We start from the raw sequence: 114,262 nt of genomic DNA on the forward strand, positions 1-114,262 counted from the left end.
GCGGGACGGCGTTGGGTCCTTGGACAGCGGTGTTGCGCACCGCGAAACGCACTCCGGGCCAGCGCGCGGCGGCCACCGTGGTCACGTCGTGTTCGGCGGCGCTGGCCCGGCCGGTAATGAGCCCGATCATGTTGGGCAAGAACGGGATCGGTCGTTTCAAGCGCGGGTCGAACAGGCCTTCGGCATCCAACAGTCGACGTAGCCGCTCGATGCGTGCCAGCAGCTCGCCAATGCCGACGGCGCGAATCTCACTGAGCCGCAACGACAATGTGCCACGTCCGGTGTAGAACGTGGGCTTGCCGCACACGACCACCTGGGTGCCTTCGGCTAACTCGACTGGCGCACCCAGCACCAGGTCCCGCGGACAGGTCACGCTCAGCGACATGTCGGCGGCCGGGTCACGCAGCACCATGAACACCGTCTTGGAGTCGGGCCGGATGTTGATCTGGGTCAACTGCCCTTCCACCCAGACCGTGCCCAGCTTGTCGATCCAGCCCGCGATCCGCACGGCCACCGCGCGCACCGGAAACGGGTTCTCAGGGGAATTCGCCGGTTGAGCCGGCACCGCTCGGGTCACTTGGCGGTCGCGCGGGTGATCCTGTTGGCGAGCAGCGTCTGAAACGGCGCACGCGCCTTCGTGGCTTCCTCGTAGGCCAGCAAAGCCTCGAGTTCGCCCACGTCCAGCGACTGCAACCTGGCTCGCAGCTGGGCCAGCGTCAGTGACTCGTAGTCAAGCTCGGCGGCCACGGGCGGCACCGGCACACCGGGGTTGGTTGCCGGTTTCTTCTTGGCTGGTATCGGCGTGGTCGGCGACTCGGGGACGGTACCGCTCTTAAGGTTGTCCTCGGCTGTGTCGGATACCGAGTACAACGCGAAGCGTCCTTCGGCGCGGCGCTCACTGTCAGCCGCGCCGGACGTCGGCGCCTCCTCGGTCGTCCCGGCGAGGTCTTCGTCGAATGTCGCCCACTCCGGCTGCTCTTCTTTCGGCGGAAACAGCTTCTCGAGCGTGGCGTCCCCCTTGATGGCTAGCTCAGCCAGGTTCTGCTGAAACCGCATCACGATGTGCGCTGCCTGGCTGGCCAGCGTCATCGGGTACATCAGGATGGTCCGCGGCAGCCTCCTGGTTTCCTCGACGGCGACGGTGGCAGCACCCACCAGCAGCCGAATCCCATACGGTGCAGTAGCCATGAGTCCAAGACTGCCCTAAGCGGCGGGTCAACTCCAAGCCGTCGGCGCGACGTGGCGGTGCTGGACCGGCAGAAAGTACGCTGGCTGGCATGCCGCCCACCGTCAATATGGGAATCCCTGGCGCTGCGGCTTCGACGGTCGACAGCCCGGCCGGCAAGCGCGTGCTGTTGGCCGAGCCGCGCGGGTACTGCGCCGGGGTGGACCGTGCCGTCGAGACGGTCGAGCGCGCGCTGGAAAAGCACGGCCCGCCGGTCTACGTCCGCCACGAGATCGTGCACAACCGGCATGTGGTGGAGACACTGGCCAAGGCCGGCGCGGTGTTTGTCGACGAAACCGACGAGGTGCCCGAGGGCGCCATCGTGGTGTTTTCCGCGCACGGTGTCGCGCCGACTGTCCACGCGTCCGCGGCCGCGCGCAACCTGCAGGTCATCGATGCCACCTGCCCGCTGGTCACCAAGGTGCACAACGAGGCCAAGCGCTTCGCCCGCGACGACTACGACATCCTGCTCATCGGCCATGAGGGCCATGAGGAAGTCATCGGAACCGCCGGCGAAGCCCCCGACCACGTGCAGCTGGTCGACGGGCCCGCCGCGGTGGACCGGGTGAGGGTGCGCGACGAGAACAAGGTGATCTGGCTGTCACAGACGACTTTGTCGGTCGACGAGACCATGGACATCGTCGAGCGGCTGCGGCGGCGGTTCCCGAAACTCCAGGACCCGCCCAGCGACGACATCTGCTACGCCACCCAGAACCGCCAGGTCGCGGTCAAGGCGATGGCGCCGCAGTGTCAGCTGGTGATCGTGGTGGGCTCGGCCAACTCGTCGAACTCGATGCGGCTGGTGGAGGTGGCGCTGGGGGCCGGCTCGCGAGCCGCGCACCTGGTGGACTGCGCCGACGATATCGACCCGAGGTGGCTGGACGATGTCACCACGGTCGGGGTCACCTCGGGCGCCTCGGTGCCCGAGGTGCTGGTGCGCGGTGTGCTGGAGCGGCTGGCCAAATACGGCTACGACGTGGTGCAACCGGTGACCACCGCCAACGAGACGCTGGTGTTCGCCCTGCCGCGAGAGATCCGCCCGGCCCGCTCTTGACGCTCAGGGCGGCGTCAGATGTCGTACTCCCAGGATTCAGCCGCCGATTGGTACGGCCCGCGCGAGCGGGTTCGCCGATCGGCGTCGGCCTGGTCGCTGCGGGCCGCTCCTCGATAGCGGACCCGGGAAATGGGGTGATGCGTCGCGGCGGCGCCGTTGGCGGCATTCGATGCCGCGCGGCGCCGCTGCGGTTCATAGGGCTCCATGGGCTCGTACGGGTCGAAGCGGCCGCTGCGGGACGCGGGCCGCCGGTGCGTGTATGCGGATCGCGGCGGATCTCCCGCGGCGGCTGACTGCGCAGGTCGGGATCGCGGGGCGGATAGGGCCGACGGCGCCGGGTGCGTTCGACGGCCGACTCGGGCTGCTCGTCCAGGGGTGGGCGGGCATGGCGGGAGCGGGTCGGGGCCGGGCGTTTGGCGGGCCGAGCGCCGCTGGCCGGTTTGGCGGATTTCGTCCGCGCCACTGGGTGGACCCGCCGGGAGGTCCCGGTCTTTTCGGCGCCGTCAGCCGTGTTGCGACTCCCCAGCGCAGCGAATTTCGCGGCCAGCCAACCGCGTCTCGCGCCGCTGGCGTCGTCGGGTTGGGTCTTGGCACGCGCCGCCGTTCCCGCATACCAGCGGACCATGCCAAGCAGCAATACCGCCGCTGAGGTGAACAACATCAGCGGGAAGCGTTCGATCAGCGGATAGCCGCAGTTGATCAGGATGTCCTTGGCGCCGGCGATCTTGGCGCCGTGGAACAGCCAGTAGGCGCCGGGCACGGCGCAGAACAAGATCAGGGGTGGCTGGGTGACCGCAGTAAATACCCCTGACTGGCGCACCGCCAGCACCGCGGCCACGCAGCCGACGACATACAGCGCGGCGAACACGATCGTCAACTCTTTGTTGCCGGATCCGGCGTCGTACGCGAAGCCGACGGCCGTCGCCGTCACCGCGATAACAACTGCCGCCCACCACGGCACGCCGGGGATGTTGGGGTGGATCGAGCGACGATCCGCCGCTACCCCCGACCTTGCCCGCTGTGCTGACACAGGTCTGACCGTACCGGCTATCGGCCCGAAGGGCTGTAAAGAGCTAGTGAACCGCGCGGGCGTGCCATGGCTCGGCTTGCCGCGGTCGCTGGGCCATAGACTGGGGTTCCTGTGGGCCTGAGTCTAGGGATCGTGGGTTTGCCCAACGTCGGCAAATCGACGCTGTTCAACGCGTTGACCAAAAACAATGTGGTGGCTGCCAACTATCCCTTCGCCACGATCGAACCGAACGAGGGCGTCGTCCCGCTGCCCGATCCACGGTTGGCTAAGTTGGCCGAGATTTTCCACTCGGAGCGGATTGTGCCCGCGACGGTGACGTTCATCGACATCGCCGGATTGGTCAAAGGCGCATCCGAAGGCGCGGGTCTGGGTAACAAGTTTCTGGCCAACATCCGCGAATGCGACGCGATCTGCCAGGTGGTGCGGGTGTTCTCCGACGACGATGTCGCGCATGTGGCTGGGCAGGTCGACCCCAAATCGGATATCGAGGTCGTCGACACCGAGCTGATCCTGGCCGATCTGCAAACCCTGGAGCGCGCCCTGCCGAGGCTGGAGAAAGAAGCCCGCAACAACAAGGAACGCAAACCGATCTACGAGGCGGCGCTCACCGCCCAAGACGTGCTCGACAGCGGGACGACACTGTTTGCCGCGGGTGTCGACGCCTCCTCGTTGCGCGAGCTGAACCTCCTGACCACCAAACCATTCCTGTATGTGTTCAACGCCGACGAAGCGGTGCTGACCGACGCTGAGCGGATTGGCGAACTGCATGAGCTCGTCGCACCCGCGGACGCAGTCTTCTTGGACGCCAAGATCGAGGCCGAACTCGCCGAGCTCGACGACGAGTCCGCCGCCGAGCTGCTGGAGTCGATAGGGCAGACCGAGCGTGGGCTTGACGCGTTGGCGCGGGCCGGGTTTCACACCCTCAAGTTGCAGACGTTTCTCACCGCAGGTCCCAAAGAAGCCCGCGCGTGGACCATTCATCAGGGCGACACCGCGCCGAAGGCGGCGGGCGTGATTCACAGCGACTTCGAAAAGGGCTTCATCAAGGCCGAGATCGTCTCCTACGACGACCTCGTCGCCGCCGGGTCGATGGCCGCCGCCAGAGCCGCCGGCAAGGTGCGGATGGAAGGTAAGGACTACGTGATGGCCGACGGTGACGTGGTCGAGTTCAAATTCAACGTCTAAGCGGGGGCTATTCCCGCAGGTCGGAGCGTTTTTGATGTTGATCAGTCCGCACAGAGTCCGCAAGATTCCCGACAGCGTTTTTGGCGACAGTGCGCAGCTACGGACTGGTGGTCGCCGCCGTAGTCGCCGAGGGCCGAAAGCTCAGAAGCCACTTCGCAGATCTACTTATCGCTGCCACCGCACATGCCAACGGGTTGGATCTGTACACCAGAAACCCCGATGACTTCGCCGGACTTGACCCGCTGGTTCACGTGGTCGCGCTCTGATTCGAGCTGCTCGGCCCGCGAACTAGGCTGCAGTAACTGCGATTTCGCGACCGAGCTGATAGCCGGGTGCCAACGGGAGGGTGTCGCCGCTCCAGAATGAGCCCGGATCGAACCAGTTGTAATACTTCTCGGTGGCGAGTAGTCCCATTTCCTCGTAGGTGAGTGCCACGGTCTCGGCACAGTAAGCGGTTTCTAGCCCCACCTCCCGCCGTTGCGCCTTACGTCGCTGCGTCGATTCGCGAACCTTCCTGTCTACCAACGGTATTCCTCGCACCCAGTCGTACACGGTAGGGATTCGGCCGCGCAGCCACCGACCGGTCAGCCGTGCGGTGCTGGGAAACGGGGTGCCGTCCATCCGGGCGATAACCCGCAGCAGCCGGTCTTCCTGTTCGCGGTTGGCGTACGGGGTCAGCTGCCGTAGCCAGCATCGCTGCCCGTATCGGTGCATCCACCGCTGGACAGCTTGTCGGGCGTCGTTGAGCTGCACGCCGCGATGGTTGGTTCCGGTCCACACATCGACGAGCTTGTCGCCCAGCTCGGCATGCCACACGAGCGGCGGCAAGTCCTCGATCGCCACCGTCATCGCGACGTGGTTGACCGGGCTGTTCGACAAGGTCTGGATAGCGCGGTCGGGCGCGGAATGACCACGAAACAGCCAAATGTCGCCGGTTCGGGTTTCCTCGAGCGCGCGATCCAGGGTCACGCTGCTGGTGTCCACAACTGCACGATATGCAGACTGATCCCATGCGCAACATGTGGAAGTGGCTGGGGTTGGCCGGTCTGGTCGGTGTTGCCGCCGGCGGAGCGCTGGTGGTCCGCGACCAGCGGCGGCGAAACGCCTACACACCCGACGAGATCCGGGCGCGCTTGCATCAGCGCCTGGCCGAATCCGGTACCGAGAACTAAGCGGCGGCTTTCACCGCGTACAGGCGGTGGGCGCCGGTGAAACCCTTCAATTCGGCCTCGCGACCCTCGTCGACGCTGATATCGGCGCAGTCGCGGATGGCGTCGCACACGGGTTTGCTCACCAGGATCTCACCACCGGCGGCCTCGCCGGCGACGCGTGCGGCCATCGCGACGTTGCGCCCGAAAAGGTCGTCACCGCGCCGCACAGACCTTCCCATGTGGATACCGATCCGTACACGAAAGCCGTTCCGCCGCCGACGTTTCGCCTCGTTGTGCATTGCGTGCTGGATGTCGATGGCGCATCGTACCGCCTGCTCGGCCTGTGAGAAGGCGATCATGAAACCGTCGCCTTGGCTTTTGACCACATGTCCGCCGTAGTTCTTGACCAACCTGCGGACCAGCTTGTCGTGCTCGCCGAGCAGCTTGACCCAGGCACGGTCGCCAATGCGCTCGTTGAGCGCGGTGGACTCCTCGATATCGGAGAACAAGATCACCACCCGGCCGTCCGGCGTGACCCGGGCCAGATCGGGTCGCTCCACCTCGGCCCAGTCGGCGAGGTCTTCAATCGCGCTGCGCGCCGCGGCACCCAGCCCCTCCTTGCGAACCAAATTCGCCGTCTGCCACACCGTCTTAACGGCTTCGCGGCCTCCGGACAGCAGCCAGTTGCGGGCGTCGGCTCGGTGGCGCAGCTCGTCGGCTTCCTGGCGACTGCGCACCAGCAGCACCGACACCGCGGCCAGAGCCGCGGCTTCGACCACGGCGAGGCCGGCCAGGATGTAGACCGCGATCATCGGGGCACCACCCATGCCAAGGATCTTTCCCGATTTCGGCGCGGAAGTCGGCAGAGCGCCTAGCGCGGGCGGGTTTGGTGCACGGGAAAACCGGTCATTTACCGAATGCGGCTCCATACGTCGCGCATAGTGGGCTGCCTGCATGTGCGCAACGGTGATTTCGTTGTCGGTTCACCCGCGGGTGCTTAGGGTGGGTCGTGGCCACCCCGGGGGGATCGAGTTGTAGGGGATGAGCTGATGAGTTTGCTGGTGTGGAGGTGCCAGATTGGCCGAAGGTAACGGACGTCCCGCGGATCTGCTAGTGATCTTCGGGATTACCGGGGATCTGGCACGCAAGATGACGTTTCGGGCACTCTACCGGCTGGAACGTCGTAAGTTGCTGGAATGCCCGGTTCTTGGCGTAGCCAGCGACGACATCACGGTCGAGCAGCTGGTGGACCGTGCCCGCGATGCGATCAAGGACAGCGGCGAAAGCTTCGACGAGGCAGTGCTGAGCCGGCTGGCGGACCGGCTGTCCTACGTATCCGGTGATGTCACCGACAGCGGGCTGTACGCCAAGCTGGCCGAACGGATCGGCTCAGACCACCAGCCGCTGTACTACTTGGAAATGCCGCCAGCGCTGTTCGCGCCGATCGTGGAGAACCTCGGCAAGGCGGGACTGCTGGAGGGCGCACGCGTCGCGGTCGAAAAGCCGTTCGGGCACGACCTGGCCTCCGCGCAAGAGCTCAACGCTCGGATGCACGCGGTTCTCGACGAAAAACAGATCCTTCGCGTGGACCACTTCCTGGGTAAGCAGCCTGTGGTCGAGCTGGAGTACCTGCGGTTCGCCAACCAAACCCTGGCCGAACTGTGGGATCGCCACAGCATCTCCGAGATCCATATCACCATGGCCGAAGACTTCGGGGTCGAGGAGCGCGGCAAGTTCTACGACGCGGTGGGCGCCCTGCGCGACGTCGTACAAAACCACCTGCTCCAGGTCTTGGCGTTGGTGGCGATGGAGCCACCGGTGGGTCCGAGCGCCGACGACCTCAACGACAAAAGGGTTGAGGTGTTCCGCGCGATGCCCGCACTGGACCCGGCCCACTGCGTCCGAGGCCAATACCGCGGTTACCGCGACGTGGCCGGGGTGGGTCGAGATTCGACAACCGAGACGTTCGTCGCCGTGCGATTGGAGATCGACAACTGGCGCTGGGCGGGGGTGCCGATCTTTTTGCGCGCCGGAAAGGCGTTGCCGGAGAAGGTGACCGAAGTCCGGCTGTTTTTGCGCCGGGTTCCCGCGCTGGCCTTCTTACCTAACCGCAGGAAGGCCGAGCCGAACCAGATCGTGCTCCGCATCGATCCGGACCCTGGCATGCGCCTGCAGTTGGCGGCTCAGGACGGGAACACCTGGCGGCCTGTGCATCTGGACTCGCTGTTCGCAGAGGACCTCGGTGAACCGCTGCGGCCCTACGAGCGTCTGCTGCATGCCGGGTTGGTCGGCGATCACCAGTTGTTTGCCCGCGAGGACAGCATCGAAGAGACCTGGCGCATCGTGCAGCCACTGCTCGATGCGCCAGGCGAAGTGCACGAGTACGAACCCGGCTCCTGGGGCCCCGAGGCGGCGCAGTCGCTGCTGCGCGGGCATCACAGTTGGTCCGAGCCGTGGATGCCTGGGGACAAGCACGCACGACGGTAAGGAGGACGGGATGCAGCTGGGGATGATCGGCCTGGGCCGGATGGGCGCCAACATCGTCCGTCGGCTGGTCAAAGACGGACATGAATGCGTGGTCTACGACCACGATCCTGACGCCGTCAAGGCGATGGCCGGCGAAGACAACACCATTGGTGTCTCATCGCTGGCTGAACTGGCACAGAAACTCAACACGCCGCGGGTGGTGTGGGTGATGGTGCCCGCCGGTGACATCACGACCGGCGTGATCGAGGACCTGGCCAAGACGCTTGACTCTGGCGACATCGTGATCGACGGCGGTAACTCGTACTACCGCGACGATATCCGTCATTCAAAGATCTTGGCGGAGCGCGGAATTCGGTTACTCGACTGCGGGACCAGTGGTGGCGTGTGGGGGCGAGAGCGCGGTTACTGCCTGATGATCGGCGGCGACGCGGATGCCGTCGCGCACGCTGAGCCGATCTTCGCCACCGTCGCACCCGGGGTGGACGCGGCCCCGCGCACACCTGGCCGGGAAGGTGAAGTCGCCCAGTCCGAAAAGGGCTATCTGCACTGCGGACCGACCGGTGCGGGACACTTCGTGAAGATGGTGCACAACGGGATTGAGTACGGGATGATGGCCTCGCTTGCTGAGGGTCTGAACATCCTGCGCAACGCCGACGTGGGCGCCCGCATCCAGAAAGGCAAAGGCGACGCGGAAACCGCGCCGCTGCCAAATCCCGAGTTCTACACGTACAACTTCGACATACCCGAGGTTGCCGAACTGTGGCGTCGCGGAAGCGTGATCGGCTCCTGGCTGCTGGACCTGACGGCGATCGCGCTACACGAATCGCCTGAGCTAAGCGAGTTCTCCGGTCGTGTTTCCGACTCCGGTGAGGGCCGCTGGACCTCCATCGCAGCGATCGACGAGGGCGTTCCCACGCCAGTGCTCACCACCGCGCTGCAGTCCCGGTTTGCCTCACGCGACCTCGATGACTTCGCCAACAAGGCGCTCTCGGCGATGCGCAAGCAGTTCGGCGGGCATGCGGAAAAGCCGGCTCAATAACGGCTTGTTCCGGGCGCGACGAAAGCGACCACAGCCTCGCTGAACGCGTCGTTGTCGTCGCCGGCCGCGGTGTGCCCGGCGTCGGACAGTTCGACGAATTCTGCATGGGGCACCGTGGCCAGGAAATGCTGAACGCCCTCGGGGCTCACCACATCGGAAAGCTTGCCGCGGATCAACAAGACCGGGATCTTCAGGTCGCTGGCGGCCCGCTCGAACTTCTCGGTGCGCAGCTGCGGGTCATCGCCGGGTTTGGTCATAAACGCCGGATCCCAGTGCCAGTACCAGCGCCCGTCGCGCAGGCGCAGGTTCTTCTTCAAGCCCTCCGGGCTGCGCGGCCTTTTGCGGTAGGGCAGATAAGCGGCGACGGCGTCAGCGGCTTCCTCGAGTGAGCTAAACCCGTGAATATGGTTAAACATGAAATCGCGTATACGTGCGCTGCCGCGTTTTTCGAATCGCGGCACCACGTCGACCAGTACCAGTCGGGTCACCTTTTCCGGGCCGGCCCGGTGCGCGACCAGGATGCCGGTCAGTCCGCCCATGCTGGCTCCGATCACAATGACTGGCCGGCCGATCGCATCCAAGACGTGCATCACATCGGAGGTCAAGGTTTCGACGGCATAGTCGGCGTCGGGCGCGCGGTCGCTGTCGCCGTGCCCGCGGCTGTCAAGCGCCACCACATGAAACCCCTTGTCGGCGAGGATCTGACCGGTGTTCTTCCACGAGAACCTGTTTTGACCGCCCCCATGCAACATCAGAACCGTGGGCCGATCGGCCGACGCGGCCAAGCCGCGGTTCCACTCGTCAGCGACCAGAGTGATCCCGCCGGCGCCGGAAAACGTAACGGTCCGAGGTTTGCTGTTCACGGTGTTCACAAGCGTCCTTCCGCCGAATTACGCCTGACGTTACCGGCAGCAGATCCTGGTCTCACCAGTGGTCGTCGTTGAGCACAGCGCCGGGCGCCGGCGGCAGCGGCGCACCGGGGAACAACTCGTTGAACGCACCGAATAGCACACGATCACGGGTGGTGTGGTCGACTTCGTCGAAGAGCTCATGCAGAGTCGACTGGGTGTGGCCGAATGTGCCCTCGATATGCGGATAGTCGCTGCCCCACAACACATTGTTAAAGCCCATCGCCGCCACCGCGGCGATCGCCGAGGCGTCGTGCTGAAACGACGCGTACACCTGCGAGTAGATGATCTCCCGCGGACTGCGAGATAACTTGGGCCGCACTACCATTGCATGCTGGCGATAGCCCTCTTCCATGCGGTCGGCGATGAACGGCACCCATGTTGCCCCGCCTTCGGACACCAGCACCTTGAGGCTCGGGTGGCGGTCCAGTGCGCCGCATGCCACCAGCTTCATCACCGCCCGCTGCCCGCCGAACGACGTCTCGGTGTAATTGAGCACCGCCCCGCCCGGCCCGTGGTAGGTCACCCCGATCGAACCGCCGCCGGCGAAATCGATGGGCTCGGTCCCGATGTGGAAGGCGATGACCATGCCCAAGTCTTCGGCCGTGGTCCAAAACGGCTCCCACTCCGCCTGGTGGTAATCCCGCTGCGCGGGATGGGGAGCAACGGGCAAAAACACTGCATTGAATCCCATTGCGGCGCAACGCTGTAGTTCGCTGACCGCGTCGTCGATGTCCAGCGTCGACACCTGCGCGGTGGGGATGAGCCGCGGCGAGTAGTCCATCAATGTCTCTTTGGCCCAGTCGTTGGAGGCCTTCAGCGCTTCGCGCAGCAGCTCCGGCGTCCGAAACGAGCTCGACCACATCCCCAGCGACGGGAACACCAACTCCGACCAGATGCCTTCCTGGTCGAGGTCGGCCAACCGCTTGCTTACGTCGTGCGAGCCAGCGGCCGACACCATCGCCGCCATGAACTCTTGTTGCGCGACGCTCGGCAGCCGGCGTCGAAAAACCTGGCCGTCGACGTAGATCGTCTCCCACCGGCCATCGGCGTCTTTTTCTACCCGGGGTACCAGCTCGGCCAGCCGCTTGGGAAGCCGGGTCCGCCACAGGTCGGCGGGCTCGATGAAATGCGAGTCTGCCGAGTTGGCCCACAGCTTGACCGGTGTTTCATGCTCTACGGTGACAGTCATCGGTTTTCTTGGCGAATGACGACAGAGCACGATATTAGAATCTGATTCTAATACTTGTCAACGCGCTGCCGCGATGATTTTCCGGCCTCACTTGAGTCGATCCGGGCGATGAGGACGACGCTAAGGAGGCGCCGATGCCGGCGATCACTCCGGCACCTGGTTTGACGACAACTCGGAGGAAGCCGCCGAGTTCTACACCTCGGTCTTCCCCAACTCGCGGATCGAGGCGCTCAACCGCTTCCCCGAGGCGCGCCCCGGGGAGGCCGGTGAGGTGGTGTTCGACACGTTTGTGCTCGAGGGCAGCGGCTTTTGCGGGATCAACGGTGGCCCGCAGTTCCCGTTCACCGAAGCGGTGTTGCCTCTGGTCAGTTGTGTAGACCAAGAAGAGGGCCGAGCGGCCACCAAGGCCATGTTGGGCATGCGCAAGATCGTCATTGCCGATCTTGAAGAAGCCGTGCGCAGGTTTGATCACCCGATCAGCCGGTCGATCCACTCGACCGTGGCCTCGATAATGGCCGTCACCTCGCTGCGGTCCTCGCACTCGGCCGCCATGAGCGACGACTCCGCCATGGTTGCCACCAGGATTCGGCGCAGCAGCTGAGCGCGCAACGAGTCGTCCAACTCCAGGACCGACATCCAGCTGCCGAAGGCTGCGGTCATGCGTTTGCGCCGCGCGGTCTCGAACCCAGCCGGTGTGTCGTCGGATACCAGCACCCTGGCTGCGCGCCGGTTTTCCCACATTGCCTCCAGGTATGCCCGGACGTGCAGCTCGAAGGCGCGCCGGCTGTCGAGCCGCTCGCTGGCTTGGTGCAGCGCCGCCTCGATACGGCTGTCGACGGATTGGGCCATGTGCTCGAAGATGGCCAGAAACAGCTCTTTCTTTCCGCCGAAGTGGTGATAGATGCTGCCGATGCTGGCGCCTGACGCGGCCACGACATCGGCCAGCGTGGCGCCGGTGAAGCCCTTGGTCGCGAAGATATCGGTCGCCGCGTCGAGGATGCGCCCTTGAGTCGCATCCGTTTTGGCCCAGCGGCGGGCGGGGGGCGCGTCGCGGCCGGCGTTCGGGATGCCTTCCGTCGGCGTCTGGGCCGAAGTCGCCATAAGAAGACGGTAACGCGGCCTGCCATGCCGCAACCGGCGCGGAGCACGACGTTGGCCCCGACAGCCGCCTCGGGGCGGCGTCGCGGGGTGCAGGCCAGCCGCTTGGACGTACGTTGGACCGTACCGGCAGCTGTATGCCGGCCGATCGGTCTGGAAGCGGCCGAACAGGAGCGAACATGGCAGACGATGCGGCGGAACCGAAATCGAGCGGGTCCACCACGGACGGCGAGCCGGAAAGTGCCGGTGTGACAGCCTACGCCGGCCAAGCCCCGCCGCCCCCGTACCGGGTGATGGCGGCTGATCGCTGGGCATTGGTCGCCGGGTTGACCGCCGTGGTGGTCTTGAGCGCCTTGGTCGGATGGCTCGGGTTCCGCGCCTACCAGTCCCATACCGCAGAGGTGCAGCGCAACATTTACCTCGAGGTCGCCCGGCAGGGTGCGGTCAACCTCACCACATTCGACTACCAGCATGTCGACGCGGACGTCCAGCGCATTCTGGGATCGGCGACCGGAAGCTTCTACGACAACTTCTCTCATCGATCGCGCTCGTTCGTCGACACCGTCAAACGTTCGCAGTCAAAGTCGGCCGGTACGGTGACCGAGGCTGGGGTGGAATCGCAGACGCGTGACCAAGGCCAGGTGCTGGTGGCGGTTACCGTAAAGACTGTCAACTCCGGCAGAGCGGAACAAGAACCTCAGGCCTTGCGGATGCGTATCACCGTGCACAAGGTGGGCGATGGGGGCAAGGTCTCCAACGTCGCATTCCTGTCATGACTGCACCGCACTCCGGCAGGGCCGACAACCGCACCGGCGCAACGGAACCGGCGTCGGCATCCGAGCGCCGTGTCGACTGGTTTCGCGTGCTGGTCTATGGTCTGCTTCCCAGCCTCGCGTTGCTGCTTGCCATCGCGGCGGCTCTGTTGAAGTGGCACGACTCCTCTGACCGCAACATTGACCTCGCGCGCGCGGAATCGGTGCAGACAGCGAAGGATTCAGCGACGGCGCTGCTGTCGTTTACACCTGACACGATCGATCAGCAGGTGCATATCGCGCGGGATCGGTTGACTGGCGGATTCCGTGACGCGTACATGCAAGTGACCCGGGAAGTCTTGATTCCCAATGCGAAAGAAAAAGGTGTTACGGCATCGGCCACCGTCCTTGCGGCCGCTTCGGTGTCGGCGACGCAAAACCACGCGTTAGTATTGGTGTTCGTCGATCAGACCGTCACGATCGGTACTTCGCGACCGAACAACGCGACCTCCAGTGTCCGGGTGACGCTGGACAAGATCGGCGAGCGATGGCTGGTCTCCGGATTCGACCCGGTGTGAGAAGGATCAGGCGATGACTGAACCAGGCTGGATCAACGTCCAGGCTCCCGAAGTCGAGCTGAAAGCCCTCACCTTGGGGCCTACCGACGGCCCGATCGCGTTGTGCCTGCATGGGTTTCCAGACACCGCTTATGGGTGGCGCAAGTTCGGGCCACGGCTGGCGGAGGCGGGTTGGCGGGTGGTCGCCCCTTTCATGCGGGGTTACGCCCCATCGTCGATTCCCACTGACGGCAGCTATCACATCGGGGCGTTGATGGACGATGCCCTACAGGTGCGCTCAGCTGCTGGCGGTACCACGCGCGACGTGGTGATCGGCCACGACTGGGGTGCGATCGCGGCGACGGGTCTGGTCGCCATGCCGGATAGTCCGTTCGCCAAGGCGGTGATCATGTCCGTGCCGCCGGCGGCGGCGTTTCGTCCCCTGGGTCGAGTGCCCGACGTTGGCCGGCTGCTCGCCAAGCTGCCGCGCCAAATGACCCGTAGCTGGTACATTCTCTACTTCCAATTGCCCTGGCTACCAGAGCGCTCGGCGTCGTGGGTGGTGCCTCGGCTGTGGCGGCGATGGTCGCCGACCTACGACGCCGAGGAGGATCTGCGCCACGTCGACGCCGCGATCGGCACCCCGGAGAGCTGGCGGGCCGCACTGGGCCCGTACCGCGCCACGATCCGTAACACCCGCCCGCCGGAACGCTACGCCGAACTGCACCGATACTGGACTGCTGCACCGCTGTTGCCCAGCTTGTACCTACATGGTCGCGACGATGGCTGCGTCACAGCCGATTTCGCGCACTGGGCGGCAAGGGTCCTGCCCGACGGCAGCGACGTGGCGATCGTCGAACACGCCGGGCACTTCCTGCAACTCGATCAGCCGGAAAAGGTGGCCGAGTTAGTGCTGAGGTTCCTCGGTTCGGCCCGGTAACGACACCTGTGAGAGGCACGACCTTATAGGCCGATTGGAGTTTTGTTGACTTCCCGAGTCATGTTTGGCCCCAAGGTTATTCATATACCCTGAGCGGATTTGGATTAGTTAGTGTGGGGCAGTTAAGATATGCCGGATTGAGACGGATAAGCGAATCGCATTGGCCCGTTAGGGGCTGGTGGACGAGGGTGGGCTGGGTGTGTCGGTCTCGCTGATTCGGCAGTCTGATTTCGCAGATAGGGTGGAAGCTTTCTGGGTCCCGAATCGGAACTCGATGCCGTCTGGGCCTGCCAGGTAGATGTCATGGAAACCGGTCTGATCGTGAAAGACGCCGAATTGGGTGGCTCCAAAGGGTGCAACGCCGTCTTTGACGATCTGTAGGGCTTGCGGCCATTTGGCGTCGGGGATTGGACCGCTAAAGACGATCAGCTGGTAAACCTGTTTTGCGCGAATATGGGGGTACTCGCTTCCGCAGCCGTTCCATGAATTTTCTTCGAAGTTCCAGGTCAGGCCAGGCACCAGGGCGATGATGCTATCGGCCATTTGGCGCATAGCGCCTTCGTATTGGGCTCGCGCAGCTTCCAACGACGGTTTGGATCGTATTTGGTTCTCCCGCTGTGCGGTCTGTTCTGTGCTCATGCTTGGGTTCCTTACGCCGTCCGGATTTGTCCCGCAGGCGGTTGCTAGCAAACAGAACGCGAAGGCGAACCATAGGGTTGACCAACGCATTAGTAGCCTCCGCCAAGCAGGTTAGGCGCGATCGGAGTTTGCGGTGGTGGAGATAGTTGCGGTGTGGCTAGCACTTTGTTGTCGGGTAAGCCCGCGACGATGGCGGCGAAGTTGTACTCGGACATGCGCAGAATATCCTGTCCGTCCGGAGCGTGAAAAAGCCGCGCGTAGTCGGCGTGGTCATGCACCCCGGCACGATAGATGCCCGCCGGATCGAGGCCGGCTTGCGAGGACAATTGAGGGAGCATGCCTTCATAGGGGTTGGGCCCCCAATCGTGTAACGGCGCCAGTGGCGCAGCTCCCTGCACGATGGGGTCAGTGGGTGCGCCCATCACGTAGGCGTGGCCGGAACCGAGCCCGAGCTGGGCGGGATCCTTCAACTCGAGACCGGGCGACCCGTAGAACACCACGTCGTTGACCGGGTGTAGGCCTTGCGCGTTGAGTTGCTGCAACTCTAGTGGCGAGGTTAGGGATCCGTAGGAGTGTTGCGCGTCACTCTGGATGACGATGATGGCGTCATTGGGGTTGACGACGAGCCGATGATGGGAACGGCCCCGCTCGGTGTGGTGAGCGGGGCGGTGGTGGGCGTGGTGACGGGATGCTCGTCGGGTTGATGTGGTGCTGGTTGTGTTGACGCGGATCGGGTTCAGTCCGCGGCGATTTCGCTGATCGCGATGCGGGCGGCCTTTTCGTCGACGATGGCGTGATCGGCGGCGAATGCGGCGGTCAGTGCGTGCAGGGCGAGGTTGTTGACTGCGCGGGGATGGCCACGGGAGGCGTTGTGGATCAACCCGATCGCGTCCTCGGAGAACAGCGTGTCGGCTCGGCCGGCAATCTTGCAGTGATGCCGTATGTAGTCGGCGGTGTCGGCGCCGCTCATTCCGGCGATGGTGTAGCGGACCGCGATGCGCTGATCCAACGCTGCCAGCACCCCGAGCCGGAGCCGGTGGCGCAGGCTGGGTTGGCCGACCAGGATGACTGCGAATGGGGATCCGCTGTCCATGTCGTGGTTGGTCAGCAGCCGGATCGCTTCGAGCTGGTGGTTATCCAGCAGGTGGGCTTCGTCGATGACCAGCACGGGGTTGCGTCCTCGTTCGGCGTGTTCGCTGGCCAGCGCCTCGGCGGCCTGTGGGGCCAGGGCGGATTTGTGGTAGGCGGGGGTGTGCCCGAGGGTGGCCACGATGTGGGTGAGCATGCCGCGCACCCCGATGGTGGGGTTGGCCAGGTAGATGAATACGTGCCGGGAGGGATCCAGGTTGGCCGTGGCGGCCCGCACGGCCACGGTTTTGCCGGCGCCGACCTCGCCGGTGATCACCCCGATCGCGCGCTGGTCCACACACCAGGTGATGCGGGCCACCGCTTCACCGTGGCCGGCGTGGCGATGCAGCATCCCCGGTGCTAGGTCACGCCCGAACGGCATCCGGGTGAATCCCCAATGTGATTGCAGCCGTTGAATACTCACGCCGACACCTCACCTTCTGGATTGTCATCGACGGTGGGCTGAAGATCGTCGATGGATAGCTGACCGGGGATCTGGTCGTCCTGGCCGTAGAGGGCGTGATAGCCGATGCGTTCATCACCGCGCAGCTGCTCGTCGTGGGCGGCCGCGGTCAGCGCCAAATAGTCAATCCCCGTCGCCGCCGGCGGCTCGGGCTGAGGGGTCTCCGGTTTGGCCTTGGGGTGGGTGTGGCGGGAGATGGTGTGCGGCAGGGCTTTCCCGTAGCTCTTGTCCCGGTAGCGGACCTCCACGGTTTCCAAGTCGAAGGGTGAGAACACCAGCTCCACCTTGCGCCCCACCAGCGCGGGATCGACCTGGTAGGTGTTGGCGTGCAGCGACACGGTGGCGGTCTTGGTCACCACACGGTATTCCGACCACAAAAACGCCTCAGTTAGCTCGTCGGCGGTGGGCATCGCTGGTGTGCGCCCGAGCCGGTCCCAGCCGCCTCCCAGCGATCCAGCGGCGATTGGCCGGTCTCGGTATGCACACGGCGGTGGTATTCGGTTTCCACCCAGGCCACAAACAGCCGGTTAAGCTCCAACAGCGCGGTCGCGTGATCGACCCCGGCGGCGGCGAGGTCCTCGCCGCTGGTGTCGGTTACCTCGATGAGGAACTGTTCACGCACGCTGCGAAACCAGCGTTCGACCTTGCCCCGCCCTTGGGGCCGGCCAGGTGCCGAATGCACCAGGCGCACACCGAGTTTCGCGCACGCCCGCAACAACCACGCATCGACGAACGCGCTGCCGTTGTCCACGTAGATCCCGGCCGGAACACCGCGGGCGGCCAACGCCGGGCGCAACGCGGCGGCCAGCCGCACGGCATCTTCGGCGAAGCCAAACCGATAGCCGACCGCCAGCCGTGTGTGGTCGTCGAGGAAAGCGAACAGGTAGGTCTTGCGGTCCCCGACCCGCGGCCCGTGTAGTGCGTCCCCGACCCACAGCTCATTGGGGTCGGCGGCCTCGAACCGGCCGAACACCGCCGCGGCCTCCCCGCCGCCCGGCCCCATCAGATCGAGCCGATGGAAGTGGCGCAGCAGCGTGGATTCCGAGGGCGCCCACCCGGTGGCGGTGCGCAGGATCCGAGCCACCTGCGCCACCGTGCGGGTCGGGTTTTCCCGCTTGAGCGACGCCGCCAGCTCCAGCACCTGCGCATCGGTGCGGGCCGCCAGCCGCCGCGGGGCCGGCACCAGCGCCTCACACCCGCCGGCGCGGTAGCGGCGGATCCAGCGATCCAGTGTCTCCCGCGAGATGCGCACCTGGTTACCGAACGGGTCGGCATGGGTTTGGCCGGCGATCTCGCGCACCAGCTTGCCGCGCTGCTTGGTGGATAGCCCCTCGTCCAGGGCCGGGCAGATCAGCTGATACCGGAATAGCCCGATCGCCTGCGCCCGCTCGCGGCGCTTGTGCTCCTCCAACGACACCCTTGGTTCTCCTCTCCAATCGAAGGCCTGCCCGAAACCGTTGCCGGGCAGGCGCCTTGGCGAGGATCACCGATCATCGCCCGCAGCGGCAGGGGCGATTCGTGTTGCGCAGCCTCAACTGCGTGGTGGCGACCATCCCGGTGCCAGCAGCCGCCCGCCACTGCCCGCGACCACCACCCGCCCCGGCGTCACCGCGCCGCCCAACCCGACCGCACCGAACCGGAACCTGATCGCCGCGGTCGCCGCCTGCACCGCGGCCAGCACGTCGCGCCATGGGCACCCAGACCCGTCCGGGATCTGCACATCTACTCCAGCGGCCACGGCCACCCGCAAGAACCAATTCCAAATCACCTCGAGCCGATCAGCCGCCCGTCGTAGCCAGCCCCGCACCGTCGCCGCTGGTACGCCCAGGCTCGCGCCGATCCGGCGATGCCCAGCTCCCTCGGCGCGGGAGGTCAACGCGGCCCAAATCCGTTCCGCCGCATAAGCTCTGCGCAACAACACGGTCACCGGCAACAACACGTGGGTAACCAAACACGCCCGGCATCGTGCCCGCCGCGGCCGCAGCGGACCGCCCAGTCCCTCGACCCGCCGGACCCGGGCATACCCCCAGCCGCCCAGCACCCCATCCCGGCATGTCGGGCATCCGATCCCACCGCCCGCCAGCCGCGACTCGACGCCGACAACATCAGCCTCTACCGTCACCATCGGTGCCTCCAAGCACTAACAGCGCGGCACCCCGCAAGCCCGCCAAGACTTCAGCGGGGTGTCGCGCACCCACCAGTTCCTCGTCACACTGACGGTGCACACGAACAAGATCAACCCCGCGAACAAGCCGACAACCACATCGGCAAACTCAATGACGAACAAGACCGCCGTGGTCGTCACCCGGAGAGACGGTCAACAAGGAGTGGCCGAGCAACGTCAAGTGCGCCGTAGGGTTATTGGCGCGTACATGCTGCAGATATGACGAGAGGTTTGCAGCTCCCGCCTGGGCCCGGTCGTCGTGAATCGTCCGCCAAATATCACGCGGGCTTCCTGTGTCGCGCGGGTTTGCTGGTGGGTCATAACCCATAAACGCGATTGTCGACACCGAGCCTGACTTACCGGCGTTGCGTAGCTGTTGGGTGGCTTCTTCGCGGAGGCTACGGGCTTCTTTCACCATATCGTCCAGCGTGGTCCGGGTGCTCGAACCGAGACCTGGCACGGTACGGAGATATTGCTGGCAGTGTCGGGGTTGCCCACAGCAACAGCCGAACGGACTTTCTCGTTGGAATCTGAGGGAATGTCGAGTTGAGTCAAGTACGTCTCCGGTGCTTCACCGAGCGCTCTGTCGATGGAGTCGAATTCGGCCATGCGGTTGTGGGCGGCGTCTAACTGATCCTTCAATCCCTGGAGTTCCGCACTGTTACCGCCGTGTGCCGCCAGCCGGTCATAGCGCCCCTGCAGCTCATCGATGTGGTGCTGGTGTTTGGCGCGTTCGTCGCGGAGCCGCGCTTGGTTCGCATCGCTTTCGCGCTGAGTGGGAGTAAGCCCCTGCGGGCCGATGGGCGGACCGGCATCGGTCGGGATAGGTGTGTCGCCGTCAGCCATGTTGATCGCGGCGGCTAGCTCCGAGTCGACCGCGTTGGCCTCCGCCAAGATCTCATCCAGCCTGGGCTGTAGCTGCTCTTCGGCGATGAGGGCCTCTATTGGCAAACCCTTGAACGTCGAACTCGGTACAACCGCATTGGTCATCGGGTCGATCGTCATCTGAAGCGCAGCCGCATCGGCCCGTAATTGCCGTAACTTAGCCTGCACGTTTTCGATGCCGTCGGCGGCTTGGTTGGCGGCTCGACCCACTGCAAGCGCCTCGTTGCCATGGGCATCAAGATCTTTGCGGATCTGCGCGTTTTGGTGTTTCCTGGCTTCGGCCGTTTGACCTTCCCAGGTGTCGAAGACGGCAAGCGATCCCAGTTGGCGCGACACGTCCAGGGTGGCCTGTCCGCGTGCGGTGGCCACATGAAACACCTCGCGCAAGGCCTCGGCGTTCCACCGATCAATATCGGCCACCGTCAACGTCACGGTTTAATCCCGAGCGGTGCCGGCGGCCCCGTTCCCGTACTCGGCGACGGCGCGTAGCTTCTCAGCGTTCGCACGCTCCATCGCCGCGAAATCACGGGCGTCATTGTGCAGGCTCAGCGCATGCTCACCGACCATTGTCAGCAACGCCTGGGACGTGGTCAGCCAGGCCGTCAGCCGGGCATTCAGCGCTGCCGCAGAACTCCCGACCCAGCCGGTCTGCGCCGCCTCCATCCGATTGTTCGACGACACATGAGCAATCGCCAAGTCTTCGCCCTGCCCGTGGGCATGCGCGGCAGAGTAGGCCAAGGTCTCCAAGTCGACCCGCAACTCGTCCTGAGCTGCCATGCCCGTTACCACCTCGCTCCGAAGCTGCTGAGTATCCCACACCAGTACCAGGAATTGGGTGCAAGTCACCCACGACGAGGCTGTCAAGTTAACGGTGCAACTGGAGTTGACCCCTGATGGTGGACACCCGACTGGTGGGACTGCTGGTCCCGCGGGAAGGATGTCCGTATGTCGGGCAAGCGTCGCAGGTACACCCCGGAGTTTCGGGAGCAGGCTGCCCGCTTGGTGATTGAGACCGGCCGCCCGGTGGCTCATGTAGCCGCGGAGATTGGTGTTGGTGAAGCAGTGCTGGGGCGTTGGGTGCGCCTGCAACGTCAAGGGGCTTCTTCTGGTGATACTGGCGCGGTGCTAGATGCTGATGAGCGCGCAGAGTTGGAGCGTCTGCGCCGTGAAAACGCTGAATTACGTTTGGACCGTGAGTTTTTGAAAAAAGCCGCGGCCTTCTTCGTCTGCGAACAGCACCGGTAGAAGCTTACCGGGTGATCGAGGCGGAGAAGGCCACCTACCCGGTTAAGCGGATGTGCGAGTGCCTGGAGGTGTCCCGGTCGGGGTTCTACAAATGGCGCAAATCCCGCGAGCGCGGTCCGACCCCGGCCCAGCAGCGGCGCGCCGAGTTGGACGCCAAGGTCGCCAAGTTCCACGCGGCCTCCGACGGCGTCTACGGCGCCCCGCGCATCCTGGCCGATCTACGCGATGACGGTGAGCGGGTCTCGCGCAAGACGGTGGCGGCCTCACTGCGCCGCCAAGGCCTGGCCGGGATCTGCCCCCGCCGGTTCGCGCCGGCCACCACGGTGGTTGACCTGGATGCTGCGGTGCCTAAAGACCTGGTCAAGCGTCGTTTCGACACCGGGATCCTCAACCGGGTGTGGACCTCGGACATCGAGCGCCGTGAGGCGCTGTTTGACCGAACGGGGGTGAGAGACCACCGTCGCCGAGTCATCGCAGTGGCGCGGCAGAAGCTGGGGGCAGCCTGATCCGAGGAGGCAACGGTGAGGGTGGGAAGCAGCCCCGACAACGCCGGGACGGCCTGGTACTGCCAGACGGGTTGGGTCCGGCTAGCGAGACGGGAAGGTGTACGCGAGGAACCAGCGGCTGAACGCCTCTCAAGAGAAAAACACCAGCTCCAACCTGGCGGATGTGGGCTGGGCAGCGACGCGCACCCGCCCTGATGGCGGGGAACTCGCGGGCCGGTTGATGTCGCCGGTTCGGGAGGTCACGGTGAAGGTCTGCGGCGTAGCCGTGACGAGGTCGCAGGGGCATAGCTGGGCACCTCACCCGTCTATCGGTTGACAGTGAACACGGGAACCACCGCGCCGGTCCCCGACCCGACCCGGCAGCCCGCCGGGCGGGAGGGGAAGGCAGTCGTCGGCTGATGCCGGTGTGGTGGGGCGGAGGAGCCGTAGTAGTCCGAGGCCGGGAAAGCCGGTCACATGGCGAAGGGCTCCAGCAGGTTCGCGGCAAGTACGCAAACTGTGGAGGTCACTTGTGAATACGAGTGCTTCGTGGCCCGACCCGGATACGGCCGAGCTGCGGGTACGCAGGATGCAGCGCAAGCTGCACCACTGGGCGGTTGATGAAACCGACCGCTGTTTCGATGATTTGTACAACCTCGTTTATGACCCCGCGTTCCTCACCGTCGCGTGGGAGCGGGTGCGGACGAACAAGGGTGCGCGTTCTGCTGGAACCGATGGGATCGCACCGCGGTCTGTCGGCCCGGTGGAGGCGGTCGGATTGCTTGCGCGGCTCCGTCAGGAACTCAAGGAGCGGGTGTTCCGGCCGGATCCGGTGCGGGAGGTGACGATCCCGAAGGCGAACGGCAAGCTCCGCAGCCTGGGTATCGCGACCGTCGCCGACCGGGTCGTGCAAGCTTCGCTGAAGCTGGTGTTGGAGCCCATTTTCGAGGCGGACTTTCATCCGTGCTCATACGGGTTCCGGCCACGCAGGCGAGCCCAGGACGCCATCGCCGAGATCCATCACCTCGCCAGCGGCTCACGGGCCTATCACTGGGTTTTCGAGGGAGACATCACGGCGTGCTTCGACGAAATCTCGCATTCGGCCCTCATGGACCGAGTGCGGCGACGCATCGGGGATAAACGCGTTCTGGCCCTGGTGAAGTCGTTTCTCAAGGCAGGGATTCTCTCGAAGGATCTCGGCTACCGGGACAACGTCACCGGCACTCCGCAAGGCGGAATCCTGTCACCACTGCTCAGCAATGTCGCCCTGTCCGTTCTCGATGAGCACTTCGCCGCGAAGTGGAAGGCGCTCGGCTCGGAATGGACACGTGCCAAGCATCGACGCGCAGGAGTCCCGACCATGAAAATCGTCCGCTACGCGGACGATTTTTGTGTCATGGTCCACGGCACTCGCGTTGATGCCGAAGCGCTGTGGGGCGAGATCGCGGCAGTGCTCGCGCCGATGGGCCTGCGCCTGTCGGTCGAAAAGAGCAGGGTTTGCCACATCGACGAGGGTTTGAGTTCCTCGGCTTCCGCATCCAGCGGCAGCTCAAGAAGGGCACGACCAAGCACTACGTCTACACCTGGCCGTCGAAGAAGGCACTCATGTCCATCACCGAGAAGGTCAGGAATCTGACGCGGCGACACAAACATCGGGCGCTGGCTGATCTGTTGCGCCGACTCAACCCCGTCCTTCGGGGATGGTGCAACTACTTTCAGCACGGGGTGTCCAAACGCACCTTCGACTACCTCGACCACTTCGCATGGTGGCGGGTGGTGACCTGGATGCGCAAACGGCACCACGGGCTGGCGTGGGGCGTCTTCCATCGACGGTTCCTGCCCAATTGGCAGATCCGCGAAGGCAAGACGGCGATGTTCCGGCCGCAGAAGGTAGAGGTCACCCGATACCGCTACCGGGGCACGAAGATCAATACCCCATGGACAGCGAGGCCGACGGACATCACTGCACCAGTGGCATGAATCCGTGGAGAGCCCGTTGCGGAGAGATTCGCTCGGCGGGTTCGGAGGGCGGGCCGGGGAAACGGATTGGCAGAAATGCCGACACCGCGCCTCGGTCCGACCCCTACACCTATCTGAGCACGGGTGAGGGCTGGCTTTATCTGTGCGCCGTCCGCGATGGCTGCTCACGGCGGGTAATCGGCTGGGCCATCGACGATTACCTGCACACCGATCTGGTCCAGGCCGCCGTGGAGATGGCTGTGGCGATGCGCGGCGAGCTCGCCGAGCAGGTCGTGTTGCACGCCGATCGCGGCTGCCAGTACACCTCGGCACAGCTCGCGCGGTTCGCCCGCGAGCACAACCTGGTGCGCTCGGTTGGGCGCACCGCGGTGTGTTGGGACAACGCCCAGCAGGAATCATTTTGGGCCACACTGAAAGTCGAGTTCTACGACCGATATCTGTGGCCGACCAAGACGGCCGCCAAGCTCGCCGTGGGCGATTGGATCGAGCGGGTCTATAACCGACGCAGACGTCATTCGGCCCTCGCTATGATGAGGCCGGTCGAGTTCGAAGACCAACTCACTCAGACGGCACAAGCCGCCTGACCCTGTGTCCACCAAACGGGGTCAAGCCCAGCCAGCGACGGCCGTAACTTCCCTTGCGATATGCGGAGGCCGGGTGCGACGGTCGCTCGGACGTAGTCGATCTCGCGGTCTGTCTCATGGAATGATGGTCGGTCAATTCGACGCTACGGATGAGGCTGGCCGCTCGACGTCGACGTCGGTGTTGGCGTGTCGGTCTCCCGCATACGGCAGTCCGATGTCGCCGTGAGGATCGTCTGCACCGCAGTACCGAAGTGAAATTGAGCTCCGGAACCAGAGATGGCGAGATCTTTGTTCCTTGGCTGATCTACGAAAACATTGACAGTAGTGGCACCGAACCGCGCGGCGCCGTCCTTGACGATCTGCAGCGCCTTCGGCCAGATGTCGTCGGGGATCGGGCGGTCAAAAACAATGCGTTCGAACACGCGAACAGCGCGGGTCCAGACGTACTCGCCGGCGCAGTGGTCCCAGCTGTTCTCGTCGACCGTCCACTTCATTCCTGGCACGAGGGCGGCGACCTTGTCGGCCATCTCGCTCATGGCCGCCGTGTACTCGGCTTTTGCGGTCTCAAATGATGGTTTGGACCGTAGTCCGTTCTCCAGCTCAGCCACCCGCTGCGGCCCCGGATTGCCGTGCGGCCCGGAATCGCCTCCGCCGCAACCGGAAATCGACATGCATACCACCATCCCCACAATTCCTGCAGCGATTCGAATCATCATCCTCCCGGGTGGGGATATGGCTTCAATGGCGTCGGCGCCATCACCAACTGCTTACCACCTTCAGGAAGGTCCGCTATCCCGGCCGCGATCACCGCCAAGTTATAACCTGACATTCTCAACACTGGTTCGCCGCCTGGTCCGATGACCGCCCGAGGATAGTCGGCGTGACTCAGCACACCCGCCCGCGCAACGCCGTCCGGACTGGTCCCCGCGGCGGCGGATAACTCGGGCATTATCCCGCTATACGGGTCGACACCCCAACCGTGCAGTGGGGCGAGCGGTCCAACCTCGGGGATCAAGTCATGACCAATCGACCTCATCACGTAGGCATGACCATTGGCGAGCCCAAGCTGACCGGGGTTGGTGAGCTCGAGGCCCGGGGATCCGTAGAACACTGCGTCGTTGACTGGATGCAAGCCCTGGGCGTTGAGCTGTTGCAGTGCCAGCGACGACGTCAAGGAGCCATACGAGTGGCCGAATAGGCTGATATGCGCGTTGGCGTTGTTGGCGCGGACCTGTTGTAGGTACGACGCGAGGTTCGCGGCGCCGGCGCGGGCTTGCCCGTCGTTGATCATCCGCCAAAAATCACGCGGGCTCGTGGTGTTGATGGGGTTCGCCGGCGGGTCGTAGCCCATAAACGCGATCGTGGATACAGAACCGGGCAGACCGAGCCGCTTAAGTTCGTCCTGGGCTGTCCTTTGGAGATTGCGGGCCTCGTTCACCATGTCTGGCAAGGAGTCTTTGGTGGTGGAGCCAATGCCGGGGACTGTTATCGCGATGTCGGTGGCAGTGTCGGGATTCTCGACAGCGACAGCCGCGCGAACCTTCTGGCCGGGATCTGCTGGAATGTCCAGTTGCGTCAGGTAGGTTTCGGGCGCTTCGGTTAGCGCTCTATCGATGGAGTCGAATTCGGCCATGCGGTTGTGGGCGGCGTCTAACTGATCCTTCAATCCCTGGAGTTCCGCACTGTTACCGCCGTGTGCCGCCAGCCGGTCATAGCGCCCCTGCAGCTCATCGATGTGGTGCTGGAGTTTGGCGCGTTCGTCGCGGAGCCGCGCTTGGTTCGCATCGCTTTCGCGCTGAGTGGGAGTAAGCCCCTGCGGGCCGATGGGCGGACCGGCATCGGTCGGGATAGGTGTGTCGCCGTCAGCCATGTTGATCGCGGCGGCTAGCTCCGAGTCGACCGCGTTGGCCTCCGCCAAGATCTCATCCAGCCTGGGCTGTAGCTGCTCTTCGGCGATGAGGGCCTCTATTGGCAAACCCTTGAACGTCGAACTCGGTACAACCGCATTGGTCATCGGGTCGATCGTCATCTGAAGCGCAGCCGCATCGGCCCGTAATTGCCGTAACTTAGCCTGCACGTTTTCGATGCCGTCGGCGGCTTGGTTGGCGGCTCGACCCACTGCAAGCGCCTCGTTGCCATGGGCATCAAGATCTTTGCGGATCTGCGCGTTTTGGTGTTTCCTGGCTTCGGCCGTTTGACCTTCCCAGGTGTCGAAGACGGCAAGCGATCCCAGTTGGCGCGACACGTCCAGGGTGGCCTGTCCGCGTGCGGTGGCCACATGAAACACCGCGCAAGGCCTCGGCGTTCCACCGATCAATATCGGCCACCGTCAACGTCACGGTTTAATCCCGAGCGGTGCTGGCGGCCCCGTTCCCGTACTCGGCGACGGCGCGTAGCTTCTCAGCGTTCGCACGCTCCATCGCCGCGAAATCACGGGCGTCATTGTGCAGGCTCAGCGCATGCTCACCGACCATTGTCAGCAACGCCTGGGACGTGGTCAGCCAGGCCGTCAGCCGGGCATTCAGCGCTGCCGCAGAACTCCCGACCCAGCCGGTCTGCGCCGCCTCCATCCGATTGTTCGACGACACATGAGCAATCGCCAAGTCTTCGCCCTGCCCGTGGGCATGCGCGGCAGAGTAGGCCAAGGTCTCCAAGTCGACCCGCAACTCGTCCTGAGCTGCCATGCCCGTTACCACCTCGCTCCGAAGCTGCTGAGTATCCCACACCAGTACCAGGAATTGGGTGCAAGTCACCCACGACGGTGCTCGGCAAATGCCTGCCGGACGTCGTTGTGTGACAGCCGACAACTCCGAGCTCAGTTGTCTGCAGTCCGCAGTATCGTCGAACGGGCGAACATCGGAAACGACCAATGACGAAGCACCGGATGGCGGCGGTCGACGCCCAGTTTTATTGGATGTCGGCCAAAATCCCCAATGATCAGTTCCTGCTCTACGCATTCGGCAGCCAACCGGCCGATCTGGACAAGGCAATAGACGACCTTCGTGCCCGCGCCCGAGGGTGCCCTGACCTGACGATGCGGGTCGACGACGGCTGTGTGCTCACCTATCCGACGTGGGTGCACGCGGACATCCAACCCGACCAGGTGATCTGCCACGAACTGGACGACGACACCTGGCATGGCTGCCTGGACGCCGTGGTGCGGTTGGCAGAAAACCAGCTCGACATCCGAAAGATGCCGTGGCGGCTACACGTATTCACCGAAGTGCGCGACATTCCTGAAAGCAGCGGGACGGGCACCGTCGCAGTCATGCAAGTCGCCCACGCGCTGGGCGACGGAGCGCGTGCCTCCGCAATGGCCGCTTGGCTTTTCGGTCGGACGGAGTCGGTTCCATCGGTGACGCCCCAGTCGCGGCGATTGCTGCTCTGGCGAGCTCTGCAAGCGGCGCGCACCCACCGCCAGCTGGTCAGCGATACGCGCGCCGGGCTGCTGGCTCCGGCGGTCGGATCCCGGCCGCCGCTGGCCACCAATTCCCGCCCGGCTGGTGCTCGCACCGTGCGCACGCTGGTGCGACGGCGCTCTGCGCTGCGCGGACCGACGGTGACTGTCGCGGTGCTCAGCGCGGTATCCACCGCATTGTCAGCTCACCTGGGTGAGGTGACCGATACGCTGGGCGCCGAAGTGCCCATGGCGAAACCTGGTGTGCGCCATGCTAATAACTACTTCGGCAACGTTGTCGTCGGGCTGTATCCCGAGCTGGCGCCCGATATGCGGGTCGTTCGCATTGCGGCGGACTTGGCCGATGGCCGCCGCCGGGCAGAGCATCCAGCGGCGCGCGCGGCGGATCGCGCGTTTGCTGCGGTTCCCGCCCCGCTGCTCCGCTGGGGCGTCGCCCAGTTCGATCAAGACGCTCGGCCGGAGCGGGTCGCCGGCAACACCGTGGTGTCCAGCGTCTATCGGGGCGAGGCCAATCTGCACTTCGGCGGTGCGCCCGTGGTTTTGACCGCCGGGTACCCGGCGCTATCGCCAGCGATCAGCCTCACCCACGGGGTACACGGCATCGGCGACACCATCGCGATCAGTGTGCACGCTGCCGAGTCGGCAATCGCCGATATCGACGCCTATCTGCATCGCCTCGACGCCGCACTCTAGCCAACGCTATTGAGCGTTTCCGGCTTTGGCCTCGGCCTCCCGGGTCAGACCGGCGGCGCCGATCAGCTCCTCATGCAGTTCGAACCACACTGTGTGGTAGGAGTCGATCAGCGGCCGGGTCAGCCACGTTGCATCGCCCGCCTTGACCTTGTCCAGCGCATTTTGCAGCTTCGCGGAATATGCGTTGAGCCGGGGCAATTCCGAGGCGGCCGCGGCGATGATCGGCAGCACCCGTTGGTGTACGTCGGCGATGCGGGCCAGCACGGCCGCGTCATATTCGGCATCTTGATGGGTATTCGCTTCGCCGTCTTTGAGCTGCCAGTCGGTGACCGCTGCTTTGAAATCTGCATTGACCGCCCGAAAGTCGTTGTAGGCGGCCAATAATGCGGCTTCGTCGATATTCTTGCGTTCCTCGGCCAGCAGTTCGCCGAGCCGGGTGCGGCCGTCGCGGCTCAGCTTCAATACCTTGTCGCCCTCCACCAGACCCGCTGCGGCCAACCGCTCGACGGTATCGGCAACCTCTGCCGGATCAGCACCCAACGTCACGGCCAAGTCCGTGGCAGTCACCTGGCCTTTCAGCCGCACCGCTTGCAACACCGTCAACTCACTCATCGTGTTTCGGCCAGCCGCAGCGCCGTCAGCATGGTGATCACCGGTGTTGGCGATACCACGTCGGTATGCCCCTCGGTTAGGGCGCTGCGCACCGCTGCTTCGGAATTGTCGGTCAGCGTGGGGTAATCACCGTCGGCATGCGCACGCAGCGGCGCGACACGGCGAGTGATGTCGGCCAACTCATGCAGCTCCGGGGTGTCGTCCTCCGACCAGGCGGACAGCTCCAAAATACCTTCGCGCACTTCGCCTTCGCTGCCGTCGACGGTCACCAGTTTCCCGGCCAGCGATTCGGCGACTCCGCGGCCACAGCCCACCACGGCCACCTTGCCGAGTTCGCGGCTGACCACCGCGGCGTGGCTGGAGGCGCCGCCGACTTCGGTGACGATGCCGCGCGCGGCCAGCATGCCGTGGACGTCATCGGGGCTGGTGTGGTTGCGCACCAGAACGACGTCCTCACCTGCGTCGGCGGCGTCCATGGCCTCATCGATATCCGTGTAGGCACGGCCTGATGCCACTCCGGGGCTGGCTGGCAATCCGCGCGCCAAAAGTGGTGCGGCCAGCCGGATTTCCGGCTGCAGCGACGGCAGCAGCAGCGTCTCGACTTGAGCAGGGCTTACCCTGTGCAGCACCTCGGCATCGTCGATCAGTCCTTCGCGGCGCAGTTGCAGTGCCAGTCGCACCGCCGCCTGTGCCGATCGTTCGGCGGCCCGGGTCTGCAGCAGCCACAGCTTGCCCTCTTCGACGGTGAACTCGATCTCTTGGACGTCGGCAGCGAGCCGTTCGAGTGTGCGGGAGGCGCCCAGCAGCTCGTCGTAGACCGATGGTTGCTCGTGACCTAGGGCGGCGATGGGTTCGACGTCGACCGTGCCCGACACCACGTCGTCTCCTTGCCCGCCGGGTACCCATTCGCCGAACCGTTCATCGGCACCTGTTATCGGGTTACGCGAAAAGACCACTCCCGCACCTGAATTGAACCCCATGTTGCCGAACACCATCGACTGCACGACGACCGCGGTGCCACCGTTGTCGTCGATGCCGTGGTGCGCGCGGTAGGCGATCGCGCGCGGCGAGTTCCACGAAGCGAACACAGCCTCGATCGCCGTCCGCAGCTGCGTATACGGGTCGGCGGGCACCAGGGATCGCGTTGAGCCGCTCTCACCCATAGCGGCGATGCGTTGATACAGCCGGCTAAATCGTTGCCGGGTGTCGCGGGCGAAAGCCGCCGTGCCCAGCGTGGCCAGCGCCTGCTCGACAACGTCGTCGATGCCCAGATCCAGCACCGTGTCCATCATCCCGGGCATCGAGCGCGCCGCACTGGACCGCACGCTGACCAGCAGCGGACACGGTCCCCGCCCGAACGTTCGTGACGTCTGGGCTTCCAGCCAGCGGACCCGGTCGAGCACGTCGTTCCAGATCGCCTTGATCGTGGCCTCGGGGTCGGCGAGGTACTGGGCGCCAACCTCGGTGGTGAGGCAAAACGCGGGCGGTACCGGCAAACCGTGCCGGCGCATCATATCGATGCCGTACCCCTTGTTGCCCAGCACTTCCCGCGGCAGCCCAGCATTGCCGTCTAGCACCACGGCGATCGATGACCGCGGTGCCGACACCGAGGTCCCCGCCCACTCGACCGATGCATTGTCGCAGGCGCCGCCCTCAGGCACGCCACGATTCATCGTCCACACCCCTCGTCGCTCGGCGCGTTCCGGCGGGCCTTGACGCTCTTTCAGCAAACGTCCGACTACCCGCTATGTTCCCACACGCTAACTGGCGTCCCCGCGCGAAGGCGCGATCAGGGCTGTCCGCGCAGCAGCCCGAATCCGAAGTTAGGGCCGAATCCGCGGCGCAGCGGCCAGATGAATCCACAGTAGTGCGTACGGGTCGAGGAGCCGAGCCAGCGGCGCACTCCGCCGGCGCTGCGTAAGGGGTAAAACGCACCGGGCCCGTCGGATGATCTAACTTGGCATTATGACTGCCTACGACGTCGGATTACTGATCCTGAGGCTGGTGCTGGGCCTGACCCTCGCCGCCCACGGTTTCAACAAATTCTTCGGTGGCGGCCGGATACCGGGAACCGCGCGCTGGTTCGAAAGCATCGGTATGAAACCCGGCACCTTCCACGCCGCGGTGGCCGCCACCACGGAGGTATCCGCTGGACTGGGCTTGGCGGTCGGACTGCTCACGCCGATCCCGGCGGCGGGCTTCGTCTCGCTGATGCTGGTCGCAGCCTGGACCGTGCACCGGCCCAACGGCTTCTTCATCGTCAAAGAGGGCTGGGAGTACAACCTGGTGCTCGCGGTCAGCGCTGTCGCGGTGGCCACGCTGGGCCCGGGACGACTCAGCCTGGACTGGCTGATTTTCGGGCACAACTGGCTCGACGGCTGGAATGGGCTGCTGTTGTCGACGCTGCTCGGTCTGGCCGGCGCCATCGGCCAGCTGCTGATCTTCTACCGGCCCCCTGTCAAACAGGCGCAGTAGGGCGGCACCGCGCGTCGCGGACCCCTGCGAACCATCACAATTGCCACGTCGGTTTCAGCGACGCGGCGGGCTGCCCCGTTGACACGACCCCTCAGTGGATCAGCAAGGACAGCAGCTTCTTGCCGAACGACAATGAGGGAGACTCGTTGTCGGAGGAAACAGTGACCTGCTCGCCGACCCGTCGGCGCAATTCGGACTGGAGCTTTCCGTAGATCGTCGAGCTGGACGCCGGGCACCCCGCGCATGCACCGGACATCCGGACCGTCACATGATCGCCACTGACCGACACCAATTCGATTGATCCGCCGTGAGATTCGGCCAGCACACCGATCGGGCCAGCGAGCAGCTCGGCGGTGACCTCGGCCAGCTCGCCGGATGAGGCGTCCACCTGCCAACCCGCGGGCTCGCGCAGTGCCGCGCTCAGCGCGTCACGGATGTCGTCGCCCAGCTCGCGCCAACTGGAGCCAGGGCCGAGTGTGACGAACACATTGCTGTCGCGCACCACCAATTCGTCGATCACGCCGCGGTCAAGCAATGCCCCAAGCCGACCGGGCGCATGCCGGACGCTGCCTTCAGCTGCAAGACTGCCAGGTGGCACCACCCAGCACAGTTGCCGGGGGTTCGAGGTCGCGATGGCATGGATCGGAATCATGCCCCGACACCTACCGCAATTGACCTGGCGGCGAAAGCCATTACCCACGCGAGCGCGAACATGTAACCGAAAGCCAGGGCGGGCCACCGCCACGAGTTGGTTTCTCGGCGCATCACGGCCACCGTCGACATGCACTGCAATGCGAACATGAAATACACCAGCAATGCGATGACTGTCGGTGCGGTGAACACCGTGTGGCCCCGATCGTCGGTCATCGTTGCCAGCGCTTGCCCTGGGTTGGCGGGGTCGGTCGCCGCTGACACCTGGCCGAGCGTGGAGACGAACACCTCGCGCGCCGACAGGGCACCGACCAGGGCGACATCGATGTGCCAGTCGAAGCCGAGCGGTTTGAACACGGGCTCGATCCCCTTGCCGACATCGGCGGCATAGCTGTGGCTCATCACATATGCGGTCGCGTCGGTGCGGGACATGGTCGCGGTCTCCGCTTCGCGCGCCGGCAGGTTGAGCAGCGCCCACAGCACCAGTGACACGGTCAAGATGATGGTTCCGGCCTTGCGCAAGAACGCGTTTGCCGCACTCCAGACCGCGACCAACACAGCTTTTAGGGGAGGGAACCGATACGGCGGAAGCTCCATAGTGAACGGCAGCAGATCGCTGCGCAGGATTGTCGACTTGAACAGCCAGGCCGCGACCAGCGCTGAAGTGCCTCCGCCGAGATACAGCAAGAACATCGTGATGCCCTGGGCGCTGAGCCCCCACCAACGCGTTTGGGGGGCGACCAGCAGGCCGACCAGCAAGGTGTACACCGGCAGGCGCGCAGAGCAGGTCATCAGCGGTGCGCTCAAAATGGTGGCGATCCGGTCGCGCGACGACGGCAACGTCCGGGTCGCCATGATCCCGGGGATGGCGCAGGCGAACGACGACAGCATCGCCACGAAAGCGCGGCCTTCCAGGCCGGTGGTGGCCATCACCCGGTCCATCACAAATGCCGCCCGTGCCATGTAGCCGATATTTTCCAGCAGCGCAATCAGCAAGAACAGCAACACAATCTGGGGGAGGAACTGCAGGACGGTGCCTACGCCACCGATGACTCCGTGGCCCAGCAGGCTACCCACCATCGAATTGCCCATGTGCTCGGTGAGCTGGGTGCCCAGCCAGTTCAGTCCATCGGCTATCCCATCCCGCAATGGTGCGCCGATCGTGAAGACCACTTGGAAGAAAGCAAACATCACCGCGAAAAACACCACCGTGCCCCACAACGGGTGCAGCAGCAACCGGTCGATCCGGTTGGTGCGGTGATCCGGTTGCGGCGCAACGTAGTTCGAAGCGCCAAGCACGGACTTGCCCCAGGAGTCGACGGTGTCGGGATCGGATGGAGGCAGCAGCGGGGGCCGTTGCCACTGGTCGAACGACCCTAGCTGTGCGCGCAGGGCCGCGATGCCTGTGCCGCGGTGTGCGACGACTGCGATGACAGGAATGCCAAGCGCCGTGGAGAGCGCGTCGATATCGATCCGGCCGCCCCGTGACGTCAATTCGTCGATCATGGTGAGTACCAGCAGGCACGGCAGATCGAGGCGCAAAACCTCGGCGACAAGTGTGATCGAACGACGCAGTGTGGTGGCGTCGGCCACCAGCAGGATCGCATCGGGTCTGCCGATGTCGTCGAGTTCACCGGCGAGGACGTCGGCGACCACCTGCTCGTCCGTGCTGATGGGGTCGAGGCTGTAGGTGCCGGGCAGGTCCTCCACGGCGATCGCGGCACCATCCACTTTGGTGGTGCCCACGCTGCGTCCGACGGTGACGCCGGGGTAGTTGCCGATTTTCGCGCGCAGCCCTGTCAGGTGGTTGAAGACGCTGGTCTTGCCGGCGTTCGGACTGCCCACCAGCACCACCCGCCGAAGATCTTCGACCTGGATCGCGGCGCTGCTCTCGGTGTGGCACGACGTCATCAGGGTGCCTCCGGGACGACTTCGATCAGTCGCGCCTCGCGGCGGCGGATGCACAGTTCGGTGTTGTGGACCCGGTAGATGGTGGGATCACCTAGCGGTGCCCGGCGGATCACGTCGACGCGGGCGGTTGGCCGGAAGCCCAGTTGGTGGAGTCGACGTCCCACCGCGGGATCGGCCTGCGGCGCCAAGCCCACCACGGTTGCCTGCTGGCCCGGCGCCAGCTGGGCAAGGTCGCATCGATGCGGAGCTGGGGCTTGACCGTGCATGACGTGCCTTAACTTTCGGTGGAGTCAACTGTCGAAGTTACACCTGCATCACCGGTCGGTGATCCCCCAACTGAGTCCCCGACGCCGCACGCGGCCATATGAACTTGTTGGTTGAGATGGTCACGGGCGTCGTCGGGACCATCAAACATCCGGTGGATAGGCCAGGCTGCTACCGGTGTTCTCGTCGACGACAACGCGTCCGCCCAGGTAGGGAAATCCGTCTACACATCGATCGTTGCGCGGCAACGCCATTCGTTGCCGCTATGGTTGAACTCGAGTCCAGACAACGCGACGGCCTTCGGTACCGCACCGATCAGCCTGACATCGCTCAGCGATGCCACGGGCATGGTCAGCCGCATCGTGTCCGAGTCGATGTTGACCTCGGCGCTGAGCGGCACAACGCCTTCGGTGTCTAGCAGGTAAATCAGCTCGTCGAGCGCCGCCACCAAGCGATCATCGTCGGTGGTAGCAGGCACTTCGGACGTGACGGTGCGCAACGGTGACGCTCGAGAGAAGTCGACGAAACTGCCCGCAAGCCCCATGACCGCCTCGGCCAGGCATATTTCGCGGCTTGGCCCCCAGGCCTCGACGACGATATCGGCCGGATGGGGTAGCGTGCGGTGCCCGCGGTCGGCTGCGGTCAACCCTTCACCACGCCCAGCGGTTCGAGTCGGGCCACCGTGCGACACAGGCCTGCTTGTTCTGCGACGGCGACGACCTCGGAGACGTCCTTGTAGGCCGCGGGAGCTTCTTCCACCAGACCCCGCCGCGACGCGCCCCTGACCAGAATCCCCTGCTGCCGCTCCAGCTGGTCGCGCAGCACCTTCTGGGATACCGAGCGGGCTGCTTGGTGGCGGCTGAGCTGTCGACCGGCACCGTGGCAGGTGGAGTGAAACGCACCGCCACCAGCGACCCCGGCCAACACATATGACGATGTTCCCATCGAGCCGGGAATCAGCACAGGCTGCCCGACGTCGGCCAAATCCGTTGGCAACTCCGGGTGTCCGGGAGGCAGTGCCCTGGTGGCTCCCTTGCGGTGCACACAAAGGTCGACCAGGTCGCCGGCGACGTCGTGCCGCTCGATCCGCGCGAGGTTGTGGGAGATGTCGTAGACCAGTTCAAGCCCGGTACCGGTGACCGACAAGAACACCTCGGACGCGGCCCGGCCGAGGATCTGCCGGTTGGCGCGGGCGTAATTCGCTGCCGCGTACATCGCTCCCAGGTAGCGGCGGCCTTCACCGGAATCGACAGGGACGCAGGCTAATTGCCGGTCGGGCACACGCACGCCATGACGCTGCATGGCGTGGTCCATGGCATGCACCTCGTCGGTGCAGATTTGGTGCCCAAGTCCCCGCGAACCGCAGTGGATCATCACGCAGACCTGGCCGGCGCGCAGCCCGAAAGCCTTGGCGACCGGCTCGTCGAGCACCTCGGCGACATGCTGGACTTCCAGGAAGTGATTCCCCGAACCCAGGCTGCCCAATTGGTGGCGTCCCCGCGCCCGCGCGCGTTCGCTGACCGCCGCGGGGTCGGCCTCCTCGAACACGCCGCCATCCTCACAGCGGTCCAAGTCGAGCTGGGACCCGTCGCCGTGCTCGACCACATACCGGGAACCGCCGCGCAGCACCTGGTCCAACTCCTCGTCGCTTACCGGTGCGCGCACGGCGCCCGGCCCTGCACCACGCGGAATCCGTTTGCTCAACCGGTCCATGACTAATTTGCCGACTTTGGCGAACTCGCCTCTCTCGAGGTCGGCCGACAGCATTCGCACCCCGCAGGAGATGTCGAATCCCACGCCGCCGGGAGAGATCACCCCGCCGGCGCGCACGTCGGTCGCCGCCACCCCGCCGATCGGGAAGCCGTAGCCCAAATGGATGTCGGGCATCGCGTAGGAAGCTTCGACGATGCCGGGCAGAGTCGCCACGTTTGCCACCTGCCGCAGCAAGGGCTCGCGATTGGTCTCGGGCAGCAGCGACCGCGACGCGAAGATCACGCCGGGCACCCGCATGCCCCCGGATGGGTCGATCCGGAACCGAAATGGGGTTTCCTGCACTAATTTCATTGCCACTCCAGACAGGCGGCTCATCGCTGACGGCGTCGGTCAGCAGGCGGCCGGATGTGACTCGCAGTACGGCGTGGTCCCGGGAAACCGGTAGCGATGCGCGGCCACCCACCGATAGACCGCGTCCTGGATAAACCGCACGCCCGCAATCCGGTATACCACCAGCGGCAACTTGGTGCCGATCGCGGCCGACAGTGCTGCGTTGACGGCCTCAGCACCGGAGTAGACCACTCCCGAAGAGTCCAGCCACCGCACCGAATCGAGTAGCTGTGACTGCGGGATGTTCAGCCGCTCCGCAGCTGATGGGCTTTGCAGCGGCTCGATCTGCACATTGCCGGTTCGATTGAGTTTCAGCGCGAGGTTCGCCGACCGCGTACACATTCCACAGGCGCCGTCAAAGAACAGGATGCCTGACACATGCCCATCCTTCACCTCGCGGCGTCACCTGCCAACAACGTGAAGGTGTGACTACGTTACGTAGTAGTCGATGCGTTCGACCGGCCGGCAACGCAAACCGGCACTCACACATCTAGAACACGTTCTAATCTGTGCCGCATGGGATTCTTCAAACCTGAGCTGCCGCAGATCGACATGACCGAGTGGAGCAAAGGCACGCGCAGCGAGAAGATCCGGCCGATGGCCAGGCACTGGGCCGAGGTGGGCTTCGGGACGCCGGTCGCGCTGCATCTGTTCTACGTCGTCAAAATTGGTCTCTACATTCTGGGCGGCGGGCTGTTCGCCGTGACCACGGCGGGACTGGGAGGGCTCGCTGGGATCACGACCGTCGGCTCATGGTGGTCGGAGCCGATCGTTTTCGAGAAGGTCGTGCTCTACACCATGCTGTTTGAGGTGGTCGGGCTGGGGTGCGGCTTCGGGCCGCTGAACAACCGGTTCTTCCCGCCGATGGGCTCGATCTTGTACTGGCTGCGCCCAGACACGATCCGGCTGCCGCCCTGGCCGGATCGAATCCCGTTGACCAAGGGCACCGCCCGAACCCCGGTCGACGTCGCGTTGTATGCGGCCCTGCTGACGATGTTGCTTCTGTCCTTGTTTTCCGACGGCACCGGCCCGGTTCCAGCGCTGCACACCGACATCGGGCTGCTCCCGGTGTGGCAGGTCTGGGTCATCCTCGGGCTGCTCACCGTGCTCGGGCTGCGCGACAAGGTGATTTTCTTGGCCGCACGGGGCGAGGTCTATGCGTCGCTGGCGGTGACGTTCTTGTTCCCCGCAGTGGACATGATCGTGGCTTCCAAAGTGGTGTTCGTCGTGATCTGGATGGGCGCGGCCACCTCCAAGCTCAACCACCACTTCCCGTTCGTGATTTCGACGATGATGTCGAACAATCCGCTGATTCGGGCAAAGTCGATGAAACGGGCCTTTTTCGAAAGTTTCCCCGACGACCTGCGACCCGGTCGCCTGTCGCGGATCGTCGCCCATGGCGGCACCACTGTGGAGATGTGTGTGCCGGTGGTGTTGTTCTTCGCGCACGGCGGCTGGTTGACCGCGGTGGCCGCCGCCGTGATGGTGTGCTTTCACTTGGCGATCCTGACCGCGATTCCGATGGGAGTGCCCCTGGAGTGGAATGTCTTCATGATTTACGGGATCGGAGCACTCTTCGTTGCCTATGCCGATCTGGGGCTAGCTGACCTGAAACATCCTGTGCCGGTGGCGATCTTGTTCGCCGTCTTGGCCGGCATCGTGATTGCCGGCAACCTGTTCCCGCGCAAGATCTCGTTCTTGCCCGGCATGCGCTATTACGCGGGCAACTGGGATACCACGCTGTGGTGCGTCAAACCGTCGGCGGACGAGAAGATCAGTCGCGGGCTGGTGGCCATCGCGAGCATGCCGGCGGCCCAGCTGGAACGCTTCTACGGCAAGGACCGCGCGCAGATCCCGATGTATCTCGGATACGCCTTCCGCGCGATGAATACCCACGGCCGAGCCTTGTTCACGCTGGCGCACCGGGCTATGGCCGGGCAGAACGAGGACGACTACGTCATCACCGACGGCGAACGAATCTGCTCCACTGCCATCGGCTGGAATTTCGGCGACGGCCACATGCACAACGAACAACTGATCACCGCGATGCAGGAGCGCTGCCACTTCGAGCCCGGTGAGGTGCGCGTCGTGCTGCTCGACGCGCAACCCATCCACCGGCAAACCCAGGAGTACCGGTTAGTCGACGCAGCGACAGGCGAATTCGAGCGCGGCTATGTGCAGGTGGCTGACATGGTCACCCGGCAACCGTGGGACGACACCGTGCCGGTGCACGTGTACGAGCATCAAGGGCTGGACTCGCGCCGAGCGTGAAACTGTTGCAGCGACCCCTTGAGTCTGAGGCGTCTTTTACCGCAACAGTTTCACATTCGGCGAACTATTCCGGCTAGGCGACTTCTGCGCGCACCTTGGCCGCTGCCGCGACCATGTTCTGCAGCGACGCCGTGACCTCCTCGACGGTGCGGGTCTTCAGCCCACAGTCCGGATTGACCCAAAGACGCTCAGCGGGAACAGCTCTCAACGCCGCACGCAGCGAATTGGCGATCTCCTCGGTGCCGGGCACCCGCGGGGAATGGATATCGTAGACGCCCGGTCCCACGCTGTTGGCAAAGCCGGCAGCATTCAGGTCGTCGAGCACCTCCATGTGCGAGCGAGCCGCCTCGATCAGCGTGGCATCGGCGTCCAATTCGCTGATAGCGCCGATGATTTCACCAAACTCCGAATAACACAGATGGGTTTGGATATGCGTTGAGTCGGAGACCCCGGAGGTGGCCAACCGGAACGCGCCTACCGCCCATTGCAGGTAGGAATCTTGCTCGGCGCGGCGCAGCGGTAGCAGCTCTCGCAGCGCCGGTTCGTCGACCTGGATGATCGCGATACCGGCCGATTGCAGATCGACGGTCTCGTCGCGGATCGCCAGCGCGATCTGGTAGGCGGTGTCGGCCAGCGGCTGGTCGTCGCGCACAAACGACCACGCCAAGATCGTCACCGGCCCGGTCAACATGCCCTTGACCGGCTTGTCGGTCAGCGACTGCGCGTAGGTGATCCACTCGACCGTCATCGGATGCGGCCTTGACACGTCCCCGTAGAGAATCGGCGGGCGCACACAGCGGGTGCCGTAGGACTGCACCCAGCCGTTGTCGGTGGCGGCGAAACCGTCTAGCTGCTCGGCGAAGTACTGCACCATGTCGTTGCGTTCGGGTTCGCCGTGGACCAAGACGTCGAGGCCCAGCCGCTCCTGCAGCGCGATCACGTCGGCGATCTCGGCCTTCATCCGCCGCACGTACTCCGCCTCGTCGATCTCGCCCGAACGGAAAGCGGCACGCGCCTTACGGATCGCCGGGGTCTGCGGGAAGGAGCCGATCGTGGTCGTCGGCAGCGGCGGCAGGTGTAGCCGCGCTTTCTGCATTTCGCGGCGCTCGGCGGCATTGCCACGTTTGGCGCCAGAAGCCAGGATCGAGTCGATGCGGGCCCGGATCTGCTCGTTGCGCAGCCGCGGATCCGAACGGCGCGACGCTACCGCCGCATTGGAGGCCGCGATCTCGTCGGCCACCGCATCGCGTCCGTCCCGCAAGGCCCGCGCCAGCGTAACCACTTCGTGCACTTTCTCGGCGCCGAAGGCCAACCAGCTGCGCAGGTTGTCGTCCAACCCGGTTTCAGCGGCCAGCGTGTAGGGCACGTGCAGCGTCGAGCACGACGTCGAGACCGCCAGCGTGCCAACCGAACCCAGCAGAGTGGCCAGCCTGCTCAGCGCGGCTTCCAGGTCGGTGCGCCACACGTTGCGGCCGTCGACGATCCCGGCCACCAGGACCTTGCCGGCCAACTCCGGCACCGAGGCGACGGCAGTGCCCGCACCGGCGACCAAGTCGACGCCGATCGCCTCGACCGGTGTGCGGGCCAACGCAGCCAGGGCATCGCCTGGATCCCCGAAGTAGGTGGCGACATGGATTGCCGGGCGTTTGGCCACCGAACCCAGCGCGCTATACACCCGCTCGGCCAGCGCCGGCGCGTCGGCGCTGATGTCGGTCACCAGGACGGGCTCGTCGAACTGTACCCAGGCCGCGCCGACGTCGGCCAGTTGCGACAGCAGCTCGGAATACACCGGGACCAGCTCGTCGATGCGCCCGATCGGTGCGCCCCCGCCGTCCACCGCTTTGCTCAGCAGCAGGAAGGTGATCGGACCGACGATCACCGGACGCGCCGGAATACCTTGCTGCAAAGCTTCTTTCAGCTCGGCAACCACCTTGGCCGGGTTCAGCCTGAACCGGGTGCCGGGCGAAATCTCGGGAACAAGGTAGTGGTAGTTGGTGTCGAACCACTTCGTCATCTCCAGCGGCGCGATGTCCTCGGTCCCGCGCGCGGCGGCGAAGTAACGGTCCAGGTCGTCGTGCACCGTCTGCACCCGTGCGGGCAGCGCACCGACCATGACCGCGGTGTCGAGCATCTGGTCGTAGTAGGAGAAGGTGTTGACCGGCACCGAATCCAGGCCCGCCGCCGCCAATTGCGACCAGGTGTCGCGGCGCAGCGTCGCCGCGACGGACTCCAGCTCGGCTCGGCTGGTCCGTCCGGCCCAATATCCTTCGGTGGCGCGTTTGAGTTCGCGGCGCGGGCCGATGCGGGGTGCGCCGGTGATGGTGGCGGTAAACGGTTGAGCGGTCACTGTTCGTCCTTCACTCGCGACGGGGTGGTCACCGCCCGCGGACGCGCAGCCGATCAGGTCGCGGCGCATGCACTGCAACCGTTACGGCCAGGCGCCCATTCCACGAGGCGATGAGCCGCCGGACGCGGCGCATCCGGCACAACCGGCAGGTTTTCGGACTCGCAGGCGCGCACCGGCGGTGCTCCTAATGGCCGTCGCTTCCCAGTCGGGCGACCAGTGCTGATGACGGCGGTCGTTCCTGCATACCGCTGCGGGACAGTCCCGGATTCTCACCGGGTTCCCTCTCGCGAGGCAGAATCAAGCTGCCTCGCTCGATGCCGACATTGCCGGCAAACCAGCTGCGTAATCGAGGGTACTAGCCGGTCGCCAGCGCTTCGGCACCGGGGACGTCGCCGTCGCGGGGCAGGCGCCGCCGCCGTACCCCCGCGGTGAACCGCCCAACGGGTTGGTCAACAATCGAGGCACAACCTCATGTGAAGGAGATAGGTCATGGCTGAAGCCGTCATCGTCGAGGCAGTGCGCTCACCGATCGGCAAGCGCAACGGTGGGCTATCCGGCGTGCATCCCGCCGAGCTGTCCGCGCAGGTGCTCAACGGGCTGGTCGAGCGGGCGGGGATCGATCCCGAGATCGTCGACGACGTGATCTGGGGGTGCGTGATGCAGGCCGGGGAGCAGGCGCTCGACATCGCCCGCACTGCGTTGCTGACGGCGGGCTGGCCGGAAACCGTGCCCGGTGTCACCGTCGACCGCCAGTGTGGATCCAGCCAGCAGTCGATCCACTTCGCGGCCGCGGGCGTGGTCGCCGGTCACTACGACGTCGTCGTGGCCGGCGGTGTGGAGTCGATGTCGAGGGTGCCGATGGGCTCGTCATTGGCCAACGGCGGCAGGCCGTTCCCCGACGCTTTCCTGAGCCGCTACAACGGCGCGATCCCCAACCAGGGCATCGGCGCCGAGATGATCGCCGAGCAGTGGGGATTCGACCGCACCATGCTCGACGAGTTCTCCCTCGGCTCTCACGAGAAAGCTGCTGCCGCACAGGATTCCGGTGCGTTTGATGACCAGATCGTCGCGATCAAGGACCCGGACGGCAACGTGGTGCTCAAGGACGAGGGCATCCGCCGAGGAACGACGATCGAAAAGATGGCCGAGCTCAAGCCGGCCTTCAAAGAAGACGGTGTGATCCACGCCGGCAACTCCAGCCAGATCTCCGATGGGGCCGCGGCGGTGTTGTTCATGTCGGCGGAGAAGGCGAAGGCGTTGGGGCTCAAGCCGATCGCCAAAGTACACACTGCGACGCTGGCCGGCGCCAACCCGGTGATCATGCTCACCGCGCCGATCCCGGCCACCCAGAAGGCCCTGAAGAAATCCGGCCTGAGCCTGGACGACATCGGGACCTACGAGGTCAACGAGGCGTTCGCGCCCGTGCCGCTGGCCTGGCTGCGCGACATCGGCGCCGACGAGAAGAAACTCAACCCCAACGGCGGCGCTATCGCGCTGGGCCATCCGCTCGGTGGCTCGGGGGCACGTATCATGACCACGCTGCTCTACCACATGCGAGACAAGGGAATTCGCTACGGCCTGCAAACGATGTGCGAGGGCGGCGGACAGGCCAACGCCACCATCGTGGAGTTGCTGTGAGCGTCGCCGCGCTCGTCGAGCGACACGGCAACGTCATGGTCATCACGATCAACCGTCCCGAGGCCCGCAACGCCGTCAACGCCGCGGTCGGCACCGCCGTCGGCGACGCCCTCGAACAGGCACAACACGATCCTGAGATCAGGGCGGTGGTGATCACCGGCGCCGGCGACAAATCATTTTGTGCCGGAGCCGATCTCAAGGCGATCTCGCGGCGGGAAAACCTCTATCACCCTGATCATCCGGAGTGGGCATTCGCCGGTTACGTGCGTCACTTCATCGACAAGCCGACGATCGCCGCGGTCAACGGCACCGCGTTGGGCGGCGGCACTGAGTTGGCGCTGGCCAGCGATCTCGTCGTCGCGGAGGAACGGGCGAAGTTCGGTCTGCCGGAGGTCAAGGTCGGACTGATCGCCGGCGCCGGTGGCGTGTTCCGCATCGTGCACCAGCTGCCCCGCAAGGTCGCACTGGAGATGCTGCTGACCGGTGAGCCGATCAGCGCCGCCGAGGCGCTCAAGTGGGGTCTGATCAACCAGGTCGTTCCCGACGGCACAGTGCTAGAAGCCGCCTTGGCGCTGGCCGAGCGGGTCACCGTCAACGCGCCGCTGTCGGTGCAGGCCAGCAAGCGGATCGCCTACGGGGCCGATGACGGCGTCATCCCCGACGAGGAGCCGTGCTGGGCCCGCACTCAGCGCGAGTTCCGTGCACTATTGAAGTCCGAGGACGCCAAGGAAGGGCCTCTGGCGTTTGCCGAGAAACGCCAACCGGTCTGGAAGGCGCGCTGACGCAGTTCATTTCACTGCGCGAGGGCATTCACTACCCGACCGAAAACGCCGGGTAGCAGCGCGCACGCAGGCACGATGGCGCGCCGGGCCGGGCGGGGCGCACTGGCCAGCACCAGCCCGCGGGTCAGCAGCCGGTAGTTGCGGGTAATCCGCCGCCATGCCCTCTCATACGACCACGGGTCGTCATTGACGATGGCGGTCACGGCGGCCGCCGCTTGCCTGACGGCCAGGCTGATGCCCTCCCCGGTCAATGCGTCCTCGTATCCGGCTGCATCTCCCACCAACAACACTCGTCCGGCGACGCGGCGGGACACCACTTGACGCAGGGGCCCGCAGCCGCGGGCTGGCCCAGGCTGCGCGCCGCGCAAAAGGCTTGCCAGCCAAGGGAACCACGCCAGGTCGGGTCGATGCCGGGACAGGACTGCCACACCGACCAGGTCCGGTTCGACCGGTGTCACATACGCTTCACCCCAGGGTGACCAATGCACCTCGACGAGCTCCGACCAGACCGGCACGCGAAAGTGCCAGCGTACGCCGTAGCGCCGTGGCGTTCCGGCCACTGCGGTGATTCCCGCGGCCCGTCGGATCGGCGAATGCAGTCCGTCGGCTCCTACTAGCCATTTAGCGCGGACACCACCAGCGGCGACCCCGCATGCATCTTGCTCGACGGCGGTGACACGTGTCCGGATCCATTCGGCGTCTTGTTCTTTGGCGCGCGCCGCCAACGCGGCATGTAAGGTGGTGCGCCGCACGCCGCGGCCTGATCCGCTGCGGAACAACGCCTCTGCACGGCGCTGCTCGGTGACGTAGGCGATCCCGCGGAACGGCAGGCCAGCCGGGTCGACGCCCAGCGCCGTCAGCGCGGCCAGGCCGCCGGGCATCAGGCCCTCGCCGCATGCTTTGTCGATCGGGCTTTCTCGCGGCTCTGCGACGATAACCGAAAGCCCTTGGGCGCGCGCGTGTAACGCTGTGGCGAGGCCGGCCGGGCCGCCGCCGACCACCAGCAGATCAGCGTCATACGTCATGTGTAGCCCAGCGCCGCGTTCTCGACCCGGATACGTACCCTGAGCAACACGGCGTTGGCCAGTGTGAATGCGGACGCGGTCAACCACGCGGTGTGCACCAGCGGCAACGCCAGACCTTCAGCCACCACGGCCACGTAGTTGGGGTGGCGAAGCCAGCGATACGGACCGCGTCGGACCAGTGGGGCTTGCGGCACAACGATCACCAGGGTGTTCCAGCGCCGGCCCAGCGTTGTGACGCACCACCAGCGAAGGGCCTGGCTCAGCCCGACCACGCCGAGCGCCGGCCAGCCTAGCCACCCGATAAAGGGGCGATGCAGCAACCAAACCTCGACGACGCAGCCGAGCAGCAGCGCACTGTGCAGGGTGACCATCGCCGGATAGTGGTTGTGGCCGAACTCTTTTCCACCGTGAGCAAAAGCCCACCGCGCGTTGCGCTTGGATACGGTCAGCTCCACCAGGCGTTCGATGCCGACCAACAGGATCAGCAGGTAGTACACGGCCCAGGCCTACCAGCCGAGCAGGACGAGTTCCGAGCAGAACGCTGGCCCCATCGCGATCATCAGCCCGATAGAACCTGGCGGTGGCGGATCGGCCATGGTTGCGCGAAGCACGTCCAGCACCGACACTGACGAGAGATTGCCGTTGTCGCGCAACGACTTGCGGGTATGGTCCAGCGCGTTCGGGGGAAGGTCCAACACGTTTTCGACCGCCTCGATCACCCGTGGCCCACCCGGGTGGCACACCCAGGTCGATACGTCCGCGATGGTGAGCCCGTGGTCGGCGAGGAAGTTGCGGACATCTTCGGCGAGGTACTTCTCGGTGACGGTCGCGACTTCCACCGACAACACGATCTGGAATCCGTCACTGCCGATGCGCCAGCCCATGACGTCTTCGGTCTCCGGATAGATCCGGCTGCGCGTGGCTAAGACTCGGGGCCCGACCTGCTTTCGTTCGGCTCCGGTCGCGACCACCGCCGCAGCGCCGTCGCCGAACAGGCTGGACGCGACCAAGTTCGCTACCGAACGGTCCTGGCGCTGAATGGTCAGCGTGCACAGTTCGATGGCTAGCAGTGCGGCGACATGATCGGGGAACGCCCGCAGGTAGTCGTTCATGCGCGCGATTCCGGTGGCACCGGCGACACAACCCAGACCGAACAGCGGCACCCGTTTGACGTCGGGTCGCAAGCCGATTCGCGTGGCCAGCCGCGCCTCTAACGTCGGCACCGCGAGTCCGGTAACCGTGGTCGAAAAGATGATGTCGATGTCGACCGGTTTGACCTTGGCGGCATCGAAGGCCGACAGCAACGTGCGCTCACCGAGCTCGAGCGCGATCTCGATGAACGCGTCATTCGCCTCGGTAAATCCGCTCAGCTGGGCGTACCGCGACAGTGGCAATGCGTGGTGGCGGGCCTGAACCCCGCTGCTGGTGGTGAATCGGTAAAACTCCGGGCCGGCGAAACCCGCTAGTGTCGCGACGATCTCGTCTTGGCTGTGCCGGTGTGGCGGGAAGTCGACGGTAACCGCTGCGAGCGAAGGACTTGCCGGCATGTTGGCTCTCGGTGATTGCCGGCGAGGAGTCACCGAACCCATCCCGTCATGGTATCGAGGTAGGAGGTGTCCATATAGGAGTGACGGGCGCGCGTCGCGGCCAGTTCAATCCGAGGGCGTTTTGTCCACCGCCGGCCGGGCCGAACGGAATCCGCCACCGCCACCGGCCGTCGTCGCTAGGTTGGACGGTGTGCGGATTCTGGTGACCGGTGCCACTGGCTACATCGGGTCACGTCTTGTTACTGCGCTCCTTGCTGAAGGCCACGAAGTGGTCGCCGCCACCCGAAATCCGGCTCGTCTTCGTCGGCTGGGGTGGGTTGACGACGTCGCGCCGGTGGTGCTTGACGCATCCGATCCCGCATCGGCTCGTCACGCGTTCGCCGAGTGCGGGCCCGTCGACGTCGTGTATTACCTGGTGCACGCGATCGGCGAACCCGGATTCCGGGAGGTTGACCAAGCCGCGGCCGCCAACGTCGCGACCGCGGCCAGGGAAGCGGGTGTGCGTCGCATCGTCTATCTGGGCGGCTTCGTACCCGACGGCGACGATCTCTCCGAGCATCTGGCCAGCCGCGCCGAGGTGGCCGATGCGCTGACCGTGGAGGGGGGCCCCGAATTGGTATGGCTGGGAGCCGCGATGATCCTCGGTGCCGGGTCGACGTCGTTCGAGATGCTGCGCTACGTCGGCGACCGGTTCCCGATAATGCCGATGCCGGCCTGGATGGATAACCCGATTGACCCGATTTCGATCCGCGACGTGCTCTACTACCTGGTCGCTGCGGCCGGTTCTGAACAAGTAGCGGCCGGCGCCTATGACATCTGCGGTCCCGACACCACGTCCTACCGTGAATTGCTCAAGACGTATGCACGCATCGCCGGAAAATGGCACACGGGCCTGCCGGTCTGGGGTGTCGACACCGCGGTGGCGTCGCGATTGACCGCGGTGGCGCTGCCGGTTCCCGACGGGCTAGCCGCGGATCTGGTGGAGTCGCTGGCCCACCCGATGCTTGCCGCCGGTACCGGGCTGCGCGATCGGGTTCCCGACCCGCCCGGCGGCTTGCTGGCCGTCGACGCCGCGATCGGGCTGGCGTTGTCCAGTCCGCCGCCGCGGCCTGTCAACGCATTGGTTGATCCGCACCACCTCGCCGACAGCGACCCGGTGTGGGCTGGTGGCGACGCTCTGCGCCTCCGGCAGGTGGCGCGCGCGGTGACACCGCGCATTGCGCATCCGACGCTGGGGTTGGTGAACACCGTCCCGGGGCCGCTGGCGGGTGCGCTGCGAACCGGCCTCGACCTATTGATCACTCTCACGCCGAAGGTGCGCTCCGCATGACCGACCTGAACACCCGACCCGCCAGCAGCGCGCTGGACGAAATCCGTCGCGCCATCACCAATGTCGCTGTGCCACACCATGAACCGCCTTCGGTGGTGCGCCGTCGGCGCGTCGTGGTCGCGGTGGTTTTGGTGCTCGGCGCGGTGATGCTCGGCCTGTCGATGAGTCGCCATCCGGGCGAGGCAAGCTTTTACTGGCTGACCGCGGCATTGGCGGCGCTGTGGGTGATCGGGGCCTTCGCCTCCGGCCCGCTGCATCTGGGTGGCATTTGCTGGCGGGGCCGCAATCAGCGCCCGGTGATCAGCGGCGCGACCGTTGGCCTGTTGCTGGGGGGCGTGTTCGTAGCGGGCGGGGTAATCGCTCGCGAAATTCCGGCAGTGTCGGAGTTGATCACTCGAGTGCTGCAATTCGCCGACCAGGGTTCCTGGCGGTTGACCCTGTCCATCGCGTTGCTAGGGGCGATCGCCGAGGAGCTGTTTTACCGCGGCGCGCTCTACACCGCGCTGGGCCGCCGCCATCCGACCCTTGTTTCGACCTTCTTGTACGTCGCCGTCACCCTGGCCAGCCAGAATCTGATGCTCGGCTTCGCCGCGGTCGTGTTGGGCACGGTGTGCGCCTGGGAGCGCCGCGCGACGGGCGGGGTGCTGGCGCCGATACTGACCCACTTCGTGTGGAGTCTGGTCGTGCTGCTGGCACTGCCGCCGCTGTTCGGGTTTTAGACGCTGTCGGTGAAGGTCGGTGTGCGACGCTGCTGGAAAGCTGTTGCGCCCTCGATGAAGTCGGGTGATTTCAGCAGTACTGTCTGCCCCCGCAATTCTCGGTCGAGCGCGGCGTCGAGTTCGGTGAGGGTGGCTGCGTTGATGGCGTCTTTGGTCTTGGCGAATGCGACCGCGGGCCCGGACAGGAGCGTGCAGACTACTTTGTCGACCTCGGCGTCGAACTGGTCGGCGGGGTAGACGGCGCTGACCAGACCGGCCGCCAGCGCGTCGGCGGCCGGTAATCGCTCGGCGAGCAGCGCCATCCGCATGGCCTGGGTCCGGCCGATCGACGCGGCGACCAGCGCCGACGCACCGCCGTCCGGCATCAGGCCGACTTTGGTAAATGCGAGCATGAAAAACGCTGCGTCCGAAGCTAGTACGAGATCACATGCGAGAGCCAGTGATACCCCGACTCCGGCGGCGGGACCCTGTACGACGGCCACCACCGGTCGTGGCAGCGCCGTGATCGCCCGCACCGCGCGGTTGGCTTCCTCGATGATCTCGGTGCCCGGACCGCCGCTGCCTGACACGTCTTCGGCGCTCATCCCGGCACCGGAACAAAAGCCGCGGCCCGCTCCGCCCAGGCGGACCACCTTGACTCGCGAATCAGTGGCCGCGCGCTCCATCGCGTCGGCGATCCCGGCCAGCACCGGCGTGGTCAGCGAATTGAGGCTGTCGGGGCGATCGATAATCACCGACAGCACCCCGTCGGCGAGTGTGACGGACAGGCCTGCGACTGGTGTTAGCTCGTCGATCCCAGAGTTGATGGCGGTCATGGCCATCACCTTAGGTGACTTGAGATGACCGGGATGCGCGGCCATCGGGGGCGGCTGCGAAGATGCCACTGGGTAGAAGGAGGTCGCGAGATGGCTGGACCGCTAACGGGTCTGCGGGTGATCGAGCTGGCCGGCATCGGGCCGGGCCCGCATGCTGCGATGATTCTTGGTGACCTGGGGGCTGACGTCGTGCGCGTTGAACGGCCCACCGCGGCCAGCGGGCCGGTCCGCGACGCGATGCTGCGTAACCGCCGCTTCGTCACCGCCGACCTCAAGTCCGATGAGGGCCGCGAGTTGGTGCTGCGGCTGGTCGCGAAGGCCGACGTGCTGATCGAGGGTTATCGCCCGGGTGTCACCGAGCGGCTGGGCCTGGGCCCCGATGACTGCGCGCGGGTCAACGATCGACTGATTTATGCCCGGATGACGGGCTGGGGTCAGACGGGCCCCCGCAGCCAGCAGGCCGGTCATGACATAAACTACATCTCGCTCAACGGTGTGCTGCATGCGATCGGCCGGGCGGGGCAGCGACCGGTGCCGCCGCTGAATCTGGTCGGCGACTTTGGTGGCGGGTCGATGTTCTTGCTGGTCGGCATTCTGGCGGCGCTGTGGGAGCGGCAGGCTTCCGGCAAGGGTCAGGTCATCGACGCCGCGATGATCGACGGGTCGTCGGTGCTGATCCAGATGATGTGGGCGATGCGGGCGATGGGCATGTGGTCCGACGAGCGCGGTACCAACATGCTCGACGGCGGCGCGCCCTACTACGACACCTACGAATGCGCCGACGGCCGCTATGTCGCGGTGGGCGCGATCGAGCCGCAGTTCTACGCCGAACTGCTCAAGGGCCTGGGCTTGGACGACGCCGACTTACCCGGGCAGAACGACCGCAGCCGTTGGCCGGAACTGCGGACCCGGATCGCCGAGGTGATCGGCTCCAAAGATCGCGACCACTGGGCCACGGTGTTTGCCGATTCCGACGCCTGTGTGACGCCGGTGCTGTCGTTCGGCGAAGTCGAGACCGAGCCGCACATCACCGCCCGTCGCACCTTCTACCAGGCGGACGGCGGGCTGCAGCCGGCGCCTGCGCCGCGGTTTTCCCGGACGGTGCCAGACCAGCCCCGGCCAGCGGGCCCGCCGGGGTCTGACACCGAAGCGGTACTGGCCGACTGGGTATAGTCCGCGACCGATTGGTAGACCGAAAGCGCGTGACCGGCCACAAGAAAGGAACCGTGTGGAGATCAAAGACGCCGTAGCACTGGTCACCGGTGGTGCGTCGGGACTGGGACTGGCCACCACCAAATGCTTCCTTGACCTCGGCGCACAGGTGGTGGTGCTGGACCTCAGAGGTGAGGAAGTCGTGCGTGAGCTCGGGGAGCGCGCGCGATTCGCCCCGGCCGACGTCACCGACGAGAAAGCGGTGACGTCGGCGCTCGACATCGCTGAGTCCCTGGGGCCACTGCGCATCGTGGTCAACTGCGCCGGCACCGGCAACGCGATTCGGGTGCTGGGCAAGGATGGCGTCTTCCCGCTCGACGCGTTCCGAAAGGTCGTGGACGTCAACCTGATTGGCACGTTCAACGTGCTCCGACTGGGCGCTGAACGGATCGCGAAAACCGAGCCGGTCGGCGAGGAGCGCGGTGTGATCATCAATACCGCGTCGGTGGCGGCGTTCGACGGCCAGATCGGTCAGGCCGCCTACTCGGCGTCGAAGGGCGGCGTGGTCGGCATGACGCTGCCGATCGCCCGCGATCTGGCCAGCAAGGCCATCCGGGTGGTCACCATCGCGCCCGGGCTCTTCGATACCCCGCTGCTGGCCGGTCTGCCCGAGCCGGCCAAAGAATCGCTCGGCAAGCAGGTGCCGCACCCCAGCCGGCTGGGCAGGCCGGAGGAGTATGGCGCACTGGCCGTGCACATCGTCGAGAATCCGATGCTCAACGGCGAGGTCATCCGCCTGGACGGCGCCATCCGCATGGCGCCGCGATAACGCGGGAACGACTGGAAGCGGAAACGACTAGATCGTGGACGCGGCCCTTGCCCGGGCGCGTCCGGCGAGGGCGGCTCAGCTCGCGGTGGGCAGCGGCTGCCAGTCGTCGAGCTGCTCGGAGGTCTCACCCTCTACCAACATGTCGCCGTGGTAGAGAGCCTCGAAGTCAGCTTTGATGACGTCGGCACTCGAGTCGTCGATCCACATGCCTCGAGCGTATTGGTCACCATTAAGGAATCGGTGAGTCACGGTTCGGAAAACGTTGGCAATCTTACCGCCGGGTAGGGTCGACACGGCTTGGCCGCTGAACTGGTTGGGCGGTCCATTCGTGTCAAGACGAGCGGTGGCTGACGGGTGCCGTTGACACCCTTGACTTATCGCTGATAAGTTACCGCGGATATCGGATGGCGGGCGGCGCGACGATGTCGAGGGCCGAAAACCCCGACCGATGTCGGCGGTGGAAGGACCCGACGTGTTAGAGGGACTCGCCCGATTCGCCCTCGCCGCGCCACGGCGAATCATCGGCGTCGCTGCCCTGACCTTGGTTGCCGCCGCGATCTTCGGCCTCCCGGTCACCAAAACGCTGTCGGCCGGCGGGTTCCAGGATCCGACGTCGGAATCGGCACAGGCCATCCGGCTGTTGACCGACAAGTTTGGGCAGAGCGACCAAAAGCTGCTCATCGTGGTAAGCGCACCCGCCGGAGCGGATAGCCCGCAAGCCCGCCGCATCGGCACCGACATCGTGGGCGAGCTGCAGGGCTCGCCATACGTGTTCAACGTGTCCTCGGCGTGGACGTCGCCACCGCCGGCCGCGGCTGGGCTGGTCACCAAAGACGGCAAGTCGGGATTGATCGTCGCGAACCTCAAGGGTGGGGAGAACAACGCGCAAAAGTACGCCAAGGCGCTGGCTGACCAGGTGGTGCGCGGAATTCCCGGTCGAGACGGCGTGACCATCCGCGTCGGCGGCGTGGCGATGGTCTACGCCCAGATCAACCAGCAGAACGAGCGTGACCTGCTGCTGATGGAATCGATTGCCATCCCGCTGAGCTTCGTTGTGCTGGTGTGGGTCTTCGGTGGGCTGCTGGCGGCAGCGCTGCCGGTGATGCTGGGCGGATTGGCCATTGTCGGATCGATGTCGGTGCTGCGACTGATTTCGGTTACCACCGACGTGTCGACGTACGCGCTGAACCTGAGCACTGCGATGGGCCTGGCGCTGGCGATCGACTACACCCTGCTGATCATCAGCCGCTACCGCGACGAGCTGGGCGACGGTGCGCCGCCGGACCAGGCCTTGATCCGCACCATGGCCACGGCCGGGCGCACCGTGCTGTTTTCGGCGACCACCGTCGCGTTGTCGATGGCGGTGATGGTGGTGTTCCCGATGTACTTCCTGAAGTCGTTCGCCTACGCCGGCATCGCCACCGTGGCATTCGTGGCGGTGGCGGCGATCGTGGTGACCCCGGCTGCGATCGTGCTGTTAGGGCCGCGCCTGGATGCGCTGGACGTGCGCCGGCTGATGCGTCGGGTGCTGCGCCGGGCCGATCCGGCCCGCAAACCGGTGGAGCAGCTGTTCTGGTATCGCTCAACGAAATTCGTGATGCGCCGCGCGGTGCCGATCGGTGTGGCGGTGGTCGCGCTGCTCGTGCTGGCCGGGACGCCGTTTCTCGGTGTGAAGTGGGGGTTTCCCGACGATCGGGTGCTGCCGCGGTCGGCCTCGGCGCACCAAGTCGGTGACCAGTTACGCAACGATTTCGCCGACGACTCGGCGACCTCCGTGCCCGTCGTGATCCCAGACGCTCAAGGCCTGCGCCCCGGTGATGTCGAACGCTACGCCGCCGATCTGTCACGGGTGCCGGATGTGTCGGCGGTCACCGCCCCGACCGGAACGTTCGTTGCCGGCAAGCGCGTCGGACCGCCCGCCGCGGCCGCCGGATTCGCTGATGGCAGCGCGTTTTTGACGGTCGCCAGCACCGCGCCTCTGTTCTCACAAGCCTCGAACACCCAGCTGGACCGGCTGCACGCCGTGGCCGGGCCGCCGGTCGGCCCGTGCAGCTGGCCGGGCTGGCGCAGATCAACTATGACAGTGTCAACGCCCTGGTGACCCGACTGCCGCTGGTGTTGGGTTTGATCGCCGTCATCAGTTTCGTGCTGCTGTTTCTGCTCACCGGCAGCGTGGTGTTACCGCTCAAGGCGCTGGTGCTCAACGTGTTGTCGCTGACCGCGACGTTCGGGGCGCTGGCCTGGATTTTCCAGGACGGCCACCTGGGAGCGCTCGGGACGACGCCCAGCGGCACGCTGGAGGTCAACATGCCGTTGTTGATGTTCTGTGTGGCGTTCGGCCTGTCGATGGACTACGAGGTGTTTTTGGTTTCACGGATCCGCGAGTACTGGCTGCGGTCCGATCGCAGCCGGGCGGGCAACGACGAGAGCGTGGCGCTCGGGGTGGCGCGCACCGGCCGGGTGATCACGGCGGCGGCGCTGGTGATGTCGATATCGTTCGCAGGGTTGATCGCTGCCCAGGTGTCGTTTATGCGCATGTTCGGGGTCGGACTGATGCTCGCCGTGCTGGTGGACGCCACCTTGGTGCGGATGGTGCTGGTTCCGGCGTTCATGCACATTGTGGGCCGGTGGAACTGGTGGGCGCCCACACCGCTGCAATGGTTCCACGACCGGTTCGGCATCAGCGAATCCGCGGCCGCGAAACAGACGCCGCCAGCCGCTTTGCGAGCGGGGCGGCATCGCCGCGCCGACGTCGCGGCGGCCGACACGAACGGGAATGGGCAACGTTTTCGCGCATCGGTGAGGGACAGTGGTTAACGTGCCGATGAAAAGTCTGCGCCGATCGCGTGCGCCGCGGGGCTCAGGCGATCGCCTACGCGACGAAATCCTAGATGCTGCAACCGAATTGCTGTTGGAAACCGGGCACGCCAAGGAGGTGTCAATCCGGGCGGTCGCCCAGCGCGTCGGCGTCACCCCGCCGTCGATCTACCTGCATTTCGAGGACAAAGACGCCTTGCTGGACGCGGTCTGCGCGCGTTACCTGGCCAAACTCGATCAGGAAATGCAACGGGTCGCCGCCGGCGAACCGTCGGCGGTGGAGGTGTTGCGCGCCCAGGGGCTTGCCTACGTCCGGTTCGCCCTCGAGACTCCGGAGTTGTATCGGATCGCCACCATGGGGGAGTGGCGGTCGGGCAGCGATGTCGACGCGACGCTGGACAGCTCGGCGTTTCAGCACATCCGTGACACCGTGCAGACTTTGATGGACGAGAACATCTACCCGCCGGGTGATCCGACGACGGTGGCCCTGCAACTGTGGAGCGCCGCGCACGGGGTGGCGGCGTTGCTGATCGCCAAGCCGCACCTGCCATTCGGTGATGCGGAGGCGTTCGCGGACCGGGTGCTGGGCGCGGTGTTCTGGGGGCACCTAGTGGCTGGGATCGTCGGCCCGGATACCGCGCCTCAGCAACTGCTTGACCGGCTGATGGTAGCTGACCGGTCGCAGGGCTCGCCGGCATAACGCCGGCAGCGGCGATTCTCGCGGCGCCCAGGCTGCGGCCCGGCACCGAAGCGGCGGCGTGCGGATGAGCCGCGACGTGTGGGTCTACGTCAGCAGGGCAGGCAGCCGCTGCAGCAATCCCGGCAGCGCCTGACTAGCCGTTTCGCGAAGCGAGATCGTCGCGCTGCCCGACAGCGGTGTCGGCTCGGGATTGACCTCGACGACGGTCGCGCCGCGCGCCAGCGCGAGCTCGGGCAGGCTCGCCGCCGGGTAGACGATCGCCGAGGTGCCCACCACGACCAGCACGTCGGCTGCCTGCGTGGCCTCGACCGCGCGCTGCCAAGGCTCTTCGGGCAGCGGCTCGCCGAACCACACCACGTCCGGCCGGATCAGGCCGCCACAGCCGCAGGTCGGCGGTTCCATTTCAAGTGCTGGTTCCGACATTTCCAGCAATTTACCCGTGTACGGCAAAGCGCAGCTCGCACAACGAAATTCAAAGATGCTTCCGTGCACATGGTGAACAGGTGAACTGCCGGCGCGCTCGTGCAAGTTGTCGACGTTCTGTGTGACGACGGTGACCTCGGCGTGGTCTTGCCAGCCGGCTATGGCGCGATGCCCGGCGTTAGGTTCGACGCAGCTCGCCAGGTAATGCCGCCACAGATACCAGCCCCAGACCCGGTCGGGATTTTGCAGCCAGCCGTCGATGCTGGCCAGCTCGTAGGGGTCGAACCGAGCCCACAGCCCGTTCTTGTCGTCGCGGAAAGTCGGCACGCCACTCTCCGCCGAAATTCCCGCCCCGCTGAGCACCGTAATCCGCACCCTGCCAACATAGCGCCTGCGAGATACTGAACTAGTGGAGCTGGGGGAATCGGTACGGCTTGACGCGAAGGCGGGTAAACCGCTGTTCGACCAACTCCGAACCCAGCTTATTGGCGAAATCCGAGCCGGCCGGTTGGCGCCGGGGACCCGGTTGCCGACAGTTCGTGAATTGGCGGGCCAGCTACACCTTGCCGTCAACACCGTGGCTCGCGCGTACCGCGAATTGGAAGGGGCAGGAATCGTCGAAACCCGAGGACGTTTCGGCACTTTCGTCGCCAGGGCTGATCCGGCCGACGCGGCGATGGCGGCCGCGGCCCGGGCGTACCTCGACACGGCCCGCCGGCTGGGCCTCGGCAAAGACGACGCGATTCGTTATCTCGATGCGGCGCCCACCGACTGAAGCGGACCTTATTTGCCCGCCATCTGCAGCACCTTGGTCAGCGTGCGTAGGTTGCGGGTAGTCGTCGACGACTTGTAGCGCGGCTTACCCATGGCCTTGCCGATGGTGCTGTCCAGCGTGGCGCCCTTGGCGACCTGCCAGTAGATGACGCCCGCCAAGTCGGGGCCACGGCTGATCTTCTCTCCGGGCCCGGCCTGCAGCGCGGCAAGTTCGTCAAACACGGCGCGGTCGCTGACGAACGTGACATAAGACTGGTGTGCGGCTCGGTCGGGTTCGAAGGGATAGCCGTCGACGATCGCGCGCACGGTGTCGATGTCGTAAACCAGCACCCACGCGTCGTAGCCGAACTTCTCGCGTAACACGGCTTCGGCCTTCCCGCGCACCACACCAGCGTCGGAAGGCGACTCCAGCAGCACGTTGCCGCTGGCCAAGAGCGTGCGCACGGCGCTAAAACCCGCGGCGGAAAGCGCCGCGGCCACCTCGGCCATCTTGAGGTTGACGCCGCCGACGTTGACGCCGCGCAGAAAAGCCGCATAGTGCGTCATGTGTACTCCAGCAAGCGAATTGCCGTCGACCGCGGCCACATAGGGCGATCGTAGCGATGCGGCGAGCGAACCGGGACCGGTCACTGACGTAGGCTTTCGGCATGGGACGCCACGTGTTCGACGACAAGCTGCTGGCCGTCATCAGCGGGAACTCCATCGGTGTACTGGCCACCATCAAGCGCGACGGGCGTCCCCAGCTGTCGAACGTGCAGTACTACTTCGACCCTCGCAAACTCGTCATCCAGGTTTCGATCACCGAACCGCGGGCCAAGACCCGCAACCTGCGCCGTGATCCCCGGGCGTCGATCTTGGTCAGCGCCGACGACGGGTGGGCCTACGCCGTCGCGGAGGGCACCGCGGAGTTGACGCCGCCGCCGCCGCGCGTGACGACGCTACCGTCGAGGCGCTGATCACGTTGTACCGCAACATCGCTGGCGAACACCCGGACTGGGACGAGTATCGCGAGGCGATGGTCACCGATCGGCGGGTGCTGCTGACATTGCCGATCACGCACGTGTACGGCATGCCGCCCGGCATTCGCTGAGCCGAGGTCAGCGAAGCCGCTTTCGCCGCGCTAGGCTGCCGTCATGGCTGCATCGAAGCCCGGCCCCGACTCCACGTTCGACGACGAGACCAAGCGCAAATTCCGCGAAGCCCTGGACCGCAAGAAGGCAAAGGCGGCCTCCGGATCGGACCACAAAGACGCCGGCGCCAAGCAGCCGCGGGCTCACGGGCCTGTGGAAAGTCGCCGGGAATTTCGGCGCAAGAGCGGCTAGTCTGCTTTGCTAGTGAGACCGAAAAATACTGCGGGAACGACAAATTCGACCGCTGTAAGCACGTCTTGGAACCAGTGCGGCTGGCCGTTTAAGACCCGGGAGAGCACTCGCCCCACACCTCCGGCGAGCATCACCGCGGCCAGCAACCGCACGTCGTCGGCGCGGATGGGTGACTTTCGCGCCGCGCGCATCCAGGCGATGCCGTAGCCAGCGAAGACGGCGGAGTAAAACCGCTCTCGCGAGTCGACCGTCGCGTTGGCGTCTGTGGCGCCGGGAACCGACGCTGTGCCGAGGGCGAAGTGGTAGGCCCCGATCGCGATGCATGACACCCCGGTACCCGCTGTCAAATGCCTCAGGGATCGAGCGCACGGCGTGCTGAGGGCAGTAGGGCCAGCCATCTCAGCGGTTCCTTTCGCAACTGGGAGCGATTGCGGCACAACCATAAAAGCTAAGTTGACTACTGTCAACTTAGGCCGAACGTCGTGTCTGCCGATGCTTCCCCTCACGAATCTGTCGAGGGTAGACGGCTGTCAACTAACATCTGCGTGTGCCCACCCAACGCCGTCTGGGCCCCGAGCTGCGCCGCGAACACGTGATCGACGCCGCGGAGCGGATCTTCGCGGCACAGCCATACGAAGACGTGACCATGGCGGCCGTCGCCGCAGAGGCCGGCATATCCCGGGCGCTGCTGTACCGGTACTTCCCGGGTAAGCGCACACTGTTCGCCGCGGTGTACCGTCGCGCAGCCGAGCGGCTACTCGACGGTGTTCGCCTCGGCCCGCAAGCGCCGCTCGAAGACCAGATCGCCAGCGGGCTAGACGCCCACCTGGACTACTTCTTGGCCAACCGCAACACCGTGCTGGCGGCCAACCGGACATTGGCCACCGACCCGGCTGTCCAGGACATCATCAACGCGGAGCTGGCCGCATTGCGCGACCGAATCGCCGACGCTGCTGACCTCGAACCTGCTGCGCGCCAACGGCTTTCCGCCGTCATGATCAGCTGGTTGGCATTTGTCCGGGTGCTGTGCGTGCAGTGGCTGGCCGACGGACAGTTTACCCGCGATGAGGTCCGGGGCCTGTGCATCGACGTCCTCAACGCGGTGATGCCGACGCGGCTTTAAACTAAGCCTAAATCCGTGGATGGTTCCGGTGATTTGATCGGCGTGTGAACAGCGAAAATGCCTTCTGAACTGGGACAATACGAGTGCTGAGGCCGCATTTGTCCATAGTCCGGGAAGGCACTTTCGATGCACTCATCGTATACGTTCACCACCGGATCGGCGGTGTTTGACGAGCAGAATCTGCTGTCGGCGGCCGGGTTGGTGCCAGTGCTGGAACTGGCTGAGCAGACCGGTCTTTCGGAATTGATCAACGAGCGCGTGGATCTGCCGTCGACTCGGGTGAAGTCCGGCGCGGTCAACCCGGCTGGCAAGCTGACCTCGATCGTCGCCGGGATGATGTGCGGCGCGGACAGCATCGATGATGCCAATGTGCTGCGCGCCGGCGGCACACCCCGGGTGTTCAACGAGGTATATGCCCCATCGACGTTGGGGATCTTTTTGCGCGAGTTCACCTTCGGGCATACCAAACAACTCGCCGCAGTGGCCCGCGAGCATCTGATCGCACTGGCGGCGCGCACCCGCTGCTGGCTGGCGCCGACGAGCGGATGTTTTTGGACATCGACTCGCTGCTGCGCCCGGTCTACGGCCACGCCAAGCAGGGCGCCTCCTTCGGTCATGCCAAGATCGCCAGCCGCGCGCTGCTGCGGCTGGGCCTGTCCCCACAGATCACCACCATCTCCACGGCGACCGCCGCGCCGGTGATCGCCGAGGCGCAGCTACGGAGCGGCAAAGCCGCCTCCGGGCGCGGTGCCGCATACCAGCTCAAGCAGGCGATCACCACCGCGAAAGCGATCAACCCCGACGCGCCGATCCTGGTGCGCGGCGACTCAATGTTTGGCACCAAGAAAGTGATCACCACCTGCATTCAGCGAGGCGCCGAATTCTCCCTGTCGATCAGCCGCAACAAGCGCATCAACGCCGCGATCGCCGCCATCGACGAGGCCGCCTGGACCCCGGTGCACTACCCGGGCGCGGTCGAAGACCCCGACACCGGGGCGTTGATCTCCGATGCCCAGGTCGCCGAAACCCCCTACACCCTGCGCCTGGCCCGCGGCCGAACACTGACCGTGCGGCTGGTAGTGCGCCGGGTCAAAGACGCCCGCCACCTGGATGCGTTGTTTCCGGTGTGGCGCTATCACCCGTTTGTCACCAACTCCGCGCTGCCGGTCGACCAGGCCGATATCACCCACCGACGCCACGCCATCATCGAAACCACCTTCGCCGATTTAATCGACGGCCCACTGGCACACATCCCGTCGGGGCTGTTCGCGGCCAACTGCGCCTGGCTGGCCTGCGCGGTGATCGCCCATAACCTGCTGCGCGCCGTCGGCACCCTCGCCGGTGGCCACCATGCCGTGGCCCGCGGGGCTACCCTGCGCCGCGACCTGATCAACATCCCGGCCCGCTTCGCCGCCCCGGCCCGCAAACCAATGCTGCACCTACCCGCCCACTGGCATTGGCGAGCCAGATGGAAGGCCCTGTGGCACAACGTCATCGGTTACCCGATCGCGCAACCCCGCGCCGCCTGACCCCACCTTCCAAGCCCTGTCCGCCCCGCCATCCCAGGCCCGACCCAAGGAACCCAAAGGAAAGCTGGTACAGGCCAGCGGATCACCCACGCCCCACCGCGCCACACTCGGCCGCATCCCAAAACAACCGCGTCGACGGCAACACGAAATCACCCATCCACGGATTCAGGCTAAGCGGGTGCCCAAACTGCAGCTCGCTCAGGACGCGGCCGCCGACGCGCTGCTGAGTTCAAACCCTTTCGCGTTGCTGGTGGGGATGCTGCTTGACCAGCAGGTGCCGATGGAGACCGCTTTCGCGGGGCCGAAGAAAATCGCCGACCGCATGGGCGGCTTCGACGCGACCGAGATCGCCAACTACGACCCGGGCAAGTTCGCTGCATTGTGCTCGCAGCGGCCTGCCATCCACCGCTTTCCGGGTTCGATGGCCAAACGCATCCAGGAGCTGGCGCAAGTGATCGCGGACCGTTACGCCGGTGACGCGGCCGCCGTGTGGACCGCCGGTGACCCCGACGGCCCCGAGCTGCTGAGACGGCTCAAGGGGCTGCCCGGCTTCGGCGAGCAGAAAGCACGTATTTTCTTGGCGTTGCTGGGCAAGCAATACGGCGTCACCCCGGAGGGCTGGCGGGCGGCGGCAGGCGACTACGGCAAGTCCGGGACGCACATGTCGGTTGCCGACGTCGTCGACGCCCGCTCGCTCGCGCAGGTGCGATCACACAAAAAGCAGATGAAGGCAGCCAAGACGGCGGCTCCGACGCTGAGGCGAAAGGTGGCAACGTGAAGACACACCTAAACTGTCCGTGCGGCGAGGCGATCGTGGGCAAGGACGAAGACGAGCTGGTCGAACTGACCCAGGCGCATCTCGCCGACGCGCATCCCGGTCTTGAGTACGACCGCGACGCGATCCTCTTCATGGCGTACTGAGTCGTCCTCCTGCCGCGCGCGTACCTACTTCGCCCGCTCGCGGCCAAGGCGCCAGACGAACGCTACGGCACCACCGTCGAGCCGATGGTGGGCATGAACTGGCACTGCTTGTCTTTGGTCGTGACCTGCCCGAAGATCGTCGACATGATGCTGCCCGACCCAGTGTCGGCGATGGCGGTCAGGGTGGTCGGCCCGTCCGGATTGATGTCGGGGCGCGGTTTGAGCGTCGCACTGCCCGACTTGCCGGTGGTGAGGTTCACCCAGGTCACGTTCAGCGGCAGCTTCTGCACCTCGGCGGGCCCCGGTGTGCCGATCGCGGTGAACACGTAGGCGGTTTGGCCGGGACCGGGGCCGGGCGCAGGGATCTTGGCGGGGCCCGCGACCGACAGCGCGGTCGCGATGGAATTGCTGCCATCGGCCAGGCATCCGGTGCCGATAGACGGGTACATGAAGTCCTGGGTGGGCGGAGAGTCCGGCCCGAAACCAGGGGCCGCGGCGGTTTCGGCGGGCGCGGGGCCACCCGGCGCGGGTGTGGGCGTCGGAGCAGCGGCGGGTGGCGGCGCCGGCGCGACAGAGGCTGCCGCAGGGGGCGGGCCGGCGGCATGGGCGGGGTCGATCCCGGTAGGCAGGTGTGCCTGAGTGCCCGGTTCTACGCCGGGCGCTGGCACGTGGGCCGCCGGAACACCGGGACCGGCGGGGTCCTGCACGAACTGGTTCACCGCCGAGGCAACGCTTTTCGACTGGTCCGGGGCGCTGGGATTGTGAGAGAACACCGACGCCGCCGCCATCAGCAGCTGTGTTGCCTGCTCAGGGTTGGCTGCGGCCTGCTGGATGATCGGACTTAGCTGGGTTATCGCCGGCAGCCCCGGGAGTTGTTGGGACGGTATCGGTTGCGGTGGCACCGGTTCGGCTGCAACGCGGGGACATAGCGCTAAACCGACGGTCGAGGCGATGGCCACAGCGGCGAAGCCGCTGCCCAACTTGCAGGTGCTTGGCACGGTATCCTCCCCGGTTCGTGGTGGGTCAGCGGGTTGGTCAGGGCAGCGCCGACAGCGGCACTAACAGCGGGTTGGAAGCCGGTGCCATGGTGGATATCGGTGTGGGCGGCTGGGCGATGCTGCGCGGAATCGGGACGCCGCCGGGCGTCAGCGAGGCCAGATCGCCCGGGAGCGAAACCTGTTGGGGGAGCGGCACCGGCAAGAACGGCACGTTGGGCAGGCTGACCTTGGCGTTGGGCAGCAGCTGCGACGGCCCCGTCGCCGGGGTGGCCGCGGTCGTCCCCGGCAACACCGACGTCATCCCCGGGACAGCGGCCGCTGTCCCAGGAAGCGCCGACGTTGCGGCCGGGGCGAGGGCGGTCGCGCCGGGAACGGCCGCAGGTCCGGGCTGCGGAACCTGGATCGCTGCGCTGGCCAGCGGTGGCGGCGTCGGGGGTGTCGGTTGGGTGCCGGTGAGGGCCGTCGTCAGGTTCTGCAGAACCTGGGGCGCATTGGCCGCCGAATTAGCCAGCTGCTCACCGATATTGGGAGCCGGCGCCGGCTGCCCCGTGTCGGCGTTGGCGGTGCCTAACAGGCCGCCCGTGAGCAGCGCGGCCAACGAGGCCACCACAACCGCGGTGGCGCGTAACACAGTCCAGATGGTCGACATGGCTCTCCCTGATTCTTGGCGACGGGTCCCGGGCCGATACTTCGCGCGATACCAAAGTGACTCAAGTGACACATGTGGCGGTTATTCGATCGTTACCCAGCTGATCGGTTGCGGTGACCGGCGCGCCGTCGTGGGGGCAAGCCGCCGTCAGGTCGATAGTTGATCGCTAAAGTCGGGCAGATAGACACCACCGCGGCCGCCCCGGCGGCAACCACCATCCGCCGGCAGGCGATCCCCCTGGGAGCTGCCGCGCCGGTGCTGCTGTGCCTGAGCGTCGCGGCCCGCCTGGCCTGGACCTACCTGGCACCCAACGGCGCCAACTTCGTCGACCTGCACGTCTACCTCGGCGCTGCGGCCACCCTCGACCATCCGGGCAGCCTCTACAGCTACGTCTATGCCGACCAGACACCGGATTTCCCGCTGCCGTTCACCTACCCCCCGTTCGCCGCAGTGGTCTTCTACCCGCTGCATTTCCTGCCGTTCGGCCTGGTCGCGTTCCTGTGGACGGTCGGGACCATGGCCGCGCTGTACGGCGTGGTCCGCATCAGCCAGCGCTTGCTCGGCGCGCCGCCGACAGCGGCCGACGCGGGGCCATGTGCTGGACCGCGGTATCCATCTGGATCGAACCGCTGCGCAGCACGTTCGACTACGGTCAGATCAACGTCCTGCTGGTGCTGGCCGGGCTCTGGGCCGTTTACACCACACGCTGGTGGTTATCGGGCTTGCTGGTCGGACTGGCGGCCGGGATCAAGCTGACCCCGGCGATCACCGGCCTCTACTTCATCGGCGTACGACGTTGGGGCACGGCGGTATTCTCCGCGGTGATCTTTGCGGCCAGTGTCGCGGTGTCGACACTTGTGGTGGGGGACCAGGTCCGCTACTACTTCACCGACTTGATTCGCGACACCGACCGGGTTGGGCCGATCTGCACGACGTTCAATCAGTCCTGGCGCGGGGCCATCTGCCGGATCTTCGGTCACGACGCCGGCTATGACCCGCTGGTGCTGGCGGCGATCCTGCTTACCGCGGTACTGGCCCTGCTGGCATGGCGGGTACTGAGCAGCGGCGTCGGCGCGCCGGACCGGTTGGGCATGGTGCTGGTGGTGGAGTTGTTCGGGCTACTGCTGTCACCGATCTCATGGACCCACCACTGGGTATGGCTGGTGCCGTTGATGGTGTGGCTGTTTCACGGCCCGCTCTCCGAACGCCGCGGCGCGCGGATTCTGGGCTGGGGCTGGCTCGCGCTGACCATCGTCGGTGTGCCGTGGCTGCTGAGCTTCGCGCAGCCGACGATCTGGCAGGCCGGCCGGCCGTGGTATCTGGCCTGGGGCGGCCTGGTCTACATCGTGGCCACGCTGGCCACGCTGGCCTGGATCGCCCTGAGCGGACGGCGGACGGTCAGCTCGGGGTCCCGATAATCCCGTTGATGTCGCGCGCCATTGCTATGTCGTTTTGGGTGATGCCGCCCTCGGCATGCGTCACCAGCATGAAAGTGACTGTCCGCCAACGAATGTCAATGTCCGGATGGTGATTTTTGGCCTCCGCGTGCTCGGCTACCCGGCGCACCGCGTCGATGCCGGCCATAAATGACGGGAACTTGACCGACCGGCGCAGCACACCGCCTGCTCGTTCCCAGCCGTCGAGGTCTGGGAGTGCGGCGTCGACTTGCTCATCGGTTAACACAGCCATGCATCGACGGTACCGTCAGTCCACGATGCCGAACCAGATCATCGTCGCCGGAGCCGTCATCGCCCACGGCACACTGCTGGTGGCACAACGGGATCGCCCTCCGGAATTGGCCGGGCGCTGGGAACTACCCTGCGGCAAGGTCAGGGCAGGTGAAACCGAGCCCGACGCGCTGGCGCGCGAACTGGCCGAAGAACTCGGCGTCGAGGTGGCGGTCGGCGAGCGGTTGGGCGGCGACATTGATCTCGACGCCACGGCGACGCTGCGGGCCTATCGGGTCGAGGTGATCCGTGGTCGGCCCCACCCTCGCGATCACCGCGCGCTGCGCTGGGTCACGGCCGCCGAGCTGCATACCGTGGACTGGGTACCGGCCGACCGGGGATGGCTGGCAGCCTTGGCCGAGGCCCTGTAAACGGTCAAGCGGGCCGGTGCCAGCAACCATAGCCGCCACGCCCACAGGGTTCTTGCAGCAAAGACACAGGAATGTCGAAGGTGCGATTTGTGACCTAGTTTTTACAGCGCCATACAAAACATTTACGCCGAGTTACCGCTGTGTTAGCAGCGCTGATGCTTTCCTGTACGGCGTGGGTATGGCTTCCAGCCCTATTACCGGCGCGTTTCGACGCGGCGTCGCGGTGCCGGCGATCGGCCTCATCGCTAACAGCGCCTCGACTGCCAGCATGGTCCTCCCGCAACCCACCGCCTATGCTTGTGGGTGGTCGCTGACCAGCGCGGGGGCTGAGGCACATGGCCATGCCGGTACCTGGTCGGCCGGGTCGGCGAGGTCGCCGTCGAATCTCGCTGACCCATCCCGGATACACCGCAACGGGGTTGCCCGCCCAAGGCCGTTAGGCCCGAGCGCGCCGCGACGTGTAAGGAGGTCCACACGTGACTGTGACACCGCAGGTTGGAGGGCCTCTCGAGGAGTTGCTCGAGCGCTGCGGGCGGTTCTTCACACCCGGTGAAATCTCCAAGGACCTGCGCACGGTCACGCGCCGTGGCGGCCGCGACGCCGACGTGTTCTACCGCGACCGCTGGAGCCACGACAAGGTGGTCCGCTCCACCCACGGGGTCAACTGCACCGGGTCGTGCTCGTGGAAGATCTACGTCAAGGACGGCATCATCACCTGGGAGACCCAGCAAACCGACTACCCGTCCGTCGGCCCCGACCGGCCGGAGTACGAGCCGCGCGGCTGTCCCCGCGGCGCATCGTTTTCCTGGTACAGCTATTCACCGACCAGGGTCCGCTACCCGTACGCGCGCGCGGTGCTCGTGCAGATGTTCCGGGAAGCCAAGGCCCGCCTCGGCGACCCGGTGTTGGCATGGGCCGACATCCAGGCCGACCCGGAGCGCCGCCGCCGCTACCAGCAAGCTCGCGGCAAGGGTGGCCTGGTCCGGGTGAGCTGGGCCGAAGCCACCGAGATGATCGCCGCCGCGCATGTGCACACGATCAAGACCTACGGCCCGGACCGGGTCGCGGGCTTCTCGCCCATCCCGGCGATGTCGATGGTCAGCCACGCAGCCGGCTCACGTTTCGTCGAGTTGATCGGCGGCGTGATGACGTCGTTTTACGACTGGTATGCCGATCTGCCGGTGGCCTCGCCGCAGGTGTTCGGTGACCAGACCGACGTTCCGGAGTCCGGAGACTGGTGGGACGCAGCGTATTTGATCATGTGGGGCTCCAACGTTCCGATCACCCGAACACCCGACGCGCATTGGATGGCCGAGGCCCGCTACCGCGGCGCCAAGGTGGTGACGGTCAGTCCGGACTACGCCGACAACACGAAGTTCGCCGACGAGTGGATGCCGTGCGCGGCGGGCACGGACGCTGCGCTGGCCATGGCGATGGGCCACGTGATCCTCTCCGAATGCTATGTGCAGCAACAAGTTCCATTCTTCACGGACTATGCACGCCGTTACACCGACCTGCCGTTTCTGATTAAGCTGGAGGAGCGCGGCGACGCGCTCGTTCCCGGGAAAAACCTCAGCGCCGCCGACATTGGCCAAACGGTGGAGAACGCGGCCTTCAAGCCGGTGGTGTTGGACGAGGCCACCAACTCGATTGTGGTGCCCCACGGCTCAATCGGATTTCGCTACGGCGAGGACGGCCTTGGAAAGTGGAATCTGGACCTCGGTGACGTGACACCGGTGCTGAGCGTGGAACGCGCGCACGCGACCAACGGTGAGCGCACCACCGCGCTAGTACGACTCCCCAGCTTCGACACCATCGACGGGCACGGCGAAACCGTCGCGCGCGGCGTGCCGGTGCGCCGGGTTGGCAGCCACCTGGTATGCACGGTGTTCGACTTGATGCTCGCCCACTACGGGGTCGCGCGTTCCGGGCTGCCCGGCGAGTGGCCCACGGGATACGACGACCCCGGCCAGCCGTACACGCCGGCCTGGCAGGAGCCGATCACCGGAGTGGCGGCCGCGCAGGCCATTCGGGTAGCGCGAGAATTCGCCCGCAGCGCCGAGGAATCCGGCGGGCGATCGATGATCATCATGGGTGGCGGGATCTGTCACTGGTTCCACGGCGACGCCATCTACCGGGCGGTGTTAGCGCTGCTGATGCTGACCGGATCGATGGGGCGAAACGGCGGTGGGTGGGCCCACTACGTCGGCCAGGAGAAGGTGCGACCGCTGACCGGGTGGCAGACGATGGCGATGGCCACGGACTGGTCACGGCCACCCCGGCAGGTGCCCGGTGCCTCCTATTGGTACGCCCACACCGACCAATGGCGCTACGACGCGTACGGCGCTGACAAGCTGGCCAGCCCGATCGGACGCGGCCGGTTCGCCGGCAAGCACACCATGGATCTGCTGGCCGCCGCCGCGGCGATGGGATGGAGTCCGTTCTACCCGCAATTCGACCGGTCCAGCCTCGACGTGGCCGACGAAGCCCATGCGGCAGGCCGGGACGTCGGCGAATACGTGGCCGAACAACTCGCGCAGCGCAAGCTGAAGCTCGCGGTCACCGATCCCGACGACCCAGCCAACTGGCCGCGGGTGCTCACCGTGTGGCGTGCCAACCTGATCGGCTCGTCAGGCAAGGGTGGCGAATACTTCTTGCGGCATTTGCTGGGAACGGACTCCAATGTGCTGGGCGAACCGCCCCAAGAAGGGGTTCGGCCTACAGATGTCGCCTGGGACAAGGAAATTCCGGAGGGCAAGCTCGACCTGATGATGTCGATCGACTTCCGGATGACGTCGACGACGTTGGTGTCCGACATTGTGCTGCCGGCCGCGACCTGGTACGAGAAGGCGGATCTGTCCAGCACCGACATGCATCCGTATGTGCATGCGTTCAGCCCGGCTACCGACCCGCCATGGGAAACACGTTCGGACTTCGAAGCTTTCGGTGCGATCGCCCGGGCCTTCAGCGCGATGGCCAAGCACCATCTGGGCACCCGCAACGACGTAGTGCTCACCGCGCTGCTACACGACACCCCGGATGCGCTGGCCTATCCCGATGGTCACGAACGTGTTTGGTTGCACAGCGGCGAGGTGCCGGTGCCGGGCAAGACCATGAGCAAGCTGGCCGTGGTCGAGCGGGACTATGGCGCGATCTACGACAAGTGGGTGACGCTGGGTCCGCTGGTCGAGAAATTCGGGCTGACCGTCAAGGGCTTCACGGTGCATCCCCTCCAAGAGGTCGAGCAACTGGCCGCTAAGTTCGGTGTGATGAATTCCGGTGCGGGCCAAGGACGTCCGGCGATCACCACGGCCAACCGGATGGCCGATGTGATACTGCTACTGTCAGGGACATCCAATGGCCGGTTAGCCGTCGAAGGTTTTCGCGAGCTGGAAAAGCGCACCGGCCAGCGGTTGGCTCACCTGGCCGAGGGCAGCGAGGAAAAGCGCATCACCTACGCCGACGCCCAGGCACGTCCGGTTCCGGTGATCACCAGCCCGGAATGGTCGGGCAGCGAAGCCGGCGGCCGCCGCTACGCGCCTTTCACGATCAACATCGAACACCTCAAGCCTTTCCACACACTGACCGGGCGAATGCACTTCTACCTCGCCCACGACTGGATCGAGGAACTCGGCGAGCACCTGCCGGTCTACCGGCCGCCGCTGGACATGACCCGGCTGTTCAAGGCTCCCGAGCTCGGCCCGACCGGCGACGGCATCGGGCTCACCGTGCGGTATCTAACCCCACATTCGAAATGGTCGTTTCACTCCACCTATCAGGACAACCTCTACATGCTCTCGCTGTCACGCGGCGGCCCGACCATGTGGATGAGCCCGGGAGACGCCGCGAAAATCAATGTGCGCGACAACGATTGGGTGGAAGCCGTCAACGCCAACGGCATCTACGTGTGCCGGGCCATCGTCAGCCACCGGATGCCCGACGGGGTGGTGTTCGTCTACCACGTGCAGGAACGCACTGTGGACACGCCGCGCACGGAGACCAACAACAAGCGCGGCGGTAACCACAACGCGCTGACCCGGGTGCGCATCAAGCCCAGCCACCTCGCCGGCGGCTACGGACAGCACGCGTTCGCCTTCAACTACCTTGGCCCGACCGGCAATCAGCGCGACGAGGTGACCATCGTGCGCCGCCGCAGCCAGGAGGTGACCTACTAAATGAAGGTGATGGCGCAACTGGCGATGGTGATGAACCTCGACAAGTGCATTGGCTGCCACACCTGTTCGGTCACCTGCAAGCAAGCCTGGACCAATCGCAGCGGAACCGAGTACGTGTGGTTCAACAACGTCGAAACCCGCCCGGGTGTGGGCTATCCGCGCACTTACGAAGACCAGGACCGCTGGCGTGGGGGCTGGACACGCGACAAGAAGGGCCGGCTGCGACTGCGTGACGGCGGCCGCTTCGCCAAGCTGTTGCGCATTTTCGCCAATCCCAGGCTGCCCACCATCGGCGACTACTACGAGCCGTGGACCTACGACTACGAGAACCTCACCACGGCACCGGCCGGCGACACGTTCCCGACCGCCGCTCCGCGAAGCCAGATCAGTGGCGAACCAATGAAAATCGAGTGGGGAGTGAACTGGGACGACAACCTGGCCGGCTCGACCGAGACGATGCGTGACGACCCGGTGCTGAAGAAGGTGAACGACGAGGTCAAGCTCGCGCTCGAAGAGACCTTCATGTTCTATTTGCCCCGGATCTGCGAGCACTGCCTCAACCCGTCCTGCGTGGCCTCCTGCCCGTCCGGCGCGATGTACAAGCGCAGCGAGGACGGCATCGTGCTCGTCGACCAGGACCGCTGCCGCGGCTGGCGGATGTGTGTGTCGGGATGCCCTTACAAGAAGGTGTATTTCAACCACAAGACCGGGAAAGCCGAAAAATGCACGCTGTGCTACCCGCGCATGGAGGTCGGCCTGCCGACCATCTGTTCGGAGACCTGCGTGGGGCGGCTGCGTTACCTCGGACTGGTGCTCTACGACGTCGACCGCGTGCTGGAGGCCGCGTCGGTGGAGAAGGACACCGAGCTTTACCGGGCGCAGTGCCGCGTCTTTTTGGACCCGAACGACCCGAACGTGATCGCCGCCGCGCGCGCTGAAGGTATCTCCGACGAATGGATCGAGGCCGCGCAGCGCTCACCGGTCTACGCGCTGATCAACAAGTACAAGGTGGCGCTGCCCTTGCATCCGGAATACCGCACGATGCCGATGGTCTGGTACATCCCGCCGTTGTCGCCGGTGGTCGACGCGGTCAGCCGCGACGGCCACGACGGGGAGGACCTGGGCAACTTGTTCGGCGCGTTGGAAGCGCTGCGGATTCCGATGCAGTACCTGGCCGAATTGTTCACGGCCGGCGACACCAGCGTCGTCGAGCAAGTGCTGCGGCGATTGGCCGCGATGCGCTCCTACATGCGTGACATCAATCTGGGGCGAGAAACGCAGCCGCACATACCGCATTCGGTCGGGATGACCGAAGAAGAGATCTACGAGATGTACCGCTTGCTGGCGATAGCGAAATACGAAGAGCGGTATGTCATCCCGACCGCCTACAAAGCCGAGGCGCGTGATCTGGAGCAGATGGCAGGGTGCTCGCTGGAGGGCGCTGGCGGACCAGGCATGTACGAGGTGGGACCGTTCGGGGGAGCCGATGCACCGGCGCCGGTCAGCGTGGAGACATTTCACACGCTGACGCAGCGCGCGGCCGCCGGGTCCGGCAACGGGCAGGGGTCGTCGCGGGTGAACCTTTTGAACTGGGACGGCGGTGAGGTTCCCGCCGGGATGTTTCCGAAGAGCGGCAAGAGCAAATGAGACTGCGCACCAGGCCACGAGAACCCCAACTGCGTGACCGGCTGGTGTGGCAGGCGGCCTCGCTGCTGCTCGCGTATCCGGACGAGCAACGTGATGAGCGGCTCGACACAGTCGAAGGTCTCCTGGCCCACCTGGACGGGACCGTCGCCGAGTTGCTGGGGCGCACCGTGGCCGCGCTGCGCTCCACCGATGTCCTGACTGCCGCCGCCGAATACGTCGAAACGTTCGATATGCGCCGTCGTTCGACGATGTACCTGACCTACTGGACGGCGGGCGATACCCGCAACCGAGGCCGCGAAATGCTGGCTTTTGCCTCGGCATACCGCGACGCCGGTGTCGAACCACCGAAGAACGAAGCGCCCGACCACCTACCGGTCGTGCTCGAGTTCGCTGCGACCGTTCACCCGGAAGCGGGACGCAGACTGCTAAGCGAACACCGGGTGCCCATCGACGTGCTGCTGAGGGCGTTGCGGGATGCGAACTCACCGTACCAACACGTGATCGCCGCGGTGTGCGAAACGCTCCCCCCGGTCACCGACCAGGATGTGCGCCGGGCACAACGGCTAGCGCAGCAGGGCCCGCCCGCGGAAGCCGTTGGCCTGCAACCGTTTACGTTGACCGTGCCATCCAAGCGAACTGCCGGAACCTGATATGGCCCATACGAGTCTCCACGAGATCTTCTGGGACGTCGCGCCGTACGTCTCACTGTCAATCGCGGGGTTTGGTACCTGGTGGCGCTACCGCTACGACAAGTTCGGCTGGACCAGCCGCTCCTCGCAGCTTTACGAGTCGCGCCTGCTGCAGATCGGCAGCCCGCTCTTCCACTTCGGCAGCCTGATGGTCATCATGGGCCACGTGATGGGCCTATGCATTCCCGAGTGGTTGACCGAAGACATCGGGCTAAGCGACCACTTCTACCACCTGCAGGCGCTAGTTCTTGGTGCACCCGCCGGTTTGGCCACTCTGATCGGGGTCGGGCTGCTGATCTATCGCCGCCGTACCCGCGCCCCGGTGCGGCTGGCCACCAGCCTCAGCGACAAGCTGATGTACCTGGTGCTGGTGTGCGCGCTGGTCGCCGGCATGGGCTGCACGTTGATGGGCGCCACGCATTATGGCGAGGTGCACGACTACCGGCAGAACGTTTCGGTATGGTTCCGCTCGATTTTCATCCTGGATCCGCGTGGCGACCTGATGATGCAGGCCCCGCTCTACTTCCAGGTGCACGCGTCGATCGCACTGCTGCTGTTTGCCCTATGGCCTTTCACCCGCCTGGTGCACGCATTTAGCGCCCCGATCGCATATCTGTTCCGGCCCTACATCGTCTACCGCAGCCGCGAGGTGGCAACCGGCGAGAGATTGGTCGGGTCAGCGCCCCGGCGCCCCGGTTGGTAACGAGAATTGGGCCATGGACAGCGATCGACCGTCTCCTGGGTATCTCAGCCTCGGCGCCGACGAGATCTCTCGGCGCGCCCTGCAGGCCCGGGTTCTGCTTGGTCCCGACCGGTGCCGGGTCTGCCCGCGGCTGTGCCGGGTCGACAGGCTGCATGACGTCAAAGGCCTGTGTCACATCGGGCGCAGCGCTGTCGTTGCCTCGTATTTCGCCCATTTCGGGGAGGAAAACTGCCTGCGCGGGTGGAACGGCTCAGGCACGATCTTTTTCTCCGGCTGCAATCTGCGCTGCGTGTTCTGCCAAAACCACGACATCTCCTGGGAGGTACGCGGGGAGCAGGTGACCCCGCAGCGGCTGGCCCGGATGATGCTGGAGCTGCAGCAGAAGGGTTGCCACAACATCAATTTCGTGACGCCGGAGCATGTGGTCCCGCAAATCCTCGAGGCGTTGCCGTACGCTCTCGACGCGGGCCTGCGGCTGCCGATCGTGTACAACACCAGCGCGTACGACAGCCTCGACGGCCTGGCGTTGATGGACGGAATCATCGACATCTACATGCCCGACGCCAAGGTGTGGACCCGCGACCGGGCACGCCGCTTGCTGCGCATGCCCGATTACCCCGAGGCGATGCGCGCAACCATCCCGGAGATGGCCCGGCAGGTGGGGCAGCTGGTCGTGGACGACGACGGGCTGGCGGTGCGTGGCCTGCTGGTGCGTCACTTGGTGATGCCCGGGATGTTCGACGAAACGGCGGAGATTCTCCGGTGGATCGCCAGCACGCTCGGACCCGACACCTACGTCGACCTGATGGCCCAGTACTACCCGGCCGGCCTGGTGGGGCGTCGCGACGCACGGGATCCCTACCCGGAGATCAACCGGTGTCTGCACCAAAACGAGTACCTGCGTGCGGTGCAGCTCGCCGACGAGCTCGGCCTGCGCCGCCTCGACCAACGCAGCGTGGCCTCCGGCTATCTCCTGACGACGTGAGCCTCGGGCGAATCGCGAAGCGCCCTTGATCGAATCCAAGACGGCGTTAATCGTCGACGACGGTACCGTCGTTGCTCAACCGCTATGCAAGTTTGGGTGAATGTCATTGAGCTGGGCGCTGTCCCAATACCCCCGCTGCTGCGCAATCAGGCCGTCGCGCTGATATGCCTTCGGCGTCGCCCGCGTTGAACCGCTCAACCCACGTGTCGATCGTGCGACGCGTGTTCATCGCTCAGCAGTCCGGACGCGTAGTCGGTCGCTGGCACATGCTTGCCCGAGGAATTGGACGTGCTGCATGTCATCTTTCCTCTGTTTTCGCAGAACGGGCCGACCGCTGCCAGAATCACCCGGTGCAGTTCCGCATGTTGCCATCGGCGCGGTCACACAGTCGATGGCCGCGGGTAAGGGCACCACAGCGGGTCGCTGCTGTCCAATCGCTCCGGGACCGTCACCGCGGCTACGCGCTGCTACAGCTGGCCGATCGGGGTCAGTTCCTCGTCGCGCCCGGGCGACCTGGGAAAACGATGGAGCTTTGTGGTCCCGACGAATATGTCGAGGAATCCGCGAAGTCGTGCTCGACGCCGCCGAGGGACTTGCAGCCGGGCCCGAGCCGAAGCGTGGGCGTAGATGGTCACTGCGGTTTGCGGGGTGGCCGATAGTCCGGCCGATACTCTGATGGGCGTGCCGAAGCCAGCTCGCCGCGTGTGCGTAACGATCGGCGCGCTGGTTTCGGCGTGCGGGCTGGCGGTGTCGGGTTGCACCGTCAAGCCGCCGCCCGCGCCGCAGAGCACCGAGACCACGCGCAGCACACCGCCGCCGCCCCCGCGGGTGATGCAGGTAATCGTGGGCATCGACTCGATCGGCGCCGGGTTCAACCCGCACCTGCTGTCCGACCTCTCGGCGGTCAACGCCGCGGTCAGCGCTCTCGTGCTGCCCAGCGCGTTCCGCCCGGTGCCCGACCCGACCACGCCGACCGGATCGCGTTGGGAGATGGACCCGACGCTGTTGGTGTCCGCCGAGGTGACCAACGACAACCCGTTCACGGTGACCTACAAGATCCGGCCGGAGGCGCAATGGACCGACAATGCGCCAATCGCCGCCGACGACTTCTGGTACCTGTGGCGGCAGATGGTCAGCCAACCCGGGGTGGTCGATCCCGCCGGCTACGACCTCATCACCGGTGTGCAGTCAATCGATGGCGGCAAGCAAGCCGTCGTCACGTTCTCGCAGCCATATCCGGCATGGCGGGAATTGTTCAGCAACATCCTGCCCGCGCACATCGTCAAAGACGTCCCGGGCGGCTTCCCCGCCGGGCTGGCGCGCGCCCTGCCGGTCACGGGCGGACAGTTCCGGGTGGAGACCATCGACCCGCAGCGCGACGAGATTTTGATCGCCCGCAACGACCGGTATTGTCCGCCGGCGAAGCCGGATCTTATCCTTTTCCGTCGGGCGGGCGCGCCGCCGCGCTGGCCGACTCGATCCGCAACGGCGACACCCAGGTCGCCCAGGTGCATGGCGGATCGGCGGCCTTCGCCCAGCTGTCGGCCATCCCGGACGTGCGAACCGCGCGCATCATGACCCCGCGGGTCATGCAGCTCACGCTGCGCGCCAATGTGCCCAAGCTCGCCGACTCCCAAGTGCGCAAGGCGATCCTGGGACTGCTCGACGTCGACCTGCTCGCCGCGGTCGGTGCCGGCAGCGACAACACCGTCACTTTGGACCAGGCGCAGATCCGCGCACCCAGCGACCCCGGATACGTGCCCACCGCGCCCCCGGCGATGAGCAAGGCCGAGGCGCTGGGCCTGTTGGAGGCCGCCGGCTACCAGATCGAGAACGACACGTCTCCGCCGGTGCCGCCGCCGGCGGCAGATCCCGGAACCACACCGGTGAACACCGGCGCACCGGAATTCACCCGTGGCCGAATCAGCAAGGACGGCAAGCAGTTATCACTTGTCATCGGTGTTGCATCCAACGATCCGACGTCGGTGGCAGTGGCCAACACGGCCGCTGACCAGCTACGCAATGTCGGCATCGCCGCGACCGTGCTGGGCCTGGACCCGGTGGCGCTCTACCGCGACGCGCTGGTCAACAACCGGGTCGACGCCATCGTCGGCTGGCACCAGGCCGGCGGTAACCTGGCGACGCTGCTGGCTTCCCGCTATGGTTGCCCGGCGCTGGAGGCCACCGCGGTGTCGACATCGGCTGCGCCGACGGCCACCAGATCCGATGGGGCGCCGACGCCTTCGGCGCACGCGGCGAGCCCATCGGCGACCCCCACCTCCACGCCGCCGAACCGCGCACCCGAGCCGGGTGCGCTGGTGCAGGCGCCGTCGAACCTCACCGGCACCTGCGATCGCAGCATCCAGTCGAATATCGACGCTGCCCTTCGCGGCACCAAAGACATCAACGAGGTGATCAACGCGGTGGAGCCGCGGCTGTGGAACATGGCGACGGTGCTGCCGATCCTGCAAGACACCACGATCGTCGCGGCCGGGCCCAGTGTGCAAAACGTGAACCTGTCCGGTGCGGTGCCGGTGGGCATCGTCGGTGACGCCGGCCAGTGGGTGAAGACCTCCCAGTAACACCCGCCTTTTGCGTTTAGTCCGAAGTTCCCCCTTGTAGTGGGGGCTGAGGCCCGATCTGTGTTGTGAGCAGGTGTTTCTGTGTTCAACTGCCCGATATGTACTCATGTATTATTTAGAATAGTTCGGCGTGTCATTCTCTGATATCGCAACTATCGCGCTGCTCTTGTGTTAGAAAGTAATCATGTACATCACCCGGGTGCCCAACCGGGGATCCCCGCCGGCGGTGCTGTTGCGGGAAAGCTACCGTGAGAACGGCAAGGTCAAGACCCGCACCCTGGCCAACCTGACCCGCTGGCCGGAACACAAGGTCGACAGACTCGATCGCGCGCTGAAGGGCCTACCCCCGGCGGACTGGGATCTATCCGAGGCGTTTGACATCACCCGCAGCCTGCCGCACGGGCATGTGGCCGCCGTGTTGGGCACCGCCGCCAAGCTGGGCATCGCCGAGCTGATCGACCCGACGCCCTCGCGTAACCGGGATCTGGTGTGCGCCATGCTGATCGCGACGGTGATCGCGCCGGGGTCGAAACTGGCGATCGCGCGCGGGCTGCGCACCCAGACCGCCACCAGCTCCCTGGGTGTGGTGCTGGGTGTGGCGGGCGCCGATGAGGACGACCTGTATGAGGCGATGGACTGGGCGCTGGCCCGCAAAGATGGCATCGAAACCGCCTTGGCCGCACGTCATTTGGCCAATGGCACCCTGGTGCTCTATGACGTGTCCTCGGCGGCGTTCGAGGGCCACACCTGCCCGCTGGGGGCGATCGGACACGCCCGCGACGGCGTCAAGGGTCGGCGCCAGATCGTCTACGGGCTGCTGTGCTCACCGGCCGGGGTTCCGGTCGCGATCGAGGTGTTTGACGGCAACACCGCCGACCCGAAAACCCTGACCGCCCAGATCGATAAGCTCAAAACCCGGTTCGGGCTATCCAACATCGCCCTGGTGGGCGATCGGGGCATGCTCACCAGTGCGCGCATCCGCGACGAGCTGCGCCCGGCGGCCCTGGATTGGATCAGCGCGCTGCGCGCCCCGCAGATCAAGACCCTGGTCGAGGACGGGGCGCTGCAGCTGTCGCTGTTCGATGAGCAAAACCTGTTCGAGCTCACCCATCCCGACTATCCGGGCGAGCGGCTGGTGTGCTGCCACAACCCCGCCCTGGCCGAGGAGCGCGCCCGCAAACGCGGCGAACTTTTGGCGGCCACCGAAACAGAGCTGCAGACCATCGCCGAGGCCACCCGCCGCCAGAAACGACCCTTACGCGGGCAAGACAAGATCGCCCTGCGGGTGGGCAAGGTATGCAACAAGTTCAAGATGGCCAAACACTTTGACCTGCACATCACCGACGAGGCGTTCAGTTTCACCCGCAACCAGCAGGCCATCGCCGCCGAGGCAGCCCTCGACGGCATCTACGTGCTGCGCACCAGCCTGCCCGAGCACGCCCTGGGCCGCGATGACGTGGTGGGCCGCTACAAAGACCTCGCCGACGTCGAACGCTTCTTCCGCACGCTCAACAGCGAACTAGACGTGCGGCCCATCCGGCACCGGCTCGCCGAGCGGGTCCGCGCGCACATGTTCTTACGCATGCTGTCCTACTACATCAGCTGGCACATGAAACAAGCCCTAGCCCCAATCCTGTTCGCCGACAACGACAAACCCGCCGCCGCCGCCAAACGCACCGACCCCGTCGCCCCCGCCCAACGCTCCGATAAAGCCCTCGCCAAGGCCGCCCGCAAACGCACCGAAGACAACACACCGGTGCACAGCTTCACCAGCCTGCTCACCGACCTGGCCACCATCTGCGCCAACTACATCCAACCCACCCACGACCTGCCAGCGTTCACCAAGACCACCACCCCCACCCCGCTGCAACGGCGAGCCTTCGACCTCCTGGGCGTCTCCCATCGCCACGGCCTGCCGTAGTCAGTAACACACCACAAAACCCCAGGTCAACCAGACAAATCAGCCCCAATCAGGGGGAACTTCGGTTTAGTCGCCGAGAGCGTGCCTTGTGGACCCGGCACGGTCCGCCCGCCGAGCACTTCGAACGAGGGCCGGGCGAAACCCAATAGCGATTTTCACGCCAGGTAATAAGTAGCAATCCGGAGAGGATACGACTGAAAGCCCTTGAACCACTTGGAGAAATCAGCGGGTACACGTGGGCGGCCGCGGCTACCCGCCTCGACTGACCGGCGGGCGGGGAATCACGGTATCGAGGATCCGCATGAGCTGGCGCCTGTTGGGTGGAGCGCCGGTGAGCAACAGGTGCTGACTGATCAACGCGGGTCCGACACGTGCCGTCAGCGGGGCGAGGTTGGCGGGATCGATTTCGCCGTTACGTTCGCCGGTTCGCAGAATCGATTCGATGATGCGAAGACGAGGGGCCACGACGGCGTCGGCGAAGATGGCCCTTAGCTCCGGTTCGTGAACGAGCTGACCGATGATATCCAGGCCGGGGAAGGCGGTCTTGCCGGCCAGCACGTCACAGTGCGCGGTGAACACCGCGAGCAGGTTCTCCCGTGCCGGCCGGTCGGCACGCGGCTCAGGCAACGGCGGCAGGGCGTAGAGCAAAGCGGCCTGCACAAGTGCACGCTTGCTGGGCCAGCGTCGATACAATGCGGCTTTACCGGTGCGGGCCCGGGCCGCGATCCCCTCCATGGTCAGCCCGCCGTACCCTACGGCGGACAATTCGGCCAGTGTCGCGTCGTACAGCGCATTCTCGAGGACTTCGCCTCGGCGGCGGCTGCGTACGGCTTTGGTCTGCTGCGCCATTCTGCGATAGTAGCCGTTATCGTTTCTCATGGACGGGCGCACGTCGTGGTTCTCTGATAGCGCCGACGTCGTCGCACGAAATGCTATTGGCCCGATCAACATTCGAACGGCCATGCGTTATCTGCGTTCTTCCCAGGGATTTTGACCGGAAACGGCTACCACGAATTTGTTGCGGTGCTCGGCTGCGATACCGGTATGGTTCATCCATGGTGTCCCAGGAGACTCCGCGGCTGCTGTTCGTGCACGCCCACCCCGACGACGAAAGCCTCACCACGGGTGCGACTATCGCGCACTACAGCGCTCGCGGTGCCCAGGTGCGGGTGGTCACCTGCACACTCGGCGAAGAGGGTGAAGTCATCGACGACCAGTGGGCCCAGCTGGCCGTCGACCACGCGGACCAACTCGGCGGCTACCGCATCGGTGAACTCGCTGCTGCGTTGCGTGCACTCGGCGCCGACGGGCCGGTCTTTCTCGGCGGCGCGGGCCGCTGGCGCGACTCCGGCATGCCCGGCACCCCACGGCGGCACCGGCAGAAGTTCGTCGACGCCGCCAAACGCGAAACCGTCGGCGCGCTCGTGGCCGTCATCCGCGAATTGCGTCCTCACGTCGTCGTGACCTACGACCCCAAAGGGGGCTACGGACACCCTGACCACGTGCACACCCACCTCGTCACCACCGCGGCGGTCGCGGCCGCCGGTTCCGCGGACTATCCGGGCCCGCCGTGGCGGGTGCCGAAGGTGTACTGGACCGTGATTGCGGCGAGCGCGTTCTCGGCGGGCTGGCGCACGCTGCGTCAGGCCGACCTGCGTCCGGACTGGGTGCTCCCGACCAGCGACAGCGATATCGGCGAGTTCGGCTACCCCGACGACCGCATCGACGCCGTCATCGAGGCGCCGGATGCGTTGCCCGCCAAGGTTGCCGCGCTAAGTGCGCACGCGACCCAGGTGAGCGTGGGACCTACCGGACGAGCCTGCGCATTGTCGAACAACCTGGCGCTACCGATCCTGGCCGAAGAGCACTACATTCTGGCGGCCGGGACGGCGGGGCAGCGCGATCCGCGCGGTTGGGAGACCGACCTGCTCACCGGACTAGATCTGACCTGATCCGCGCGCGGTAGGCTGCAATTCAGCCAGCTTTGGAAGGAACCGGTATGGACCCCGACATGGACCCCAACATGCAGCACTGGCAGGATCGACTCGACAACTTTCAGTGGGTGATCGCCTCCCTGGTGGCGCAGCTCGACAGCATCCCGACCTGACCGCGACCAAGCCAACCGTCGCGTCGGGTGCTGACACCGCAGCGACGGATCCTGCCATCCGTATCGTCGTTCTCACCCTGCTGGCCATCGACGGAGTTTTGTCCGCACTTGCCGCGGCCCTGCTGCTGCCCAGCTACATCGGCGCGATCCCGTTTCCGATAAGCGCCTTGGTCAGTGGCCTGGTCAATGCGGTTTTGGTGTGGGCCGCCATGCATTGGACCGCGTCGCCACGGGTTGCTGTGTTGCCGCTGTGGACCTGGCTGCTGACCGTTGCCGCGATGACCTTGGGCGGTCCCGGCGACGACATCATCCTCGGCGGCCGCGGCGTAATGGCCTACGGTGCGGTGCTGCTGATCGCGCTGGGCATGGTGCCGCCGGTGTGGCTGGTGCTTTGGCGACGCCGGACGAAACCGGTGCAGGGTCAGCGACCGCCCGCCCAGGCGGGGCACGGGCGCGACCGTCAGGTCTAATGTGGCGGTCATGTCTAGCGCGGAGATATGGAGATGGTGAGACGGTGCGGATGATTTCGCAGCGGGCAAGTGTTACCGGGGAGTGGCTCTGAACCCGCAACGCAGCACCGACCTGCCCACCCCCGCCGTTCCGCGCAAAACCGGCGCCGCCGGCTCGGGCGCGCTGCGGCGCGTGCTGCGGCGTGCCCGCGACGGCGTGACGCTCAACATCGACGAGGCCGCCCTGGCGATGAGCGCTCGGGGCGCGGACCTGGCCGATTTGTGCCGCAGCGCGGCGCGGGTGCGCGACGCCGGTCTGGAATCCTGCGGACGGCGCGGCCCCGGCGGCCGGTTGCCGGTCACATATTCGCCCAAGGTGTTCATCCCGATCACCCGGCTGTGCCGCGACACCTGCCACTACTGCACGTTCGTCACCGTGCCGGGCAAACTGCGCGCCCAAGGGACCGGAATGTATCTGGAACCCGACGAGATCGTCGATCTCGCCCGTCGCGGAGGTGAACTCGGCTGCAAGGAAGCACTCTTCACCCTCGGCGACCGGCCAGAGGAGCGTTGGCCGGAGGCACGGAGGTGGCTGGAGGAACGTGGCTACGACTCGACACTGTCCTACGTGCGCGCGATGGCGATCCGCGTGCTCGAGGAAACCGGCCTGTTGCCGCACCTGAACCCCGGGGTGATGAGCTGGTCGGAGATGTCGCGGCTCAAACCGGTGGCGCCTTCGATGGGCATGATGCTGGAGACCACGTCGCGGCGGCTGTTCGAGACCAAAGGTCTGCCACACTACGGCAGCCCCGACAAAGACCCGGCGGTTCGATTGCGGGTGCTGACCGATGCGGGTCGCCTGTCGATACCTTTCACCACCGGGCTGCTGGTAGGCATCGGGGAGACCCTGGTTGAGCGCGCCGAGACGCTGCAAGCAATTCGCAAGTCGCACAAGGAGTTCGGACATATCCAGGAAGTGATAGTGCAGAACTTCCGGGCCAAGGAGCACACCGCGATGGCCTCGACCCCCGATGCGGGCTTCGATGACTTGCTGGCGACGGTGGCGGTCGCGCGGCTGGTGCTCGGCCCGGGAATGCGCATCCAGGCTCCGCCGAACCTGGTGTCGCGCCAGGAATGCCTGGCGTTGATCGGGGCCGGTGTCGACGACTGGGGCGGTGTCTCACCGCTGACCCCCGACTATGTCAACCCCGAACGGCCGTGGCCCGCTTTGGATGAACTGGCCGCCGTGACCGCCGAAGCCGGATACGACCTCGTGCCCCGGTTGACCGTGCAGCCCAAATACGTGCAAGCCGGCGCGGCATGGATCGACCCGCGAGTGCGTGGGCATGTCACGGCGCTGGCCGATCCGGTGACCGGCCTGGCGCGCGACGTGAAACCGGTGGGAATGGTATGGCAGGAGCCCGACGACGTGGCGTCCTCGGGTCGGGTGGATCTGCATTCGGCGATCGATGTCGAGGGCCGCAGCTCGGAGACTCGCAGCGATCTGGACAGTGCGTTCGGGGATTGGGATTCCATCCGCGCGCAGGTGCACGAGCTGGCGGTGCGTGCACCCGAACGCATCGACACCGACGTGCTGTGCGCGTTGCGATCGGCCGAGCGCAACCCTGCCGGCTGCTCCGACGCGGACTATCTGGCGCTGGCCACCGCCGACGGCCCTGCGCTGGAAGCGGTTGCAGCGCTGGCAGATTCACTGCGTCGCGATACCGTCGGCGACGACGTGACCTTCGTCGTGAACCGCAACATCAACTTCACCAACATCTGCTACACCGGGTGCCGGTTCTGCGCGTTCGCGCAGCGCAAGGGCGACCCGGATGCCTATTCGTTGTCGGTGGCCGAGGTGGCCGAGCGGGCATGGCAGGCCCACGTCGAAGGCGCCACCGAGGTATGCATGCAGGGCGGCATCGATCCCGAGCTGCCGGTCACCGGATACGCCGACCTGGTGCGCGCGGTCAAGGCGCGGGTGCCGTCGATGCACGTGCACGCGTTCTCCCCAATGGAAATCGCCAACGGTGTCACCAAAAGCGGCTTGAGTATTCGCGAATGGTTGATCAGCCTGCGCGAGGCGGGTCTGGACACCATCCCCGGCACCGCGGCCGAGATCCTCGATGACGAGGTGCGCTGGGTGCTCACCAAGGGCAAGTTGCCCACATCGATGTGGGTCGAGATCGTCACCACCGCGCATGAGGTCGGTCTGCGGTCAAGCTCGACGATGATGTACGGGCACGTCGACAGCCCGCGACACTGGGTGGCCCACCTCAACGTGCTGCGCGACATCCAGGACCGAACCGGCGGTTTCACCGAGTTCGTGCCGTTGCCGTTTGTGCACCAGAACTCGCCGCTGTATCTGGCCGGCGCGGCGCGGCCCGGCCCCAGCCATCGCGACAACCGCGCCGTGCATGCGTTGGCGCGGATCATGTTGCACGGCCGGATCTCTCACATCCAGACCAGCTGGGTCAAGCTCGGGGTGCAGGGCACCCAGGTCATGCTCAACGGCGGCGCCAACGACCTGGGCGGCACGCTGATGGAGGAGACCATCTCGCGGATGGCCGGCTCCGAACACGGGTCCGCCAAGACGGTGCCGGAGTTGGTCGCGATCGCCGCGGGGATTGGCCGGCCCGCGCGCCAGCGCACCACCACCTATGCGGTCCTAGCGGCATAACCTCCGCCGCGAGCGGGCGGCGTGGGCACGCAATAACGAAGTCTTTACGCCATGCCCGCTCAAGGGGTATACACACGCCCATGAGACTGGCGCTGGCCGCTGTTGCGCTGCTGCTTTGTGCGGCCCCCGCATGTGGCGGCGGCAAGGTGAATCCGCAGCACAGTCCCGGCCCGACCACCTCAGGAGCCGCGATGAGCACGACAACACCACCACCGGCCGAGCCGGGCAAATTCAGCGTCTCCAGTACCGCGTTTGCCGACAACACCCAGATCCCGGTCGAGTACTCCTGCCGGGGGCGCAATGTGCCTCCGCCGCTGCGCTGGGAGAACGTGCCGCCCGGCACCGAGTCGCTGGCGCTGGTTGTCGACGACCCCGACGCGCCCGCCGGCTTGTACGTCCACTGGGTAGTCACCGGCATCCCGCCGTCGACCACCGGAATCGGCGACGGCCCGCTTCCCCAGGGAGCGAGCGTGAGCCTGAACTCCGCCGGCAAAGCCGAGTACTTCGGCCCGTGCCCACCGGCCGGTACCGGGGTGCACCATTACCGTTTCCAGCTATACGCGCTGAACCAACCGTTGACATTGGCGTCTAGCACACCCGCGCGGGAAGCCACCGAGACGATCGCCAAGGCGGCCACCGCGGAGGCCCGCATCGTGGGCCTGTTCGGCGGCTGAAGCAAGCCCTAAAACCGCGCCGCCAGCTCGGTGCCCTGCCGGATGGCGCGCTTGGCGTCCAACTCGACGGCCAGGGCGGCTCCGCCGATGATGTGCGGGTCAATATTGTTCCGGCACAGATCACCACGTTGTCCACGGCAAGCAGCCGAGGCCGCTCACGCCGCCCGCCGAAGCTGATGTGGAGCCCGTCACCATCGATGCGCGGGGCCGATGCAACCAGTTGCACTGCAACGTCGCGCATACCGGGGTGCCAGTGGTTGGATTGTATATGCAACGTCTAGTATCAGTAATCGACGGAAGCGCGTCGCCCGCAAGCGAAGCGATAGGGCACACTGAGAGTTCGGTCAGCAACCCAGGCGTCCTTTCCCGAGCGGCGAGACAGCAGCCACACACGAACAGCACATGGAGGAGACCTTCGTGACGTACACGATCGCCGAACCCTGCGTCGACATCAAAGACAAGGCATGCATAGAGGAGTGCCCGGTCGACTGCATCTATGAGGGCGCTCGGATGCTGTACATCCACCCCGACGAATGCGTGGACTGCGGAGCGTGCGAGCCGGTCTGCCCTGTCGAGGCGATCTTCTACGAAGACGACGTCCCGGAGCAGTGGGCGCACTACACGCAGATCAACGCCGATTTCTTCGCCGAACTCGGGTCGCCGGGGGGCGCGGCGAAAGTCGGCATGGTCGAAAACGACCCGCAGGTGGTCAAGGATCTGCCGCCGCAGGGCGAGGGCGACTGAGCGGCCTGGTGGATCGCCGGCTGGGTGTGTCGGCGACATTACCGGAATTCCCCTGGGACACTTTGGCCGAAGCCAGGGCGGTTGCCGAGGCGCATCCGGACGGCATCGTCGACCTGTCCATCGGCACCCCGGTCGACCCGGTCGCGCCGGCGATCCGTGGGGCGCTGGCATCGGCCAGCGCCTCACCCGGATACCCCATGACCGCGGGCACCCCGAGGCTTCGCCAGTCGATCGTGTCCGCATTGGGCCGCCGTTACGGCGTCACGGGCCTCTCCGAGACGGCCGTGCTGCCCGTCATCGGCACCAAGGAACTCATCGCTTGGCTGCCGACGCTGCTGGGATTTGGCGGCGCCGACCTGGTCGTGGTGCCCGAACTGGCATACCCGACCTACGAAGTCGGTGCTCGGCTGGCCGGCACCCAGGTGCTGCGTGCTGACTCGCTGACCCAACTGGGTCCGCAGTCGCCGGCGCTGGTTTACCTGAACTCGCCGAGCAACCCCACCGGACGCGTCCTCGGTATCGACCACCTGCGCAAGGTCGTCGGCTGGGCCCGCGAACGCGGTGTCTTGGTGGTTTCCGACGAGTGCTACCTGGGCCTGGGCTGGGATACCGAGCCGCTGTCGGTGCTACATCCGTCGGTGTGCGACGGTGATCACCGCGGTCTGCTGGCGGTGCACTCGCTGTCGAAAAGCTCGTCACTGGCCGGTTATCGGGCCGGATTCGTCGCCGGAGATGCCGCGGTGGTGGCCGAACTGCTGGCGGTGCGCAGACACGCCGGCATGATGGTGCCCACACCGGTGCAGGCAGCCATGGTCGCCGCCCTCGACGACGATGCCCACGAACGCGAGCAGCGAGACCGCTACGCCCGCAGAAGGGCAGCGCTGCTGGCGGCGTTCCGGGCGGCCGGGTTTGGCGTCGACCATTCCGAAGCCGGGCTCTACCTGTGGGTCACGCGCGGCCAACCGTGTCGCGACACCGTCGACTGGCTAGCGCGGCGCGGCATCCTGACCGCGCCCGGAGAGTTCTACGGCCCGCGCGGCGCCCGCCATGTGCGGGCGGCGCTGACCGCCACCGACGAGCGCATCGCCGCGGCCGTCGAGCGTCTCAATTCCTAGCGCCGTGTAATACGGTCGCTGCATGAGCGACTACGACGTGGAAGCCGTCGACCGCCTGCCTTTCAGCACAGCGGAGAAGGCGGAGCGCTATCGCACCGAGAACTATCAGGGTGCAGTCGGTCTCAACTGGTATCGCAGCGATCCGACGTTGCAATTCATGATGGCCTACTACTTGCAGCCCGACGAGTTGGCCTTCGCCGAACCGCACCTGACCCGCATCGGCGAGTTGATGGGCGGCCCGGTGGCGCGGTGGGCCGAGGAAACCGACCGCAACCCGCCACGGCTGGAACGCTACGACCGGTGGGGCCACGACGTCAGCCGGGTAGTCCAGCCGGCCTCGTTCATCCAGTCCAAGCGCGCGATCCTGGACGCCCATCGGATGCTCAAAGACGACGCACGCCGCGCCGGGGTGAACCCGTCGCTGCCGTTGTTCGCCTCCAACTACATGCTCAACCAGGCCGATATCGGCATGGGCTGCGCGCTGGGTACCGGGGCCAACATGGTCAAGGCCCTCGTCGCTGCGTACGCCCCGGCCGACGTGCGCGATTACGTGCTGGCGAAGTTCGCGTCGGGCGAGTGGGAAGGGGAGACCGCACAGCTGTTGACCGAGCGCACCGGGGGTTCCGACCTCGGTGCGCTGGAAACCACCGCCACTCGACACGGCGACGCGTGGTTGCTCAACGGGTTCAAGTGGTTTGCCTCCAACTGCGACGGCAAGGTGTTCGTGGTCTTGGCCAAACCGGAGGGCGCTCCCGACTCGACCCGTGGTGTCGCGACGTTCCTGGTGCTACGGACCCGCCGCGACGGTTCGGCCAACGGGGTGCGGATCCGCCGCCTCAAAGAAAAGCTGGGCACCCGTTCGGTCGCCTCCGGGGAGATCGAATTCGTCGACGCCGAGGCATTTTTGCTGTCCGGGGAGCCTAATGTCGACGCTGGCCCATCCGACGGCAAAGGGCTCGGCCGCATGATGGAGCTGACGAATGCGGCGCGGTTGGGGATCGCGTTGTTCGCGCTAGGCAACGCGCGCCGTGCCCTGGTCGAATCGCTGTGCTATGCCCGGCAGCGGCGGGCGTTCGGCGAAACGCTGATCGACAAGGCGCTCATGCGTCGCAAGCTCGCCGAGATGATCGTCGACGTCGAAGCCGCACAAGCGCTGGTCTTCGACTGCACCGGTTTTGCCAACCATCGTCAGCGCAAGCCGGTGCGTCAACGCATCGCGGTGCCCGTCACCAAGCTCAGGGTCTGCCGGCTGGGCATCACGATGGCCTCCGATGCGATCGAGATCCACGGCGGCAACGGCTACATCGAAAACTGGCCGGTGGCTCGGTTGCTGCGCGACGCCCAGGTGAACACCATCTGGGAAGGGCCGGACAACATTTTGTGCCTCGACGTGCGGCGCGGCATCGAGCGCAGCGCGGCGCACGAGCCGCTGTTGGCGCGCCTGCACGACGCGATGGAGGTGTGCGACGACGACGACACCACTCGGCTGGTCCGTCGCCGCGTCGAGGACCTCGACGCGGCGATCACAGCATGGTCCAAACTGCACGGCCGGATTGCCGAGGCGCGGCTGTTCGCCCTGACCCAATTCATGGGAGACGTCTACGCCGGCGCGCTGCTGGCCGAACAGGCCGCCTGGGAGCGGGCCACCTATCAGGCGGACCGCAAGGCGCTGATCGCCCGGCTGTACGCGCAGCGCTACCTGGCCGATCGGGGCCCGCTTCGCGGCATCGACGCCGAAGGTGACGAGGCCATCGAGCGTTTCGACGAACTCGTCGACGGTGCCCTGGCGATCGGCTGAGCTTCGGTCGGCTCCCCAATCAGGTAAGGATGTGTCGTGACAACATCGGCTCGCCGGGTGAGCGTCCCGCTGTCGGTTGGTGACGTCGCCAAGCGCATCTTTCTCGGAAAGCCGCTGATCAGCGAACAGCTCAGCACCGAGAGACTATCGAATCCTGTTGCGTTAGGCGCTCTTTCGCCGGATGCGATCTCGTCGACCGCCTACGGTCCCGAACAGATCATGATCGAGCTGCTGCCCCATGCGGGGATGGCTGCGTTCGCGTTGTTGCTGCCGATCACCGGTGTCATCCTGTTGATTCTGGTGCTGGTGGCCGCGTCGTATCGCCAGGTCGTGATGGCTTACACCCGCGCCGGTGGCTCCTACGTGGTCGCGCGGGAGAACTTCGGGCCGCGGGTGGCCCAGATCGCAGCCGCCGCACTGTTGATCGACTACGTGGTCACCGTGGCCGTGCAGTCGGCGGCGGGCACGGTGGCGGTGGTGTCGGCGATACCCCCGCTCGGGCCCTACAGTTTGGAGATCACTGTCGCGGTGGTGCTCGCTATTTGTTATGCCAACCTGCGCGGGCTACGGGAAGCGGGCCTGCCGTTCGCGGTGTCAACGTACTCCTTCGTCATCATGATCGCGCTGACGATCGTGACCGGGATTATCCGCGAAGTCTTCTGGGGCTTACCGACCTACGATCCGCAACATATTCCTGGCGCGGTGCCGGTCCACCAGGGCAGCGGGCTGGTGATGGGCGCGACGATTCTGGTGCTGTTGCGCGCGTTCGCCAACGGCGGTTCGTCGCTGACCGGTGTGGAGGCGATTTCCAACACCGTCAACGTCTTTCGGAAGCCGCAGGGCCGCAACGCGCGTCGTGTCCTGACCGCGATGGCCTGCATCCTCGGGTTCCTGCTGGCCGGTGTCGCCTACCTGACGCACGTCACCCACGCCACTCCGTACGTCGACGAATATCCGTCGATGCTTTCCGAGGTGGCCCGAGCCGTCTTCGGTCACGGTCTCATCGGCAATGTGTTGTATTTCCTAGTTCAGGCGTCAACCGCCGCAATCCTATTCACCGGCGCCAATACCAGCTTCAACGGTTTTCCCGCGTTGGCGAGTTTCGTTGCCGAGGACCGCTTTTTGCCGCGGCAGCTGACCAAACGCGGCCACCGCTTGGTGTTCTCCAACGGCATCATCACACTTACGGCGCTGTCGGTGGCATTGCTGGTGGTGACCGGCGGTTCGGTCAACGCGCTCGTGCCGTTTTACGCGATCGGTGTGTTCACCGGATTTGCCATGGCCGGTTACGGGATGACCAAACACCATCTGAGGCACCGCGAACCCGGCTGGCGGCACAAGCTGGCAATCAACCTCTCCGCGGGGATCTTGTCGACGATCATCGTCGGCATTTTTGCCGTCGCGAAGTTCACCGAAGGCGCCTGGCTGGTGGTCGTCGTCTTCCCGTTACTGGTGTTGGTGTTGGTACGGCTCAACATGGAATACCGTGCTGAGGCCGCCATTCTCGAGATGTTCCGCACCGACCGCCCCGAATTGGTCAAGTATGCCCGACATCGGGTGTTCGTCTTCGTGAGCTCGGTGGACCTTGCTGTGCTTGAGGCACTGCGGTACGGCAAGGGATTGCACGCCGACGAGTTGATCGCAGTGCATTTCATGGTCGACGCTTCGTATGCGGCGCAGCTGCGCAAGCGTTGGGACCTGTTCGATCTCGACACCCGTCTGCGGGTAGTGGACTGTCCGGATCGCCAGCTTAATCGGGCCGCGCAAGCGCTGGTCCTGCGGGCATTGAGCGAACATCCCGACACCAATGTCACGGTGCTCTTGCCGCGTCGGACGTATGCGCCGCTGCTGGGCCGGTTGCTGCACGATCGCACTGCCGACAAGATCGCCCGCGCTGTGAGCCGGATCCCGGACGCTGCGGCGACGATCGTGCCGTACGACGTCCAGTCGCGGATCGCCGAAGCGTTCCCGGATCTGTTCGAACAGCGGATCGCGCGAGTACTCGACCAAGTCGAGGCATGGGTCTCGAAGGGCGAACAACAGACTGTCGAAGAATACGAACACCCGGAACGGCCCCCGACGGTGATTCCGGTGCAGGCGCTCATACCAGGGCAACGTGCCACCATCGAAGGGCGGGTCAGTCAGGTCGAGGACATCACCAAACGTCGAAAGACGTTCCGGTGGATCGTCGTTGGCGATGACAGCGGGGACATCCGCGTCGTCTTTCATCCCGGGCGGGGCGACGATATCCAGCCTGGCCAGGTGCTGCGGCTCACCGGAAAGGTGCGCCAAAGCGGTACCGGGCCCATGTCGATGGTCGACCCCGTGTATCGAATCATGGAGCGATCCGAGGAAACGGCGTAGCCAGCCGGCGTGGGCGCTGACGCCGGATCGCACCAACCGGCGCGCGGGTCGACGAACAGCTTGACGGCCGATTAGTCGCGCGGCCGCAGCCCGTCGAGCAAAACGTCGACCACCTGCTCGGGCAGGTCCTCGGTCAGCGGCTCGCCGGTCAGGAGCGTGCGCATATGCAACGGCGCCACTAACAGCTCGAGCACGAGTCGGGCATCCGTGCCTGCAGGCAATTCCCCCCGCTCGATCGTCCGGTCGACCACCACACGCACGGTGGCCACCCGCGAGCCGAAAAACTCGGCACTCGCCCGGGCGAGGGCTTCGTCCTCGACCGTCAGCGCTGTCATCCGCACCAACGCACGGCCCAGCGGTAGCGACAGATACCTGCTTACCAAGCGGGCCAGCTCGATGAGGTCGCCGCGCAGCGAACCGGTGTCGGGTACCGGGATCTCGGCAGCACTGCGATCCAGTAATGCGTCGATGATCAGGTCTTGCCGGGTGCGCCATCGCCGGTAAACCGAGATCTCATGTGTGGACGACGTCACGGCGGTGGGCATCTCGCTGGGCGGCGGGCTGGTGATCTGGCGGTACCGGTGATTCGTGCGCTGCTTAGCATGTGCGCCCGCTGGGTCATCAACACCGCGGCCGGTCTCACGGCGGCGTGCCGGCCCGTCATGCGGTGGGGGCTTTGGCAGGGCATACACATCACCGGCACCGACTCGCCCTACGACTTCCTCGTGGCGACCCGGACGGTGACGACCCGAACCGTCTCCAAGCACGTGACCGCCGACGTGCTGCTCATCGCCGGGGCCGACGACCATTACGTTCGTCTGCGCCAGTCGCATCGCCAGGCACGCGACCTCAGCGCGGCTCGCTCGGTGACCACGCGGGTGTTCACCGCGGCCGAGCAAGCGAGCAACCACTGCCAGGTGGGCAACAGCGGCGCCTGTATCCGCACCATCTTGTCCTGGATCGACACCATTACCCCGTCGGCCGATCCGCTCCCCGTCTAGGTCGGTAACCCCGCCGTTTCCTATCCGGCCGCCAGATGGTTAGATGCCTCAACCATCGGTTGCTTTGGCTCACGGCGCGGTCGATGGGAGTGACAGATGTGGAACCGAGTGGCAGCGGTGGCGGGTTCGTTGGCGGGACTGCTGTTCACCGCCAACGGATACCGTCCGCTAGGCAAGCGCGGCTATCCCTCGCTAGGCGCATTCGCCTATGGCGTGTTCGCCACCGAACTGCCACTGCAGATGCTCGGCGCTCATCTGGCGATGATCGCTGCGGTGTCGCGGCGGTTGTCGCGACAGGTGCGGTGGTTCAGTTGGGCAGTCTCGGCCATCTCCTGGCTGGGCTTGGTGGGGTTACATCGCATGGGTCGGCGCGCCAACGCGCCGCTGACGGCGGCGCTCGACGAAGGGTTGGGCAGCGAGCGTCGCACCGAGTCTGCCGATCTGTGGAAGCGGCCCGCGGGCGCAGGCACCGCCAAAACGGCCGGTGTCATCCGAATGTTGCGGGTCTATCGCGATTATGCGCGCGATATCGACATCAGTTACGGCCCTTACGGTTCCCGGAATCATCTCGACATCTGGCGACGCCCCGATCTAGACCGTGACGGGCGGGCCCCGGTGCTGCTGCAGGTGCCCGGCGGTGCCTGGATGGTGGGTGGCAAACGCCACCAGGCCTATCCGTTGATGAGCCATCTCGTCGAACTGGGCTGGGTGTGTGTTGCGATCAACTATCGGCTGAGCCCTCGCTCGACGTGGCCCGACCACATCGTCGATGTCAAGCGTGCGCTGGCGTGGACCAAGGCGCACATCGCCGAGTACGGCGGCGACCCGGACTGGATCGCGATCACCGGCGGCTCCGCGGGCGGTCACCTGTCGGCGTTGGCCGCGCTCACGGCGAACAACCCCCAGTTCCAACCGGGTTTCGAAGACGCTGACACCAGCGTGCGGGCGGCAGTGCCGTTCTATGGGGTCTACGACTTCACCCGCACGGACGAGTCGATCCACCCCCAGATGGCGCCCATGCTGGGCAAGTACGTGTTCAAGCTGAGCCGAGCCGAAACCTTGGCGGCGTTCCGCGACGCCTCACCGATCACGCACATTTCCCCTGATGCGCCACCATTTTTCGTGCTGCACGGCCGCAACGATACGTTGATCCCCGTCGAACAAGCGCGCCGCTTCACAGCGCGACTGCGTGACGTGAGCCGTCAACCCGTCGTCTACGCCGAGTTGCCGTTCGCGCAGCACGCCTTCGACATCTTCGGCTCCGCGCGCGCCGCCCACGCGGCCGTAGCCGTCGAGCAGTTCCTCGCCGAGATCTACGTGCGCTCTGCCGCCCGCAGGCTCAGCGAAAACAGCAGACGCACATCGGGATTCGCCAGCGATGTTGACAGCAGCCGTTCGATGCGCCGAACCCGGTAGCGCACCGTGTTGGGATGCACGTTCAACCACTGCGCCGCGGCTCCGACGTCGCCGAAGCTATCCAGGTAAGCCTGCAACGTTCGGGCCAGCACCGCATCGCGCGCGCACAGGTCACGCACCCGCGGGTCGATGAGGCGCTCGTCGGCGCCGACCAGCCTCACGATCTCGTCGAGCAACACGGCAGTGCGGGCCTCGGCCAGCGACGTCACCTGAGCGATCGACAGTGGATGGCGCTCGGCGGTGTCGAGTACCCGGTCGACCTCCGTCCGCGCCGCCGCGGCGCCCGCCAATCCCGCGACCGGTGTGGCGACAACTGCCCGCAACTCGAGGCCCATCTCGTTGCGCAGCGCGTTGATCGTGCCGCGAATCCACGAGGTGACCAATGCCGGCTTTGCCCCGTGCGGAAACAGCACATAGCATCGCGACCCTTTGGATGCCACTTGGGCGTCAGGACGAAAGGCGCTGGCGCTCAAACCCACAACATCGTGTAGTCGGCCACGGTGACCAGTCGCTTGAAAGCCGATCAGCCCGACACTTCCGTCGGCGGCGATCCCAAGCTCGCGGGCGATGTCGCCGATCTCGAGCGTGCCGCGCTCGGCCAGGCCCAGCAGCTGCTGCACCCGCAGCGCGGGTGTGGGCGGACGGGTGGCCAGCCGTGACATGATGCGGGCGGCCAGCACCGCGGCGCCGCGCAGCACCTCTTCGGCGTCGTCGGCCAGCGGCTGTGAACCTTGTTGCACCCAGATGGTGCCCGCGAAAACCGGCGCCCGGCGGGCATCTTCCGAGCGCTGATGAATACCGATAGCCAGTCGCGGACGCAAGCCCAGCTCCGGACGTTCGGCGACGCGCACCACCTCGCCGCGTGAGCGCAGCGCGTCGAAGATGCCCCATCGGCTGATCCACTCCAGATGCTCGGGCGGGCCGGCGCGGCCGAGGATCGACAGCCGCCGCAACTCGTCGGCCTCGTCGTTGGACGCCGAGTAGGCCAGCACGTGCGACTGCTCGTCTTCGATGCTGACCATGCCGTGGACGCGGTCGGCGATCGCCTGCGCCAACCCGAACAGGTCGGTGCCCGAGTCCGACAGCGGGTCGCTGCGGTCGCCGTGATGTTCGAAGACGTGGTTGACCAGCCGGTACAGCCGCTCCCAGCGGGCCCGCGGCTCGACGGCCACGACCGCGATGCCGGCGGCGACCGCGCGCGCCACCAGTGTGGCTGAGGGTTCCTTGACGAAGATGGCTGCCGGCGCGGCAGGCCCGGTTGTCTGCCGCTCGATCCATTCCAGCGCCTGCTCATCGCTGACGCCGAGCAGGAAGAAGACGTCGGCGGCGTCGGCACCCGTCGAAAGACCAAGCCGCACATCGTCGGCGTCGATCAGCGCCGCCGAAGCCACCGGCAGGTCCAGGCCGCGCGGTGCGTCGACCAGGCTCACCATCGTGGCGTCCAGCGCGAGCAGCAGCTGGCCCAGCCCGACACCAGCAACCCGCATGTTGTCCGATCCTACTAGTAACTGCTGGAGATCTTGTTCGATCAGCCAAGCGGTTGCGTCACGCCGAGGGGCATCCTGGCGGCATGGACGCCATCACCGATGTGCCCGTCCCGGCCAATGAGCCGGTACACGACTACACCCCCGATTCCCCCGAACGGGCCCGGTTGTGCGCCGCGCTGGGCGCGCTCGCCGATCACCCGATCGACCTGCCACACGTCATCGCCGGTACCCACCGGATGGGTGACGGTGAGCGCATCGACGTCGTGCAGCCGCACCGGCACGCCGCCACGCTGGGCACGCTCACCAACGCCACCCACACCGATGCCGCGGCCGCGGTCGAAGCGGCGATGGCAGCCAAGAACAGCTGGGCGGCAACACCTTTCGACGAGCGCGCCGCGGTCTTTCTGCGCGCCGCTGACATGCTGGCCGGGCCGTGGCGGGAAAAGATCGCCGCCGCAACCATGCTCGGACAGTCCAAAACCGCATACCAGGCCGAGATCGACGCCCCCTGCGAGCTGATCGACTTCTGGCGATTCAACGTCGCATTCGCTCGCCAAATCCTGGCCCAGCAGCCATTGAGCGCACCGGGCGAGTGGAACCGGATGGACTATCGCCCGCTGGAGGGTTTCGTCTACGCGATTACTCCATTCAATTTCTCCTCGATCGCCGGCAACCTGCCGACGGCGCCAGCACTGATGGGCAACACCGTGGTATGGAAGCCGTCGATCACCCAAACTCTGGCGGCCTATCTGACCATGCAGCTGCTGGAGGCCGCCGGGTTGCCGCCGGGCGTGATCAACCTGGTGACCGGCGACGGCTACGCGGTTTCCGATGTGGCACTGACCGATCCGCGCCTGGCGGGTATCCACTTCACCGGTTCGACGGCCACCTTCCAGCACTTGTGGCGAGAAGTAGGCGCCAACATCGAGCGCTACAACAGCTACCCGAGGCTGGTCGGGGAGACCGGGGGCAAGGACTTCGTTCTTGCGCACGCGTCGGCGCAACCGGACGTGCTGCGCACCGCGCTGATCCGCGGCGCGTTCGATTACCAGGGTCAGAAGTGTTCTGCGGCGTCGCGCGCGTTCATCGCCCGTTCGGTGTGGCAGAAGATGGGCGACGACTTCCTGGCCGCCACCGCAGAATTGCGGTACGGCGACGTCACAGATTTGTCTAACTACGGTGGTGCGCTGATCGATCGGCGCGCATTTACCAAAAACGTCAATGCCATTGAACGGGCGAAGAGCGCAGCGGGTGTCACCATCGCGGTCGGCGGTGAATACGACGACAGTGAGGGCTATTTCGTGCGGCCCACGGTGCTGCTGGGCGACGACCCGACCGACGAGGCATTCGCGATTGAGTACTTCGGGCCGATCCTGGCGGTGCACGTCTATCCCGACGATGACTACCAGCGGATCCTCAAGGTCATCGACACCGGCTCGCGCTACGCCTTGACCGGCGCGGTGATCGCCGACGACCGTGACGCGGTGGTGGCGGCGCAGCAGCGGCTGCGGTTCGCGGCCGGAAACTTCTACATCAACGACAAGCCGACCGCGGCGGTGGTGGGCCGCCAGCCGTTCGGTGGGTCGCGAGGCTCGGGCACCAACGACAAAGCGGGGTCGCCGCTGAATCTGTTGCGATGGACGTCGGCACGCTCGATCAAGGAGACGTTCGTCCCGGCCACCGATCACCGGTATCCACACATGGCGGCCCGGTGATGCCGGGGCGATCGCAAGAGCGGCGAAGCCGGTCGCGGCGGGTCGCCCCGATCAAACGGTGGCGATCGCAAGAGCGGCGAAGCCGGTCGCGGCGGGTCGCCCCGATCAAACGGTGGCGATCGCAAGAGCGGCGAAGCCGGTCGCGGCGGGTCGCCCCGATCAAACGGTGGCGATCGCAAGAGCGGCGAAGCCGGTCGCGGCGGGTCGCCCCGATCAAACGGTGGCGATCGCAAGAGCGGCGAAGCCGCCGCGGCGGGTCGCCCCGATCAGGCCGGGCGTTTTCGCCACGGCGGTGCGCCCGGCGATCTTGGCAGCCAGTCGTTCCGACTGGCTGCGTCGCACCGCCGAGCGGATGCCGGTGACACGCAAGGTGGTGCACCGGTTTGTGCCCGGAGAGACAATGGGCAGTGTTCTGGAAAGCATTGTCGCACTTCGTGACTCAAGTCGCTACGTCAGCGTCAACTACCTGGGTGAGGACGTTGCCGACGCCGACGACGCCGCCGCGACCACCCAGACCTATCTGTGCCTGCTCGACGCGCTGGGCGGCGGCCCGATGTCGCTGGCGACGGTGTGCGGCCGCTCGAGGTGTCGGTGAAACTTTCCGCGCTCGGCCAAGCGCTGGATCGTGACGGCGAAAAAATCGCGTTGGAGAACGCCCACACTATTTGTGAGCGCGCCCAACAGGCCGGGATCTGGGTGACGGTGGATGCCGAGGACCACACCACCACCGACTCCACGTTGTCGACAGTGCGCGATTTGCGGGTTGATTTTCCTTGGCTTGGGGTGGTTTTGCAAGCTTACCTGCGACGCACGTTGAGCGACTGTCAGCAGTTCGCGGCCGAGGGTGCGCGAGTGCGGTTGTGCAAGGGCGCCTACGACGAACCGGCGTCGGTGGCCTACCGCGACCGGCCCGCGGTCACCGACTCGTACCTGCGCTGCCTTCGGGTGCTGATGGCCGGCTCGGGCTACCCGATGGTGGCTACCCACGATCCCGCTGTCATCGCTGCGGTACCAAAGCTAGCTCGCGAAACAGGCCGCATCGCAAATAGTTTTGAATACCAGATGCTCTATGGTATCCGCGACGCCGAACAGCGGCGGCTAGTCGACGCCGGCAGCCAGGTGCGGGTGTACGTGCCGTACGGCACGCAGTGGTACGGCTATCTGGTGCGTCGGCTAGCCGAGCGGCCCGCGAATTTGATGTTCTTCCTTCGGGCGCTGGCGGAGCGGCGGGGCTGACTCCCGCGCCGGCGGGTTCACCGGGATGATCGCCTTGGCCGGGAACGCTCTTCGGTGAACCCACGCACCACGTGGGCGCGCACGAACTCCATGACTGCTTTGGGATCGTCCATGTCCAGTGTCGATGGCGGTGTACTGAACAGGGAGGCGCAGGCTTCGACGATCGCGGCCTTGTCGCGGAAGTACTCGTAGACAGTGCTGCGGGAAACCTCGGCCGCCCGGGCGATATCGACGATCGTCACGATATGTTCGATGAGATCGTCTCCTGCTGGACTCGCTCGCGGACACCGGCGCAGATCGTCAAGACACTTCAGGACCATGGCGTCCCCGCCGAACAGCTGATCACCCCTGAGCAGATGTATGACGTGCCCCAGCTAGCTGCCCGCGGGTACTACGAGGAGCTTGAGCACCCGATTACCGGCGTGCACCGCTATCCCGGTTGGCCGTTTCGTATCCGGCCGGGTCCTGGCCGTCACCACCGCGCGGCGCCGCCGATGCTGGGCCAGCACAACGACGAGATTTTGCGGGACCTAGGTCTATCCGACGACGAGATTGCCCCGCTGCTCGTGCAACGCGTGATCGGCAATCGGCCGCTCAACGCCTAAAGCGTGTCCCGCGCGGACACCGGCGTGAGTGCATCTGGACGGACCTGCCGCATCGGGGCGGGGGTCGGTGGCAGGCTGGCGGTTATGCCGGAGCCGTTGTTCGAACCGGTCGAGCACCCATCTCGGCCAGATGCCCCGCCCTGGCCGCTGTCGTTGACCGACCCCGTCCGTGCTGCGGTGGAGTTCGGGCTGCTGGTCGGGACGCTGCCGCTGCAGCGCCGGCTGCCGACCGGTGACGGGCACCCGGTGCTGGTGCTGCCGGGCTTGCTCGCCGGCGACGGCTCCACCCTGGCGCTGCGGCGCAGCCTGCGTCGTCTCGGGTATCGGGTGCACGGCTGGCGGCTGGGCCGAAACATCGGTCCCACCGCCGAAGCGGTCGCCGGCATGGGTGAGCGCCTGCGCGACCTGCACACCCGATACCGTGCACCGGTCAGCGTGATCGGCTGGAGCCTGGGCGGCATCTACGCGCGCGCCATGGCTCGCCGACGTTCTGAGTGGATACGGCAAGTGATCACTCTGGGCACCCCGTTTCGCCTGACGGATCGCAACCAAACCCGCGCCAGCGCGGCATTCAACCGGTTTTCCCACCTGCACGTCGAGCGCGCGCCGGCGCCGGTGGATCTGGAAACCGAACCGTTGCCGGTGCCGGCGACCTCGATCTACTCCCGCTACGACGGGGTGGTGGCCTGGCAGGCATGCCTGGATCTGCGCTCGCCGCGTGCCGAAAACATCGCGGTGATCGGCAGCCACTTCGGCTATGGCCACAACCCGGCCGTGATCTGGGCCGTCGCCGACCGCCTGTCTCAGCCTCGCGGCACGTGGACGGCGTTTAAGCCGCCTGCGGTGTTGCGGCCACTGTTTCCCCGACCGGACGCACCACCTGAGCCGCACGCGCCGAGCGGCTCTCGGACCCGCCTCGCCTAGCAGTACAGGAGCGATCGATGAGTTTCAACCTCGCGGTCATGCTCCGCGAAGCCCGCCACGCGCATCCCGACAAGCCGCTCTGCCACATCGCCGACCAGACCTTCAGCTACGCCCAGGTCGACGAAATCTCCGGCCGGGTCGCCACCAGCCTGCGCAACCTGGGGGTGGGGCGTGGCGACAAGGTTGCGGTCCAGTTGCCCAATTTGCCGCATTTCTTGTTTGCCTACTTCGCGATCCTCAAGGTCGGCGCGGTCATGGTGCCGCTCAATCCGCTGCTGCGCGCCCCGGAAGTCAACTACCACCTGAACGATTCCGACTCTCGTCTGCTGATCACCTTCGAGACATTCGCCGAGGAAGCGGTGAAAGGCGCCGATGGGCTGGCCACGTATGTGGTGAACCTGCCAGGAAATGGCCAACGCCCAAAGGGCACAAAGCATTTCGACGAACTGTACTTCGCCGACGACACCGGCGAGATCGAGCCGACCAACGCCGACGACACCGCGGTCATCATCTACACCTCCGGAACCACCGGTAAACCCAAGGGCGCTGAGCTGACGCACTTCCAGCTGTTCATGAACTGCACCGTCGCCGGCGAACTGTTCGATTTTCGCGACGACGACGTCGGCATGGCGGTACTGCCGATGTTCCACGTGTTCGGCCTGTCCAGCGTGCTCAACGTGACCGTGCGGTTCGGCGGCACACTGGTCCTGGTGCCGCGCTTCGATGCCCACGCCGTGATCGAGCAGCTCGCCCGGCATCGCTGCACGATCTTTTCCGGTGTTCCCACAATGTATTTCGCGTTGTTGCAGGCCGACACCGAAGGCCGCGACCTCTCCGCGCTGCGAGTCGGGATATCTGGAGGCGCCGCGATTCCCGGCGAAGTAATCCGCGCATTCGAAGAGAAGTTTCCCGGCGTGGTCATCCTCGAAGGCTACGGACTCTCCGAAACCGCTTCTACCACAACGTTCAACATCAGCGCGGAGCAGCGTAAGGTGCTCTCGATCGGCAAACCGATCTGGGGCGTGGAAGTTTGTGTGGTCGACGAGAACGACAACGAGTTGCCGCCCGGCCCCGACAACGTCGGCGAGATCGTGATCCGCGGGCACAACGTGATGAAGGGCTACTACAAGAAGCCCGAAGCGACCGCCGAGGCGTTCCGTCACGGCTGGTTCCACACCGGCGATCTCGCCTACCGCGACGAGGACGGATACTTCTTCATCGTCGACCGCAAAAAGGATCTCGTCATTCGAGGTGGCTACAACGTCTATCCCCGCGAAATCGAGGAAGTGCTGTTCGATCATCCCGGTGTCGCCGCGGCGGCGGTGATCGGCAAGCCGGACGAAAAACTCGGCCAGGAGGTGCTGGCGTTCGTGGTCCCCAAGGACGGTGTCACCCTGACTGCCGACGAGGTGATCGCGCACTGCAAGCAGCGCTTGGCAGCCTACAAATACCCCCGCGAAGTCCGCATCATCGACGAGCTGCCGATGGGCCCCACCGGGAAAGTGCTCAAAAAGGAGCTGCGGCCCTAGCCAATGTGCCGGTTGACCGCGGAGTCCGCCGAGTCGCGATGCGGTGCCCCGAGGTCAGGCGAGTGTGAGGAAGAGCTTTTCTAGCTCGGCTTCGGTCATCCGTTTGTGATTCTTTGCGCCGCCGCTTGTTACGCATTCGCGCAAGCCCGTCGCAACGATTTTGAAGCCAGCCCGGTCCAGGGCCCGCGACACCGCGGCTAGCTGGGTTACGACATCTTTGCAGTCGCGCCCTTGCTCGATCATCGCGATGACGCCGGCGAGTTGTCCTTGGGCGCGCCGCAGCCGATTTAGGACCGCAGCGATACTGTCTTCATCGCCAACCATGGTGTTCTCCCTTTCGATGACATTCGCCTATCGTACCCGCGGGGGTATGGGCAGAAGTTGTATCAGCTGGGCGCGGCACGGTGATTTGGTGTGCTTCCGACTGGCGTCGGACGCCGTCCGGATATACCCTAGGGGGTATGGCTGAGCATTATCACGATGTTTTGACCGAGTTGAATCCGCAACATGGGGCCCTGCGGCACATGATCCCAGACGTCTACCGGGGTTTCGGCGACATGAGCAACGCCGCTTTGAGACCAGGTGCGCTAGAACCGAAGGTCAAAGAACTCATGGCGATGGCGATCGGCGTGGTACATGGCTGTGACGGCTGCATCGCGTCGCACGCAAGAGGTGCCGCGTGCGCCGGCGCCACCAAGGAGGAGGCTGCTGAGGCGATCGGCGTCAGCATTCTCATGCATGGCGGTCCGGCAACCATCTACGGGGCTCGCGCCTATACGGCGTTTTGCGAATTCGCTGATGCGACAAGCTAAGACAGCAGACAGAAACGCAGAGGTTCGGCACCTCGCGCGGCGGGTTGTCCAGACTGGCCGCCGACCCGGTAGCCTCTTGGCGTGTTGCTGACCTCGCTGAGTCGCTCAGCGGCTGGCGCTGCGGATATCGGTGACGCCGTGCGGATCGGAGATGCCACGTTGAGCCGCAGCGACCTGGCCGCTGCGGCGACGTCGGTGGCCGAGCGCGTCGGCGGAGCTGAGCGGGTCGCGGTGCTGGCCACCCCGAGTGTATCGACTGTGCTGGCCGTCACCGGTTGCCTGATCGCCGGTGTGCCGGTGGTGCCGGTGCCTGCCGACGTCGGACGGGCCGAGCGCCGCCACATACTCACCGACTCCGCCGCCCAGGCTTGGCTGGGCCCACAGCCCGACGATCCGGAGGGCTTGCCGCACATCCCGGTGCGCACGCACGCCCGGTCCTGGCATCGCTACCCGGAGCCGTCGCCGGATGCGACCGCTTTGGTCATCTACACCTCGGGCACCACCGGCCCGCCGAAGGGAGTCCAGCTGAGCCGGCGCGCGATCGCCGCCGACCTCGACGCGCTGGCGCAGGCCTGGCAGTGGAGTGCCGACGACGTTTTGGTGCATGGATTGCCGCTATTCCACGTCCACGGCCTGGTGCTGGGCCTGCTCGGGTCGTTAAGGATCGGAAACCGATTCGTGCACACCGGAAGACCCACGCCTGCGGCGTACGCTGCAGCCGCTGGCACATTGTATTTCGGCGTACCGACCGTGTGGTCGCGGGTGGTGGCAGACCCCGCCGCAGCGGAGGCGCTGCGGTCGGCGCGGCTCCTGGTGTCTGGCAGTGCTGCGCTGCCCGTGACGGTGTTCGAGAAGCTGGTGCAGCTCACCGGGCACAAGCCCATCGAACGGTACGGATGTACCGAATCGTTGATCACGCTGTCGGCCCGCGCCGACGGTGAACGCCGACCCGGATGGGTCGGTCTGCCGCTGGCCGGTGTCGAGACTCGGCTCGTCGACGACGACGGCCATCCCATCCCGCATGACGGCGAAACCATTGGGAAACTTCAGGTTCGCGGTCCGACACTGTTCGACGGCTACCTGAACCGCCCCGACGCCACCGCCGAGGTGTTCGACAGCGACGGCTGGTATCGCACCGGTGACGTCGCGGCGGTCGATAGCGGCGGCATGCACCGGATCGTGGGCCGCGAGTCCGTCGACCTGATCAAATCCGGCGGATACCGCGTCGGCGCAGGAGAAGTGGAGGCGGCGCTGCTCAGTCATCCCGATGTCGCGGAAGCCGCCGTGGTAGGGGTTCCCGACGACGATTTGGGCCAGCGGATTGTTGCGTTCGTGGTCGGGGAAGCCCAACCGCAGACATTGATCGATTATGTGGCTCAACAACTTTCGGTGCACAAGCGTCCGCGGGAGGTGCGGATCGTTGACGCGCTGCCGCGCAACGCGATGGGCAAGGTCCTCAAAAAGGAGCTGCTGACATGCGGCTGACGTTCGCAGTGGACCCTCCTGCGCGTCCCTGACGAGCGAATTGTCAAGAACCGCATCCACTTCGACGTCCGGCCCGATGACGACTTGTCCGTGCTCGGCCGTTACGGACGAGGTGGATTCGCCGGCATGCTCTTAGGGTCGGTGAGCAATACTGTCGTCAAGGCGGTCCCGGTGCCGGTAATCGTGGCGCGGCCATCGTAGACGGCAAGGCAACCGCCCTTGCGTCTGCTGCATCGAGACCGGCCACGACAGCGATTGCGTGTCAGCCCGAGGCCTGAACGGAGGACCGTGCCGGCCTCGTTTATTTGCTACCGAATTCGACTGCATCGTCTCATTAAACGCTCGGCCGCTTTAGATGACAGCGGGTCATCGGATGCAGGGCGCGCTTTCCTTTGACACCTTGGCCGTGCTCACCCCAGCACGGGATATCGACAGCAGCGGCCGGCACGGTCCGACAAGGAACCCCAAGCCTCGCCGAATAGGGACCTTTGGCCCTGCAAGAAACCCTTCGCCTGGCAGATAGTGGTACTAGGGGTGACATATATGTGGAAGGTAGGGCCGTGAACCAGTTGACCACCCTGGATGCGAGTTTTCTGCACGCTGAGGACGCCGATCCGCGTGCGAACCTGGCGATCGGCGGTCTGGCGGTCATTGACGGCCCGATTCCCGATCATGATTTGCTGATGTCGACATTGGCCAGGCGGATCGGTCGCTGCCCCCGCTTTGCCCAGCGGATACGCCTACGCCCGTTCAACTTGGGCGCACCGCAATGGGTCGAAGACCCGAGATTCGATATCGCCCACCATGTGCGACGCGTTGCGCTACCGCGGCCGGGTACGGACCAGGAGTTGTTACGGGTTGTCGCCGACGTGATGTCGTGGCGGCTGGACCGGAGTCGGCCGCTCTGGGAAATCTGGGTCATCGAAGGCTTGGTCGACAATCGGTGGGCGATGCTGATGAAAGTCCACCACTGCATCGCCGACGGGATAGCGGCCACCCACATGCTTGCCGGTCTCTCCGACAGCGGCATTGACGACAGCTTCGCCCGTCGCATTCGTGCCGCCAAAGAGGCCGCCGAAGAATCCGAGACGAAGTCTCGGGTGACGGTGCCAAGCCTCAATCCGCTCACCTGGGTAAGCGGACTGTGGCGCACATCCGCTTCCGTGGCGGCGGGAGTTGCCCACGGGGCTCGCGGCGCTGGGGAACTCGCGGTCGGACTGATGCGCGCGTCCTCGACTTCACCGCTGAACGGCCCGATCACCAGCCTGCGCCGCTATAGCGCCGCCAGGGTTTCCCTGGGCGACGTCAAGCAGGTGTGTCAAGAGTTCGACGTCACCCTCAATGACGTCGCACTGGCCGCGCTCACCGACAGCTACCGTTCTCTACTGACCCGCCGGGGAGAGCAGCTGTTGCCCGATTCGTTGCGCACCTTGGTGCCGGTGTCCATGCGGTCAGCCGCGAGCTTCGACAAAACCGACAACCGCGTCTCGGTCATGTTGCCCTGCCTGCCGGTCGAGGAGGAGAGTGCGGTGCAGCGTCTGAGACTTGTCCATTCCCGACTGTCGAAGACAAAGGCCGGAGGGCAGCATCAAGCCGGAAATACCTTCGTATCGCTTGCCAACGCCATTCCGTTTGCGCTGACGGCGCCCGCGGTTCGATTACTGACCCGGTTGCCCCAGCGTGGCGTGGCGACCCTAGCCACGAATGTGCCTGGTCCTCGTGAACGTCTGCAGATCCTAGGACACACGGTGACCGCTGTGATGCCGGTGCCACCGATCGCGATGCGGTTGCGGACCGGGGTAGCGATCCTTAGTTACGCCGACGACCTGTTCTTCGGCATTCTCGCTGATTTCGATGCCGTGCCCGACATCGACGAACTCGCCCGCGGAGTCGAAGCGGCAGTGGGTCGCCTGGTGGCAAGCAGCAAACGACGCCAACGCAGACGTGAACAACGGCGCCTGTCACTCGTGGTGAGCGCCTGACTCACTCGTTACGGTTGGTCGGTGTCTACCCGGCAGCACTGCTGACGATGGATGCCACAGATGAAGAAGTTTTCGTTGACGGCCTTGGCACGCGACCAACTCCACCGCGCCAAGGCGGAGAACAGCGGACGAAGCGCGTCCACGGTGTTCGCAGGGCATGAGCAGGTGTTGCGGCAGACGGTCGTCGCACTCCGGCAAGGGCACGCACTCAGCGAACACCACCATCTCGACGAGGTGACCATCTACGTGCTCAGTGGTCGTATCTGCCTTAACCTTAACGCGGGCCAAACCGACTGGATCGGGCGTACCGGTGACCTTTTGATCGCACCGAACACCGCGCACAGCGTCAGCGCCCTGGAGGACTCCGCCATCCTGCTGACAGTTGCGAAGAAGATGTCGTCGACGACACCTGGCAACACAACCTGACCGTTTGGCGGCGAATTATCCTCCTGGAGTGGGCGATACGGCGCTCAGGTCGGTGTACGGGCACGCAACACTCCGCGGTAGATCCCGCAACGGCAGCCTTTTACTTGGTGCCGGGCTCATGACAGGGGCGCCGACCAGTACAGCGCGGTGCCTCCGCCGGGGGCGTTGCCGACGTGGAAGTCACCGCCGGACTCCTCGGCGCGATTGCGCAAGTTGGCTAGGCCGCTTTCGGTGACACAGCCGGCGATGCCGCGACCGTTGTCGACGACGGTGATCGATAGGTCGTTCTCCACCCGCACCTCGACGGACACCTCAGTCGCGTTGGCGTGCCGGACCGCGTTGCTGACCGCTTCCCGCACCACGGCTTCGGCGTGGTCAGCCAGCACGGGGTCGACGACCGACAGTGGTCCGACGAATTGACTGGTGGTGCGTACCCCCGAGTCCGCGAATTGGGCGATGGCTGTGTCGAGGCGCTGTCGCAGGTGAGTTGCACCCGGCGGACCGCCGTGCAGGTCGAAAATAGCGACGCGAATTTCTTGGATGACGGCCTGCAGGTCATCGACAGCGTTTGAAATCCGTTGCTTCACCTCGGGATAGCGAGCCCTGGGTATCGTGCCCTGCAAAGCCAGCCCGACCGCGAACAGGCGCTGGATGACATGGTCGTGCAGGTCGCGGGCGATGCGATCACGATCGGTGAGAACGTCGAGCTCACGCATCCGGCGCTGAGTGGTGGCCAACTGCCATGCCAGCGCGGCTTGGTCGGCGAATGCGGCCATCATGTCGAGTTGATCTTCGGTGAACGACGCCGAACCGGCGCCGCGCAACACGACAACGACTCCGGCAACGGTGTCGGTGGCCCGCAGCGCCAGTACCAGCGCGGGCCGCGCACCGTCGATGCCGTCGAGCTCGAGCCGTTCGACCCGTTGCGTCTCCCGCTTCGCGAACGCGTCGCCGACGACTGTGCCCACCAGCGGAATCACCTGCCCGGCGGCCGAAGATGCTGCGGCCCCGACTGTTTCGACCACCACCAGCTCGGACACCGCCTCGGCTGCGGCGTGGTCGTCGGCGGGGACGGCAACCATGGCGGCATCAGCGCCGGTCAGCTCGAGGGCTTCCTCGGCGACACGTCGGAAAACCGTTGCCGGTTCGACGCCGGATAACAACTCGGTGGCGATGTCGCGGGTCGCTTCGATCCACGACTGGCGCGTCTTGGCTTGTTCGTAGAGGCGCGCGTTCGAAATTGCGATGCCGGCGGCGGAGGCCAACGCCTGCACCAGCACCTCGTCATCCTCGCTGAACAGCTGCCCGTTGGCCTTTTCGGCCAGGTAGAGATTGCCGAACACCTCGTCGCCGATTCGGATCGGCACACCAAGGAAGGTGCGCATCGGTGGGTGATTCTCCGGAAAGCCCACCGACGCAGGGTGGTCGGCAATGTTGTCCAGGCGAAGGGGTTTGGGATCATCGATGAGCAGGCCTACCACGCCACGGCCTTTGGGCAACTGGCCGATCCGCCGCACCGTCTCCTCGTCGATACCCTCATAGACGAACTGCACCACACGCTTAGCCCGGTCGTGTACCTCGAGCGCTCCGTACTGCGCCTCAACCAGATTCGTCGCGGTATGCACGATCGAGCGCAGGGTGGCGTCGAGTTCCAGGCCGGAGGTGACCACCAACATCGCCTCTACGAGCCCGTCGAGGCGGTCGCGGCTTTCCACGATTTGGCCGACCCGGTCTTGAACCTCGGCCAACAGTTCCCGCAGCCGCAGCTGCGAGAGGGTATCGCGCAGCGGGGGAGTGCTTTCCGTCGCTCGGCTGCGCTCCGGCTGCGAGGCCAGGCTCATAACCAATACTGTCGGTCGCAAATCAGCAGGGTGCAACCGGTGGCGTCAAGCGTTGCGCGGCCGGACGACCCCAGCAGGAGATCGCTCGGGCCCGGCCGCAAAGGATCGACCACCACCAGCTGAATCCGCGGGGCGGTTCGCTTCAGATGCTCCGGATAGTTGAGCACGTTGCTGTGGGTGGCGATTGACCGAAAGTCGAGGTCCGGGTGGTCTCGCCGGCAATGGTCGAGACGGCGTTCGAGCGCTAGAACCGAACGGTCCGGGGCCATTGCCCTGATGACGCGCGTTCCGGCGCGATGGGCCGGCGATATGGTCAAAGCGCGCAGCGGACCGCCGCGGAGCCGGGCTTCCTGCGCGGCGAGCTCAACAAACGGCGCCACTGGCCGGCGATCCGTCTACCACCGCCAAGATCAACCCGGTTTGGCGTGCCGTCGGGCCGGTGCTGGTCGGCATGACGCCGACGTGGCAATGTGCGGCAGCCGCCAAGGCGGATACGATGGATCCGATGCGCCCCTGCGTGGCGTGTCCGGCGTCGGTCGAGCCGACGCAGACCATGGCCGCAACCGCGACGCTTCAAGCAGCGCGACGATCGGACGGCAATGCAGGATTTCGGCCTTCAGCTTCACCGGTTCCCGTCGACCCGATGGCGGTGAACGCGTCGCCGACCACCTGCTCGGCGGCGATCGAGTCGCGTGCCGCGCGGTCGGGATCACCCTCGGGCGAGTCGATCGCGTGCACCAACCATAGCGGCAGTTTCCGGTCGACGGCTTCGTCGGCGGCCCACAGCGCTGCCTGCAGGGCCGAGCGCGAGCCGTCGACGCCCGACGACGCACTGCGGTTCGCAGTAGGGGTCAGCCATTGTCGGGTCCCTCAGCGTTGTACGAGCAGAACTTCGTCGAGCGGTCGCCGCGGTGTGGGCGGCGGTATTTGTTCGGTGGCCGGCGCCACGCCCACCCGTATCAGGATCTGAGGCACGGTGTCGTGTTCCATGCACGACGTGACCATGTCACGGGTAGCGCGGACCTCGGTGATATGGGTTACCGGGCAAGTGGCCAACCCGGCCACCGTGCATTCAAGCAAGACCGCAGAGAGTGCCTCCCCGGCGACCAGCGCGTCAAGGCGGCTGTCGCTGTCGGTGGACAGAAGCAGAATCGTCGAACGGTCTTCTGGGACTTCCGTGCGCCTCTCCTGGTTGTGGGTGACCGGGAACGCCCGTCCGACGTCGACGCGGTCACCTTCGGCCGCCGAGACCAGCGCACTGTACGGGATACCCTCTGATGCCTCGAACGGTGCCGTCCACCACCCTAGTTCGGCGTGGTACTGGGAGTCGTAGAGCCGCAGCGACTCGGCGAGCTGGGATGCGTCTGCCAGGCACTTACGCAGATCCTCGGGCATCACGTCCAGGTGGACGGCGTCGCCGTCGACGGCGTTACGCAGGACAGGCTCGAAGGATTCCCAGTTCATTGGTGCGTTCAATGGCAGTCGGTCGGTGCGGCGCACCAAGATCGCGTCGGCGCGCCGGCGGTGGCCATCGGTCACATAGTCCATCGGGCTGAAGTGAATCGACGCCAGGTGGTTCGGGTCGTTGGGGTTCGGGAACCGGTCGACATGAGACCGCAACCCGGCGGCCGCCATCGCCACCCGAAAATGGTCGAGCGCAGCGCCACAACTGATCAGCGCTTGGCGGCGTGACCGGTCATAGGCCAGGACTCGGTGGGTATCGACGAACAGCTGCAGCTGGCCGCCGTCGAGAACCCATTGCCAAGGTTGGGTGTTGTGCAGTGATGGGGCACGGCACGCTAAGCACACCGCATCCTTGATGACCTTAGTTCCTACGGCCGTGCCAGGCATGTCGACCTCCGATCTCTACCCGCCCTCAAGTGTTCTCCGAACCCGGGTATGGCTAAAGGGCCATTGGTCCTCCGCCCGGCGGCCATTCGGCATCGGCCCGGAGACCTGGCTGGTCAGCGCCGCTCGTTTAGCGAGCTTGCAATACCTTCCAGCACCTCTGGGTGTTTCAGGAACGGCGTGATGATGTCGACCGGCAACGGGAACACCACGGTCGAGTTCTGGTCGGCACCCAATTCCAAGAGCGTTTGCAGGTACCGTAGCTGCAGCGAGGCGGGGTTTTTCGACAGCGTTTCGGCGGCTTCGCGCAGCTCCTCGGAAGCCTGCAACTCGCCGCGGGCGTTGATGACTTTGGCGCGCCGTTCGCGTTCGGCTTCAGCCTCCCGAGCCATGGCACGCTGCATCGACTCGGGAATCTCGACGTCCTTGATCTCGACCACCCGGACTTCGACGCCCCAGGGCTCGGTTTGCTTTTCAATGATGGTGCGAAGGTCGCTGTTGAGGTCTTCGCGATGCGCCAACAGGGTATCCAGGTCGGCGCGGCCGAGCAGCGACCGCAAAGTGGTCTGCGCGATCTGAGAGGTGGCCAGGGCGTAGTTCTCGACCGCCAGAATCGCTTTCAACGGATCAACGACCTGAAACATCACCACCGCGTTGACCCGGGCCGGCACGTTGTCGCGGGTGATCACCTCCTGTGGCGGGATGGTCAATGTCACCACCCGCTGGTCGACCCGAATCATCTTGTCGACCAATGGAATCAAGAACCGCAGCCCGGGCCGGTACAGCGGTCGGATGTGACCCATCCGGAACACTACCCCGCGCTCATACTCGCGCAGCACCGCCAGTGAAAAGAAGCCGAGCACGACGAGTGCCATCAGCACCGCCAGAGCAATCACGAGCACTGCTGCGCTCACTGCGAACTGTCCTCCTTCTGTGCCCAGTTGCCGCCCCACCGAGTGGAATACCGGTCTATCGCAACAGCCGCCTGGTCCTCCAGTCCGGAGCGGTGCGGCAGATACTCCGGTGCATTCGACGGGGTATTCCAAAGGTGCCGCGCCAGGGGTAACCCGCTGAGCGCCACAAGCATGGCGGCACCACCAAGCACCAGGACGTCCATGGGGGTGTGCTGGCCGATCAGCATCGCCAGCGGCATGAGCACCCCGAGCGCTGCGACGAAGCAGGCGATCCCGCGGTGAAACCGACCCGCATCCGAATACGGCCACGGATCGATCTCACGGGTGATCTCGCGGCCGTGATCCGAGGTGGTGCATGTCGCCTTGACCGGACAGCTGTTGCACACCACCGGCGACGCGCGGTACCGCATCACCCGGTGCTGGGGGTCGAACGACGTCGGCCAGAGCCACTGATCTTGCGGGCACACCCAGGCGTCGTGGTCTGGCCGGTACACAAACTTGCCGGTGCGCCACCGTGCGGCATGCCGCGACACCCGCTTGGCCATGGCGTCGAAGCCCCAGCCGATACCGAGCAGGACCAGTGCATATGCGGCTACCAGCCACACCGACGTCGTGGGTGTCACCATCGTCACTCCTTGGCCGGCGCCGCGGATTCGGCTGCCGCGGGCGAGGCTACCTCGGTGTAGAGCGGATGCTCGGGTAACTCCGCGGCGACCGCGCCGGACCGGAAATTGCGCAGGGCCAACCATGCGATGTAGACGAACGGCAGCACACCGCCGACGATGAGGATCACGTCGCCGGGCAGGCGCAGCCACTCCAGCAGCGAATTGCCGGGTCGGGTGATGTAGCCCAGCGACCGCGCCTCGTAGTAGCCGTCGTTGACGGAGTGGTATAGCTGCAGCACGCCGAGTGGCAGCAACGTAGCGAACACCATCCACGCCAGTCCGATGTTCATGCCCCAGAACGACATTCGGGCCCACTTCTCCGGCCATTTGTCGGCGGGGATCATGTAGCGGAACGCGAACATCGCCAGCCCGACGGCCAGCATCCCATAGACGCCCATCATGGCGGCGTGCCCGTGGTTGGCTGTTAGCGCGGTGCCGATCTGATAGTAGGACACGATCGGAAGGTTGATCAGGAATCCGAAGATACCTGCGCCCAGGAAGTTCCAGAACCCGACCGCCACTAAGAACATCACCGCCCAGCGGTGCGGGAACGGCTTGGCGTCACCAGACTGTTGCCGCGATCCCAGCTGCAGGAACGCCCACGCTTCGACGGTCAGGAAGGTCAACGGAATCACTTCGGCGGCCGAGAAGAACGCGCCCAGCGCCATGTGCTCCACCGGGGTACCGGAGAAGTACAGGTGATGCATCGTGCCGATGACACCGCCGGCCGAATACAAGATGATGTCGAGGAAGATCACCCCGAGCGCAATACGCTCACGCACCACCCCGAGCATCACGAAGATGTAGGCCACCATCACGGTGGTGAACAGTTCGAGGAAGTCTTCTACCCACAGGTGCACCACCCAGAACCGCCAGAAATCGGCGACCGAGAAGTGGGTGTCGCTGCTGGCCAGCAACCCGATCGCGTAGAACACGGGGATCGCCAGGCCCGCGAAGAAAAACAGCCACGGCAGGTTAGTCTTCGACTCGCCCCGCAGTCGCGCCCGCATGCCCCGCCAGATGATCGCGATCCACAGGAACATCCCGATGATCAGCAGAATCTGCCACAGCCGCGGCAAGTCCAGGTATTCCCACTGCTGGGAGAGCAAGCTGCCGGCGGGGATCACCCCATAGATCGACAGCGCCTCGGTGATCAGCGAGCCGAACACCACCAGCGCGACCGCGCCGAGCAGCCCGTAAGCCAGCCAACTCTGCCGCCGCGGTTCGCGGCGCGCGATGAATGGAACGAGGAAGATGCCGCCGCCAGGAACGCCGCCGCAGTCCAAAACAGCGCCAGCTGCACGTGCCAGGTGCGAGCCAGGTTGTAGGGCAGAACCCGGGCCAGGTCCAAGCCGAAGAACGAAGACAGGTCGGCCCGGTAGTGCTGGGCTGCGGCGCCGACCAGCGCCTGCGCCAGGAACAGCACCGACACGATCGCGAAGAACCAGATCGTGGATCGTTGCGCCGGCGTGAGGGGCACCTCTCCCGGCTCCCGGAATGACAGCGTGGACGCCATCTCGTCGCCGTGCCAGCCCAGCTTCTGGCTCCAGCGTCCGTAGATCGCGAACATGATCCCGATGCCGCCCAGCAGCGCGACCAGCGACAATGCGGACCACACCACTACTTGGGCGGTTGGGCCGTTGTCGACGCGCTTTTCGGACGGCCAGTTGTTGGTGTAACTGTAATTGTGGCCCGGCCGCTGCGCCGCCGAAGCCCAGGCCGTCCACGCGAAAAACGCTGTGAGTTCGTGGATTTCGGCTTTGTCGGTAATCGTGTGTGGCAACAGCCCGTATTTGGTGGAGTTTTCCCCGAAGTAGGTCGCGTAGTGCAGCTGGATGTCGTCGAATGCCCGGGCCTGCCGGTCGGTGAACACCAGTGTCTTGGTGGCGGGGTTGTAGCGGTTGGTGCGAAACTCGGTGACCACCCGGTCCCGCGGGTCCGTCACACCCTGGCCGCGAAACTGGTCGGCGACGTCGTCGGTCGCCATGCGCAGGTACTCGGCGGTACGGTCCGGTCCCAAGTAGGCGCCGTGACCCAGCACCGATCCGTACTCCATCAGTCCGCGCGCTTGATAAAGCTCCTGGCCGCGGGTGATGTCGTTGCCGGTGAACAGCAGTCGGCCGGACTCGCTGACCACCTTGTCCGGCAACGGCATCGAGGCGGTGTAGGCGCGGTAGGCCAGGATTCCCAATACCAGGAAGCCAAAAATCAGCACCAGGGCCACGCCCTGCACCCAACCCTTGCCGATCAACCGCTCAGAAGTCGCCTGATCGAAGCGTTTGCGACGTTGTGCCGGCTCGATTGCCATACCGATGGCCCTTTCGACGGCGGAAGGATGGTCCGTATTAAACCTGTTGTCGCCCGCCTAAACCCGGATTTTGGGTGTCGAGAGGACCAATGGTCGATAACCGGTGACCAATGGCCCTGAAAAGCAGCGGTGCGCGTGCCTAGCGTTGCAACCAGCAAAGGTGCTCATCTTCCGATAAAGGAGCCAGTGATGCGCGACTGTCGTCCAGCGCCCTCGGTGGTGGTGGGCGTCGACGGGTCACGTACGGCAATCCAGGCCGCCATATGGGCAGTCGACGAGGCGGTCAGCCGCGACCTGCCGCTGCGCCTGGTGTACGTCATCGACGCGGCAGACCTCTCCCGGACCGAGCACTTCCAGTTCGCTGCCGCGCGGACGGCGTTGTACGACGCCCAGCACGCCGTCGAGGCGATCGGCGAACCGGTCAAGATCGAGACCGACGTCCTGCCGGGCAAGCCGGTCGCCAAACTCGCCGAAGAGTCGAGGTCAGCGGTGATGGTGTGTGTCGGATCCGTCGGAATCGAGCACGCGTGCCGCGGCGCCGGTTCCGTCGCGGCAGCGTTACCGGACTTGGCCCGATGTCCGGTGGCGGTAATCCGCCCGTCGCTGGACCGAACGAACCCGGACCCCCGCAGCATCGTCGTCGAGGTGGACAATGGAGTGGTGCTGCGACATGCCTTCGAGGAGGCGCGACTTCGCGAGGCCCCGCTGTGGGCAGTCGCCTCCTGGCAGGCCGAGGCCCCGGGGGACAGCGCCGACGGAGACCGTTTGGCGCGAGCGCAGCTCAATCGTCGGATCACCCTCTGGCGGCGGCTGTACCCCGACGTGCATATCGAGCCGACTGTCATTCGCGGCGGCGTCTGCCAATATCTCGCAAAAAACGCCCAATCGGTTCAGCTTTTCGTCACCGGGCCGCGCAGCCGCAGTTGTGACACGGGCAAGCCCGGTCCGGTGGAATGCTCGACACTCACCGTGCGCGGCGACCAGCTGTAGGAAGCGCAACGCACCTTTGGAGGACGTACCTTGATCAAGGTATTTCTCGTCGACGACCACGAAGTGGTGCGTCGCGGACTGATTGACCTACTGCGAACCGATCCCGAGTTGGATGTGGTCGGCGAGGCGGGCTCGGTCGCCGAAGCGATGGCCCGCATGCCGGCCGCACGCCCGGATGTTGCGGTGCTCGACGTACGACTGCCCGACGGCAACGGTATCGAGTTGTGCCGCGACCTGTTGTCTTGCATGCCGGATTTGCGTTGTCTGATGCTTACGTCGTTCACGTCCGACGAGGCCATGCTCGACGCCATCCTCGCCGGCGCAAGTGGATACGTCGTAAAAGACATCAAGGGAATGGACTTGACGCGCGCTGTCAAGGAAGTGGGCGCCGGGCGCTCGCTGCTCGACAATCGGGCCGCGGCGGTCCTGATGGCCAAACTACGCGGAGAAGGCGAAAAACCCGATCCGCTCTCGGGCCTTACCAGCCAGGAGCGCACGCTGCTGGGCTTACTCGCGGAGGGCCTGACCAACAAGCAAATCGCCGATCGGATGTTTCTGGCCGAAAAGACGGTGAAGAACTACGTTTCCCGGCTCCTGACCAAATTGGGGATGAAACGCCGAACTCAGGCCGCGGTATTCGCCGCCAAAATGGAGCGGTCGCCCCGATCCGGTGACTGAGGGGGGGCGGTCGGACTCGCGAACTCGGGACCGCCACCTCAACAGTAAATGACCACCGTGACGCGATGGCGTTGCCTTCCCTGGGGCCTCTTGTAGTGTGGCGGTCGACTACATGTGCCTGCGGTGCTTCGCGGCTCGGATGTGGTTGGTGTAATGGGCTTTTGCGAGGTCAGCATCGCGCCAGGTGAAGACGTCTGCCGGGCGTAGTCGCTCGGAACGCCGCTGGCCCTTTCGCTTCCTGTCTCTAGCATGCACGCCACGTTGCGTCGAGCGGCTGATCGATGAAGTGGCACTGCAATTTTGGGGTGGATCAGCTGCGCGACCCCCGCAGCGGCGGCTGCTCGGCTAACGGTGGTGGTGGCGGCAGGTGCATAGTTGGGTGCATAGTTGGCCGACGGGTAACGAGGCCATCGCGGCTTGGGCGTGTCAGTCACAGCCGACCTAAGTGGTGTTACCGCAACGGGGGTAGCACACGCTCAGCGGTTCGCGCCGGAGGCAGCGCTGTTGGCCGCTTCGGCGAATTCGCAGAACGCGTCGTATGCGCGGGCGCCGAAGATGGTGGCCGGCCCGCCATGCATCAGAATAGTGACGCAATGGCGTTGCGGCTGCTTCTTTGGGGGCTCCAACGGGCACGGCCTCTTGGGCGTGCGAGGCGATGCAGCCGTCGCACCCGGCTACCACTCCGATGGCCAGCACGATGAGTTCTTTGCTGTTTCTGTCCAGCGCGCCTGGGTCAGCGCGGCGTTGCTCAACTGCGCGAATCCCTGATAGATGCCGCGATTCATGTGCCGCAAAGCGCGGTGTTGTGGGTTGAGATCGGTCAGTACGCGCTGGTGGTGTTGTTCGCTCATGCCCGGGATGATCCCCCTACCCGTATATGCATTTCCCTGCTGGTATGCGGATGGCCCACTGGCCGGCGGTGCTGAGCGGCCGGGATCTCGACGACGTCTCCAGTTGTGTTGGCGTCGATGGCGTTTGGTATGCGGGCAGCCACGGTTTCGAGCTCATCGGCCTCGACGGTGCGCATCAACAGAACGAAGAAGCCTTGGGAGCGGTCGCTACTTCCTTCGAACGTGTCGCAGCAGAACGGCGCGAACGGTTTCGTGCGATCGGCCGAGTAACGCTGGAGCACAAGCGCTTTGCGGTGGCTGTGCATTACCGCAATGCGACCGAAGAGCGCGTCGACACCGTTGTCGCGTCGGTGCACGGTGTCGGCAAGCGCGATGAGCCAAGCCCAGAGGCGTGGTGTAAGAAGCCGCTCATTCGCGCGACTCTTCGGGATGCAGTTTAAGCGGTCAATTCTGGCGTTGTGGTGGCCTCCTGGTGGTGGTTGTCGGCGGTGGCGGTACGGGCTCGGTCGAGGACCTCGAGGCCGAGGTAGCGCGGCCTTCGAACTTCGGCTAGCCCCAAGTTGCCGCGTGTCAGCGTACAAACACGCACGCTCGCGGCAGAAATCAGTTGGCGTGCAGGTCGCGGTTGAGTGTAATGACCTGTCCGTCGCGCGGCACCACCTCGACCGCGCCTGTGACCGAGTTGCGGCGAAACAGCATGTTGTTTGCTCCGGAGAGTTCGCGGGCCTTGACTGTGCTGCCGTCGGGCATGGCGACTTTGGTGCCGGCGGTGACGTATAGGCCCGCTTC

General features: G+C 65.5%; 103 protein-coding genes, 17 pseudogenes and 1 riboswitch (2 of these 121 only partly in view). Of the genes and pseudogenes, 66 read left to right on the forward strand and 54 right to left on the reverse strand.

What is annotated here, in order from left to right; all coding sequences use genetic code 11:
• Both xseA and MYXE_RS06725 read right to left on the reverse strand, forming a co-directional pair.
• On the reverse strand, positions 1–565 hold the 5' portion of the coding sequence (gene xseA, locus MYXE_RS06720; protein ID WP_415624461.1) for an exodeoxyribonuclease VII large subunit. It extends 677 nt beyond the left edge of the window; 565 of the gene's 1,242 nt are visible here — the first part of the coding sequence; the start codon lies at positions 563–565; its stop codon lies off the left edge, out of view.
• Positions 566–573: 8 nt separating this feature from the next.
• Entirely contained in the window at positions 574–1,188 is a 615-nt protein-coding gene (locus MYXE_RS06725) for a lipid droplet-associated protein (protein ID WP_085194108.1), read from the reverse strand.
• An 89-nt stretch (positions 1,189–1,277) separates the two neighbouring features.
• Between MYXE_RS06725 and MYXE_RS06730 the strand changes: the two genes are divergently transcribed.
• The gene (locus tag MYXE_RS06730; RefSeq protein ID WP_003920534.1) at positions 1,278–2,279 is read left to right on the forward strand and encodes a 4-hydroxy-3-methylbut-2-enyl diphosphate reductase; all 1,002 of its coding nucleotides are present in this window, start codon (positions 1,278–1,280) and stop codon (positions 2,277–2,279) included.
• A gap of 14 nt (positions 2,280–2,293) precedes the next feature.
• On the opposite strand, the pseudogene MYXE_RS25435 reads toward MYXE_RS06730, so the two are convergent.
• Positions 2,294–3,309: pseudogene (locus MYXE_RS25435) on the reverse strand (DUF6542 domain-containing protein).
• 111 nt (positions 3,310–3,420) lie between these two features.
• Between MYXE_RS25435 and ychF the strand changes: the two are divergent.
• Together ychF and MYXE_RS06745 are read left to right on the forward strand one after the other, a co-directional pair.
• Positions 3,421–4,494 carry a redox-regulated ATPase YchF gene (gene ychF / locus MYXE_RS06740; protein WP_085194104.1) on the forward strand — a complete coding sequence of 358 codons (1,074 nt, stop codon included), beginning with the start codon at positions 3,421–3,423 and terminating at the stop codon, positions 4,492–4,494.
• A gap of 89 nt (positions 4,495–4,583) precedes the next feature.
• Positions 4,584–4,760, forward strand: a complete 177-nt coding sequence (locus tag MYXE_RS06745; protein ID WP_003920530.1) for a PIN domain-containing protein — start codon at positions 4,584–4,586, stop codon at positions 4,758–4,760.
• Between the two features lie 22 nt (positions 4,761–4,782).
• Here the strand turns inward: MYXE_RS06745 and MYXE_RS06750 are convergent, their stop codons facing one another.
• Positions 4,783–5,463, reverse strand: a complete 681-nt coding sequence (locus tag MYXE_RS06750) for a hypothetical protein (RefSeq protein ID WP_003920529.1) — start codon at positions 5,461–5,463, stop codon at positions 4,783–4,785.
• A 26-nt stretch (positions 5,464–5,489) separates the two neighbouring features.
• Here MYXE_RS06750 and MYXE_RS23590 point away from each other — a divergent pair, with 26 nt between their 5' ends.
• The gene (locus MYXE_RS23590; RefSeq protein ID WP_157139250.1) at positions 5,490–5,666 is read left to right on the forward strand and encodes a hypothetical protein; all 177 of its coding nucleotides are present in this window, start codon (positions 5,490–5,492) and stop codon (positions 5,664–5,666) included.
• Here MYXE_RS23590 and MYXE_RS06755 read toward each other — a convergent pair.
• Positions 5,663–6,481, reverse strand: a complete 819-nt coding sequence (locus tag MYXE_RS06755) for an adenylate/guanylate cyclase domain-containing protein (RefSeq protein WP_039889999.1) — start codon at positions 6,479–6,481, stop codon at positions 5,663–5,665. The two genes, MYXE_RS23590 and MYXE_RS06755, sit on opposite strands and share 4 nt — an antisense overlap.
• Before the next feature lie 241 nt (positions 6,482–6,722).
• Here MYXE_RS06755 and MYXE_RS06760 point away from each other — a divergent pair, with 241 nt between their 5' ends.
• Positions 6,723–8,132: a glucose-6-phosphate dehydrogenase gene (locus MYXE_RS06760; RefSeq protein ID WP_085194102.1), complete on the forward strand. Its 1,410-nt coding sequence runs from the start codon at positions 6,723–6,725 to the stop codon at positions 8,130–8,132.
• Between the two features lie 10 nt (positions 8,133–8,142).
• Positions 8,143–9,171 carry a phosphogluconate dehydrogenase (NAD(+)-dependent, decarboxylating) gene (gnd, locus tag MYXE_RS06765; RefSeq protein WP_003920524.1) on the forward strand — a complete coding sequence of 343 codons (1,029 nt, stop codon included), beginning with the start codon at positions 8,143–8,145 and terminating at the stop codon, positions 9,169–9,171.
• Here gnd and MYXE_RS06770 read toward each other — a convergent pair.
• Positions 9,165–10,043, reverse strand: a complete 879-nt coding sequence (locus MYXE_RS06770; protein ID WP_003920523.1) for an alpha/beta fold hydrolase — start codon at positions 10,041–10,043, stop codon at positions 9,165–9,167. The genes gnd and MYXE_RS06770 overlap by 7 nt on opposite strands.
• 52 nt (positions 10,044–10,095) lie before the next feature.
• The gene (locus MYXE_RS06775; RefSeq protein WP_085194100.1) at positions 10,096–11,271 is read right to left on the reverse strand and encodes an amidohydrolase family protein; all 1,176 of its coding nucleotides are present in this window, start codon (positions 11,269–11,271) and stop codon (positions 10,096–10,098) included.
• 134 nt (positions 11,272–11,405) lie between these two features.
• On the opposite strand from MYXE_RS06775, the pseudogene MYXE_RS06780 reads away from it, so the two are divergent.
• Positions 11,406–11,725 (forward strand): annotated as a pseudogene (locus MYXE_RS06780) (VOC family protein); the annotation flags it as partial.
• A gap of 14 nt (positions 11,726–11,739) precedes the next feature.
• Here MYXE_RS06780 and MYXE_RS06785 read toward each other — a convergent pair.
• Complete coding sequence (locus MYXE_RS06785; RefSeq protein ID WP_085194099.1) at positions 11,740–12,372, reverse strand: TetR/AcrR family transcriptional regulator; 633 nt, start codon at positions 12,370–12,372, stop codon at positions 11,740–11,742.
• 176 nt (positions 12,373–12,548) lie between these two features.
• Here MYXE_RS06785 and MYXE_RS06790 point away from each other — a divergent pair, with 176 nt between their 5' ends.
• The 3 genes from MYXE_RS06790 to MYXE_RS06800 are packed head-to-tail and all read left to right on the forward strand — an operon-like array spanning position 12,549 to position 14,618.
• Positions 12,549–13,145, forward strand: a complete 597-nt coding sequence (locus MYXE_RS06790; RefSeq protein ID WP_003920518.1) for a hypothetical protein — start codon at positions 12,549–12,551, stop codon at positions 13,143–13,145.
• The gene (locus MYXE_RS06795; protein WP_085194097.1) at positions 13,142–13,699 is read left to right on the forward strand and encodes a hypothetical protein; all 558 of its coding nucleotides are present in this window, start codon (positions 13,142–13,144) and stop codon (positions 13,697–13,699) included. The genes MYXE_RS06790 and MYXE_RS06795 overlap by 4 nt, the downstream gene beginning before the upstream one ends.
• Before the next feature lie 13 nt (positions 13,700–13,712).
• Entirely contained in the window at positions 13,713–14,618 is a 906-nt protein-coding gene (locus MYXE_RS06800) for an alpha/beta fold hydrolase (protein WP_085194095.1), read from the forward strand.
• 168 nt (positions 14,619–14,786) lie between these two features.
• On the opposite strand, the gene MYXE_RS06805 is transcribed toward MYXE_RS06800, so the two are convergent.
• Positions 14,787–15,347, reverse strand: coding sequence for an LppA family lipoprotein (locus tag MYXE_RS06805; protein ID WP_085194093.1), 561 nt, complete (start codon positions 15,345–15,347; stop codon positions 14,787–14,789).
• A pseudogene (locus MYXE_RS24305) lies at positions 15,347–15,874 on the reverse strand (alpha/beta hydrolase); the annotation flags it as partial. The pseudogene MYXE_RS24305 and the gene MYXE_RS06805, both read right to left, overlap by 1 nt.
• Between MYXE_RS24305 and MYXE_RS24945 the strand changes: the two are divergent.
• On the forward strand, positions 15,830–15,961 hold the full coding sequence (locus MYXE_RS24945; RefSeq protein WP_269474422.1) for a hypothetical protein: 132 nt from the start codon (positions 15,830–15,832) through the stop codon (positions 15,959–15,961). The pseudogene MYXE_RS24305 and the gene MYXE_RS24945 sit on opposite strands and share 45 nt — an antisense overlap.
• Before the next feature lie 32 nt (positions 15,962–15,993).
• On the opposite strand, the gene MYXE_RS06815 is transcribed toward MYXE_RS24945, so the two are convergent.
• The 7 genes and pseudogenes from MYXE_RS06815 to MYXE_RS06840 all read right to left on the reverse strand — a co-directional run bounded on the left by MYXE_RS06815 (position 15,994) and on the right by MYXE_RS06840 (position 20,674).
• Entirely contained in the window at positions 15,994–16,767 is a 774-nt protein-coding gene (locus MYXE_RS06815; protein ID WP_232061813.1) for an ExeA family protein, read from the reverse strand.
• Positions 16,768–16,805: 38 nt separating this feature from the next.
• A pseudogene (locus tag MYXE_RS06820) lies at positions 16,806–18,265 on the reverse strand (DDE-type integrase/transposase/recombinase).
• Positions 18,266–18,379: 114 nt separating this feature from the next.
• On the reverse strand, positions 18,380–18,973 hold the full coding sequence (locus tag MYXE_RS06825; protein ID WP_003920154.1) for a hypothetical protein: 594 nt from the start codon (positions 18,971–18,973) through the stop codon (positions 18,380–18,382).
• 15 nt (positions 18,974–18,988) lie between these two features.
• The gene (locus tag MYXE_RS06830) at positions 18,989–19,153 is read right to left on the reverse strand and encodes a hypothetical protein (RefSeq protein WP_157139263.1); all 165 of its coding nucleotides are present in this window, start codon (positions 19,151–19,153) and stop codon (positions 18,989–18,991) included.
• The gene (locus MYXE_RS24315; RefSeq protein WP_232061754.1) at positions 19,122–19,472 is read right to left on the reverse strand and encodes an alpha/beta hydrolase; all 351 of its coding nucleotides are present in this window, start codon (positions 19,470–19,472) and stop codon (positions 19,122–19,124) included. Before MYXE_RS24315 ends, MYXE_RS06830 begins: the two co-directional genes overlap by 32 nt.
• On the reverse strand, positions 19,424–20,329 hold the full coding sequence (locus MYXE_RS06835) for a hypothetical protein (RefSeq protein ID WP_232061755.1): 906 nt from the start codon (positions 20,327–20,329) through the stop codon (positions 19,424–19,426). Before MYXE_RS06835 ends, MYXE_RS24315 begins: the two co-directional genes overlap by 49 nt.
• A 3-nt stretch (positions 20,330–20,332) precedes the next feature.
• Positions 20,333–20,674, reverse strand: coding sequence for a hypothetical protein (locus MYXE_RS06840; protein WP_085193133.1), 342 nt, complete (start codon positions 20,672–20,674; stop codon positions 20,333–20,335).
• A 168-nt stretch (positions 20,675–20,842) separates the two neighbouring features.
• Between MYXE_RS06840 and MYXE_RS06845 the strand changes: the two genes are divergently transcribed.
• The 5 genes and pseudogenes from MYXE_RS06845 to MYXE_RS06860 all read left to right on the forward strand — a co-directional run.
• Positions 20,843–21,142 (forward strand): transposase, encoded by a 300-nt coding sequence (locus MYXE_RS06845; RefSeq protein WP_112650313.1) that lies wholly within the window; start codon positions 20,843–20,845, stop codon positions 21,140–21,142.
• Positions 21,143–21,153: 11 nt separating this feature from the next.
• A complete protein-coding gene (locus tag MYXE_RS24320) occupies positions 21,154–21,648 on the forward strand; it encodes an IS3 family transposase (protein ID WP_112650314.1) in 495 nt (164 codons plus the stop codon).
• Positions 21,649–22,159: 511 nt separating this feature from the next.
• Positions 22,160–23,263: a reverse transcriptase domain-containing protein gene (locus tag MYXE_RS23930; RefSeq protein ID WP_332102225.1), complete on the forward strand. Its 1,104-nt coding sequence runs from the start codon at positions 22,160–22,162 to the stop codon at positions 23,261–23,263.
• Positions 23,233–23,607 carry a group II intron maturase-specific domain-containing protein gene (locus MYXE_RS25075; protein WP_332102226.1) on the forward strand — a complete coding sequence of 125 codons (375 nt, stop codon included), beginning with the start codon at positions 23,233–23,235 and terminating at the stop codon, positions 23,605–23,607. The genes MYXE_RS23930 and MYXE_RS25075 overlap by 31 nt, the downstream gene beginning before the upstream one ends.
• 107 nt (positions 23,608–23,714) lie before the next feature.
• Positions 23,715–24,191, forward strand: a pseudogene (locus MYXE_RS06860) (IS3 family transposase); the annotation flags it as partial.
• Positions 24,192–24,334: 143 nt separating this feature from the next.
• On the opposite strand, the gene MYXE_RS06865 reads toward MYXE_RS06860, so the two are convergent.
• The 3 genes from MYXE_RS06865 to MYXE_RS06875 form a co-directional block, all read right to left on the reverse strand.
• Entirely contained in the window at positions 24,335–24,907 is a 573-nt protein-coding gene (locus MYXE_RS06865; protein ID WP_085193889.1) for an LppA family lipoprotein, read from the reverse strand.
• Positions 24,904–26,469 carry an alpha/beta hydrolase gene (locus MYXE_RS23935; RefSeq protein ID WP_197904885.1) on the reverse strand — a complete coding sequence of 522 codons (1,566 nt, stop codon included), beginning with the start codon at positions 26,467–26,469 and terminating at the stop codon, positions 24,904–24,906. Before MYXE_RS23935 ends, MYXE_RS06865 begins: the two co-directional genes overlap by 4 nt.
• A 64-nt stretch (positions 26,470–26,533) precedes the next feature.
• Positions 26,534–26,875, reverse strand: a complete 342-nt coding sequence (locus tag MYXE_RS06875; protein ID WP_112650325.1) for a hypothetical protein — start codon at positions 26,873–26,875, stop codon at positions 26,534–26,536.
• A gap of 185 nt (positions 26,876–27,060) precedes the next feature.
• Here MYXE_RS06875 and MYXE_RS06880 point away from each other — a divergent pair, with 185 nt between their 5' ends.
• Positions 27,061–28,302, forward strand: coding sequence for a WS/DGAT domain-containing protein (locus MYXE_RS06880; protein WP_085197280.1), 1,242 nt, complete (start codon positions 27,061–27,063; stop codon positions 28,300–28,302).
• A gap of 6 nt (positions 28,303–28,308) precedes the next feature.
• Here MYXE_RS06880 and MYXE_RS06885 read toward each other — a convergent pair whose 3' ends face one another.
• On the reverse strand, positions 28,309–28,914 hold the full coding sequence (locus MYXE_RS06885; RefSeq protein ID WP_003920487.1) for a helix-turn-helix domain-containing protein: 606 nt from the start codon (positions 28,912–28,914) through the stop codon (positions 28,309–28,311).
• The gene (locus MYXE_RS06890) at positions 28,911–30,587 is read right to left on the reverse strand and encodes a pyruvate, phosphate dikinase (protein WP_232061757.1); all 1,677 of its coding nucleotides are present in this window, start codon (positions 30,585–30,587) and stop codon (positions 28,911–28,913) included. The genes MYXE_RS06885 and MYXE_RS06890 overlap by 4 nt, the downstream gene beginning before the upstream one ends.
• Positions 30,588–30,879: 292 nt before the next feature.
• Here MYXE_RS06890 and MYXE_RS06895 point away from each other — a divergent pair, with 292 nt between their 5' ends.
• The gene (locus MYXE_RS06895; protein ID WP_003920485.1) at positions 30,880–31,389 is read left to right on the forward strand and encodes a DoxX family protein; all 510 of its coding nucleotides are present in this window, start codon (positions 30,880–30,882) and stop codon (positions 31,387–31,389) included.
• A gap of 91 nt (positions 31,390–31,480) precedes the next feature.
• Here MYXE_RS06895 and MYXE_RS06900 read toward each other — a convergent pair whose 3' ends face one another.
• The 6 genes from MYXE_RS06900 to MYXE_RS06925 form a co-directional block, all read right to left on the reverse strand.
• Complete coding sequence (locus MYXE_RS06900; RefSeq protein ID WP_085197278.1) at positions 31,481–32,041, reverse strand: NifU family protein; 561 nt, start codon at positions 32,039–32,041, stop codon at positions 31,481–31,483.
• Positions 32,038–33,951: a ferrous iron transporter B gene (feoB, locus tag MYXE_RS06905; protein WP_085197276.1), complete on the reverse strand. Its 1,914-nt coding sequence runs from the start codon at positions 33,949–33,951 to the stop codon at positions 32,038–32,040. The genes MYXE_RS06900 and feoB overlap by 4 nt, the downstream gene beginning before the upstream one ends.
• Entirely contained in the window at positions 33,951–34,217 is a 267-nt protein-coding gene (locus MYXE_RS06910; RefSeq protein WP_085197274.1) for a FeoA family protein, read from the reverse strand. Before MYXE_RS06910 ends, feoB begins: the two co-directional genes overlap by 1 nt.
• 221 nt (positions 34,218–34,438) lie before the next feature.
• On the reverse strand, positions 34,439–34,861 hold the full coding sequence (locus tag MYXE_RS06915; protein WP_003920481.1) for an archease: 423 nt from the start codon (positions 34,859–34,861) through the stop codon (positions 34,439–34,441).
• Complete coding sequence (locus tag MYXE_RS06920) at positions 34,858–36,279, reverse strand: RtcB family protein (protein ID WP_085197272.1); 1,422 nt, start codon at positions 36,277–36,279, stop codon at positions 34,858–34,860. Before MYXE_RS06920 ends, MYXE_RS06915 begins: the two co-directional genes overlap by 4 nt.
• 39 nt (positions 36,280–36,318) lie before the next feature.
• Positions 36,319–36,696: a thiol-disulfide oxidoreductase DCC family protein gene (locus MYXE_RS06925; RefSeq protein WP_039889957.1), complete on the reverse strand. Its 378-nt coding sequence runs from the start codon at positions 36,694–36,696 to the stop codon at positions 36,319–36,321.
• 138 nt (positions 36,697–36,834) lie between these two features.
• On the opposite strand from MYXE_RS06925, the gene MYXE_RS06930 reads away from it, so the two are divergent.
• A complete protein-coding gene (locus MYXE_RS06930; RefSeq protein WP_003920478.1) occupies positions 36,835–38,589 on the forward strand; it encodes a DUF3556 domain-containing protein in 1,755 nt (584 codons plus the stop codon).
• A 73-nt stretch (positions 38,590–38,662) separates the two neighbouring features.
• Here MYXE_RS06930 and metE read toward each other — a convergent pair whose 3' ends face one another.
• Entirely contained in the window at positions 38,663–40,936 is a 2,274-nt protein-coding gene (metE, locus tag MYXE_RS06935; protein WP_039889965.1) for a 5-methyltetrahydropteroyltriglutamate--homocysteine S-methyltransferase, read from the reverse strand.
• Between the two features lie 127 nt (positions 40,937–41,063).
• Positions 41,064–41,273: riboswitch (cobalamin riboswitch) on the reverse strand.
• 152 nt (positions 41,274–41,425) lie between these two features.
• On the opposite strand from metE, the gene MYXE_RS06940 reads away from it, so the two are divergent.
• Together MYXE_RS06940 and MYXE_RS06945 are read left to right on the forward strand one after the other, a co-directional pair.
• Entirely contained in the window at positions 41,426–42,574 is a 1,149-nt protein-coding gene (locus MYXE_RS06940) for a thiolase family protein (RefSeq protein WP_003920476.1), read from the forward strand.
• A 35-nt stretch (positions 42,575–42,609) separates the two neighbouring features.
• Complete coding sequence (locus MYXE_RS06945; protein ID WP_232061814.1) at positions 42,610–43,356, forward strand: enoyl-CoA hydratase-related protein; 747 nt, start codon at positions 42,610–42,612, stop codon at positions 43,354–43,356.
• Positions 43,357–43,367: 11 nt separating this feature from the next.
• Here the strand turns inward: MYXE_RS06945 and MYXE_RS06950 are convergent, their stop codons facing one another.
• Genes MYXE_RS06950 through MYXE_RS06960 form a run of 3 tightly spaced genes read right to left on the reverse strand, consistent with a single transcriptional unit; the run spans position 43,368 to position 45,928 of the window.
• Entirely contained in the window at positions 43,368–44,381 is a 1,014-nt protein-coding gene (locus tag MYXE_RS06950) for an NAD(P)/FAD-dependent oxidoreductase (protein ID WP_085197268.1), read from the reverse strand.
• Positions 44,378–44,878, reverse strand: a complete 501-nt coding sequence (locus MYXE_RS06955; RefSeq protein ID WP_003920473.1) for an isoprenylcysteine carboxyl methyltransferase family protein — start codon at positions 44,876–44,878, stop codon at positions 44,378–44,380. The genes MYXE_RS06950 and MYXE_RS06955 overlap by 4 nt, the downstream gene beginning before the upstream one ends.
• Positions 44,879–44,887: 9 nt before the next feature.
• On the reverse strand, positions 44,888–45,928 hold the full coding sequence (locus MYXE_RS06960; protein ID WP_003920472.1) for a type III polyketide synthase: 1,041 nt from the start codon (positions 45,926–45,928) through the stop codon (positions 44,888–44,890).
• Between the two features lie 190 nt (positions 45,929–46,118).
• Here MYXE_RS06960 and MYXE_RS06965 point away from each other — a divergent pair, with 190 nt between their 5' ends.
• Together MYXE_RS06965 and MYXE_RS06970 are read left to right on the forward strand one after the other, a co-directional pair.
• A complete protein-coding gene (locus tag MYXE_RS06965; protein WP_085197266.1) occupies positions 46,119–47,258 on the forward strand; it encodes an NAD(P)H-binding protein in 1,140 nt (379 codons plus the stop codon).
• Positions 47,255–47,977: a CPBP family intramembrane glutamic endopeptidase gene (locus MYXE_RS06970; RefSeq protein WP_003920470.1), complete on the forward strand. Its 723-nt coding sequence runs from the start codon at positions 47,255–47,257 to the stop codon at positions 47,975–47,977. Before MYXE_RS06965 ends, MYXE_RS06970 begins: the two co-directional genes overlap by 4 nt.
• Here the strand turns inward: MYXE_RS06970 and MYXE_RS06975 are convergent.
• Positions 47,974–48,792: an enoyl-CoA hydratase gene (locus MYXE_RS06975; RefSeq protein WP_003920469.1), complete on the reverse strand. Its 819-nt coding sequence runs from the start codon at positions 48,790–48,792 to the stop codon at positions 47,974–47,976. The genes MYXE_RS06970 and MYXE_RS06975 overlap by 4 nt on opposite strands.
• 90 nt (positions 48,793–48,882) lie before the next feature.
• On the opposite strand from MYXE_RS06975, the gene MYXE_RS06980 reads away from it, so the two are divergent.
• Both MYXE_RS06980 and MYXE_RS06985 read left to right on the forward strand, forming a co-directional pair.
• Complete coding sequence (locus MYXE_RS06980; protein ID WP_003920467.1) at positions 48,883–49,965, forward strand: CaiB/BaiF CoA transferase family protein; 1,083 nt, start codon at positions 48,883–48,885, stop codon at positions 49,963–49,965.
• 55 nt (positions 49,966–50,020) lie between these two features.
• Complete coding sequence (locus MYXE_RS06985) at positions 50,021–50,773, forward strand: 3-hydroxyacyl-CoA dehydrogenase (RefSeq protein WP_003920465.1); 753 nt, start codon at positions 50,021–50,023, stop codon at positions 50,771–50,773.
• A gap of 75 nt (positions 50,774–50,848) precedes the next feature.
• On the opposite strand, the gene MYXE_RS24950 is transcribed toward MYXE_RS06985, so the two are convergent.
• Entirely contained in the window at positions 50,849–50,980 is a 132-nt protein-coding gene (locus tag MYXE_RS24950) for a hypothetical protein (protein ID WP_003920464.1), read from the reverse strand.
• A gap of 265 nt (positions 50,981–51,245) precedes the next feature.
• Between MYXE_RS24950 and MYXE_RS23940 the strand changes: the two are divergent.
• Together MYXE_RS23940 and MYXE_RS06995 are read left to right on the forward strand one after the other, a co-directional pair.
• Positions 51,246–53,590: pseudogene (locus tag MYXE_RS23940) on the forward strand (MMPL family transporter).
• A 7-nt stretch (positions 53,591–53,597) separates the two neighbouring features.
• On the forward strand, positions 53,598–54,290 hold the full coding sequence (locus MYXE_RS06995; protein WP_085197282.1) for a TetR/AcrR family transcriptional regulator: 693 nt from the start codon (positions 53,598–53,600) through the stop codon (positions 54,288–54,290).
• A gap of 84 nt (positions 54,291–54,374) precedes the next feature.
• Here MYXE_RS06995 and MYXE_RS07000 read toward each other — a convergent pair whose 3' ends face one another.
• A complete protein-coding gene (locus MYXE_RS07000; RefSeq protein ID WP_003920461.1) occupies positions 54,375–55,088 on the reverse strand; it encodes an NAD-dependent deacylase in 714 nt (237 codons plus the stop codon).
• Between the two features lie 34 nt (positions 55,089–55,122).
• On the opposite strand from MYXE_RS07000, the gene MYXE_RS07005 reads away from it, so the two are divergent.
• The gene (locus MYXE_RS07005; RefSeq protein ID WP_003920460.1) at positions 55,123–55,488 is read left to right on the forward strand and encodes a GntR family transcriptional regulator; all 366 of its coding nucleotides are present in this window, start codon (positions 55,123–55,125) and stop codon (positions 55,486–55,488) included.
• A gap of 8 nt (positions 55,489–55,496) precedes the next feature.
• Here the strand turns inward: MYXE_RS07005 and MYXE_RS07010 are convergent, their stop codons facing one another.
• Complete coding sequence (locus tag MYXE_RS07010) at positions 55,497–56,033, reverse strand: DUF1697 domain-containing protein (protein ID WP_039889962.1); 537 nt, start codon at positions 56,031–56,033, stop codon at positions 55,497–55,499.
• 101 nt (positions 56,034–56,134) lie between these two features.
• Here MYXE_RS07010 and MYXE_RS07015 point away from each other — a divergent pair.
• Positions 56,135–56,577 (forward strand): annotated as a pseudogene (locus MYXE_RS07015) (PPOX class F420-dependent oxidoreductase).
• A 43-nt stretch (positions 56,578–56,620) separates the two neighbouring features.
• The gene (locus MYXE_RS07020) at positions 56,621–56,809 is read left to right on the forward strand and encodes a DUF5302 domain-containing protein (protein WP_003920457.1); all 189 of its coding nucleotides are present in this window, start codon (positions 56,621–56,623) and stop codon (positions 56,807–56,809) included.
• Here the strand turns inward: MYXE_RS07020 and MYXE_RS07025 are convergent.
• A complete protein-coding gene (locus MYXE_RS07025) occupies positions 56,806–57,138 on the reverse strand; it encodes a DUF4345 domain-containing protein (RefSeq protein ID WP_003920456.1) in 333 nt (110 codons plus the stop codon). The two genes, MYXE_RS07020 and MYXE_RS07025, sit on opposite strands and share 4 nt — an antisense overlap.
• A gap of 218 nt (positions 57,139–57,356) precedes the next feature.
• On the opposite strand from MYXE_RS07025, the gene MYXE_RS07030 reads away from it, so the two are divergent.
• The 4 genes and pseudogenes from MYXE_RS07030 (at position 57,357) to MYXE_RS07045 (ending at position 60,382) form a co-directional block, all read left to right on the forward strand.
• The gene (locus MYXE_RS07030; protein ID WP_003920455.1) at positions 57,357–57,932 is read left to right on the forward strand and encodes a TetR/AcrR family transcriptional regulator; all 576 of its coding nucleotides are present in this window, start codon (positions 57,357–57,359) and stop codon (positions 57,930–57,932) included.
• 126 nt (positions 57,933–58,058) lie between these two features.
• A pseudogene (locus MYXE_RS07035) lies at positions 58,059–59,461 on the forward strand (IS1380 family transposase).
• A 178-nt stretch (positions 59,462–59,639) separates the two neighbouring features.
• Complete coding sequence (locus MYXE_RS07040; RefSeq protein ID WP_003920454.1) at positions 59,640–60,239, forward strand: HhH-GPD-type base excision DNA repair protein; 600 nt, start codon at positions 59,640–59,642, stop codon at positions 60,237–60,239.
• Positions 60,236–60,382 (forward strand): hypothetical protein, encoded by a 147-nt coding sequence (locus MYXE_RS07045; RefSeq protein WP_003920453.1) that lies wholly within the window; start codon positions 60,236–60,238, stop codon positions 60,380–60,382. Before MYXE_RS07040 ends, MYXE_RS07045 begins: the two co-directional genes overlap by 4 nt.
• A gap of 62 nt (positions 60,383–60,444) precedes the next feature.
• On the opposite strand, the gene MYXE_RS07050 is transcribed toward MYXE_RS07045, so the two are convergent.
• Together MYXE_RS07050 and MYXE_RS07055 are read right to left on the reverse strand one after the other, a co-directional pair.
• Positions 60,445–61,380: an Rv1157c family protein gene (locus tag MYXE_RS07050; RefSeq protein ID WP_039889954.1), complete on the reverse strand. Its 936-nt coding sequence runs from the start codon at positions 61,378–61,380 to the stop codon at positions 60,445–60,447.
• 37 nt (positions 61,381–61,417) lie between these two features.
• Positions 61,418–62,029, reverse strand: coding sequence for a hypothetical protein (locus MYXE_RS07055; RefSeq protein ID WP_003920451.1), 612 nt, complete (start codon positions 62,027–62,029; stop codon positions 61,418–61,420).
• A gap of 159 nt (positions 62,030–62,188) precedes the next feature.
• Here MYXE_RS07055 and MYXE_RS07060 point away from each other — a divergent pair.
• Positions 62,189–63,447, forward strand: a pseudogene (locus tag MYXE_RS07060) (mannosyltransferase).
• On the opposite strand, the gene MYXE_RS07065 reads toward MYXE_RS07060, so the two are convergent.
• A complete protein-coding gene (locus MYXE_RS07065) occupies positions 63,428–63,718 on the reverse strand; it encodes a 4a-hydroxytetrahydrobiopterin dehydratase (protein ID WP_003920449.1) in 291 nt (96 codons plus the stop codon). The pseudogene MYXE_RS07060 and the gene MYXE_RS07065 sit on opposite strands and share 20 nt — an antisense overlap.
• A 25-nt stretch (positions 63,719–63,743) precedes the next feature.
• Between MYXE_RS07065 and MYXE_RS07070 the strand changes: the two genes are divergently transcribed.
• The 8 genes and pseudogenes from MYXE_RS07070 (at position 63,744) to MYXE_RS07105 (ending at position 76,829) form a co-directional block, all read left to right on the forward strand.
• Positions 63,744–64,127, forward strand: coding sequence for a (deoxy)nucleoside triphosphate pyrophosphohydrolase (locus tag MYXE_RS07070; protein ID WP_085197264.1), 384 nt, complete (start codon positions 63,744–63,746; stop codon positions 64,125–64,127).
• Between the two features lie 476 nt (positions 64,128–64,603).
• Complete coding sequence (locus MYXE_RS07075; RefSeq protein ID WP_085197262.1) at positions 64,604–68,302, forward strand: nitrate reductase subunit alpha; 3,699 nt, start codon at positions 64,604–64,606, stop codon at positions 68,300–68,302.
• Complete coding sequence (gene narH, locus MYXE_RS07080) at positions 68,303–69,949, forward strand: nitrate reductase subunit beta (RefSeq protein ID WP_085197260.1); 1,647 nt, start codon at positions 68,303–68,305, stop codon at positions 69,947–69,949. It abuts the gene before it with no gap.
• Positions 69,946–70,599, forward strand: a complete 654-nt coding sequence (gene narJ, locus MYXE_RS07085) for a nitrate reductase molybdenum cofactor assembly chaperone (RefSeq protein WP_085197258.1) — start codon at positions 69,946–69,948, stop codon at positions 70,597–70,599. The genes narH and narJ overlap by 4 nt, the downstream gene beginning before the upstream one ends.
• 1 nt (position 70,600) lies before the next feature.
• Entirely contained in the window at positions 70,601–71,341 is a 741-nt protein-coding gene (narI, locus tag MYXE_RS07090) for a respiratory nitrate reductase subunit gamma (protein ID WP_085197256.1), read from the forward strand.
• Positions 71,342–71,354: 13 nt separating this feature from the next.
• Positions 71,355–72,326 carry a radical SAM protein gene (locus MYXE_RS07095; RefSeq protein WP_085197254.1) on the forward strand — a complete coding sequence of 324 codons (972 nt, stop codon included), beginning with the start codon at positions 71,355–71,357 and terminating at the stop codon, positions 72,324–72,326.
• A gap of 675 nt (positions 72,327–73,001) precedes the next feature.
• Positions 73,002–74,908, forward strand: a pseudogene (locus tag MYXE_RS07100) (ABC transporter family substrate-binding protein).
• A 184-nt stretch (positions 74,909–75,092) separates the two neighbouring features.
• Positions 75,093–76,829: an IS1634 family transposase gene (locus MYXE_RS07105; protein WP_085193110.1), complete on the forward strand. Its 1,737-nt coding sequence runs from the start codon at positions 75,093–75,095 to the stop codon at positions 76,827–76,829.
• Between the two features lie 249 nt (positions 76,830–77,078).
• Here MYXE_RS07105 and MYXE_RS07110 read toward each other — a convergent pair whose 3' ends face one another.
• A complete protein-coding gene (locus MYXE_RS07110) occupies positions 77,079–77,678 on the reverse strand; it encodes a TetR/AcrR family transcriptional regulator (protein WP_112650318.1) in 600 nt (199 codons plus the stop codon).
• A gap of 206 nt (positions 77,679–77,884) precedes the next feature.
• Between MYXE_RS07110 and mshB the strand changes: the two genes are divergently transcribed.
• From mshB to MYXE_RS07130, 4 genes are all read left to right on the forward strand, one after another.
• A complete protein-coding gene (gene mshB / locus MYXE_RS07115) occupies positions 77,885–78,781 on the forward strand; it encodes an N-acetyl-1-D-myo-inositol-2-amino-2-deoxy-alpha-D-glucopyranoside deacetylase (protein WP_085193087.1) in 897 nt (298 codons plus the stop codon).
• Positions 78,782–78,887: 106 nt separating this feature from the next.
• Positions 78,888–79,406, forward strand: a complete 519-nt coding sequence (locus MYXE_RS07120; protein WP_085193088.1) for a hypothetical protein — start codon at positions 78,888–78,890, stop codon at positions 79,404–79,406.
• Positions 79,407–79,488: 82 nt separating this feature from the next.
• Complete coding sequence (locus tag MYXE_RS07125; RefSeq protein WP_085193089.1) at positions 79,489–82,065, forward strand: bifunctional FO biosynthesis protein CofGH; 2,577 nt, start codon at positions 79,489–79,491, stop codon at positions 82,063–82,065.
• A gap of 80 nt (positions 82,066–82,145) precedes the next feature.
• Positions 82,146–82,739, forward strand: coding sequence for a YbhB/YbcL family Raf kinase inhibitor-like protein (locus MYXE_RS07130; RefSeq protein WP_085193090.1), 594 nt, complete (start codon positions 82,146–82,148; stop codon positions 82,737–82,739).
• Positions 82,740–82,747: 8 nt separating this feature from the next.
• Here MYXE_RS07130 and MYXE_RS07135 read toward each other — a convergent pair.
• Positions 82,748–82,941 (reverse strand): annotated as a pseudogene (locus MYXE_RS07135) (hypothetical protein); the annotation flags it as partial.
• Between the two features lie 215 nt (positions 82,942–83,156).
• Between MYXE_RS07135 and fdxA the strand changes: the two are divergent.
• Genes fdxA through MYXE_RS07155 form a run of 4 tightly spaced genes read left to right on the forward strand, consistent with a single transcriptional unit; the run spans position 83,157 to position 88,760 of the window.
• Positions 83,157–83,483, forward strand: a complete 327-nt coding sequence (fdxA, locus tag MYXE_RS07140; RefSeq protein WP_048892408.1) for a ferredoxin — start codon at positions 83,157–83,159, stop codon at positions 83,481–83,483.
• A gap of 26 nt (positions 83,484–83,509) precedes the next feature.
• On the forward strand, positions 83,510–84,598 hold the full coding sequence (gene dapC, locus MYXE_RS07145) for a succinyldiaminopimelate transaminase (RefSeq protein ID WP_085193106.1): 1,089 nt from the start codon (positions 83,510–83,512) through the stop codon (positions 84,596–84,598).
• A gap of 22 nt (positions 84,599–84,620) precedes the next feature.
• Positions 84,621–86,396 carry an acyl-CoA dehydrogenase family protein gene (locus tag MYXE_RS07150; protein ID WP_085193091.1) on the forward strand — a complete coding sequence of 592 codons (1,776 nt, stop codon included), beginning with the start codon at positions 84,621–84,623 and terminating at the stop codon, positions 86,394–86,396.
• A 36-nt stretch (positions 86,397–86,432) separates the two neighbouring features.
• Entirely contained in the window at positions 86,433–88,760 is a 2,328-nt protein-coding gene (locus MYXE_RS07155; RefSeq protein ID WP_085193092.1) for an APC family permease, read from the forward strand.
• A gap of 71 nt (positions 88,761–88,831) precedes the next feature.
• Here the strand turns inward: MYXE_RS07155 and MYXE_RS07160 are convergent, their stop codons facing one another.
• Positions 88,832–89,293: a TetR-like C-terminal domain-containing protein gene (locus MYXE_RS07160; protein WP_232061758.1), complete on the reverse strand. Its 462-nt coding sequence runs from the start codon at positions 89,291–89,293 to the stop codon at positions 88,832–88,834.
• 69 nt (positions 89,294–89,362) lie between these two features.
• On the opposite strand from MYXE_RS07160, the gene MYXE_RS07165 reads away from it, so the two are divergent.
• Together MYXE_RS07165 and MYXE_RS07170 are read left to right on the forward strand one after the other, a co-directional pair.
• Positions 89,363–89,761: a hypothetical protein gene (locus MYXE_RS07165; RefSeq protein WP_085193094.1), complete on the forward strand. Its 399-nt coding sequence runs from the start codon at positions 89,363–89,365 to the stop codon at positions 89,759–89,761.
• A gap of 96 nt (positions 89,762–89,857) precedes the next feature.
• Complete coding sequence (locus tag MYXE_RS07170; RefSeq protein ID WP_085193095.1) at positions 89,858–91,177, forward strand: alpha/beta hydrolase; 1,320 nt, start codon at positions 89,858–89,860, stop codon at positions 91,175–91,177.
• Here the strand turns inward: MYXE_RS07170 and MYXE_RS07175 are convergent.
• On the reverse strand, positions 91,075–92,664 hold the full coding sequence (locus MYXE_RS07175; RefSeq protein WP_085193096.1) for a PucR family transcriptional regulator: 1,590 nt from the start codon (positions 92,662–92,664) through the stop codon (positions 91,075–91,077). The genes MYXE_RS07170 and MYXE_RS07175 overlap by 103 nt on opposite strands.
• Positions 92,665–92,747: 83 nt before the next feature.
• Between MYXE_RS07175 and pruA the strand changes: the two genes are divergently transcribed.
• Together pruA and MYXE_RS07190 are read left to right on the forward strand one after the other, a co-directional pair.
• On the forward strand, positions 92,748–94,379 hold the full coding sequence (pruA, locus tag MYXE_RS07180; RefSeq protein WP_085193097.1) for an L-glutamate gamma-semialdehyde dehydrogenase: 1,632 nt from the start codon (positions 92,748–92,750) through the stop codon (positions 94,377–94,379).
• Positions 94,380–94,644: 265 nt separating this feature from the next.
• Positions 94,645–95,615: pseudogene (locus tag MYXE_RS07190) on the forward strand (proline dehydrogenase family protein).
• Positions 95,616–95,632: 17 nt separating this feature from the next.
• Here MYXE_RS07190 and MYXE_RS07195 read toward each other — a convergent pair.
• Positions 95,633–95,854 (reverse strand): annotated as a pseudogene (locus MYXE_RS07195) (helix-turn-helix domain-containing protein); the annotation flags it as partial.
• Here MYXE_RS07195 and MYXE_RS07200 point away from each other — a divergent pair.
• The 3 genes and pseudogenes from MYXE_RS07200 to MYXE_RS07210 form a co-directional block, all read left to right on the forward strand.
• Positions 95,825–96,220: pseudogene (locus MYXE_RS07200) on the forward strand (CoA transferase); the annotation flags it as partial. The pseudogenes MYXE_RS07195 and MYXE_RS07200 sit on opposite strands and share 30 nt — an antisense overlap.
• 84 nt (positions 96,221–96,304) lie before the next feature.
• Positions 96,305–97,144: an esterase/lipase family protein gene (locus tag MYXE_RS07205; RefSeq protein ID WP_085193099.1), complete on the forward strand. Its 840-nt coding sequence runs from the start codon at positions 96,305–96,307 to the stop codon at positions 97,142–97,144.
• 17 nt (positions 97,145–97,161) lie between these two features.
• On the forward strand, positions 97,162–98,673 hold the full coding sequence (locus tag MYXE_RS07210; RefSeq protein ID WP_085193100.1) for a long-chain-fatty-acid--CoA ligase: 1,512 nt from the start codon (positions 97,162–97,164) through the stop codon (positions 98,671–98,673).
• A gap of 54 nt (positions 98,674–98,727) precedes the next feature.
• On the opposite strand, the gene MYXE_RS07215 is transcribed toward MYXE_RS07210, so the two are convergent.
• Positions 98,728–98,997: a metal-sensitive transcriptional regulator gene (locus MYXE_RS07215; protein WP_085193101.1), complete on the reverse strand. Its 270-nt coding sequence runs from the start codon at positions 98,995–98,997 to the stop codon at positions 98,728–98,730.
• Positions 98,998–99,134: 137 nt separating this feature from the next.
• On the opposite strand from MYXE_RS07215, the gene MYXE_RS07220 reads away from it, so the two are divergent.
• The 5 genes and pseudogenes from MYXE_RS07220 to MYXE_RS07240 all read left to right on the forward strand — a co-directional run bounded on the left by MYXE_RS07220 (position 99,135) and on the right by MYXE_RS07240 (position 103,378).
• Positions 99,135–99,485 (forward strand): carboxymuconolactone decarboxylase family protein, encoded by a 351-nt coding sequence (locus MYXE_RS07220; protein WP_085193102.1) that lies wholly within the window; start codon positions 99,135–99,137, stop codon positions 99,483–99,485.
• A gap of 81 nt (positions 99,486–99,566) precedes the next feature.
• Positions 99,567–100,970, forward strand: coding sequence for an acyl-CoA synthetase (locus MYXE_RS07225; RefSeq protein ID WP_085193103.1), 1,404 nt, complete (start codon positions 99,567–99,569; stop codon positions 100,968–100,970).
• A gap of 84 nt (positions 100,971–101,054) precedes the next feature.
• A pseudogene (locus MYXE_RS24325) lies at positions 101,055–101,171 on the forward strand (universal stress protein); the annotation flags it as partial.
• Between the two features lie 359 nt (positions 101,172–101,530).
• On the forward strand, positions 101,531–102,952 hold the full coding sequence (locus MYXE_RS07235) for a WS/DGAT/MGAT family O-acyltransferase (RefSeq protein WP_085193104.1): 1,422 nt from the start codon (positions 101,531–101,533) through the stop codon (positions 102,950–102,952).
• Between the two features lie 60 nt (positions 102,953–103,012).
• Positions 103,013–103,378 carry a cupin domain-containing protein gene (locus MYXE_RS07240; protein WP_085193105.1) on the forward strand — a complete coding sequence of 122 codons (366 nt, stop codon included), beginning with the start codon at positions 103,013–103,015 and terminating at the stop codon, positions 103,376–103,378.
• Positions 103,379–103,494: 116 nt separating this feature from the next.
• Here the strand turns inward: MYXE_RS07240 and MYXE_RS07245 are convergent, their stop codons facing one another.
• From MYXE_RS07245 to MYXE_RS07270, 6 genes and pseudogenes are all read right to left on the reverse strand, one after another.
• The gene (locus MYXE_RS07245) at positions 103,495–105,219 is read right to left on the reverse strand and encodes a GAF domain-containing sensor histidine kinase (protein ID WP_112650320.1); all 1,725 of its coding nucleotides are present in this window, start codon (positions 105,217–105,219) and stop codon (positions 103,495–103,497) included.
• 573 nt (positions 105,220–105,792) lie between these two features.
• On the reverse strand, positions 105,793–106,074 hold the full coding sequence (locus MYXE_RS07250; protein ID WP_085197616.1) for a universal stress protein: 282 nt from the start codon (positions 106,072–106,074) through the stop codon (positions 105,793–105,795).
• Between the two features lie 15 nt (positions 106,075–106,089).
• Positions 106,090–107,070, reverse strand: coding sequence for an Acg family FMN-binding oxidoreductase (locus tag MYXE_RS07255; protein WP_085197618.1), 981 nt, complete (start codon positions 107,068–107,070; stop codon positions 106,090–106,092).
• Between the two features lie 113 nt (positions 107,071–107,183).
• Positions 107,184–107,942, reverse strand: a complete 759-nt coding sequence (locus MYXE_RS07260) for a slipin family protein (protein ID WP_415624478.1) — start codon at positions 107,940–107,942, stop codon at positions 107,184–107,186.
• Positions 107,943–107,977: 35 nt separating this feature from the next.
• Positions 107,978–108,607: a hypothetical protein gene (locus MYXE_RS07265; protein ID WP_085197622.1), complete on the reverse strand. Its 630-nt coding sequence runs from the start codon at positions 108,605–108,607 to the stop codon at positions 107,978–107,980.
• A 2-nt stretch (positions 108,608–108,609) separates the two neighbouring features.
• Positions 108,610–110,954, reverse strand: a pseudogene (locus MYXE_RS07270) (nitric-oxide reductase large subunit).
• Positions 110,955–111,143: 189 nt separating this feature from the next.
• Between MYXE_RS07270 and MYXE_RS07275 the strand changes: the two are divergent.
• Both MYXE_RS07275 and dosR read left to right on the forward strand, forming a co-directional pair.
• Positions 111,144–111,944 (forward strand): universal stress protein, encoded by an 801-nt coding sequence (locus MYXE_RS07275; RefSeq protein ID WP_085197626.1) that lies wholly within the window; start codon positions 111,144–111,146, stop codon positions 111,942–111,944.
• A 30-nt stretch (positions 111,945–111,974) separates the two neighbouring features.
• Entirely contained in the window at positions 111,975–112,622 is a 648-nt protein-coding gene (gene dosR, locus MYXE_RS07280; RefSeq protein WP_085197628.1) for a hypoxia response regulator transcription factor DosR/DevR, read from the forward strand.
• Between the two features lie 476 nt (positions 112,623–113,098).
• Here the strand turns inward: dosR and MYXE_RS07285 are convergent.
• Positions 113,099–113,473 (reverse strand): annotated as a pseudogene (locus tag MYXE_RS07285) (carboxymuconolactone decarboxylase family protein).
• Positions 113,474–113,517: 44 nt separating this feature from the next.
• On the opposite strand from MYXE_RS07285, the gene otsB reads away from it, so the two are divergent.
• Positions 113,518–113,913 (forward strand): trehalose-phosphatase, encoded by a 396-nt coding sequence (gene otsB / locus MYXE_RS07290; protein WP_232061759.1) that lies wholly within the window; start codon positions 113,518–113,520, stop codon positions 113,911–113,913.
• Positions 113,914–114,076: 163 nt separating this feature from the next.
• Here otsB and dapD read toward each other — a convergent pair whose 3' ends face one another.
• Positions 114,077–114,262 carry the 3' end of a 2,3,4,5-tetrahydropyridine-2,6-dicarboxylate N-succinyltransferase gene (gene dapD, locus MYXE_RS07295; protein ID WP_112650321.1) on the reverse strand. 768 nt of this gene lie beyond the right edge of the window, so the window shows 186 of its 954 coding nt (coding positions 769–954); its start codon lies beyond the right edge, outside the window; it ends in the stop codon at positions 114,077–114,079.

It is taken from the genome of Mycobacterium xenopi (assembly GCF_009936235.1).
Classification (GTDB): domain Bacteria; phylum Actinomycetota; class Actinomycetes; order Mycobacteriales; family Mycobacteriaceae; genus Mycobacterium; species Mycobacterium xenopi.

Excerpts from the sequence above, each read along its gene's own strand:
- MYXE_RS06725 (WP_085194108.1), bottom strand. The coding sequence starts at position 1,188 with ATGGCTACTGCACCGTATGGGATTCGGCTGCTGGTGGGTGCTGCCACC.
- MYXE_RS06730 (WP_003920534.1), top strand. The coding sequence starts at position 1,278 with ATGCCGCCCACCGTCAATATGGGAATCCCTGGCGCTGCGGCTTCGACG.
- MYXE_RS23590 (WP_157139250.1), top strand. The coding sequence starts at position 5,490 with ATGCAGACTGATCCCATGCGCAACATGTGGAAGTGGCTGGGGTTGGCC.
- gnd (WP_003920524.1), top strand. The coding sequence starts at position 8,143 with ATGCAGCTGGGGATGATCGGCCTGGGCCGGATGGGCGCCAACATCGTC.
- MYXE_RS06775 (WP_085194100.1), bottom strand. The coding sequence starts at position 11,271 with ATGACTGTCACCGTAGAGCATGAAACACCGGTCAAGCTGTGGGCCAAC.
- MYXE_RS06785 (WP_085194099.1), bottom strand. The coding sequence starts at position 12,372 with ATGGCGACTTCGGCCCAGACGCCGACGGAAGGCATCCCGAACGCCGGC.
- MYXE_RS06790 (WP_003920518.1), top strand. The coding sequence starts at position 12,549 with ATGGCAGACGATGCGGCGGAACCGAAATCGAGCGGGTCCACCACGGAC.
- MYXE_RS06795 (WP_085194097.1), top strand. The coding sequence starts at position 13,142 with ATGACTGCACCGCACTCCGGCAGGGCCGACAACCGCACCGGCGCAACG.
- MYXE_RS06800 (WP_085194095.1), top strand. The coding sequence starts at position 13,713 with ATGACTGAACCAGGCTGGATCAACGTCCAGGCTCCCGAAGTCGAGCTG.
- MYXE_RS06805 (WP_085194093.1), bottom strand. The coding sequence starts at position 15,347 with ATGCGTTGGTCAACCCTATGGTTCGCCTTCGCGTTCTGTTTGCTAGCA.
- MYXE_RS06815 (WP_232061813.1), bottom strand. The coding sequence starts at position 16,767 with ATGCCGTTCGGGCGTGACCTAGCACCGGGGATGCTGCATCGCCACGCC.
- MYXE_RS06825 (WP_003920154.1), bottom strand. The coding sequence starts at position 18,973 with ATGGTGACGGTAGAGGCTGATGTTGTCGGCGTCGAGTCGCGGCTGGCG.
- MYXE_RS06840 (WP_085193133.1), bottom strand. The coding sequence starts at position 20,674 with ATGGCAGCTCAGGACGAGTTGCGGGTCGACTTGGAGACCTTGGCCTAC.
- MYXE_RS06845 (WP_112650313.1), top strand. The coding sequence starts at position 20,843 with ATGTCGGGCAAGCGTCGCAGGTACACCCCGGAGTTTCGGGAGCAGGCT.
- MYXE_RS25075 (WP_332102226.1), top strand. The coding sequence starts at position 23,233 with ATGTCCATCACCGAGAAGGTCAGGAATCTGACGCGGCGACACAAACAT.
- MYXE_RS06865 (WP_085193889.1), bottom strand. The coding sequence starts at position 24,907 with ATGATGATTCGAATCGCTGCAGGAATTGTGGGGATGGTGGTATGCATG.
- MYXE_RS06875 (WP_112650325.1), bottom strand. The coding sequence starts at position 26,875 with ATGGCAGCTCAGGACGAGTTGCGGGTCGACTTGGAGACCTTGGCCTAC.
- MYXE_RS06880 (WP_085197280.1), top strand. The coding sequence starts at position 27,061 with ATGACGAAGCACCGGATGGCGGCGGTCGACGCCCAGTTTTATTGGATG.
- MYXE_RS06885 (WP_003920487.1), bottom strand. The coding sequence starts at position 28,914 with ATGAGTGAGTTGACGGTGTTGCAAGCGGTGCGGCTGAAAGGCCAGGTG.
- MYXE_RS06890 (WP_232061757.1), bottom strand. The coding sequence starts at position 30,587 with ATGAATCGTGGCGTGCCTGAGGGCGGCGCCTGCGACAATGCATCGGTC.
- MYXE_RS06895 (WP_003920485.1), top strand. The coding sequence starts at position 30,880 with ATGACTGCCTACGACGTCGGATTACTGATCCTGAGGCTGGTGCTGGGC.
- MYXE_RS06900 (WP_085197278.1), bottom strand. The coding sequence starts at position 32,041 with ATGATTCCGATCCATGCCATCGCGACCTCGAACCCCCGGCAACTGTGC.
- feoB (WP_085197276.1), bottom strand. The coding sequence starts at position 33,951 with ATGACGTCGTGCCACACCGAGAGCAGCGCCGCGATCCAGGTCGAAGAT.
- MYXE_RS06910 (WP_085197274.1), bottom strand. The coding sequence starts at position 34,217 with ATGCACGGTCAAGCCCCAGCTCCGCATCGATGCGACCTTGCCCAGCTG.
- MYXE_RS06920 (WP_085197272.1), bottom strand. The coding sequence starts at position 36,279 with ATGAAATTAGTGCAGGAAACCCCATTTCGGTTCCGGATCGACCCATCC.
- MYXE_RS06930 (WP_003920478.1), top strand. The coding sequence starts at position 36,835 with ATGGGATTCTTCAAACCTGAGCTGCCGCAGATCGACATGACCGAGTGG.
- MYXE_RS06940 (WP_003920476.1), top strand. The coding sequence starts at position 41,426 with ATGGCTGAAGCCGTCATCGTCGAGGCAGTGCGCTCACCGATCGGCAAG.
- MYXE_RS06945 (WP_232061814.1), top strand. The coding sequence starts at position 42,610 with ATGGTCATCACGATCAACCGTCCCGAGGCCCGCAACGCCGTCAACGCC.
- MYXE_RS06950 (WP_085197268.1), bottom strand. The coding sequence starts at position 44,381 with ATGACGTATGACGCTGATCTGCTGGTGGTCGGCGGCGGCCCGGCCGGC.
- MYXE_RS06960 (WP_003920472.1), bottom strand. The coding sequence starts at position 45,928 with ATGCCGGCAAGTCCTTCGCTCGCAGCGGTTACCGTCGACTTCCCGCCA.
- MYXE_RS06970 (WP_003920470.1), top strand. The coding sequence starts at position 47,255 with ATGACCGACCTGAACACCCGACCCGCCAGCAGCGCGCTGGACGAAATC.
- MYXE_RS06975 (WP_003920469.1), bottom strand. The coding sequence starts at position 48,792 with ATGACCGCCATCAACTCTGGGATCGACGAGCTAACACCAGTCGCAGGC.
- MYXE_RS06980 (WP_003920467.1), top strand. The coding sequence starts at position 48,883 with ATGGCTGGACCGCTAACGGGTCTGCGGGTGATCGAGCTGGCCGGCATC.
- MYXE_RS24950 (WP_003920464.1), bottom strand. The coding sequence starts at position 50,980 with ATGTGGATCGACGACTCGAGTGCCGACGTCATCAAAGCTGACTTCGAG.
- MYXE_RS06995 (WP_085197282.1), top strand. The coding sequence starts at position 53,598 with ATGAAAAGTCTGCGCCGATCGCGTGCGCCGCGGGGCTCAGGCGATCGC.
- MYXE_RS07010 (WP_039889962.1), bottom strand. The coding sequence starts at position 56,033 with ATGACGCACTATGCGGCTTTTCTGCGCGGCGTCAACGTCGGCGGCGTC.
- MYXE_RS07020 (WP_003920457.1), top strand. The coding sequence starts at position 56,621 with ATGGCTGCATCGAAGCCCGGCCCCGACTCCACGTTCGACGACGAGACC.
- MYXE_RS07055 (WP_003920451.1), bottom strand. The coding sequence starts at position 62,029 with ATGTCGACCATCTGGACTGTGTTACGCGCCACCGCGGTTGTGGTGGCC.
- MYXE_RS07065 (WP_003920449.1), bottom strand. The coding sequence starts at position 63,718 with ATGGCTGTGTTAACCGATGAGCAAGTCGACGCCGCACTCCCAGACCTC.
- MYXE_RS07070 (WP_085197264.1), top strand. The coding sequence starts at position 63,744 with ATGCCGAACCAGATCATCGTCGCCGGAGCCGTCATCGCCCACGGCACA.
- narH (WP_085197260.1), top strand. The coding sequence starts at position 68,303 with ATGAAGGTGATGGCGCAACTGGCGATGGTGATGAACCTCGACAAGTGC.
- narJ (WP_085197258.1), top strand. The coding sequence starts at position 69,946 with ATGAGACTGCGCACCAGGCCACGAGAACCCCAACTGCGTGACCGGCTG.
- narI (WP_085197256.1), top strand. The coding sequence starts at position 70,601 with ATGGCCCATACGAGTCTCCACGAGATCTTCTGGGACGTCGCGCCGTAC.
- MYXE_RS07095 (WP_085197254.1), top strand. The coding sequence starts at position 71,355 with ATGGACAGCGATCGACCGTCTCCTGGGTATCTCAGCCTCGGCGCCGAC.
- MYXE_RS07105 (WP_085193110.1), top strand. The coding sequence starts at position 75,093 with ATGTACATCACCCGGGTGCCCAACCGGGGATCCCCGCCGGCGGTGCTG.
- MYXE_RS07110 (WP_112650318.1), bottom strand. The coding sequence starts at position 77,678 with ATGGCGCAGCAGACCAAAGCCGTACGCAGCCGCCGCCGAGGCGAAGTC.
- mshB (WP_085193087.1), top strand. The coding sequence starts at position 77,885 with ATGGTGTCCCAGGAGACTCCGCGGCTGCTGTTCGTGCACGCCCACCCC.
- MYXE_RS07130 (WP_085193090.1), top strand. The coding sequence starts at position 82,146 with ATGAGACTGGCGCTGGCCGCTGTTGCGCTGCTGCTTTGTGCGGCCCCC.
- MYXE_RS07150 (WP_085193091.1), top strand. The coding sequence starts at position 84,621 with ATGAGCGACTACGACGTGGAAGCCGTCGACCGCCTGCCTTTCAGCACA.
- MYXE_RS07165 (WP_085193094.1), top strand. The coding sequence starts at position 89,363 with ATGTGCGCCCGCTGGGTCATCAACACCGCGGCCGGTCTCACGGCGGCG.
- MYXE_RS07170 (WP_085193095.1), top strand. The coding sequence starts at position 89,858 with ATGTGGAACCGAGTGGCAGCGGTGGCGGGTTCGTTGGCGGGACTGCTG.
- MYXE_RS07175 (WP_085193096.1), bottom strand. The coding sequence starts at position 92,664 with ATGCGGGTTGCTGGTGTCGGGCTGGGCCAGCTGCTGCTCGCGCTGGAC.
- pruA (WP_085193097.1), top strand. The coding sequence starts at position 92,748 with ATGGACGCCATCACCGATGTGCCCGTCCCGGCCAATGAGCCGGTACAC.
- MYXE_RS07205 (WP_085193099.1), top strand. The coding sequence starts at position 96,305 with ATGCCGGAGCCGTTGTTCGAACCGGTCGAGCACCCATCTCGGCCAGAT.
- MYXE_RS07210 (WP_085193100.1), top strand. The coding sequence starts at position 97,162 with ATGAGTTTCAACCTCGCGGTCATGCTCCGCGAAGCCCGCCACGCGCAT.
- MYXE_RS07215 (WP_085193101.1), bottom strand. The coding sequence starts at position 98,997 with ATGGTTGGCGATGAAGACAGTATCGCTGCGGTCCTAAATCGGCTGCGG.
- MYXE_RS07220 (WP_085193102.1), top strand. The coding sequence starts at position 99,135 with ATGGCTGAGCATTATCACGATGTTTTGACCGAGTTGAATCCGCAACAT.
- MYXE_RS07240 (WP_085193105.1), top strand. The coding sequence starts at position 103,013 with ATGAAGAAGTTTTCGTTGACGGCCTTGGCACGCGACCAACTCCACCGC.
- MYXE_RS07245 (WP_112650320.1), bottom strand. The coding sequence starts at position 105,219 with ATGAGCCTGGCCTCGCAGCCGGAGCGCAGCCGAGCGACGGAAAGCACT.
- MYXE_RS07255 (WP_085197618.1), bottom strand. The coding sequence starts at position 107,070 with ATGCCTGGCACGGCCGTAGGAACTAAGGTCATCAAGGATGCGGTGTGC.
- MYXE_RS07260 (WP_415624478.1), bottom strand. The coding sequence starts at position 107,942 with ATGGCACTCGTCGTGCTCGGCTTCTTTTCACTGGCGGTGCTGCGCGAG.
- MYXE_RS07265 (WP_085197622.1), bottom strand. The coding sequence starts at position 108,607 with ATGGTGACACCCACGACGTCGGTGTGGCTGGTAGCCGCATATGCACTG.
- MYXE_RS07275 (WP_085197626.1), top strand. The coding sequence starts at position 111,144 with ATGCGCGACTGTCGTCCAGCGCCCTCGGTGGTGGTGGGCGTCGACGGG.
- otsB (WP_232061759.1), top strand. The coding sequence starts at position 113,518 with ATGCGGATGGCCCACTGGCCGGCGGTGCTGAGCGGCCGGGATCTCGAC.